Below are 115,343 nucleotides of genomic sequence, written 5' to 3'. Positions count from 1 at the left end.
AGTCGTGTTCTATAAGCACCTCGTCGATAAGCGCTTAATGAACTACAAGATGCAAGGTAAGTCGCGCACTTTACGTAAAGTGAGTGCCCAGCGTCCTGATAACGCTCAAGCAGATGTGGAAAAAGGGCCGTTTATTGTTTGTGTTGATGCATCAGGTTCAATGAGTGGTTTTCCGGAGCAGTGTGCTAAAGCGATGGCCTATGCGTTGATGCAAATAGCATTGGCTGAAGATCGTGATTGCTACGTGATTCTCTTCTCTACTGAGCAAATTACCTATGAGCTAACCAAACAAGATGGTCTTCGTGAAGCGAGTGATTTCCTCACGTACAGTTTCCACGGCGGTACCGATCTTGAACCCGTGTTAATGAAGTCGATTGACTTAATGAGTGGTGACAAATACCGCAACGCTGACATGGTGGTGATTTCAGATTTTATCGCCCCTAAGCAATCAGAAGAGATGCTGGAAAAAGTCGAGCAGCTTAAGAAGAGCAAAAACCGTTTTCATGCGATTAGCCTGTCAAAATATGGCAACCCAGACTTGATGTCGATGTTTGATCATAGTTGGGCCTACCATCCAAACTTAGTTGGCCGCTTGATGAAAAAGTGGTGATACACCGCTGACATGTTTGAAGAACAAAGGAGCTTAATAGGCTCCTTTTTTGTTATTCACTCTGCACCGATTAATGCTCCACTGCACTTAATATGTGCAAGCAGCCAAACCTAGTTTCGGTAACCATCTGATTATAAATAAGATGTTATCTTGGCATCCTACTTGCGTTATCTATTATGCGTGCGAAAGTGCGCCATAACATAAATAACAACGTCATAGGCAAAGAAGCCTCTCCTATTTGGGAGAGGCTTTTTCGTTTTAAGGAGCGGTGATGACAAAGGAATGTACGAAAACAGCGTGTCCATATTGTGGCGTTGGCTGTGGGGTCGAAGTCAATCAACTGGGTATCACTGGTGACAAATCGCATCCTGCCAACCAAGGGGCACTGTGTGTTAAAGGCTCGGCATTGGCTGAGAGTCTAGATATGCTGTCTCGACTTCTTTATCCCAAAGTAAATGGTAACGAGACCAGTTGGGACGCTGTGACGGATCTGATTGCTAACGCGTATTTTGAGGCTATTGAACACCACGGTTCAGACGCCACCGCTATGTACGTTTCTGGTCAGCTGTTGACGGAAGACTACTACCTAGCGAATAAATTTATGAAAGGTGTGGTGGGCAGTGCCAATATTGATACAAATTCTCGCCTGTGTATGTCATCGGCCGTTGTTGCTCATAATCGCGCGTTTGGAGAAGACATTGTCCCGATCAATTACTCCGACATTGATGACGCTGAGCTGATTATTATTTGTGGAGCCAATACGGCTTGGACTCACCCGGTACTCTACCGTCGCATTCAACAGGCGAAGCTGCGTAACTCTAAGCTTAAGGTGGTGGTGATAGATCCAAGAGAGACGGTCACTGCCCAACAAGCGGATATGCATCTTGCTATCCCTAATGATGGCGACATTGCTCTATTTAACGGATTGCTGCGCTATTGTATGGATAACGTAGCGCTAAGCCGTGATTACATCGCGCAGCATACGCAAGGGTTCGAACAGTTAGCTCAGACGGTAAAGTCGCCAGATTATAGCGTAGCGGCGCTGAGTGAACGCCTACAGCTCAACCAAGAGTTACTCAACCAATTTTACCGCTGGTTCGCCACTACCAACAAAACTGTGACGCTCTTTTGCCAAGGCGTTAACCAGTCACAAAGTGGTGCTGATAAAGGCAATAGCATCATCAACGCTCATCTAGCGACAGGGAAAATCGGTTACCCGGGCGCAGGGCCTTTTTCTATCACCGGTCAGCCTAACGCCATGGGCGGGCGCGAAGTCGGTGGGCTTGCAAACCAACTCGCGGTTCATCGAGGTTTTGACGCAGATTCGATTAAGAAGGTGAGTCAATTTTGGCAAACAGAGCGTCTTGCTACTCGTCCAGGTTTGAAAGCCGTTGAAATGTTTGAAGCGGTTGAGCGTGGCGATATCAAAGTCATCTGGATTATGGCAACCAATCCAGTAGTGTCGATGCCAGATAGCCATTTTATTCGTCAAGCGCTAGAAAAATGTCCGTTGGTGATTGTGTCCGATATTACTGAAGATTCCGATATTGCTCAGTATGCCGATGTACTGTTACCTGCGGCAGGTTGGGGGGAAAAACAGGGTATGGTGACCAACTCAGAGCGAATGCTGACGCGTCAAAGGCAGTTCTTGCAGTCGAAAGGAGAAGCCAAGGCAGACTGGCAAGCCATTCGCCAAGTGGGAGAGAAGCTGTGCGCGTTACTTGGCATGAAAAACGGATTTGATTTTGACTCGGAAGCGACAGTTTTTCGTGAATATGCTGCGATGACTGGACTGAATAAAGAGTCCAACTTATTACTCGACCTTTCGCAATATGCCGATATTAGTGATGATGAGTATCACGGGTGGCAGCCTACCCAATGGGGTGGGAAACAGCCATTAGCCAATGGTCAGTTTAGTTTCCCCGATCGCAAAGCGCGCTTTATCGTGCCTGATGACCTCCACAAGTCGATGAACACCTCATGGTGGTTGAACACCGGTCGTCAACGTGACCAATGGCATACTATGACACGCACAGGTCATATCCCACACCTTGCGGCATCTGAATGCGAACCTACAGTTTACGTCAATACGCAGTCAGCCCTCTCATTAGGCTTAGAGAGCAATCAGTTGGTTGAGGTGCGTAACCTTGCAACGACACAGCGAGTGATTGCAAAAGCCGTTCATGATGATGCCCTTAGTCGAAATCAGCTCTTTATGTCGATGCACTGGGCAGGAAAATACGGGGGTGACAGCCAAGTTAATGCTGTATTAAGCCGCGAGGCGGATCCATTGTCAGGCCAGCCAGCATTTAAGTCGCAGCAGGTCGAACTGTTGCCAGTGAGTGTGAAAGCTTATGGGCTTTATATCGGTAAGAGGTTTCAACAGCGCGAGTTTATCTACCAATCTTTCCAATCTGAAGAAAGCGCTGAGGTGTGGCGATTTGCAGACACGCAAGCTATTACGAAACAAGACGTCGCTAACATCGGGGATATCTACTCGCAGAGACGGGTGCTGTTAGACATGGATTCAGGCTGGCTCTCAGTGGGTTACGACGAGGAAAATGGCACTAACATACTCCGTTCAATCCTAATTGTTTCTTCCCAACCAATTACTTCAGATCTAAGCCAGTTAGCGAATCTGATTGGCCAGACGTTAACCTTCTCTTCACTGCTCTCCATAGCGGCGGAGTACGATGCTAGTGAGATGATTTGTAGCTGCTTTCGAGTCACGGACAAACAAATATCGGCGGCGCTAGAAAGTGGTGAGTGCCAGTCAGTATCGCAGCTTACTAAAACATTGAAGTGTGGCAGTAATTGCGGTTCGTGTTTACCACAGGTCGAGCGTTTGGTGGACTCATACAACCAAACCCTCATTATTACCAAATAGAGGCAGGAAGATGAAAAGAGAGACACGGATGTTAGACGGTTCTGGGCAAAGTTTACGCAGTGCTGGCTTTAGTCATCATTACTATGTTGACCATCGTAATATGAAAGATGCTGACAAGAAGTCGGCAAGCCATTACGGCAAAGTGTATCTGGTGGGCGCTGGGCCAAATGACCCGGACTTGCTAACCGTCAAAGCGTTAAAAGTGATACAGCAAGCGGACGTGATCGTCTTTGACCGTTTGGTAAATCGAGACATACTCGGTTTTTCGAGTTCTTCCTGTCAACACATCTACGTGGGTAAGCGCTGCGGAAAACCTAGCTTGAAGCAAGAGGAAATCAGTCAGATCTTAGTTGAGCTCGCCAAGCAAGGTAAGCAGGTTGTTAGACTCAAAGGCGGCGACCCATTTATTTTCGGTAGAGGCGGGGAGGAAGGTTTGCTGCTTGCTAAGCATGGTATCGAATTTGAAGTTATTCCCGGTATCACCGCGGCGATAGGTTGCGCGGCATCCTCTAAGATTCCTCTTACTCACCGCGAACTGGCTAGGAGCGTGACCTTTGTGACAGGCCAAGTGGTGACGGGCGCACTGCCTGCATGGTCCCAACTCGTTGGTGCTGGGCAGACGTTAGTGTTTTACATGGGATTAGAGAAGGCGCAAGAGATACAGCTAGGCCTGCTAGAAAATGGGCTTAGAGGAGACTTCCCGTTGGCCATCATTACCCATGGCTGTAGTCGTCAACAAAAGGTTCATATTTCATCGCTAGAGTCGCTCACTTCAAAAGCGAACGAACTAAAAGGCGTTAGCCCAGCATTGATTATCTTAGGCGAAGTAGTCAAACTGCGAGAAGAGCTAGAAAAGACCGTAGAGTCAGTTATTTCTCAAGAGGTAGTATGAGCACAATTTTGGAGTGTATTCGCACGGTAGGTCGTGGAGAGCGTGGGCGTAAACCCCTCACGTTTGAGCAGGCCTATCAAGTCATGGATGAATATCTTGATGGTCAGGTTGGTGACGATCAGATGGCGATGTTGCTAATGCTTATTCGCGTTCAGAATGAAACTAAACAAGAGATCGCAGGTTTCGTTAAAGCTTTCCAATCTCGCGTACCGAATTTAGGTGCGGATATTGATTGGCCTTGCTATGCGGGCAAACGACAAAATGCAGGCCAGCCTTGGCACTTATTGGCGGCGAAGCTCCTAGCGGACAGTGGTTATAAAGTCCTGTTACATGGTTATCATGACCGTCCAGCGGGCCGTTTACATGCAGAAGATTATTTGGATAAGCTCAATGTAGCTCAGGCAAATTCACCGGAACATGCACAGCAACTTCTTGAGCAAAAGGGCATTGTTTACTTGCCACTAAAACACTTTGCACCCCAAGCTGAGACTATGATTGGTTGGAAAAATCGCTATGGTTTGCGTACGCCAATCAACACCGTTGTTCGAGCGTTAAATCCCGGAGGCGCTAAGCTTGGTCTGCGCGGTAGCTTTCACCCTGGCTTTCAACAGCTTCATGCCGACATTGAAAGTGAAGTGGGTTTAACCCGTCACGCGGTGGTTTCATTTAAAGGTCAGTCAGGCGAATCTGAATACAACCCAAAAGTAAGCCAAACAGTGTGGGTAAGTACACCAAGAGGAGTTGAGTCTCACTATTGGACGGAACGTATGCTGACAGATATCCCCTTGCCAGAGAAATGCGTGTTTGATACCCCAGAAGAAAACCTCAATATGATGGCGAATACCGTTGTTTCAACAATGGCGGCGACGCTGTTTGCTGAGTTGAATGATCTTGAACGTTCATTCGAAAAAGCTTATGCACTTTGGGCCGACTACTGTCGTTAATCTGTAACATATAGCCTCCTTCTTAACTTGGCACATTCCTTGTTATGTCTCCTATAAATTAAGTCCTATAGATTGAGAGATAAAACAAGGAATGTACATGTATAAGAAACTCTCCCAAAAGCCCATCGTTGTTTGTAGTGATCGCACCGAAGAGCAGCAACGTTTGACTGCTGAGCTCAGTCGCGATTTCGACAATATTTCTAGCTGCCACCTTACCCAACTGGAATCGACTCTTGATGTCCAGCCCCAAGCCTATGTTGTCATCGGTTGGCTTCAACCGAGCGCCGAATTACGCCTAATTATTGAGCTTTGCCGCGAAAGAAATCATCCTTTGCTGGTGGTGTTAAAAAGGTTAAACCCTAATGATATGAATCGCTTACCAGATAGGATGGACTACGCGCTTTTACCTGCAGATTCGAAATTTTCAATTGTACCTTGGGTGGAGCAAGCATATATCACTCGCCAATCATTCGCTGTATTACAGAGTGAAATCGAACGGCTGTCGATGCGATTAGATGAACGCAAGTTAATCGAAAAGGCAAAGGGGCTACTGATGAAAATGCACCAAGTCGATGAAGAAGCCGCGTATGCCGCAATGAGAAAGTCAGCGATGCAGTCGAGCCAAACTCTAGCGCAAGTCGCGCGTAATTTGCTTCAGACGTTGGAAGCACTTAGATAGCCAGTTACCACTTTGGGGTTAGGTGAAAAAATCCGCATTGGTGCGTAGTGCACTAATAGCAGGCAGACCTTGAGGTGCCTGAATGTTGAATTACTTTAACTTGTTGAATATTAAGTATTAAATAAGTTGGCACGCAACTTGGAATAACTAAAGTAACAATTTGTTCAACCGTTACCTTTGATTATCAACGGCGGTAATTATAAAGGATGCAAAGGCGCTACGACTCTTAGGAGGCGTAGCGCCTTTTTATTTGGAGAAAAAATATGAAATGGACGTCAGTTTTCAAACAAACGTTATTGGGTGCAGCACTTGCGTCATCGGTTTATATGCCGAGCGCTTTAGCTGAATTAGGAGAGCCAGAGTTAGAAGATCTGAAATTTGGCTTTATCAAACTTACCGATATGGCACCGCTGGCGGTGGCGTATGAAAAAGGCTTTTTCGAAGATGAAGGGCTTTATGTGACGCTAGAAGCTCAGGCCAATTGGAAAGTGTTGTTAGACCGAGTGATTGATGGTGAGCTAGATGGTGCACATATGTTATCTGGCCAACCGTTAGGCGCAACGATTGGTATTGGTACCCAAGCAGAGGTGATCACGGCATTCAGTATGGACCTGAATGGTAATGCCATCACAGTATCGAATAAGACGTGGCAGCAGATGAAACCGCATATCGCTACTCAGCCTGATGGCAAACCTGTTCGACCAATTAAAGCGGATGCGCTTAAGCCTGTAGTTGAAAGCTATCTAGATGAAGGTAAGCCGTTCAATATGGGTATGGTGTTCCCAGTTTCTACTCACAACTATGAGCTGCGTTACTGGCTAGCAGCGGGGGGGCATCCACCCTGGGTATTACGCACCTCAGTCAGGAGATAACAGTGGTCAGGTCAACGCTGATGTTTTGCTGAGTGTGACACCGCCGCCGCAAATGCCAGCCACCATGGAAGCTGGCACCATTGAAGGTTATTGCGTCGGCGAACCATGGAATCAGCAAGCGGTATTTAAAGGTATTGGTGCGCCAGTGGTGACTGACTACGAAATCTGGAAAAACAACCCAGAGAAAGTCTTTGGTGTGTCCAAAGCATGGGCAGAGAAATACCCCAACACCCACATTCGTGTTGTAAAAGCTCTGATTCGCGCAGCGCATTGGCTTGATGAAAATGACAATGCAAACCGTGTCGAAGCATCGAAATTATTGGCCAAGAGTGAATACGTAGGGGCGGACTTTGAAGTCATCGCCAACTCAATGACAGGCACTTTCGAGTATGAAAAAGGCGACGTTCGTGAAGTACCTGATTTCAATGTCTTCTTCCGCCATAACGCAACGTATCCATACTACAGTGACGCAATTTGGTACCTCACTCAAATGCGTCGTTGGGGACAAATCTCTGAGGAGAAATCGGACGACTGGTACATGAATATTGCCAAGGAAGTGTATCGCCCGGACATCTACCAACAAGCGGCCAAAGCCTTGGTTGAAGAGGGCGTTTTAACTGGAAAAGACTTCCCAGATTTTTCTAAAGAAGATGGTTTTCGTGCTCCCCAAACTCACTTTATCGATGACATTGTTTATGACGGCCGCACGCCAAATGCCTACATAGAGAAGTTTGCTATTGGCTTAAAAGGGAAAGAGAAAGTCTAGGCCCAAACCTAGACAAGAAGTAATCGAGATTAACAAGGAAGTACAGGAGTAACTATGTCGAGCAATGTGATATCTCTAATTCCCAGTAAAGCGCTCGTTGCAAACAAGAGCAAAGCGGTTTTACTGCCAATCATTGGCATTCTGATGTTCTTAATGATGTGGCATTTAAGTGCGCGTCAGGTGCAAACATCATTGGGGACGCTGCCGGGGCCCGCCCAAACCTATCAGCAGTTTAGCAACTTGGTTGTTGAGCATTGGCAAGAGGGGGAAAAAGAACTCGCCTTTATCGAGCGTCAAGAAAAGCGCAATGCAGCCAAATTGGCGAAAGATCCCAATGCTGAAGTCAAAATCAGACCTTATACCGGTAAGCCGACGTTTTTTGACCAAATCGTCACGAGTTTGGTGACCGTTGCGTGTGGTTTCTTACTGGCGACGGCCATTGCTATTCCGCTTGGGATTGTATTGGGCCTCAATCAAGGTGCTTATCAGGCATTTAACCCGGTGATTCAGTTACTTAAACCTGTGTCTCCGCTCGCTTGGTTGCCTATTGTCACTATGGTTGTCAGTGCTACCTATGTAAGCGATGACCCTATGTTTGCCAAATCGTTCGTCAACTCACTGCTAACAGTGGCGTTATGTAGCCTATGGCCGACGCTGATTAATACTGCAGTCGGTGTCACCAGTGTCGACAAAGATTTGGTTAATGTCAGTCGAGTATTGCAACTCTCATGGTGGCAGCACATACGTGTGATTGTTCTTCCGTCTGCTATTCCAATGATCTTCACCGGACTTAGATTATCTCTCGGAATTGCATGGATGGTATTGATCGCGGCTGAAATGTTGGCGCAGAACCCAGGTTTAGGAAAGTTTGTCTGGGATGAGTTTCAAAATGGCAGTTCCGCTTCGTTAGGGCGAATTATGGTTGCAGTCATCACCATTGGTTTTATTGGCTTACTGCTCGATCGAGGCATGTTGCAGCTGCAGAAGTGGCTCTCTTGGAACAAACAACAGGCATTGAGATAAGGAGTTTCTTATGTCTAAAGCATTATTGGATTTAACTCAGCTGGGAATGAAGTTCCCGACGCCGAACGGTGAGTTTATCGCCCTTAAAAACGTCAACCTTCAAATCAAGAAAGGGGAGTTCATTTCGCTAATCGGGCATTCAGGTTGCGGTAAATCGACCGTATTGAATCTGGTTGCGGGGCTCCATTTACCAACGGATGGTGGAGTGATCGTTGATGGCAGAGAAGTGAGCGGTCCGGGGCCAGAGCGTGCGGTTGTGTTCCAAAACCATTCGTTACTCCCTTGGCTAACGGTCTACCAAAACGTTGAACTCGCAGTGAAGCAAGTGGTGAACAAATACGTTGGCAAGCAAGAGAGCAAGGCGTGGATTAAAGAACAGGTCGAACACTACCTCCATTTAATCCAAATGTCTCACTCAGCCGACAAACGGCCTGATGAAATCTCTGGCGGTATGAAGCAGCGCGTCGGTATTGCGCGAGCATTAGCTTTGAAGCCGAAGGTGATGCTGATGGATGAGCCGTTTGGGGCGTTAGATGCCTTAACGCGGGCGCACCTTCAAGACTCATTAATGAAGATTCAGGCCGATCTCAATAACACCGTCATCATGATTACCCATGATGTCGATGAGGCAGTGTTGCTGTCAGATAAAATCGTCATGATGACCAACGGGCCTGCTGCGACCATCGGTGAAGTTCTGTCGATTGACCTGCCAAGGCCAAGAGATCGCGTCGCACTGGCAGACGATCCGCAGTATCAAAAATATCGCCAAGCAGTGCTGCGTTTTCTGTATGAGAAGCAGTCCAAACCCACCATGCCACTCAAGAGTACCGAGCAGAAAGAGCTTGATGTACCGGCTAAGACGGCTTAAGGAGAATCATTATGGAACATATCGTAATTGTTGGTAATGGTATGGTTGGCCATCATTTGGTTGCACAACTTGTCGAGCGTGGCGCGCATTTAGAAAAGAAGATTACCGTTATTGGTGAAGAGCGTTTCATTGCTTATGACCGAGTGCAGTTATCGGCGCTCTTTTCTGGCAAATCCCATCAAGACCTGATGCTCAGTAGTGAAGAGTGGTACAAGCTGCATGGTGTAGATCTTTTACTTGGCAGCAAGGTGAGCAATATCGATCGCGAGGGTAAGAATGTCCTACTCGATGGGAGTCGCTCGCTTAGTTATGACCAACTGGTGTTAGCAACAGGGTCATATCCGTTTGTGCCGCCAATTGAAGGCAATGAGCGCGAAAACATCTTTGTCTACCGAACGTTAGATGATCTTGCCGAAATTAAAGCCGCTTGCCAGGGAGCAAAAACGGGCGCGGTCATCGGCGGTGGCTTACTTGGCTTGGAAGCGGCGAATGCTTTGAAGCTGCTTGGGGTGGAAACTCACGTGGTTGAGTTTGCCCCTCGCTTAATGCCCGTTCAGCTTGATGATGGCGCAGGTAATGTACTGAAAGAAAAAATCCAAGCCCTCGGGCTAACGGTACATACCTCAACCGCAACAGAAAGAATTTGCGACGGAGAGAAAGCCAATCATCGCATGGTATTTAAAGATGCCGATCCACTCGAAGTGGATGTGATTGTGTTTTCTGCCGGGATCCGTCCGCAAGATGCCCTTGCAAGGCAATCGGGCTTAACTATCGGTGAGCGAGGCGGCATTGTTATTGATGACCAGTGTAAAACCAGTGACGACGCAATTTATGCGATTGGCGAGTGTGCTCTATGGCAAGAGAAAATCTTTGGTCTGGTTGCGCCGGGTTACACCATGGCGCGTGTGGTGGCCGACTCGCTGTTAGGTAGAGAGAATGCTGGTTTTACTGGCGCGGATATGAGCACCAAACTTAAGTTGCTCGGAGTAGATGTTGCGTCCATCGGCGATGCCCACAAAACCACAGAAGGCGCCCAAGAGATGATCCTGCAAGATGCGGTTGCAGGTATCTATAAAAAGCTGGTAGTCGATAAGTCAGGTAGTCAGCTACTAGGCGCAATCTTAGTCGGGGATAACTCTGATTATGATGCTTTATTGCAGTGTTACCTTAACCAGACGCCACTGCCTGATCATGCTGCAAACCTACTGTTCGATACCGGCATGCTGCAAGGGGAGATGAATGACAGCGCCATCATTTGTTCGTGCCATAACGTAAGCAAAGGCGATTTAGTCAGTGCGATTCAAGCCGGAGCGCATGATCTCGATGCACTGAAATCACAAACCAAAGCGGGTACAGGTTGCGGTGGCTGTAGCAATATGGTCAAAACGGTATTGGATTCAGAGTTGGTGGCGATGGGTGTTGAGGTCAATAACCATATCTGTGAGCACTTTGAACTATCGCGACAAGACCTGTTCCATATTTGTCAGGTTGAGGGGATCAAAGATTTTGATACCTTGATTAGCAAGCATGGCAAGGGGCACGGTTGTGATCTCTGTAAGCCGACGGCCGCCTCGGTTTTTGCATCGTTATGGAATGAACACATCATGGAGCCGCAACATAGTGCGTTGCAGGATTCCAACGACGCCTTTATGGCCAACCTGCAAAAAGATGGTTCTTACTCGGTTGTACCACGAGTCGCTGGTGGCGAAATTACGCCAGATAAACTGATCGCTTTAGGTCAAGTGGCTAAGCAGTATGACCTTTACACCAAGATCACAGGCGGACAACGTGTCGACTTATTTGGCGCTCAAGTCGAGCAGTTACCTGAAATATGGCAAGCACTGATTGAGGCAGGCTTTGAAACGGGCCATGCCTACGGGAAATCACTTCGAACAGTTAAGTCTTGCGTCGGTTCAACCTGGTGTCGCTATGGCGTGGATGACTCGGTTGGTTTAGCGATTGAACTTGAGAATCGTTATAAAGGGCTGCGAGCTCCGCATAAAATCAAATTTGCCGTATCTGGGTGTACTCGTGAGTGTGCTGAAGCGCAAAGTAAGGATATTGGGGTGATCGCCACAGAGAATGGTTGGAACCTCTATGTGTGCGGTAACGGTGGCATGAGACCAAGGCATGCCGATTTGATCGCCTCAGATCTCTCTAAGCCAGAATTGATTGCACTGATTGATCGCGTGCTGATGTTCTATGTACGCACTGCCGATCGCTTACAAAGAACCTCGGTGTGGATGGAGAACCTTGATGGTGGCCTAGATTACTTGAAGCAGGTCGTTATTGAAGATTCGTTGAGTATCATTCAGTCATTAGAGCAGCAAATGCAGCACGTGGTGGACACCTATCAGTGCGAATGGAAAAGTACCCTTGATAAGCCAGAGAAACTTGCTCGATTTAAACCCTTCATTAACGTTGATAGTGAGAGCCAAGCGTTACCTTATCAACGTATTCGTGGCCAGCGTATTCCAGTTAAGGAGGAGTTGTAATGGATACACTCATACAAGAAAGGATTTGTCCGTTAGAGGAGTTAACGCCTTATCAAGGTTGCAGTGCAATGGTGGATGGTGAGCAGGTGGCACTGTTCTATATTCCGTCTGCAGGTGTTTTTGCAGTGCAAAACTGGGATCCCATAGGCCAAGCGTTCGTTATCAGCCGCGGTATTGTCGGTGATGTAAAGGGGCAGTTGTGTGTGGCCTCTCCACTCTATAAACAGCATTTCTGTCTTAAGTCGGGCCAGTGTATTGAAAATGACGAAGTGACGCTTCGTGTCTATCCTGTCAATGTTGAAGACGGTCACGTGATCCTCACACTCGCGGAGTGATTAGAAACAGAGCGTATAGCTTAGATGTTAAACATATAGGTTGGCTTTTTAACCAATTGAACCGAAAACGAAATTAATTGGTTGACCCTAGATTATTATCCGTTAGAGTACACCTCGTTCTCGCAGCTCTTGTGGCGAGAATGATGGTGTACCATCGCTTTATGCGTTGCCCTGGTGGTGGAATTGGTAGACACAAGGGATTTAAAATCCCTCGGCGTTCGCGCTGTGCCGGTTCAAGTCCGGCCCGGGGCACCATCCCTCAATATGCAAGAAACAAAGAAGCAACAAAATTAAGGCGCCTTGGCAGAGTGGCTATGCAGCGGATTGCAAATCCGTGGACCTCGGTTCGATTCCGGGAGGCGCCTCCATTCTATATATCAAAACGTTAAGCAGAACACGGACTACCTTGAGTCGCCATCTCATATTGTCGCACAGGCATAATGTCTATCGTGTGTTTAATTAACTCCCAATTCGTTTGTTTTCCCCAACGTAGTTTTTCTGTTCCATCTTTACCAATCAGTACCGCGGTATGACTGCCAGGTTTTACCTTGTAAACATCAAACAGTGCGCTCAAATTAAACTCATACTTGACCCAGACTGGATCGGTAAAGCCATCTTCTGTCACCACTAAAGTGACTAAATCGCGTTCTTGAAGCTCACAGTCATTAATTAACGTTTCGAGCAAAAATTGTTTGACGTGATCATCCTTGGTTGGCGCGAAATAGATGACACTTCGGTGTTGCCAATGTGATGAGTAAGCCGGGTATGTCCATGCCGTTACGCTGTATAGCAAAGCAATAGTGAATACGAAAGCTGAACGCATAGCTTTCCTCTCTTCGTTAAGGAGCATCATAATGTGTTCTACGTTAAGTGTAGATGGTAAGCTCAAATAACCGAATAAAGAGATGGATATGCTGAATGCGCAGATTGTCTAGTAAGCGACTAACGTTAAGGTTGGTGAAGCAACAGGATGCCGAATTTATCCTCGAACTCTACAACAGTGAAGACTTCCTCCGCTTTGTTGGTGATAAAGGCATTAAAACGGTCGATGATGCTCAGTTGTACATTCAAAACAATATTCTTGCTATGCATGAAGAGTACGGTGTTTGTCTTTTGCTGGTGGAGCGTAGCGGCACTAAAGAAAAGCTCGGTGTGTGTGGCTTGATAAAGCGTCCAGAGCTTACGGCTTACGACATCGGTTACGGTTTTAAACCTGCCGCTTATGGGCAAGGTTATGGATATGAGGCGGGACAAGCCGTCCTAGATTATGCCCGCCATCAGCCCAAAATCACTGAACTGGTAGCCATCACAACATCTGACAATGGGGCGAGCCAAGCGCTGTTAACTAAACTCGGCTTTACCTATGTCAAAGTTCAAGACGCAATAAGTGATACAGTGGATTTACTGTTATATCAAATGAGTCTGCATTGTGAGTGAAGCAATCGTATCGGACATTCTGCAAGGGAAGCTTCGTACTGAGTTTAAAACCGTCAGCGCGATGGTAGCGATCTACTGTCATGCACATCATGGAACGAAACAGGGCTTATGCCAAGAATGTAAATCTCTGTTAGATTATGCAGAGACTCGGCTGGACCGATGCCCTTATGGACAGGAGAAGCCGACCTGTAATCAATGCCCAATTCACTGTTATAAACCCGAGCAGAAAGAACAGATGCGCCAAGTGATGCGTTTCTCAGGGCCGAGAATGCTATTGCCTCATCCGATCCTCGCCATTCGTCACCTGTTACATGAAAAGAAGCCTGTACCAGATAAGCTTAAGCCGAATGCGTCCAACCGACATTTAAGAAAGAAAGCTAAGTAGGGCTTTAGAATTAGCACTGTATGAATATAAAAAGAGGCACACTAGGTGCCTCTTTGTATTTGATTATTCTCCAGCGATAGCTTGTCGTTTGGTCTTAATGCTTGCGATCAACATGTAGATACAAGTCGCGAGTAGAGCAGCAAATAAGTAGCCCATCAAACCTTGTGCGCCTGACATGAAACTGTCTGCCACAACAGGACCAGCGACAGAACCGATACTGTAGCTAAACAGCATAACTTGAGTCGCTGAAACAATGTAGCTCGCATCCAACTTGTCACAACCAAGGTTGATTGCAACAGGGTAAAGCGCAAATGTTGCAACGCCCAAGAAGAACAGTCCAGCCGCAAGTGCTTGGATGCCAGTGACTAATGTCGTAAATGTAATTGCAGCTACACCAAGAAGGCAAAACAGTGCCATCAGCAGTGTGCGACCTAAGTATTTAGATAGCCAAGGAACGACAGGTTGCACCGCCATACCACCTAAGATAACCACTGCCATTAGGCCGCCAATGTCGCTGTGAGCTATACCACGTGCGAACAGTTCGACTGGCATTAATCCGTAGATTGCGCCTAAGGTTAAACCTGACACAATACAACCGATGATCGCAGCGTGATTCAGTTTGCTGATCTGTTTTAGTGATAAAGACTCACTGTGCTCGCTTTCTGGCTGATCACTTTCACCAAACAGTAGAACCACGACAGCTAAAACCAACAAGGTAATGATGGTGATAAAAGGAACGCCACCAGAAATGCCGATTACGCCAATCCCTAGCTGTCCTAATGCGCTACCGCCATACAGTGCGCCCATGTAAAGACCTAAGCGCTTTGCTCGTGCGGACTCGTCACCATGAAGCAACCAAGATTCTACGATAACGAATACACCAGCGACTGCCATACCCGCCACTAAGCGCGCGATAATCCAGAGTGCTGAGTAAGGCGCTAGAGGCAAAATCATGATGGTTGCCATGAACGTCACTAAACACCAGACAAATGCATTACGGTGTCCGACTTTTTTTACGATTGGCTCTACGCCCACCGCACCGATAAGAAGACCGGCGTAAAACACGCTCGCAAGCCAGCTTGCAAGAGAATTATCTAAGCCGTATTCGCCAAGCATTAAAGGGATCAGACTCATTAAATACCCCGATGCGACCGCATATAGAGCTAGCGCAATTACAGGTACAGAAATGCGAGCTTTCGGTGTTGGTGCAAGGGTATTTTCCAATGTCGTGGCCTCTTAAAGTGAATAAATGGTAAGCAATTTCGGGCGCGACTATGGAGCTAAATGGGTTTTTGGTAAAACGAAAAGTTTTTCTTATGACGACAAAAATTATTTATGTAGATGAGAGGTGGGAAATAGCAGGTGAATTGCAGCAAAAACATCGGTAATTGCCGCAATTATTAGATGATTTTACTAAGAAGGTTATTTCAATAATGCTTGATTAAGCCATTGATCAAATTGCCCTTTTGGCAGGGCGCCATTGATAACATCAACTCTTTTGCCATTTTTGAAAACCATGACAGTTGGAATGCTTCTAATTTGGTATTTGGCGGCAAGATTTTGCTGAGCTTCGGTATCTATTTTTACAAAGCGAACGTTTTTTGCTCTCTCAGCGGCAACGTCTGAAAACACAGGAGCAAAACCAACACACGGGTTACACCAAGTTGCCCAAAAATCCACCACGACAGGCACTGGGCTATTTAGAATTGCGTCAAAGTTACTTTCAGTCCCTTCGATAGGTGCACCGTCTAACAGCGAGGACTGACATTTTCCACAATTCGGGCTTTCTGAAATACGTTCTGTTGGAACACGGTTGACGCCAGAGCAAGATGGGCATCGAGTGTTAAAGGTAGACATGACTTTTCTCTCGTTGTTTTTTTCAATTAGGTGACAGTGATTGCCGGAGATAGTTATACTCTGAAACGAACGAGTGATACAAATAACTAATTCAAAGGCTCAAAATGAAAAATTTCTATGCGGAAATTACCGGCTGGGGCAAGTGCCTACCTCCAGCGACGCTCTCCAATGAAGACCTAAGCACCTTTTTAGATACCTCTGACGAGTGGATCCGTACTCGTACAGGTATAGAAAACCGCCGTATTAGTCACGTAAATACCTCTGACATGGCGACGGTAGCAGCAAAGCACGCATTAGCATGTGCAGGTATTACGGCTGAAGAAGTTGATTTAATTATTGTCGCGACTTGTTCGCCAGACTCACTGATTCCTAATACGGCATCGAAAGTCTCGCAGAACCTAGGTATCAAAACTGCAGCTGCTTTTGATCTTAATGCAGCATGTACAGGATTCTTGTACGGATTAGAAACCGCGACTCGACTAATACAGTCGGGCAATTACCGCAATGCCATCGTAATTGGTGCTGAGCGCCTGTCGTTCTTTATCGACTGGACTAAGCGTGATACGGCTGTACTGTTCGGTGATGGCGCTGGTGCTGCTGTTCTTAGCCGTACAGAGAAACAAGTTGGTTTACAAGAAGCTCAGCTAGGCTGTGATTCGGCGGGGCGCGATATTCTAGCAGTACCAAAATTCGGTACGTCTATGGATCGCTTTGCTGCTGACAATGGTCATTGGGATTTCAATTTTGTTGGTAAAGAGATCTTTAAGCGTGCCGTGAAAGGTATGGGCGCGGCTGCTCAAAGCGTCCTTGCTCGTAGTGAACTTTCTACGGACGACGTTGATGTGGTAATCCCTCACCAAGCGAATATTCGTATCATCCAAACTCTGTGTGATTTATCAGGCATTAGCCAAGATAAGGCGTTTGTTAATATTCACAACTACGGTAATACCTCTGCTGCAACAGTGCCTATCGCACTTTGTGAAGCACTTGAGCAAGGTAAGGTTAAGTCGGGTGACCATCTGCTACTTGCTGCTTTCGGTGCTGGACTCACTTGGGGCGCTGGTCATATCAAGTGGGGTGAACGAGTCACGCCTATTGGCCAAAGTGACGCAGCTTTACCTGAGTGTGAGAGCTCTGCACTGGAATTACTTGCTAACGCTATTGAGCATTGCAAGAAAGGCGCATAACCTCGTCACGTATTGAAAAGATTAACAATTTAAGTCGCATTTTAAGTGCGACTTTTTATATCTATCACCTACCTTTGAGATTATTATATTGGCCTAACGATAAGAACTCCGCTGGGCTAGCATGAAATTTCTTCACACATCTGATTGGCACTTGGGTCGCCAATTTCACAATGTTTCTCTACTTGATGATCAAAAAGCTGTATTACAGCAGATAACCGACTATGTACAGCAGCATCCAGTAGATGCCTTGGTGATTGCGGGGGATATCTATGATCGCTCTGTGCCGCCGACAGCCGCGATTGAGTTAATGAATCATTTTGTCGAGCATGTGTGTGGTGAGCTCAAGCTTCCAGTCATTCTGATCCCAGGTAACCACGATGGTGCTGAGCGATTGGGTTTTGCTTCCAAGCAGATGAAAGAATCTGGTTTGCATATCATCTCCAATTTTAGAGATATGGTGACACCGATCGTTATCGACAGCGATATAGGCCCAGTGGCTTTCTATGGCATGCCATACAACGATCCTGAGCTAGTCCGTCACCATTTCAAACAGCCAGTTTCAACTCATGACGAAGCTCATCAGCATTTATGTGAAGAGATCAAAAAGACCTTTGTGGATGGCACTAAGAATGTATTGATTAGTCACTGTTTTGTTGATGGCGCAATCGAATCAGAATCCGAACGTCCATTGTCTATTGGTGGTTCAGATCGTGTCAGTCACGAACATTTTGTCGACTTCGATTACGTGGCACTTGGTCACTTGCACCAGCCGCAAAAAAAAGGCGAGGAGCATATTCGCTACTCGGGCTCTTTGATGAAATACAGCTTTTCAGAACAACATCAGAAGAAAGGTATGACGCTTGTCGAGTTAGATGAAAATGGCTTTAAATCAGCGACTCATATTGACCTTGTAGCACCTCATCAAATGCGCATTGTTGAAGGTGAGTTGGAGAGCATTTTAACGCAAGGGAAAACCGACCCGAATAGTGATGATTACCTGTTGGTGCGTTTAATGGACAAGCACGCCATCCTAAACCCAATGGATAAGCTGAGAGCAGTCTATCCCAATGTTTTGCATTTAGAAAAGCCAGGCATGTTGATTGGTACAGAACAAGAAATGGCGGTCGCTAAGTTAGCACGCAGTGAAGTGGATATGTTCCGAGATTTCTTCTTCGAGGCGCAAGACGCTAAGTTGAGTGAGGAACAAGACAAAGCCATCACCGACATTATCAAGCAACTAAGTCAGCAATAGGAACAGCAATGAAACCATTAAAACTCACGCTGCAAGCATTTGGTCCTTTTGCCAAGACTGAACAAGTGGACTTTACTCAGCTTGGTACTAATCCTCTGTTCTTAATTAACGGCCCAACAGGTTCCGGTAAGACCTCAATCTTAGATGCGATTTGCTTTGCTCTATATGGAGAAACCACGGGTAATGAACGCCAAGGCATACAAATGCGCTGCGACCAGTCTGCTGCTAACTTACCGACTGAAATCATTTTTGAGTTTGCGCTGCACGATAAACATTACCGTGTGACGCGCGCCCCTGAGCAAGAAGCACCGAAAGCACGCGGTGAAGGAACAACGACAAAGAAACACGCGGCTTCATTATATGAGATCACTGATGAAGAGCGTTTGATTACTAGTAAAACAGCACAAGTCAAAACAGAGGTGGCGGCGCTATTAGGGCTTAATGAAAGTCAGTTCCGTCAGGTGATGGTCTTGCCGCAGGGCAAATTCCGCGAGCTACTACTGGCAAGCTCGAAAGACAGAGAAGCGATATTTGGTCAACTGTTTCAAACTGACATCTACAAAAAAATTGAATTTGCTTTAAAGGATCGTGCGCTCTCAATCAGTAAATCGAAGGACGAGTTCGACAACCAAATCCGCGGTGCGCTGCAGGTGGGCGAGGTGAGTACTGAGCAAGATCTAAGCGACAAGCTTACCCAAGCAAATGAACAGGCAGCTCACGCTAAAATGGCTGAGCAAACCAGTTCAGAAGCGCTCAGCCAATCGAAAGCCAAACTACAGCAAGTGACGACACTTAACGGTCAGTTTGTGAAACTAGAGCAGGGTAAAGCGGCTTTAAAAGCTCACTTAGAGCAGCAAGCTGTTATCGCTGAGCGTAACCTAGCATTAGAGCGCGCCACACAAGCAAGCAAATTAGAAGCGCCATATTCGCAGTGGCAAGCGAGTTTAAAGCAAGTCACGGAATTTGAACAAAAGCTTGTTACGCTAAACTCGGAACAAGAGCAAGCGCAAGTGATGCTAAAGCAGAGTGAGGCTCAGCATCAAAAAGCTTCCTCAGAAGCCGAACATCTCCCTGCTTTGAATGAGCAACTATTCAAGCTGGACCAAACTCAGCAGAAGCTGGTGGAACGCGCTCAACAGCAATCGAATGTTAATGCCTTACAGCAAAAAAAAGTCGAGCAGCAACAAACGTTAGATAAATACATCGCTTTCAAAGATAAGCTTGCAAGTGACGCTCTAAAAGGCAGTCAGGACCTTGAGCAAGCACGTAAGGATGTGACAGAGAAGGTGACGCTAGAAGCGGAGATTGCTAATAATCAGCGTTTGGCCTCTGATCTACGTAAACTTGCACAAATTAAGGGCGAACAAGCCAGTTTAGATAAACAAACTGAAGCGAAGCAGACAACAAAGCAAACCTTGCAAGCCGAGTTAGTCACTAAACAGAAATTTGCCGACCAAACTGAGCTCCATTGGCATAATGCACAAGCCGCGGTTTTAGCTCAGAAGCTTGAACAAGATCAGCCTTGTCCGGTTTGTGGTAGCTGCACGCACCCATCACCAGCAAGCTTTGCTGGCAATGAAGTTTCAAAGCAACAGGTAGAAAGTGCTCGCCAGATTGAGCGAGCTGCACTTGAACAATTTAATCAGGCAAGCAGTGCGCTTGAACAGCACCTGTCGCTATGTGAGCAAAAGAGAGCCATGGTTCTGGCTGCAGACGCTGAGTTAGGCGACAAAGCGACGCTTAACATTGCCGATGTAGAGCAGCAACTTAATCAGCATCAGCTTCGTTTACAGCATCTCTCCGCGATTGACTTGATCAAGATGGAGCAGGCGGTAGTTGAGCTCAACCAACGCTGCACTGATGGTGAAGCTAAAATCAATCAGCTTAAAGAAGAAATCTCTGCCAATGATACCGCTTTAAAGCTTAGTATCGAGCAACTAGAAAAGCTTTCGATTGCGATCAATGGTGAGTTCAACTCGGTTGAGGAAGTTGAAGCAAAACGAGTACAGACGCAGCAAATAATGTCACAGCTTAAGCAGGCGTTAGAAGCCGCGCAGGGGCAGGCTCAACAAGCGGCGATGAGACAGTCAAACCTAGAGTCACAAATGGTCACCCACCGTGAATTACTCAGCCAAGCGGTAGCACAGCGCCAGGTTAATGAGCATGCGTGGCACAGCGCTCTGCAAGCGACTGCTATTGTTTCAGAGCAAGAGTTTCTGGCATCTCGTTCGACACCTTCTGAATTAGAAGCGTGGCAAAACGAGATAACTCAATATAACCGTACCAGTGTCCAATTAGAGCAGACAATCAGCGATCTTGAGCAAGCACTAGTCGGTATGCAGCAACCGAATTTAGAACAGGAACAGTTGTCAGTACAGCAAAGAGAAGCGGAATATCAACAATCTAGAACAGTATTGGATACCGCTCAGTCGACATTGCATCGTTTAGAAAAAGTCGCGCAAGATATTGCTCAGTTGCATGAGAAAAATCGCAAGCTAGAAGAAGAATATAAAGTTTATGGCACTCTTTACGATGTCGCGAGTGGCAAAACAGGCAGCCGAGTGAGCTTGCACCGTTTTGTACTTGGCGTTTTGCTCGATGACGTATTGATTCAAGCTTCGCAGCGACTGAGTATTATGAGCCGCGGTCGATACCAACTTGTACGTAAGACCGAAGGGTTCAAAGGGGCCGCAGGGCGAGGCTTAGATCTGTCGGTTGAAGATGGCTATACAGGTAAAGTTCGCGATGTCGCGACCCTATCTGGCGGGGAGTCTTTTATGGCTGCATTAGCTTTAGCATTAGGCCTGTCTGATGTTGTTCAGTCATACAGTGGCGGGATTAGGCTTGATACATTATTTATCGACGAAGGCTTTGGCAGTTTAGACCCTGAATCTTTAGATCTAGCCATGCAGATCTTAGTCGATTTACAGCAAAGTGGTCGTACAATAGGGGTTATCTCGCATATTTCGGAGCTTAAAGAACAAATGCCACTCCGGTTGGATGTGGAATCATCTAGAGTGGGAAGTACAATCCACCTAGCGGGTGTCCACTGATTAAATTAACGGCTAGAATTATACCAATGCAGCGAATTTCTTATGTGTGATATGAGTAACGGAGTTGAGCGCATGCCATGGCTTTGCTCATTTTGTAATGATTAGTATGTTATTTTTTTCAGCGGTTGCGGCAGTAAATCTTGTACGCAGTTTACAAAATATAGATAAATCAATAACGGCTGTAGTAGATGGATGTAGTTAAGAAGATTTACCAGTATGCAGATCCTAACCTCTCATTAGTAGGTTGGATGGGGTGTATTGGTTTCCCTGCCTACTATTTTGTCTGGACGGTGTTCTATCCTCAGCCTTATGAGAATGGACCCCTGAGAATATTTTGTGCGCTGCTGTTGCTTGGGTTGGCTCTAAGGCATTACGTTCCAACTGTACTGAAACGCTTTTTGCCATATTACTATTTAGCGACAGTGACGATTTGTCTGCCGTTCTTCTTTTCGTTCATGATGTTTATGAATGGCTGGTCGACGGTTTGGGCGATGTCCTTTATGAGCTCGATCTTCCTCCATATTCTATTAGTTCACCAAACCCGGGTCATGATTGCTCAAGCGACGTTGGCGATTGTCCTAGGTTTTTTGTTCGCATATGGGCTCAATGATGGACTGTTTGATGGCGGTGTTCCTATCATTTGGCCATACATCCCGATTTTCCTCTTCACCTATATATTCGGTAACCTTTTTTACTTCCGAAATCAGGTTGAGCATGAAGCTAAGGTCTCCATTGCTAAGTCGTTTGGGGCTGGTATTGCTCATGAGATGAGAAACCCATTAAGTGCTTTGCAGACTTCATTAGACGTATTGAGCTCATCGCTTCCTGCATCAAAATCTAATCAGAACGAGTATGTTGAATTACCACGCCAAGATCTAATGAGAATGAGAGAGGTGCTGGCCAGCGCCGATGAGGTTATCCATAACGGCAATGAAGCGATTGATTTACTGCTGACATCTATTGATGAAAACCGAGTTTCTCAATCGACATTTAAGCTCCATTCAGCAGGTGAAGTGGTCAGAGAGTCTTTAGCGACATATTCCTATCGCGGTACCGAAGCCAGCAAGTACGTCACGCTCAACATTGGTCAAGATTTTGAATATTTTGGTAGTGATACCTTATTGAAATACGCACTGTATAATTTGCTGAAAAATGCATTGTACTACCGAAACGATGATGCGTTTAAGGTCTCTATTACCGTTAATGCAGACGAAAAGGCAAACTACCTCTATTTCGAAGATAACGGTGTTGGAATTGAGCCGGATAAGATTGACTACATCTTTGAAGATTTTTATACATCAGGCAAAGCATCCAGTTATGGCTTGGGGCTACCATTTTGCCAACGAGTGATGCATTCGTTTGGAGGCTCGATTGAATGCGAGTCTGCATTAGGAGAGTGGACGCAGTTTACTCTCAAGTTCCCTCACAAACATTCCCAAGCGATCAGTGTCATCAAACATGAAATCCTGCGTACTAAATCGATACTGCACATAGGCAGTGACCCTATGGTGCAGCGTAAACTGAACGAGTTTGCCTTCTATATGGGTACGGAGCTGTCAGATATAAATCTAGAGCAAGCGTATCAGAAAGAAGAGTATGAATTTGAGTATGACTTAATTTTGATTGACCTAGATACCTGCAGTGAGTCTGAGTATCTAAAACTTGAGTCAAAATTGCACTTTACTGAAGCGAAACTGGTCGTTCTGTATGACAAGAATAGCCATTATCACACCAAATTTAGCCGCTTCCTGTCCATCTATGCGATTGAAAAATTACAGGTCTTGAAGCATACCAGTGATGTTTTTGCTGAGCTCATGTTTGGCCGTTGTGAAGCAGATAGAACGCAAATACCTCGCAAAACTACGAGCGTTGGCAAACGGATTCTGATTGCCGATGACAATGTCTCAATGCGTCAACTGACGACTATTTTGCTCAATAAGCAAGGTTATCAAGTTTCTCATGCGAGTGACGGTAGCGAAGTTCTTGATGTTTTAGGCAATCAGGCTATCGATCTGATACTGATGGATATTGAAATGCCGAAACTCAATGGGTTTGATGCCACTGAGGCAATAAGGAGCTCATCTGAGGATTATTTCGATATTCCGATTGTTGGGCATACGGGTGATAATTGCCAAGAAACGTTGCAGAAAATAAAGCAGGTGGGAATGAATGACTATTTAATTAAACCCGTCGATAAAGAACACCTGCTAGACAAAATATCTTTATATTTGTAATGTTTTTATAGCACCTCAATAAAGAGGTGCTACAATTAATTAAACGAAGTGTAGTTCAGGATGATTAAATGCATCGTGAGCGACAGATAATATTTTGTTGATATCGTTATCCGTTAAAGAGCTATTTAATGATAGCCTTAAAATGTTTTTATTATCTGGTGTTGCTGGTGTGCAGAATACCGAACCAAATACACCTCTATCTTCAAAAAAGTCTCTTACCTTTCTTGTATTTGTTTTTTCTGCCGTTTCTAATCCAATTATTTGCGACTCACTTCTAATTTCAAAGCCAATCGATTTTAATCCAGAAACGACTTGCTGTGCGTTATGGGTTAAGTTTGCTCGCGCATGGTCACTCTCTTTTATTACCGCTAGTGTCGCACTGATCCTATCCAGTTCGCACGCCATCATTGCGGAGCTGAAAATCGATGGAAACGACACGTAAGGGACAACTTGCCCTGTCTCGTTATTGCACCAGACCGCACCTGCACGATAAGCAAATGTTTTAGCCAAACTCGCGGTTAAAAAATCGACTTTATGAGTGAGCCCTAGCGAGTGCACTAGACCTGCGCCTTGTTCTCCATGTGTACCTAATGAGTGCGATTCATCAACCACAATTGCACAGCCTAACTCCTTCGCAACATCAATGATTTCAACCAGTGGAGCGATAGTGCCGACGGTGCTGTATATTGAGTCGACGAGGACGATACCTGGGCCATTTCGTTTAATCGTACGTCTAAGGTGCTTAACATTATTGTGCATAAATGGATGAATGTTGGCTCCGGCAATTCTGGCGCCTTCCCACATCGACATATGGGCGAAAAAATCAATGTAAACATTGGTACTGGAGTCGCAAATAGTTTGCAATAACCCAATATTCGCAATCCATCCCGATGGAGCAATGGTACAGGATTGAAAGCCTGTGTAGTCCGACAATTCTTGCTCGACGTTTTTATCTAAGCCATCACTGTGAAGAAACACATTGGACATAAATGCGGTGTCTTTTCGAGAAAGCAGAGAGCTGACATGGGCATCGATAATTTTTGGATGATTTGAAAGAGATAGATAGTCGTTACTTTGTAAAATAATATCTGTGCTTTCTGGCTTCTTACCTAAAACTAAATTTCGACCGTTATCTTTTTTATTTATTAAGTCGGAAACATAGAAATCAATTCGTTGCTTGACGAAATTCGGCAAGCACGAGTAGTCACTTAACATATTCATAATAGTTAGCCTTGTAAGTTGTAAAATTATTGCTGCCAGCTGACAAGGCTATTTATGATGTGTGTTAAGAAATTAGTCTAATATGAAAGGTTATTTTCTTGCGCAATTCTGCAAACAAAAATATACTCGATTTAATATATCTCAATTCTAATTACGCTTTTGGAAGCATATTTTAATTAAATAAATTACTAAACTATTAATAAGTTAATGTTTTTTGTACTAGTTAATAAGCTTTTCGAGTGACCTCTGGCCAATACATTTTTACGTAACCAACTGCGACCCAAACCACTAGTCCGGTTGCAACCGAGAGTTCAAACAGTCCGAATTTATGTAACCAATGCCAATGCGGGTGATACTGTTCGAAAAAGGTAGTCAAACGATGCATGGCTACCGCACTGATCACTGAAGGGAAAGTAACGGCTGCAATAGAAGGCTGGAACTTGAGCCTCATTAAGCGGATATAACACAGGTAAATCAGTAACGTCATGGTGATGGCAATCCCAGCTAATGCCCCAGTCAAAATAGGGTCTGGTTCGGGGAAGTTCACTAGATAGGTTGCTAACGTAAGGTTGATAGGCGCAGCCATAATCGCCAGTGTTGGCTTAGCTCGCTTTGGCAACATACCCTCAAAAACAAGACGATAGAGGACCAGAGGCAACATAAAGAAATAGATGGTTATGCAGACGTTGACCAGTGTTTCTGAAAAAACGGTGTGGCCAAACTGTGTTCCAGCTAACGAGCTGCTGATCATACCGACGGGGTATAAAAACCAACTTGGAACGATGTTGCACATCTTAAAATTGGTTAACTGGAAGGTGAAGAACAGTATCATCATGGTGAAATGTAGCAGCAGGGCAGCGAACCAAATCGGGTAGGCGATAATGGGTGAAATGACGGCTAAATAGTCACATAAAATCAATAAGGCCATACTCATTGGAGCCATTAAGCTGCCACTTAACGGATGGCGAATATCATTGATGAAGGTGTTGTAGTTGGTTAAGTATTTGACCAAAACTGGAAATAGCAGAATTGCCCCGATCCCAGCCAGATAGGGCCGAATCAATTCGCCGACTTCAGGGATGTAAAGCGCCCAAGCATGACCTAGCCCAATAAAGCCGAGTGCTAATGCTGCTTGTGAGGGGGGAACACTCTGAAATTGAGTGAAACGTCTCCAGTTCAATGAAATACATCCTTATTAGAGTAAAGCGGTGTTTGGCTAACGTAAAAGCTCTATTTTTTACCGAGATAATCCGTTGTCGGTAAAAGCGTTGTGATCATATCAAGTGGAGTATCTGCGGTGCAAACCTCAGTGAGGGTCACTTGGTAGATCTTTCTGTCGTAACTTCTCATTTTTAAGAGTTCGATGGAGCAATTGACTATAGATAGGCTGGCCACCAAAGAGTTGGGCAAATATTACCGCGCCTAAACTTGTGATGATTAAAGGCAAGATAAGGTAATAGTTATTGGTCATTTCTATGACTAGCAAAATGCCCGTAATCGGTGCTCGCACGGTTGCAGCGAAAAGGGCGCCCATACCAGCGATAGCGAACATGCCTGGAGTGATATTTAGCTCTGGCATTAGGCTTTGTGCAATCAATCCAAATGCATACCCAAACAGAGTGCCAAGAGCGAGCATTGGCGCAAAAATACCGCCCGGCGCACCAGAGCCAAAACAGATCATAGTGGTGACAATACGGGCAACGAACAGCAGTAATAGCAGCGCTGCGCTGTAACCGCCATTGGTAATCGTAGGGATCAAGCCAATGCCGCCACCAGTCACTTCTGGGAGGTAAAGCAGCATGATGCCAAAACAGCCGCCGATTAAGCTTCCGGTAATTAGGTAGCGCTTACAGTCATTTTTATGTAGACGCACAAAGAGATCTTGAGACAGAGTCACCAAGTTATTGAACAGCACACCAAATGCACCAAATAGCCCACCAAGGAGTAAGAATAGCCACAGCGTTTCAAGCTCTGGTGCTTGGTACTGCGGCATGGTGATGACCGCATTTTGTCCATTGATGTAACGAAATACGATGTTGGCTGATACCGCAGAGATGATCACGGCGCGAATGGAAATCAAAGAGTAGCGAAATTGTGGTCGCATCTCTTCCACGACAAACATAATCCCCGCGAGCGGTGCGTTGAATGCGGCAGCTAAGCCACCAGCAGCGCCTGATGCCAACAACGAATGGCGAGTATCATCATCTTTGACCTTGAAAATGTCAGTGACCATACGGCCGATAGCGCCGCCCATTTGTACCGTCGGGCCTTCACGGCCAAGTACCATACCTGAGCCAAGTGCGCCCATACCGCCGAAAAACTTAACAGGAATTACGCGCCACCATCTAACAGGTCTGATCCCATCCATCGCCCCTTCAATTTCTGGAATACCTGAACCTGCGGCTTCAGGAGCGAACTTATGTACGAGGAAATAACCAATAAAGGCGAGAGTGGCACTGATGATAAATGCCGCTAGCCAAAGAGGAACCACGCCACCAATTTCATTCTTTAGCCAATCGGTACGTGTTTCAGAAACGAAATGAACCGCGATTTCAAAGTAGGTGCCCACTAGACCGGCCAGCACACCCACTAACAAAGAAAGTAGCAACACTGAAATAGGCGTTTTGTCTTTAGAGAGAAATTGATTAATCGCATCCTTGGGAACCGCGGCAAGTAAGGACTGCTTAATTTTCTCTCTTTTGGTCATGGAAAGGGGAACTCCCGTATAATCAGTATCAACAATAGGTCTTAGGTAAATTATACGCCTGTATGGGTGTAACTATAGCGACAAGATTGCAATATTGAGTTGCAAAATTGAGAGATAAGGACAGGTTTAAAGAGGTTCGTTTATGGGATAAGTAATAGTACTTAGCATGATTATCAGGGGAATCTGAAATTGGAGGTTATCGCACATGCTCAGGTTATAACTCACCCCCACAAGGAGCTACCAAGTGGAGGTAAGTTTTGGGCTTATATTTACTTCTAATTTGGCAGTAATTTTTCATCGTTACTTACTGTTTTAAAACAGAACGAGAATTTTTACAGGCCCACGATTAAGAAGAAAATCATGGTCGCGATAATACCAATCAGTGCGTATGGGAACTGAGTGGTCGCATGTTGCATTGATGTACAGCCAGAGCCTTGTGCAGACAGTACCGTTGAGTCACTGAAGAAACATGAGTGACTACCGGCTGCAGAGGCTGATAGCAGTGCAGCAACAGTCAGGTGTAGTGGCACACCCAGCTGCTCACCGAGTGGCAGTACAATCGGCATTGCTACCGCGAAGGTACCCCATGATGATGCCGTCGCAAACACCAGGCCACCAGTGATCATAAAGATGATCGCAGGGAAGTAAGACGCTGACAGGTAAGGGCTAACGGTCTCGATAACATACTGAGTCACGCCTAGCGAGTCGTTAACGTTCTTGAGCATAAAGCCGCCGATTACTGTTGCCAGTGGCAGTAACATCACCTTGATACCATCGTATACCGCTTCAAACATATCATTCATAGAGATAAGCTTTTGCACGCCGTAGAAACAGATAGTAAAGATAATCGCGACGAATACGCCAGCCAGTAGATCGATACCGAAGTACCAACTTGCCGCGACCAGAACAATCATAGGTAGCAGGAAGTTAATCAGACCCATAGTTGGACTTGTGTGCGCAGCGATATCAGAACCGAAATCAATGTCTGCTGCACCGTCAGGGCGGACCTGACCGTTCTTCGCACGCTGCTCAGCTTTCTTCATCGCGCCAAGATCTGGGATCTTCTCCATCGCTACCAACAGAACGATTGCGAGCGTTACCCAGCCGTACGCCATGTATGGAATTGCTTCAATGTACGCTTTGATACCTTCGCCTGCTTCTGCAACGTTGTTTGCTTCTAGCAGAGAACTAAAGAAAATAGCCCAGGTTGAAATTGGTACCAGAATACAGATAGGTGCCGCTGTGGAGTCAACTAGGTAAGAGAGCTTCTCACGCGAGATCTGGTATCCGTCAGTGACTTTCTTCATTGATGAAGAGATTGCAATCGCGTTCAGGTAGTCATCAATAAAGATCACGATACCCAGCAAAAATGTCATCAGCATAGATTGGCGACGGCTTTTCACTTTAGTCACCAACATATCTGAAAAGCTGAGGATACTGCCGCCTTTCTCAAGAATAGCAATCAGGCCACCCATCAAACCACAGACCAGAATGATCCAGGCGATAGTTTCATCCATCATTACCGTCATCGAGATATCAACAATTTGCTCGACTGCTTCGGCAGGATTCAGCAGTAGCACGCCTGCGATAGCACCACTAAAAAGTGCTTCAACCGTGCGGTGAGTGGTCAGGGCAAAAAACAGTACCAAGGCGGTTGGTAGCAGGCTCATCCAGCCATAAGATTGTCCTTGTTCATGGTTAAGACCAATAGCAGTGAAAAAGACGAAAGTCGCGATCACTAATAAGGTCACCACAATATGTTGGGTATTAAATTTTATCGGCGCGTCCAGCACCTTTGCTTGAGTTGTCATAGCGTGTCAGTCCTTTGTTTAAGCTGAGTGCAACATCCAATCGATTTCTAGAGGAGTAATCGCTCGCTCAAACTCTGCGAGTTCACTCCGTTTGCAGGCTAAAAATAAATCGATAAATTCCCTTGAGATGTACTGAGCCAGTTCGCTGTGTTCCAACTGATCCAGAGCTTCAGACATACGCACGGGTAAGTCAACCGCGTCATCACTAAGAGAAGCAGGACATTGCTCTTTGTTATAAGTTTCGCTGGCCAGTACTGCTGATAGCACCACAGCGGCAAGAATGTATGGGTTAACGTCAGCGCCTGCGATACGGTGTTCAACACGACGGTTTTTGCTGTCGCTGATCGGAACGCGCAGCGCTACGCCGCGGTGGTTTTCGCCCCAGTCCGCTTTGGTAGGGACATAAGCACCAGGTACGAAACGACGGTAAGAGTTGACGTTAGGGCAGATCAAAGCCATAGAATCAGATGTCTGTGCCAGCATGGCTGCGATGGTTTGATAAAACAGTGGGCTCTCTTGACCGTCTGCCTGACTAAATAGGTTATTGCCATCCTGATCCACAAGGCTGATGTGAATGTGCATGCCGTTACCAGCTTGCTCAGCGAATGGTTTCGCCATAAAGGTGGCATCGAAACCATGTTGATTGGCGACCTGACGGATCACTCGTTTGGCGATGATGATTTCGTCACAAACTCGCAGCACATCTTGTGAATGGTTGAAGTTAATTTCGAACTGGCCTGGAGCGGACTCAGACAAAGCTCCAGAAGTGTTTAACCCTTGCTCTTGGGCGATGCGGTTGAGGTCGGTCAGGAAGTCAGCGTAGTCGTCCAAACCATCGAGATCGTAAACCTCAGTGTCCTTTTCTCGGGTTTGTTTGCTTGGGTTAATCGCGGTTTGCAACTCACCCTGTTTGCCACGTTTCTTATCGATTAAGTAAAACTCAAGTTCTAATGCTACGCATGGGAAAGTGTTGTTCGCGTGCAGTTTTTCGACCATGCCAGAAAGGATATTGCGAATAAAAAGAGAGTTCGGATTGACACCAGTTTCATCCATCATGCTTAACAGTAGTTGTCCAATATGAGGGTTCGCTGTTGGCATTAGGGTATCGGCGATTGGAAAGCACATATTGTCGGGCTCGCCCAGGTCTTCCCCGAGTCCCGCAGACTCGACAACATTGCCCTTAGTGTCGAGAGAGATAGTTGAAAGTGGTAGGGCGACCCCTTTCTGCAGTTTGTCTAACCCACTGACTGGGATACGTTTGCCGCGAGGTGTGGCATTAATGTCGGTGAAAATGAGGTCAACGAACTCTATCTCGGGCCATTGCTGTCTAAAATTTTTAACTTCCTGTAGATACGATTCCATTTTTAGTTCTCCAAATAGCCTGACGAGCGGCGAGCTAAAAATAATTGAGTTAACAACTAGGTTGCATTTATTAGACTAAGGTCTAACTCTTTACAATTATTTTCTTTATATACAACGACTTAATTTTATTTTTGTAAAAATAACAACTTCGTCGCGGGCTTGTCTTGTTAACTATTTTGTAACAGTTGCTGCAGTTTTGCTCAATATATTGAGCAAAAAATGGCTTTTTTTTGAACAAAAAGGTGGAATTGGTCACGATTTGGTCAGAATATCGAACATTTCTGTTGATAATTTTGTACATGGTTTGTAGTGTGAATGTTAAATAAATTGAACACGGAAGCACCATGGCTAAAACAAGCAAACCTATTATCGGTATAGTCAGCTGCGCGAAGGAGTTAGGTGGTTACCAGGTCCAGGCAGTGAATGACTTCTATTTACACGCTGTAAAAGATTTCGGTGGTCTGCCTTTGATACTGGCTCCAGAGATGCCAGCAGAGGATATACAGACCATTCTCGATATGTGTGATGGTTTCTTGTTTCCTGGCAGTCATTCAAACGTGGCACCTCATCGCTACAACGCGACTCATGAAGAAGCGAAGAAAGATGAAAAGCGTGATGAGCTCTCTTTGTCGTTAATCCGTCATGCGGTCGACGGTGATATTCCTTGCCTGGGCATCTGCCGTGGTTTTCAAGAGATGAATGTGGCTCTGGGTGGTTCGCTAAACCCAGCAGTACATGAGTCAGGATTTAATGACCATAGAGAAAGCCCTGTTGAAGATTTCGAACAAAAGTATGCACCAGCACATGCAGTGTTGGTACAAAAAGAGAGCTTGTTTGAGCAGTGGCTGACTGAAAATCAGTGGCAAAACACCAGTCTGTTCGAAGTGAATACACTGCACAACCAAGGGGTCGACCAGCTTGCTCCACAGCTGAACATTGAGGCCAAAGCACCGGATGGACTAGTGGAAGCCTTTAGTCTTCCTGGTCAGAAATTTTTTGTTGGCGTGCAGTGGCACCCAGAATGGCAAGCAAAAACCAATCATTTCTCTCAAATTTTGTTCAAAGAATTTATGATGGCTGCCTCTGTATAAATCAGGAGCTGCATGAATGAACAATCAAGAGATTGGTAAAAATATTGTTCAGTTACGAAAACAACACGGATTGTCACAACGCGAACTCGCCGAGCGAGCTGGGATTACACACAGTGCTATTTCTTCAATTGAGAATGGCAAAGTCAGCCCGTCGGTCAGTTCGTTACAAAAGATAGTTAACGTTTTCTCTTTATCGCTTTCAGAGTTCTTTACCTTTGAAAAGCCGCAAAGTGATGAAGTGAAAGTTGTTATGACCCAGGACGAGCTGGTTGAAATGGGCAGCGAGTCGGTTTCGATGAAATTGGTGTCTAACGGCAATAAAGATCAGGTGATTGGATTCCTGATTGAAGAATATGCACCGCACGGTACCACTGGCGCGGGAGAAATAAGACACGAAGGTGAGGAGATAGGCACGGTGTTAGAGGGTGAAATCACTCTTGAATACAAAGGCCAGTCTTATCTTATCAAACAAGGTGAGTCGTACATTATTGATACGACAGAGCCACATAAGTTTACTAATCACACAGACAGGGCTTGTCGAATGATAAGCGCGCATACGCCGACCACATTCTAAGTGGGCCTTGCCTTGTTGTGATATACAAGGAGGGCGTATGAAAACCCAAGAACAATGGATTGAACTGAAGAACAGTCTTGTCATTGAGCATCGATCTTACATCAATGGTGAGTATTGCGATGCGCAGAGCGGTCAAACCTTAGCGGTTATCAATCCAGCAACGGACGAAAAGCTAACGGATATCGCCCGTTGCCAGAGTGAAGATGTGGATCTTGCGGTTAAATACGCTCGACAAGCTTTCCAACGCGGTGAGTGGAGCAGCAGCGCGCCTTCTCATCGTAAAGCGGTGCTGTACAAGTTTGCAGACCTTATCGATCAACATCGCGAAACACTGGCACTGCTTGAAACTCTCGATACTGGTAAACCTATTAGCCACAGTGTTTCAACCGACGTACCTGGTGCTGCCAACTCCCTTCGTTGGTACGCTGAAGCGATTGACAAAGTTTATGGCGAAGTCGCGCCAACAGAGAAAGACGTCCACGCCTTTATTTCTCATCAGGCGATTGGTGTTGTTGCCGCAGTCGTTCCTTGGAACTTCCCTCTGTGGCTTGCCTGCTGGAAGCTAGGCCCTGCATTGGCTGCAGGTAACAGCGTTATTCTTAAACCTTCTGAAAAATCATCTCTGACTGCGATCTACTTAGGTCAGCTTGCTGAGCAGGCAGGTCTGGCAAAAGGCGTTTTCCAGGTCGTAACAGGTTTTGGTCATGAAGCGGGCGACGCTCTTGCCAAACACCATGATGTTGACTGTATCGCCTTTACTGGCTCGACGCGTATTGCCGGTCAACTGATGATTCGCTCTGGTGAAACCAACCTCAAGCGCGTATTCGCTGAAGCGGGTGGTAAGAACGCGAACATCGTATTTGAAGATTGTGATGACCTTGATCGCGCTGCAGCTGAGACAGCAGCAGGGTGCTTCTACAATCAGGGCGAAGTGTGTGTTGCCGCGACGCGTTTACTGGTTCATGAAAGCATCAAAGATCGCTTTGTCGATAAGGTGATTTCAGCGGCGCAGGCCTTTATGCCAAAAGACTCTCTTGATACTTCTTCATCTATGGGTGCTCTGATCGATCAGGAGCATAAAGCCAAAGTGCTCGAATACATTCTTCTTGGTCAGGCTGAAGGCGCAACACTGCGCTGCGGTGGTGATGTGCAAGGTCAGGGTGCATTCGTCGAACCAACGATTCTAGACAACGTCGATAACAAAATGAAAGTGGCTCAGGAAGAGATTTTTGGCCCGGTGCTGTGTGTGATTCCATTTAAAGATGAAGCACAGGCTATCGAGATTGCCAATGACTCTCAATATGGTCTTGGTGCTGCGCTATGGAGCAGCAACATCAACCGTGTTCACCGAGTGGCGAAACAGCTACAAGCTGGCTCGGTCTGGGTTAATAACTACAACGAAGGTGACATGACTGTCCCGTTTGGTGGATTCAAAATGAGTGGTAACGGACGAGATAAATCGCTGCATGCCATCGAGAAGTTCACTGAAACCAAGACGACCTGGATTCGTCTCCACCCTTAAGCCTGCTGAAGATTAATAAAGGAATATCTCTATGAACAAGCATACGGATTCGTTCTACGCTCATTCTGTGCCAAACATGCCGGAATACCCACAACTACAAGACCATATCGAGTGTGATGTCTGTGTCGTTGGTGCGGGATTCTCCGGTCTCTCTTCTGCACTTCACCTGGCCGAGAAAGGTTTCAAAGTCGTGGTGCTTGAGAGCGCGAAAGTGGGTTTTGGAGCCACTGGTCGTAACGGCGGACAAATCGTCAATAGCTACAGCCGAGATGTTGACGTACTTGAAAGTCGTTACGACCAGACCCAAGCGAAAGCGTTGTGTGAGATGATTTTTGAAGGTGGCGATATCATTCGCGGCCTGATAGATAAATACGATATCGACTGCGACTTCAAACAAGGTGGTCTGTTTACTTCGTTGAACAATAAGCAGTTGAAAGGGCTGGAAGAGCATAAGAAAAACTGGGAACGCTACGGTAATGACCAACTGACGCTGCTTGACGCGTCTGAAGTCGAGCAAGCGGTCGGTACCAAAGTCTACTCTGGCGGCCTACTGGATATGCGTGGTGGACACATTCATCCACTGAAACTGGCTTTGGGTGAAGCGGCAGCATTTACCGCTCTTGGTGGTCAAATCTTTGAACAATCAGCAGTAACGGCGATTGAAAAAGGCGCTAACCCAATTGCGAAAACAGCGCATGGCAGTGTTAAGAGTAAATATCTGGTACTGGCTGGTAACGCTTACTTAGGTGGCCTGGCACCAAACATCAGTAACAAAGCGATCCCTTGTGGCACTCAGGTCGTGGCAACTCAGCCTCTGTCTGACGAGCAGCTAAAACATATCCTGCCAAGTGATTACTGTGTTGAAGACTGTAACTACCTGTTGGATTACTTCCGTCTCAGTGCGGACAAACGCCTACTGTTTGGTGGTGGTGTGGTTTACGGCGCACGTGACCCTGAGAATATCGAAGCGATTATCCGTCCTAAGATGGAAACGGTCTTCCCTCAACTGAAGGGAATCAAAATTGACTACACATGGACAGGCAACTTCTTGCTGACCTATTCGCGTATGCCTCAGTTCGGCTCTTTTGCTGACAATATCTACTACCTGCAAGGTTACAGCGGTCATGGTGTTACCTGTACCCATTTGGCGGGTAAGTTACTGGCAGAAGCATTAACAGGACATGCAGAACGTTTTGATGCTTTTGCTGCCCTTAAACACTACTCCTTCCCAGGTGGTCGTCACTTCCAGATCCCGTTTACGGCGATGGGTGCGGCCTATTACAACCTGAGAGATAAATTGGCGATTTAACAACAAAAGATAAGGAACATCCAATGAGTAAAGTCGTGAAGTTTGCCGCTCTACAGTTAACGAAGAGCTGGGATCTGGAAGATAATCTCAATAAAGCAAAAGCCGCGATTCGTGAAGCTGCGGCGCACGGTGCAAATGTCATTTTGCCTCAAGAGCTTTTTGCTGCGCCTTACTTCTGTAAAAAACAAGAAGCAAAGTACTTTGAGTTAGCAGAAGAGACGGCTAACTGTCGCCTTATCAAAGAGATGAGCGAGCTGGCGAAAGAGCTAGGTGTGGTTATCCCTGTCAGCTACTTTGAAAAAGCAGGCAACACCTTCTTCAACTCGCTGGTGATGATTGATGCGGATGGAACGGTATTAGAAAATTACCGTAAATCACACATCCCGGATGGCCCGGGGTATAGCGAGAAGTACTACTTCAGCCCTGGTGATACAGGATTCAAAGTCTGGCAGACCAAGTTTGGTAAATTTGGTGCAGGTATTTGTTGGGATCAATGGTTTCCCGAGCTTGCGCGCAGTTTGGCTCTTCATGGCGCGGAAGCTATTTTTTATCCAACGGCGATTGGCTCTGAACCTCAGGATCCAACTCTGGATTCACGAGATCATTGGCAACGTACAATGCAAGGTCACTCGGCTGCAAACCTTGTACCTGTCATCGCTTCTAACCGAGTAGGAACTGAAGTGGATGATGGTATCGAGACGACTTTCTACGGCTCATCTTTCATCACTGATCACACTGGTGGCAAGCTTGCGGAAGCGCCACGTGAAGGTGAGGCAATCATCTATGCAGAGATCGATTTAGAGCAGACCGCGAAAGCTCGTCATTCATGGGGATTGTTCCGTGACCGCAGACCTGATCTATACGCTAGTGTAGGCAAGCTTGCAGTATAGGAGGCATTGGAATGCAGTTATTTACAACACCTGCACAAGATGGCTTCTACTTTCCGGCTGAGTTTCAGCCGGTTAGCCAAGTGTGGTTAGCGTGGCCCGAAAGACGTGATAACTGGCGTGACGATGCACTGCCGGCACAGCTAACCTTTGCTCGAATTGCTAATGCGATTTCTGAAGTGACCAAGGTATGTGTTGCGGTGAGCAGCAAACAATTTGATCACGCCCGTGACCTGCTTCAGCCAGAAGTGCGTCTGGTAGAAATTCCATATAATGACGCCTGGATGCGCGATATAGGCCCAACGGTATTGGTCAACGAGAGTGGTGAGCGCCGCGGTATTAGCTGGCAGTTCAACGCCTGGGGTGGCGAATACAACGGCCTGTACGACAACTGGCAGCAAGACGATCTGGTCGCCAGTTCAGTGTGTGACATCATAGGTATCGACCACTACAGCGCCCCGTTTGTTTTAGAAGGTGGTTCGATTCACACCGATGGTGAAGGCACCCTCTATACCACAGAAGAGTGCTTACTGAGTCCTGGTCGTAATCCTTTGCTGACTAAGCAGCAGATTGAAGAGCAGCTCAAACAGTATCTCAGTATTGAAAAAGTGATTTGGCTTCCTAAAGGGTTGTTCAACGATGAGACTGATGGGCATGTTGATAACCTGATGCATGTCATCGCTCCGGGTAAAGTTGTCCTGAGCTGGACTGATGATCCGAGTGATCCTCAGTATCAGCTATCCCGTGAAGTGGAAAAGGTGCTCAATTCACAGACTGATGCCAAAGGGCGTGAGATTGAAATTGTTCGTTTACCTCTGCCGGGACCATTGCACTACAGTGAGAGTGAAGCGCAGGGTATTGAAGTGAGCTCAGGGATGAGCAGAGCAGCTGGAGAGCGCTTAAGTGCGTCTTATGCAAACTTTCTTATCGTAAATGGCTATGTATTTTTGCCACTACTTGATGATAGAACCGATGCCGAGGCAATCTCTGTGCTACAGAGTGCGATGCCAGAGCATCAAATTATCGGGATACCGACAAGAGAAGTGCTGTTAGGTGGTGGAAATATCCACTGTATTACCCAACAGATCCCAGCATAAATAAATCATAAGCCAGATTCGAAACGAATCACTGGCAAAGTAAAGCTTTCAAAAGGAATCACCATGCAACAAATTACAAATCAAAGCCTTCTTTCGTTTATGGTGCCAAGTGAAGATCAAGGCATTGCAGTGACTAACCCTGCAACGGGAGAAGTGCTGGGTTTTGCTCCAGTATCGTCTGAGCAGGCGATTCTCGATGGTATCGAACGTTCAAGTGTCGCGCAGAAAGAGTGGGCTGCGATGCCGGCCAAAGCGCGTGGTGCGCTATTACAGCGTTGGTACCAACTGGTCATCGAGAACAAACAAGACCTCGGCCGCCTTATGACTCTGGAGCAGGGTAAACCGTTAGCGGAAGCAGAAGGTGAAGTTGTATACGGTGCGAGTTTTATTGAGTGGTTTGCTGAAGAAGCCAAGCGTACTTATGGTGAAACCATTCCTGCGCCAAGTGGTGACAAACGTCTGATGACAATCAAGCAGCCAGTCGGTGTCGCGTGTGCCATTACGCCGTGGAACTTCCCGATTGCGATGATCACTCGTAAAGCAGGCCCTGCACTGGCGGCAGGCTGTAGCTTCGTGGTTAAGCCTTCAGAGTCAACACCGTTGTCGGCATTTGCTGTTGCAGAACTGGCCTATCAGGCAGGTATTCCCCGTGATGTACTGCAGGTCGTTCTGGGTAAAGATGCACGTCAGGTTGGCGGCATTTTCACATCGCACCCACTTATTCGTAAGCTGTCGTTCACGGGTTCAACTAAGGTTGGCAGCATTTTGATGCAGCAAAGTGCTCACGATATCAAACGTACCTCAATGGAACTGGGCGGTAACGCGCCATTCATCGTCTTTGATGACGCTGACATTGATGCGGCAGTCGCTGGCGCTATGGTGTCGAAGTTCCGTAACGCGGGTCAGACATGTGTCTGTGCCAACCGTTTCTATGTGCATAGCAAGGTCTATGACGAGTTTGTTGCTAAGTTTGACGCCGCTGTTCAAAACCTCAAAGTCGGTAATGGTCTTGAACAGGGCGTCACCACTGGGCCTGTGATCAGCGAATCCGCAAAACAGGGCATTCAGAGTCTGATTGACGGTGCGATTGAGCAAGGTGCTCAGCCTGTTACCGAGCAAAAGCAGCTTGATGGTCTATTTATCCAGCCAGTGGTGCTTAAGAATGTCACTCACGACATGAATATTGTTTCTCAGGAAATCTTTGGCCCAGTGGCGCCAGTGATTGCGTTTGATGACGATGAGCAGCTGATTGAGATGGCCAATGACACTATCTACGGTCTGGCTTCTTATTTCTACAGCCAGGATGTACACCGCGTATTTAAGATTGCTGAAGCGCTGCAATACGGCATGGTTGGCATCAATGAAGGCCTGATCTCGACTGAGGTTGCCCCTTTTGGCGGGGTGAAACAGTCAGGTATCGGACGTGAAGGTGCGAAACAAGGTATCGATGAATACATGGACGTGAAATACCTCTGCTTTGGCGGCAATTAATTTAAGGAAAGAATCATGACAAACCAACAACTACATCAAAGAAGAAGTCAGGTTATTGCTCAGGGAATGGGCGCAATGTATCCCCTCTATGTTGAGAAAGCAGACAATGCACACGTGTGGGACATTGAAGGTAACAAGTATATCGATTTTGCTGCAGGTATTGCGGTAACTAACACTGGCCATGCGAACAAACGCATCAGTGAAGCGGTGAAAGCTCAAATCGATAACTTCTCCCACACTTGTGCGATGGTGACACCTTACGCCTCGTTTGTTGAGCTGGCTGAAAAACTGACTGAGCTTGCGCCAGGCGACTCAGCTAAGAAAGCGATCTTCCTGACTACAGGTGCGGAAGCGGTTGAAAACGCAGTGAAAGTGGCGCGTGCCCATACAGGCCGCAGCGGCGTGATTGCGTTTAAAGGTGGCTTCCATGGCCGTACCAACATGACCATGGGTCTGACGGGCAAAGTCGCGCCATACAAAGCGGGCTTTGGTCCATTCCCTAATGAAATTTTCCACGCCCCGTACCCGAATGCGTTCCACGGTATTAGTGTTGAGCAAAGCCTTCAGGCACTGGAAGATCTGTTTGCCTGTGACATTGAGCCATCACGCGTTGCGGCGATCATTTTCGAGCCAGTACAGGGTGAGGGCGGTTTCTATCAGGCACCTAAAGAGTTCGCTCAGGGGCTGCGACAGGTGTGTGATAAGCATGGCATCATACTGATTGCCGATGAAATCCAGACCGGTTTCGCTCGTACCGGTAAGATGTTTGCGACTGAATATCTCGATATTGAACCTGATATGATGACGATGGCAAAAGGGATTGCTGGTGGTTACCCAATCTCTGCGGTAGTGGGTAAGAGTGACGTAATGGATTCAGCGCTACCAGGCGGTCTGGGCGGGACATACGCGGGTTCACCGCTAGGCTGTGTGGCGGGTCTTGAAGTGCTGAAAATCATTGAAGAGCAAGACTTATGTGCCAAGGCTCAGGGCATTGGTGAAGTGGTGAATGCTCGCATGACCAGGCTACAGCAATCTGTTGCGGCGATTGGTGAAATTCGTACTTATGGTGCAATGATGGCCATCGAATTTACTGACCCACAATCAGGTCTGCCTTTGCAGGATATGACCAAAGCGGTTATCAGCAAAGCGCAGGAGAACGGTTTGATTCTGCTTTCATGTGGCGTCAAAGCGAATGTTATCCGTTTGCTTCCTCCTTTGACTATCGAGCCAGAGGTGCTGGAAGAAGGTCTGGATAAACTTGAAAGCATTATTCGTCAGGAAACAAAGAAGTGAGTCTCTCACCCTAATGCTGAAGCGCAATAGCTTCCTGTGATGCAGGAAGCTAGAGACACTCTTGAGTGCCTCTAAAACGTTAAGAAATTCCCGGGACTAATGTCACAATTACGCGACAATGATCCCTTGCTCGCCCTTGCATAATTGCAGTTTTGAACCATAGTTAAAGGGTAAGGCAATTTGAACCGACCCGCATGGAGGAAATATCGCCTTACCTACAATTTGGATGGATTCAAACAAAATATACAAACGCCTCGTTTAATATCAGGTCGCAACATAATGACCTCCTGATTCGCAGACTCACGATTGAGTAACGAGGGATAGGGCGCACTTAAGGTGCGCCTCTTGTCGTTTAGAATCTACTAAATAGCTCAAGCACTTAATATTACTTTTCGCTTAGGGTGGAAATATTTACCAATACATTTTCTAATTGATCCCACGGTAATAACTGGTTATCAATCACCTCAAGTCGACTTTCAAACCCTTGCAGTGACATTTCATTCACAGAGACAACACCGTGACTGACGTTAAAGGCAAAACAGCCATTGGTCGTATTTAACACGCCTTTAACCCGTTCCGCGGTAATATCCGATAATACCGAGAACAACTCGTCAAACTGGAATACAACTTCAGCGCCGAAGATCCAGCCGCAGCTAAAATAGCCCTGACCACTGTTCTCTTTACGAACGTGAGTTTGATTTGGCTCTAACGCGAATTGAGGCTCTTGCTCTGCGTGCTCATGATGATGTGCTGCTACCTCGGATGAAGGTGATGAGTCACGGCGGGGAATACCAAGAAGTTCGCTTGGAAAATTACCTTGCTGGACCAATTGACTGAAAATTTTCGGCGGAGTTTGATTGGTTACCCAATCATTAAAGGCATCGATATCACTAACATGGCATTGATCAACCTTATTACCGATGATGATGTCTGAAATGGCCAACTGGTCATTGAAGTTCTGGTTGCTGGTGTATTTTTCAATACTGAGATTTCTTGGGTCGACCAAACCAATCGTGGCTTTTAAATCAATGTAGTCAACAAACTGACTAGAGGTGAGCGTAGCGAGTACTTTATGCGCGTGGCCAAGCCCGGTTGGCTCGACAATCAAGCGATCAGGGTTGGTTCTCAATAGGGCGGTAACTGCGACTGACATTGGCACACCTGCGGCGCAGCACATGCAGCCACCAGGGACTTCTTTAATTAACGCACCTTGCTCCGTCATCATTGCGCCATCAATACCGATTTCGCCGAATTCATTCACCAAGACAGCCCAGTTTTCGTCGGCTGGTTTTGTTTTTAATAGGTTGAGAATTGCCGTTGTTTTACCAGTGCCAAGGAAGCCGGTGATGATATTAGTTGGGATACCCATTGAACATGTCTCATTTTTGTCTTTGTTATACTATAACAAAAGATGCTGGGGAATGGAGACAAAAAAGGCAGTCTAATGACTGCCTATATGGTGTTTGAGTCTGACGATTAGCGCTTGTTTTTAAGGTAGCGTTTACGACGTTCTTCTTTCTTCTTCGCTTTTTCTTCAGCTTTACGTGTTGCTTCAATCTCTACTTCGATCAACTCTTGCGTGATCATTTCAGGAAGCTCTAGAGTGACTTGACCAAGTGTGCCGTTGCGAAGCTCATGCAGGAGAATTTCCGACGTCTTATGTAAATTGATACGACCACCTGCACTGAGTGCACCGCGGTTACGTCCAATCTCTTCCATAATTTCAATGTCAGACTCTGGCATTTCATCAAGCATGTAACGCTCTTTTAAGCGCTCAGGGTAAGCTTTCGCTAAGTACTCTACCGTGTAGAAAGCCACTTCATCGTATTCCATTGCGGTATCTTTTACCGCACCAGTCGCAGCAAGGCGGAAACCACTGTGCGGGTTTTCCACTTTCGGCCACAAAATCCCTGGCGTATCACTAAGTACAATACCGTTCTGTAAGTTAATGCGCTGTTGGCGACGGGTAACGGCTGGTTGGTTACCTGTTACTGCAATTGTGCGGCCTGCCAGAGCATTGATGATGGTTGATTTTCCAACGTTAGGAATACCCATAATCATGGTGCGAATATTTTTGCCGATCTCTTCACGGTGAGGCGCCAGCTTACGAACGAGCTCCATGATTCGATTTACTTCTTGTTGCTGGGATGTCGTGATCGCAATGGCTTTAACGTTGTGTTCTTTCTCAAAATGGTCAATCCATAGTTGAGTGAGTTCAGGATCCGCGAGGTCACGTTTATTAAGAACCTTAACAACCGGTTTATCGCCCTTTAACTCAGCAATCATTGGGTTTTCGCTACTAAAAGGGATACGAGCGTCAAGCACCTCAATAATGACATCAATTTGAGGGATCGCTTCAGCAATCTCTTTTTGGGCTTTGTGCATATGCCCCGGGAACCATTGGATAGACATGGGATTTAACCTTGAAATTCAAACTTGCGTCAATTGTAAGGGGAAATAGGCAAGAGTAAAGCGATAAAGGCTCGGGGCTACCTCTCTCAATAAAGGCGTGGTAAGTGATGGTTGTTAAACTTTAGCGTTTTGCTGTCTACAAATTTAACAAAATGTCTAAGAGTTTGCGTTTGGTCACTCTGCGTTTTTAGCGTCCAGTATACAATTTATATGAATACAAATTCTCATACGAAAGTATTAGCCCGAACATCTATTAATACTTTGTCATAAATTGATTTATTGTATATATTTCCGTGCTACAAATTACCATAAAAAAGATAAGACAATGACCGTCAGCCCAACTTCTTCCGATCGTGAAACGCTTTTAAATGACAATGAACAACTGGTGTCGACCACCGACTTAAAAGGGGTGATAACTTATTGCAATCCTGCCTTCTGTAAAATCGCTGAGTATTCAGAAAACGAATTACTTGGACAGAACCACAATATTGTTCGCCACCCAGATATGCCTAAGGCCGCTTTTGCGGATATGTGGAGTAATCTAAATCAGGGTAAAGCATGGCGTGGAATCGTTAAGAATCGCACTAAGTCTGGTGGTCATTACTGGGTTGATGCGTATGTAACGCCGATTTTTGAACATAACAAGATGGTCGGTTACCAGTCAGTGCGAGTGAAGCCGAAGCGTGAGTTGGTTGATACTGCGAGCAAAGCGTATAAAGGGCTTCTTAAAGCGGAGACGTCAGGGGCGAGTTGGTCAATTAACGTACCTGATTTTGTTCGTTATGCCTGTTTACTAGGTGCACTTGCTGCACCAATAGTCACCGTTATGCTCGGTTTAGAAGGTATGGCCGCAATTGGTTTAAGTGCATTACCTTTGTTGGCGTTGGCGCTACTCTTCCGTCAGGAGTTGGTTGTAACACCCGCTAAGTTCAAGAAGCTGCAAACTAAATATGACAGTGTGAGTCGATTAATTTTCTCGGGCAGTGACCCGTTCTCGATCGCCGATTTCCATCTACAGTTGTCGTCTGCCCGAATCAGAACGGTTCTGGGTCGAATGACGGATTCCGCTGAACCGATACACGATTTAGCGGATAACTTGAGTGCGACGTCCTACCAAGTCAGTGAAGCGTTGGACCAACAGACTAAAGACATTTTTCAGGTGCGAGAGGCGACAGAGCAAGTTGAAATCACCGCGAATGAAGTCTCTTCGAGTGCTCATGATGCCAATCAAATCGTCGACTTAACCATAACCACCTGTGTTAGTGCAAAACAGAGTCTCGATAAGACACATCACAACCTCAGTAGCTTGGCGACTCAAGCAGAAAAGGCGACTCAAACGACGTATCAATTGAGTGAGCAAGCGCAAAATGTCAGCCAGATGATGGAAGAAATCGGTGGCATTGCTGAGCAAACCAATTTACTTGCACTGAATGCGGCGATTGAGGCCGCTAGAGCAGGGGAGCAAGGCCGAGGTTTTGCTGTGGTAGCTGACGAGGTTCGCGCTTTATCAGGAAGAACATCCAAAGCGACTATTCAAATAAAAGACAGCATCGAGGCTATGTTAACCACGATAGAGGGCTGGCAGCGCGATATCCTCGATAATCGTGAGCAAACGGATAAATGTGGCGAATCTGCTCAAGAGAGTTCTGCTCGTTTGTCTGAAGTAGAGAGCCTAATGCAGCAGATGAATGAGTTAATAAACTCAGTGGAAAGCTCAGCCAATCAACAACGTGAGTTAACCAATGATGTCAGCGCACATATTCAATCTATCGCTTCGACAGCGGAACAAAACCTAGCGGCCACGCACTCAGTAAAAGAACATTCAAATGACCTAAAAGTGCAAGTTGAAGAGTTCCACCATCTTGCGAAACGATTTGAAGAGAAATAATCCTTAACAAACTAAAAAGCCCTGCAGTTGCAGGGCTTTTTTATTGCTATTATGTATGGCTGTTATGATTTGACGGGTCGATAGAGGTATTTGTGGCAGGTCTCTTCCGTCATTCCTCTTAGTAATCTTGATAGCGTGGCAACGATCAGCAGACCAAAGATGAGACGACCCCAAAAAATCGAGGTGAAGTCTGCGCCAATAAGCATAATTAGAATGGTGTCTTCTATCATGCTGTGGACCAAGTTAAGCAGCATGATGGCAGTAAACACATCTCTAGCCGGAATATGGCCACGCTTTGCTTCGTTAATCAAAAGCCCGCCGCCAAAAGATAACCCTAACGTAATACCGACAATCGTCATATTGGTCGCTTCTCGGCTAATTCCTAGAATCTTGAGGATCGGACGGAGCGCGATGGCCATCAGCCTTTCAATACCAAGTACTTTGAGCAGCTTGAGAGAAAATAACAACACAGAGATCACGACGAATATCGCGATAAGATTCTCTACTTGAGTCCAAGCCCATTCAAAGTAACTTTGTTGCTCAACTACTTCTGGGCTCCAGATTATTTGCGCCTGATGATCAAGCATTCCGCCAAGTTGGTAAGTTTGATGAAGAATCCACGCGAACAGCAGGCCACCACCTAAACGCAGAAGTAGCGTAACTGTCATACTGACACCCGCTCGCTTGGCAATGGCAGCTTCAATAGGGAGTGAGTGGGCGATCAGCATTAGCGAGCCCAATACAGAAGCCTGAGCGACAGTCAATTCGACGCCACTGTTCATAAACACTAAAAGTCCAGCATAGATATTAGTCAAAAGCGTTGTTGCCCAGACCAGTCCCATTTCATCTGGGAGCCCGACGATACCCATAAGGGGGCTGAGCCATTGACTCAGGATGTCGATGCCGCCAAATTCTTCTACCACCTTAATCACAATGATGATCGGGACCATTACCTTATACAGGGTCCAAGTGACATCAATGATTTCTGCGAACAGCTGGCTGAAAAAGCGTTTTACCTTATCCATCTCTTTATTTCCTTGAGATTACTAATGACAGATAGCTTACTGGGTTAAGGGGAAATATGAGTGACATTATTGCTCTAGATGCTGCACTGATATTTTTTATATAATCAAACTGATTAACAAAATTTCTCCAAAATGGATATTAAAGAAATATATGGAAATTGATCGTATTGACAGAAAGATACTCGCAATCTTGCAGCGTAATAATCGTTTAGCAAATGTAGACTTAGCGGAAGAAGTTGGCTTGTCACCACCGGCGTGTTTAAAGCGCGTGAAACGACTTAGAGAAGGCAAAATTATCGTTGGTGATGTTGCGATTATTAACCCGGAATTGGCGGGTAACAAATTGACGCTGATTGTCTCTGTGGAGATGGAGCGAGATAGAGGGGATATCTATAGCGTGTTCCGTCAATCTATCTTAAAGGCACCTGAAGTTACCCAGTGTTATCAAATTACCGGAGGGTATGACTTTATGCTGGTGGTTTGCGTGCCCGACATTCAGACCTATGAACGCTTTATTGAACAGGTCCTTCACCAAGACCGTAACATTCGTAAGTTTCATACTTCGGTATCGACTAAAACTGTTAAGTTCACCACAGAGGTTAATGTGGATTCGATTTGAGCACTTTGCTGCAACATGAATTAATGGCTAATTATCGAACAATTTCCAATTGAAACTCTAAATCTATTCAGTAATGATGGATGAATAATAGACAGAAAAATGTTCAGGAGGAGCAAGCAATGAGTTATTTGGTCGAAGGCGCGTGTCAATGTGGACAAGTTAGCTATAAGTTACACCAACCACCAAAGATGGTACTGGCATGTCACTGTATCGAATGCCAGAAACTGTCCACTGCCCCGTTTAGCGTTACAGCAATTGTTGCGACAGAAGATATTGAAATATCTGGAGAGCTGAAAGAGTGGACTAGAGTGGCTGAAAGTGGCAACAAAAATTACGCGAAGTTTTGTCCGGATTGCGGCAATCGAGTCTACCACTATAACCCTGATGATCAGTCAACGTTAAAGCTCAAGTTAAAAGCGAGCTCGCCCGATGATCACTCTGTCTTTGAACCGACAGCTCATGTGTGGATCAGCGAGAAACAGGATTGGTATCAGATACCGGAAGGTGTGAAAACTTTCGACAAACAGCCTTAAGCACACACCTTTAATAGTCGTTAAGAGACGAGTTGAGCCTCATCAATACGTGAATAGAATGGGTGAACTTCTATAATTTTGCTCAACTCGTTTAAACGGCGTAATAGTTTCGAATTTAGCGTCGTTCCCGCTTTCAACAGACAACCGCCAGTCGTCACAAAGATATCGTCCAAAATCGTCATTCCCTCTTGTAGCTCTGAAAGTTTTTCAATATGTACAATATGAGATGAGACTTCTCGAATGCGAGGCTTGTCAGGGGTTTCTTTTGCTGATTCATTGGAGAGTGACACAGTGGTGCTGACATTACGATACAAGTGCTGCTGATAGAGCTTCTTAGGCTCAGTAACCGCACTTTTTATTTGGTCTTGTGCATTCTGAACAGTTATTGGCTTGACTAAAAAGGCATCGACTTCCAGTGACATGCATGACGCGATGGTGTTTGTGTCAGAAAGAGTGGTCACTGCGATAATACTCGTAACGCAAGGCGTGTTGGTTCTTCCCTCGCGTACATATTTGATCAGCTCTAAACCGTTGACTAGTGGCATGTTGATATCGGTAACAATTAAATCAATCTGATTATTGTCCAACTTTTCAATGGCTTGCTCTCCATTTTTGGCACTTAACACATTTTCATACCCTGCTTGCACAAGCATGTTAAGCAGTGCTTTGCGTGAGAATTTATGGTCTTCAACAACCAAAATCGTAAATTTGCTGGGTTCATAGTTGCTCATAATGAAACTTCCGTGTTTTCTATGATCGAGTGTTCAATAAGATAGTGTTTTAGACGCTCAATTTCGCTTCTGCTTTGCTTCAGAGCGCTGGTCAAAAATGGCCAATCTTTGTTTGTCGCTGTATTTTGTATCGACTCAAATATTGTTGCGATATCTTCCGCTCCCGCAGACCTTGCTGCGCCTTTCGCTGCGTGTGCAATCTGCTGCAAATTAGCCTCATTGCGCTGTATTAATGCTTCTTCCGCCAGTGAAATATCTTCAGTCAGAGATTCCCAATATCCTTCGAGGAGCGGGGCTACGATCGCTCGATCTGACGTACCTAAGATTTTTTCTAGGCTGTTCATACAGATTGGCGAGGCTGTTTCAGGTTGTGGTGAGGGAGGGGGTGTTGTTGCCTGAACTGCGGATGGGGATAACTTCATCCATTTTTCTATCGAGCGATTTAATGTCGCGAGTTCAACAGGTTTTGTCAGGTAATCGTCCATGCCAGAAGTCATACATTGTTCAGAAGACTCCAACATTGCATTGGCGGTAATCGCGATGATAGGCATGTGGCCTTTCGACTTATCTTGCTGCTCAATCTTTCTCACTTGCTTGGTTAGTTCATAGCCATCCATTACAGGCATATGACAGTCAGTCAGGATCAAATCAAACTTACCAGTACGCCACATCTGCAGCGCTTCTTGGCCATGAATGGCCATTTCGCATTGGTAGCCTAGGTGGGACAACTGTCTTTGAACGACATCTCGATTGGTTGCTTGGTCGTCGACGACCAGTATCATGCCGTCTTTTTGCTGTTGCTTGCCGAGTGTGATTTCTTCTGTATCTGCGTGTAATAACTCTGAACTGATCGCGCCTCTTAGAACCCCTATCGCTTGGCAAAGTTCACTTGGCTTAAATGGACTACAGTGCATGACGTAGGTTGTTGGAGACATAACCCCTTTAGGCTCTGCCACATCTTTTGTGAACAGCAATAACTGGTATTGATCTAGGTATTCGCGTTCAACTGGTGGCAAACCGCCATATATGTAACTGTTGTAGAGATCGGGACCAAGGAAGATTAAATCGACGTCAATGTTTGATTGTTTGGCCTGATTCAGCACAGAGATGGCTCGGCGAACAGATGAAATGATGTGAACTTTACAGTCATAACTCGATAGATTTATATCGCAGAAGGTCGAGACACTTTGGTCGTTGGTGATGAGTAATACTCGGCTTCCTGACAAGAAGTCTGGTGTCAGGTCTTCAGGCGGTGATTCCACTTCAATAAATGGCAGTTCTAACGAAAATCGGCTGCTTACTCCAAACTGGCTTTCAACGCTGATTGTACCTCCCATTAACTCAAGTAAAGACTGAATAATGGATAGGCCAAGTCCTGTGCCACCATAGAGTCGCGTCGTGCTGGTATCAGCTTGCGAAAACGCTTTGAACAATCTTTTCAACTGTTCTTCGGTCATTCCAATTCCATTGTCCTCAACCATCAGGTTGATACAAGGGGCGATGCCATCGGTTCCCAGGGAGGCAGATACCCAAATCTTACCTTTTTCATCCTCTGTACTGTCGGTGAACTTAACCGCATTACCAAGTAAATTGAGCATGATTTGACTCAAACGAACGCTATCACTCATGATCATTTTCGGCAGCTTTGGGTCATAGGTGAGGTACATTTCTATACCTTTATTGCTCGCCTGTAGGTGTAGGACATCTAACGTCCGCTCCAAAAGAGACTGTAGATCGACAGGGACACTTTCAAGCGACATCTGTCCCGCTTCAATTTTGGAAAAATCGAGAATGTCATTGATGATATGGAGTAACGTCAGTGCCGAATCTTTTATGGTGCTGATCATTGTCCGTTGGTCAGGCTTTAGCTCAGTCTCACTAAGTAGGCTAAGCATTCCCACTACACCGTTCATAGGAGTGCGAATCTCATGACTCATATTGGCGAGAAACATCGATTTAGCCTCGCTAGCGGCGTAAGCAGCTTCACTTTCATCTCTTAGTGACGCTTGGGCATTCTTTTCTTTGGTGATATCGATGTTGACGCCACCCATGCCGATAGGGTGAGTGGTACCTTGCTCGAAGATAACATCGGCAGCAGCCTTGACCCATCGAATGTCGCCACTCGGAAGCTGGATTCGAAATTCAGCATTAAATTGACCTAGGGTTTCACGCGCTGTGATTAATGAGTGCTCTGACTGTTCCAAGTCGTCAGGGTGGACTCGTTCTTGCCACATGGCGTAGTTATTTGCGCCTAAACTTGGGTCGACACCATATATCTCAAACATTCGTTCGTCCCACGTCACTTCATTGGACTCGAAATCCCAACTCCAAATTCCGATCCCCCCCGCTTGCGTGGCTAGGTTTAAGTTACGTACAACCTCTTCCAATTCGCTTTGATTTTTCTTGAGCTCCATCTTTGCACTGTGCTCAGAACTTTTATCGCGTAACGTAATGACCACGTATTTTCGATGTTTGATTGAGATATAGCGTATGGCCCCAGACAGTGACAGCGTGTCACTGTGGCGGTGTAAAAATAGGGTGTGAGGTATGGAGACTTCTTGATATAACGGCGCTTGATCGAGCTGAACTTGGATTTGTGTCGGCTTGATATCGGGCAGCAATGAACCAATATCTAAGCCCAATAGACTCGTCCGGTCATGGCAAAACAATTCTAGAGCTGCGTCATTGGCATCTAAGATTTGATTGCTCTCATTGAGCAGAATCATAGCATCCATAGCTTGCTCAAAAATAACGCCTATTTGTAGCTCGTGCTCGTTAATTCTTTGGTGCTGATTTGAAACGAGTTCTTTAAGTTTCTGATTACTCTCATGCAAGGCATATTTAGTTTGTTGAATCGCGGTTGTATCTGACTGAGTGATAACCAAATAATTTAACGAACCATCATTGCTAAACATGGGTTCTATTCGCAGCTGTACCGAGCGTGTTGCATCGTTTCCTTTTATCGTGAGTGGTACTGCGACAGATTTCTCTTGATCCAACGATTCAACCAATTGATTAAATTGTACTTGTGAGATTAAAGGTTCAAAGAATTGGCTGAGCTTTTGTCCGATGAGTTCGGTGCTATTGGAATCATAAAAGTGACAAAATGCTGGGTTGCTATAAAAAATACTATGGCTACCTTCCGCACCATCGCAAATGATCACGCCATCAGGCAGCACATTTAGCACGCTGTTGTTGAGTTCTTCCTTCGACATTTTAGAAGAACGAGTCGGTAATAATGATGAAAGTGATAATTTCATGCAGCCAACCCTAGTCATTTATTATTAGTTTAAGGTTATGAGTCCATGCTCATATAGAGGCTAGTATGGTTTTTATTTATATGCAACCTAGTGCAAGACAAAGGGAAGTGTAAGTTATGTCTATGAATAGCTTGCAGTTGGTGAGAGGGAATAGGTAGTGCGGGTATAAAAAAGCCTAAGCACAAGTCTTAGGCTTTGAAACTTGATTAGCCACGCATCATTACGCATGCATAGGCTGTTGTAAATGCTTGCTCTTGGTATTGCTTCAATCCAGTTTCTTTAAAGCTAATTGCAAGAGGATTCTTCTTCAGGCTCTCTTTGATCTCAGTTGGCGAAACGACTTCAACCTGTAAGTCATTAATAAGCTGGATTGCTGCTTCTAGTTTAAAACCAACTGCGCCACCTGCGAATTTGCCTTTGGTTTGGCGCTGACGGATTACAACTTTTTCTACCTTGTAATCTTCAACTAGTTTGGCAAAAGAGAACTGGAACTTCTTAACTTCTTCTGTGCTGTTTGCGTTACCAATTGAAATTTTTGCTACGCGGCAATCTGGTAAATGCAGTACGTTGTCAGAATGATCAAGAAGACAGATAACTGCGTCGTTACCTTTTAGCTCTACACCACAAATTTTCATGTTTATACCTAGTTAGTAGTTTGGTCGCCATTATATAGACCTAACAAAAGTTAGCGACCTTTAAATTTGCCAAGGGGGATGATTCTATTAAGAGGTAGGAGTGATTAGGCCAGCGTGATTGCTGGCCTAATGATAACAAAACTTATATGGGTACGCGTACTAAGGGCACAGTTTACCGCGTTGGGCAACACTGTCGATCATGTAGTCACCACGTAGGTTTCGGTATACCACAGCATGCCAAACTTCATCATTTTCCAAAGTGAATTCAATGGCGTAGTTGATGCCATTCACGACCTGAGTTCTTACTTCATTAACTTCTTTTAGTTTAGACGCGGTATTCATTTGATTCAGTAGCGTGTCTACTGCTTGTTGAGCTTCAGGGGTTAACTCAGAAACGCTCCAGCCACCTGCAAGTGCTTCGGTGCGGCACATCGGGCTGATTGACGCGGGATCTTTCTCAGGCTGTGTTGCTTGACTGCAGCCAGCTAGCGCGGCGATAGCTGTTAGGGAAACTAACCATACTTTATTCATGATAACTCCATAGCAAAATAGTTAACTGACGGTTATGTATTATAAGTAAATTACAAGACAGAATATGCACCGAGTATAACTTTTCGTTAGGTTTCAATATCAAAACAAAGTCAGAAAAAAGCCGTTTTATCAACAATAAAACGGCTTGTTTATAGAGAATTTGATGCGATTAGCTGTTACCGCTTTCTCGATACTTGTATTGGTAGTCGACGTCTAGCACCGCTTTGTATTGAATGTTGCCTTTGTTATTGGCAAATTCTTCAACGTGAACTGTCATTTCTTCGATCTTCACACTTGGGTAAACAACGTTGTTTTCGTGGATCGGTAGTGCTGTTTTCAGTTCAGCATTATTCATTGCTTTCATCTCGTCCATGAGGTCAAAAGCCGCATCATAAGCTTGTTGTTTTGTGGCGTATGCGTCAGTAGTAAAACTTGTGTTGGATGTTTCTGTATTGGTTGAAGCCAAAACGGAAGCACTCATAAGTAGTGACGCTAAAATAACAACTTTTTTCATAATAATTTCTCCTGATGGGTGACCTTCGAAGTTGATATTACGCACCTAAACGTAAGGCGTCTGTCAGTCTGTGTAAGATTAATCCCACTTTTTGTAAAGTGTCCTTTACGTCCATAACCAGGCGATAACAGAGTCAAAATGGCGTTAGCAGCGGAGCTCAAATATCAGACGGGAGTCATAGGAGAACCGTTGCCACTTATGAAGAGTAAAGCGGCAATTGAGCTATATTTATATCAGCGATTTGGTCTTTGGAAAAAGCTAACTGATTGAAATTATGGGTATTGAGTTTTAGTCCGATGGACTTGGTATTTGAATTGCTTAGTTTAATCAGTGTCGATGGTATCGAGACATGGATAAAGATAACGGTGACGGCAGTGGATGCATAGGACAAGGAAATGAGGAAAGTTGGATTATTACTCATCATATGTAGTGCGCTTATCGGGTGTAGTTCGAAGTTCGTCTACAACAATATGGATTGGTTGTTGGTCGAATACTTAGAAGATTATGTCGAGCTCGATAACGCGCAAGAAGATCTGGTAGAGCGTAAGATTGAAGTCTTGAGTGAATGGCATCGCCGGGAAGAGATCCCGCATTATATTGATCACCTTGATGAGCTCATGGCGATTGAACCACGAAGCTTCACAATCGAGCAGTTACAAGCGCAGCAAGATAAGATACAACAGCACTCGCTACGATTGGTTGCTCGAATAGCCCCAGAGATGTACGCATTGGCCAGAGAGTTATCGGATAGCCAAGTTGATGAATTGATGGACAGCATACGAGTTCGACACACAAAGTATAAGAAAAAGTACCAAAAGCTAAGTGAAGTCGAAATTAAAGCGCGATACAAAGAGCGTATCGTCGATAGTCTAGAAACCTGGATGGATGATTTAACCCAAGACCAGTTAAATATTGTCGATGATTGGGTCGATGAGCTCTATGTAACCACAGATGATTGGATCAACTATCAAACCAATATGCGTATCGAGATGAACTCACTGCTTGACCATCGACTTAACGTGGCGAGTTTCCAGCCTCAATTTAATAAACTGATGTTTAACCCCGATAGTTTGTACCCGCCTCATCTTGAGGAAAAAATAGAGTACAACAAGAAAATTGGCAATCAGTACTTGGTGAGAGTCATCAACGCTATGACAGACGAGCAAACGGAATATTACCGTGCGGAATTACAAGATTGGAAAGATCTTGCTCAATCTGTTTTATAGACATCCTTACAAATGAGATCGCTGACTATTTGAACAATGACCAAGGCGGGTTAGAGTAAGGGATTGTTTTCTAACACAGTCAATAACATGGAATGGATTCTATTGTTTGGTGCGGGCGTCCTGGGAGGGATACTAAACAGCATCGCCGGAGGGGGGAGTTTTATTACTTTTCCTGCTCTTATGTTTGTTGGTGTGCCTCCTGTCATTGCCAACGCGACTAATACCTTTGCCGCATGCGCTGGTTATATCAGTGGTAGTTACGGCTTTCGTGACGATATTGCCAATACGGGGCATCGATTAACTCTCACGGTTGTCTTGAGCCTTATTGGTGGTGCTCTTGGCGCCTATTTGCTCCTGACCGTTTCAGAAACGCAATTCTTAACCGCTATTCCATGGCTTTTGCTTTTCGCAACCTTGCTGTTTTTGTTTGGTGAGCCGCTTAGCAGCGCTTTAAGCCGTATCTCTCAATCTTCAAGTAATGGCTCAAAATTGGGTTTGGTTGCGATCTCTGTAATGTTGGTTGTGGTATCGGCTTATGGCGGATTCTTTAATGCTGGCCTTGGCGTCGTGGTACTAAGTTACCTAGTGTTGGCAGGCTATCGCGATATTAATCAGATGAATGGCCTTAAGCTGCTGATCTCTTCGTGTGTGTCTATTGTTGCGATAATTATCTTTGTGATTGATGGCTCGATTGATTGGGGACGAGGTGTTGCAGTCATGCTAGGTACCTTATCTGGTGGTTATGTAGCCGCGCGAGTATCACGCCAAATCGAGCAGAAATACGTTAAAGGCTTTGTTGGTCTTTCGAGTATTGTAATGACGGCTTACTTCTTTATTGATACTTATGCTTAGTACAAATAGCGAGCAGTTGAAGGTGGTCACATGTCGAGCTCTTTTGAGCACAATTTAGGTTAATTTAGCTTCGATCTTGGCATACTGAATACATCCAATAAGGGCCATTCCAACCCGGAAGTGAGCCTTGTCAGATGTAGGAGGAATTATGGAAAGAAAACTAGGCAGAGTGATGTCGAGCAGCCGAATGATTACCTTCATTGCTTTTCTCGCCGCGACGTTTGCGTGGGTACTAAGTATGCCGGCGCTATTTACGGTCTCTTTATTAGCATTAGTTGCCAGTGGCGTGTTGTATTTAAACGATAAGAGAAAAAGCAAAAAAAAGAGCGCCTAGTGGCGCTCTATTGACAGTTAGAAGAACCCGAGTGGGTTAACGTCATAGCTGATCAGTAGGTTTTTCGTGTTCTGGTAATGGTCGAGCATCATTTTGTGCGTTTCGCGGCCGATACCAGACTTCTTATAACCACCGAATGCAGCGTGGGCAGGGTAGGCGTGGTAACAGTTAACCCACACTCGTCCGGCTTCAATATTTCGACCCATGCGATACGCTAGGTTCGCATCACGAGTCCAAACGCCTGCGCCTAGGCCATATTCCGTGTCATTGGCAATCGCTAGCGCTTCTGCTTCATCCTTGAATTTAGTAATAGCGATAACAGGACCGAAGATCTCTTCTTGGAACACTCGCATCTTGTTGTTGCCTTCAAGCAAGGTCGGTTGAATGTAGTAACCAGAGCCAATGTCACCACTCTGTTGCGAGATCTCACCACCAAACACCACTTTAGCCCCTTCTTGACGGCCAATTTCTAAGTAGCTCAGAATCTTATCAAACTGCTCTTGTGAAGCTTGCGCACCAACTTGGGTGTCCGTATCGAGCGGGTTACCTTGTTGAATGGTCTTAGCTCGCTCTGCGACTTTAGCAATGAACTGATCGTATACCGACTCATGCACCAGCACGCGTGAAGGACAGGTACAGACTTCTCCTTGGTTGAAGAAAGCGAGCAGGGTGCCTTCGATACACTTATCAAGATATTCGTCTTCATGATCAAACACATCAGGGAAATAGATGTTCGGTGATTTACCCCCTAGCTCCACGGTAGAAGGAATTAGGCTATCTGCCGCGCATTTGAGTATATGGTTACCGATCTCTGTTGAACCAGTAAAGGCCAGTTTGGTAATCCTGTTGCTGGTGGCAAGCGCTTGGCCCGCTTCACTACCAAAGCCGTTCACAATATTAACTACGCCTGCCGGGATAAGATCGCCGATTTTTTCCATCAATAATAGAATTGAAGTCGGGGTCTGCTCTGCTGGTTTGAGGACCACACAACAACCAGCCGCTAAAGCAGGAGCGAGTTTCCAAGCCGCCATTAACATTGGGAAGTTCCATGGAATGATCTGCCCTACAACGCCAATCGGCTCTGGGAAATGATAGCTGGCAGTATTGACGTCGAGCTCAGCCGCACTGCCTTCTTGAGCGCGAATACAGCCGGCGAAATAACGGAAGTGATCGACGACTAACGGTAAATCTGCTGCCAGCGTTTCTCTGACAGGTTTGCCATTTTCCCAAGTTTCAGCAACCGCGAGCTCTTCAATATGCTGCTCGATTCGATCGGCAATTTTCAGCAAGGTGTTTGAACGCTCAGTCACGCTCGTCGCTGCCCAGCTTGCGCGAGCTTGGTGCGCGGCATCTAGAGCCAAATTAATATCAGCTTCGCCTGAACGAGCGACTTGGCAATATACCTGACCATTGACTGGTGACGTGTTGTCGAAGTACTCACCTGAGACCGGCTTAACCCATTCTCCCCCGATAAAGTTGTCATAATGTGTCTTAAAGTTAACGACTGAATCTTGGCTGCCCGGTTGCGCGTAAATCATAAAAATATCCTTATTGTGTTCACTTCTTTGAGTTTTTATTGCGCCAATCTGCCACCGGTGGAGGGTGAACAATTAGCGAGTTATCAAAGGAGGTAACGCAAATCACAGACCAAATGTTAAAAACTTGTTGTAATTTTTATCTGGAGCTAGAGTATTCAAAGGCTACGAGATGGCGTTTAAAACAGAGGGAGCGACTGAACAGCAAAAGCTAACTGTTCAGTTGTTCAAAATTGGAACACTTTGATTGTTCAATATTGGGACAGCTATGGAATTACAATCTTTTGCGACAGATGGTTGGCTCGCTTCTTCATGGGAGAGGAGCTCCAATGCAGGCTTGAAACAAATCAAAAAGCCGGATGATATCCACTTGCCTAACTCACTATTGAAAGAGAGGTGCTACACGTCACAAGCGGTTATTGATGCGGTCAAAGAGTCGGCACTTCCTTTGTTCAATCAGGTTCTTGCTCATAGTGATAGCCGTTTGATACTCACCGACCCTGACGGTGTGGTGTTGGCTGCTTGGGGCCAAGATAGATTTCGTGAACGTCTGTTATCCATCGCACTTGAGCCGGGTAGCTGTTGGCAAGAAAAGCTGAAAGGGACCAATGCAATCGGTACCGCGCTGTATGAGAAAAGGGCAGTATCTATCATCGGTGATCAGCACTTTATCAAGCAGCATCGCTTTATCAGTTGCTCCGCTAGCCCCTTGTTTAATCCAGAAGGTCAATTAGTGGGCGTGCTGGATATTACTAGCGAACAAAGTCGCCATGATGTGACCACTCAAGTGCTGGTGCAAAATATGGTTCAGTTAATAGAAAACCACCTACTGACCCATACTCCAGATGGTGCTATTCAAATCAATGTCGCGCATGATGAATCGGTTTTAAAAAGTGGTTGGCAAGGGATCGTTATTGCAAATGAACATGGTGAAGTATTGGCGCATAACCAAGTGGCGGCGCAGCTACTGCCTGATGTGCCACTGGTAGGGTCGAGTATCGACACGCTCTTTGAACGATCTAGTCATGGCTCTCAGCCGCTCATATTCGATAAAAAGGGACTCGGCAAGCGAACGTTACCGAAAAAGAGCTTAACCCCGTCCAGTCAGCTTCATTATGGAGAAGATAAGATTGAGCTTGCTTGGCAGCAGGCAAACAAAGTGATGGGGCGTGATATTAATTTGCTAATTCTTGGAGAAACGGGTGTTGGCAAAGGTGAGTTTGTCAAAGCGCTGCATAAACAAAGCGATCGGGCGAACCATCCACTCATTACCGTGAACTGTGGTGCGTTGCCTCAAGATCTTATCGAATCCGAACTGTTCGGCCATGCGCCTGGGGCGTTTACGGGCGCGAGTAAGAATGGATACTTGGGTAAGATAAGACAAGCGGATAAAGGGGTGTTGTTCCTCGATGAAATTGGAGAAATGCCGTTAGACGCCCAGTGCCGCCTGTTAACCGTTTTACAAGATAAGGTCGTCATGCCGGTTGGTGAGGCCAACAGCTATCGTGTTGATATTCAAGTTATCTCTGCCACACACCAGAACCTGCAGCAACTGGTCGAGCAGGGTAAGTTTAGAGAAGACCTTTACTACCGCTTAAACGGCCTAGTAGTGACTTTGCCTCCCCTTAGAGAGAGGCAAGATAAAGAGAGCCTTATCCAAGCTATCTTCGCTAAGTATAAACAAGGTTATCAGTCGATATCCTCCGCTTTAATGGAGTGTCTACTAAGCTACCATTGGAAAGGAAACTTACGGGAACTGGATAACCTTCTTAAGGTGACTGCACTTATCGCCAATGAACAAGATGAGCTGACAGCAGAGCATATTCCGCAGCACTTTGCTCAGCCGTTGATGAGCCAAACGAAAGCGGTAGATGATCGTCAGGAAGCCGATCTCAATACGACATTAAATCAAACGCTAATCACTGCTTACCAAAGCCACAAAGGCAATATAAGTAAGGTTTCACGCGTATTGGGCGTGAGTCGTAATACCGTTTACCGCAAGTTAAAAGCGTTAGGGCTGTTGCCGTCTAAAGAATAGTTTGACCAGATATTGCGGGGTGATAGAGCGGCTGAATCACATGCCCCTCGGGATCTTTACAATGGAAGCTTCTAGCGCCATCGCTATGATCATGTGGGGCGTCGAGTAATGTCACGCCTTTAAACTGCATGTATTCATACCATTCGTGTAACTGCTCTTTGCTATCCACAATCAAACCAAAATGATCGACGCTGATGGGTGAGCATATTCTTTGTGCAGCGGCGCGGCCTAAAGAGAGGTTGTCGCAGCCGTTAGTCAGATAAACAAGATTGTTGTTGGCGCGGCGTAGAATCGTCATACCTAGAATATCGGTATAAAACTTCTCGCATTCCTCAAATTTTTGTACCACTAAGGCGATATGCCTGATCCCTGAAAACGATTTTGGTCTTTCCATGACAACTTTCCTTGTATTGAATTTTAGTAATTATTGTATACAATAAATCCGTGGTATGGCAATGATGTGATAATCAGTTCAGGGAAGAATTATGAGTATGTACTGTATAGTGGTTTCTAATAGAGTAAAGGAAGGCAAAGAAAAGGAGTACCTAGCGATCATGCAGGAAAACGCCAAATCTTCAGTGGATAACGAAATTGGTTGTATACAATTTGATGTTCTTGAAGATACTTCCAATCCGCAGCTATTCCACTTGTACGAGATCTATCAATCTTCAGAAGCGTTGGCTGAACATAAAACGACGTCGCATTATTTGTCCAGTAGAGAAAAGCTGGCCAACATTGTTGTTGAGCAATCGGTCATTCGTTCAAATGTCGTTATGATGAATAGCAAGAAATAACCAAGGGAGAGAAGACAATGTTGTGGAAAGTGTATCTGAGCGGAGAAATCCATACCGATTGGCGTGAAAGAATAATCGAAGGTGCAAAGGAGCGTGATCTTAATGTCGAGTTCTTTTCTGCCAATACGGACCACGAGTCTAGTGACGCCGCAGGAGACGTGCTTAGAGCGAATGAATCCAACTTCTGGCGAGATCATCAGTCCTCAAAGGTTAATGCGATTCGAACATCGACGCTGATTAAGCAGTGCGATATTGGGGTAGTACGCTTTGGTGATAAATATCGTCAGTGGAATGCGGCTTTTGATGCCGGTACGTTAGCTGCCCTTGGCAAACCATTTATTACTTTGCATGACGATGCGTTGATACATCCGCTTAAAGAGGTGGATGCCGCTGCGATGGCTTGGGCTGAAACGCCAGAGCAAGTGGTTGAGCTGCTTAGCTATGTGATCAATTCATAAATAAAAAAAGGAGCTAAATCAGCTCCTCTTTTGTTGAAACCTAGCGATTTACAAGCCGCCTTGCTGCTGTGCTTGCTTTACTAAAGCCTGACGTTGAGCTTCCTTATCTGTTACTTTATTGTCCTTTGAAGCGTTTTGTTCCTCTACCTGTGGAACGAATACAAAGTACTTATTAATAGTCATCTTAAGAACCTCAATTTAATGTTATTTAACCATCCAGGTTAGATTAGTCACCGATACCCGCGAAACGTCTACGCGGTTCCTTGTTTAGGTTTCAAAAAATAGAGGATGCTAACTCAGTTAACATCCTCCATATGCAACTTAATTATAGGAGGAGATCGTAGGCTTATAAATAGGATTTCTCCTCCTTTTACTCTGCGCTGACAATAAAATAGTAGGCAAACGTGTGCGTATTAAATGTCAGGCACCTCTTCAAAAATAAACAAGCTTTTACGTTTGCTCTTGTACCATCCTTTATGTTTTTTGCCTTTAGATTTTGCCCAATTCAATATGTCGGGGTAACCATTGGATAGATCCACTCTCTCTTTTGGATGATGCCATTGCTCAGGGATGTGCATTGCCCAAGGTAGGTTGTCTTTGGAGAAGAAAAAGCGGTCACCTTGCTGCTGAGTATCATCGTCACCCCGCCCGAATTGGCGCTTGGAAGCTTTGGATGTAGCAGGCTTTCCGGGGAAGTGAACCTCTATCCATTCACTCGTGGCGAATTGGCGCGCAATAAATGTGTTGTAGGGTGGAGCGCCAAGAACATCACTGCTGACAGGGTAGTTAAAGGTGACCGATAGGCGTAGCAGTTTTCCCGTGACTTTATTGGAGCCTGTCAGTGTATTCGTCAGTTTAGATCCCGAGTTAGCCGGTAAAGCGTCCTTTAAGTCAGCGATCACAATAATCAGAGTTTGGTTTTTGTCAGCTATTGGTTCTACTTGGGTAGTGTTGCCCATAGTGGTCATACTGACTTGAGCAATATTGCTAATCGGAACATTAAGCAACAGTCGTAAAGAGTTGGTGTAAGTCGCTCCTCGCGCTGTGGGCAAGATCTTATAGTTAATCTGTTTTACCAGACCGTTGATCTTGTATTCCTCGATATTGTAATTGAACACCGCGTCATTAAAGTCGTAGTCACCACGGTTTGGCCATTCATCCTCAAAAGCGATGGTGCCATCTTGCTCGTAAGCCGGGGAGTATGAAGTACTGGTCGATATTGACTCGGGTTGGCTATTTTTATCGCTGGCATCGGTTTCATAGTAATTGATTTCGTTACCATCACTGAACCCGTCGTTATCAGTATCCGGATCTAACACCGAGGTGTTATACAGTTCAAGCTCCTGAGCATCGGTTAGGCCATCGCCATCGGTGTCAGCAAGCGTCGGAGATGTGCCTAGCTCGGCAATTTCTTCAACGTCACTGTAACCGTCACTGTCAGAGTCGGCCATTGAAGGGTCAGTATTAGTTGTCATCACCTCGTATTGGTCACTATAGCCATCTTGGTCTGTATCTGCGGAGGTTGGACTTGATTGGTAAATCACCGCTTCATCAAGGTCAGAAAGCCCATCGCCATCACTGTCGGTGCTGAGTGGATCAGAATGGTAATAGATGACCTCTTCAAGATCATTGAGCCCATCTTGGTCTGTATCATCACTAAGGGGATCGGTATTGAGTAGCGTCGATTCATTCTTATCTGATAGTCCATCCCCATCACTGTCTGAGATATAAGGATTAGATAGGTCTAGCGTGCTGACCAATTCATTGAACTCGGACTCAGCCGCTGTGACAGAGGAAACTTCTCTTACCGAGTAAAGATAGACATTGCCTTTATAGCCCGAGCTATGTTCGGAATCAGGGCTAGATATCAGTGCATAGTCGTCGCTTAGAGAGAGAGAATAGCCAAAATGGTCATTGACGGCGCGAACCTGGGCACTTGTCGTACTGTCTAGCTGCCAGGTGCCATCGTCCAGTTTGTATAGGTAGACGGCACCTTTATCGTTGTCATCGCCTTCAGCACCAACAAGAATAAAACCATCACTGATCGCTAGACTGGTACCGAACTGATCCTGTTTTTCGAGCGCATCAGGCATCAGCTTGGTCATCAGGTCCCAATTGTTTAGGCGACGCTTGTATAGGTAAACAGAACCAAGGAATTTATCAGCCCCTTTAGTGGCATGACTTTCCTTTGGCGAACCAACTAAAGCGTACTGCTCTGAAATGGCCACAGCAGTACCAAACAAAGCGTTTTTGGTTAGGCTACCACCGGTTAGAAATGCTTGCTTTGTCCATGTCTCGTCATCATAAAAATAGATGTAACTTGCTCCTTGCTTACCCTGGCCATGTTCAGAATCGCCGATAATTAGATAGTTATCTTGATACGCAATGGCTTGACCAAAGCGACCGCTTTTATTGCTTGAATCTGCGCTAAGAGTCGCCTCTAGGGTCCAAGATTGCTCTTGCAAGGCGTAGATGTAGACATAGCCGGCGTTACCAGAACCTTTGGCTGGCGAACCAATAATGATGTGGGTGTTGTCACTCGCTATGCTCGAAGCAAAGTCAGCAGGGGAAGTACTTGGCGGCTGTGTGATGATTTGGTTAAATTGCCATTGATCATCTTCTCGCTCATAAATGAATACAGCGCCGTTGCCATCAATATCTGCACCAATCATGAGTCTCTGCTCGGAAAGGTCGATCGCTTTGGCAAAATTTTGCGCGGAATTTGAGTATTGCTCCGGAACAGAAAGGCAAGTTTCATAACTCCACTCTTGGTTTATATTGTTAAAGCTGCAGGCGTTACCATTACTTGAGCCAGTGCCGGGTGCGGCGATAATGGCGTAATTATCATTGAGTTCGACTTGGTGGCCAAAGTTGTCATGGATGTGATTTGATTCATCGGTCAGGTTGTTGATCAAAGAAACCTCATAGCCTAACGCCAGTGCTGGCAAGAGGCTGATTAACAACAAGAGGCGTGTAGAGAATACTCGCATAGCAGATCTCCTAGCTCGTAACGTGATAAGTGATGGCTGACAGCCCGGAAATAGGCAAGGTCACTTCACGTGTGCCATCTATTCGGATCTTGATGGCTTCAGTGGTTTGAGGAACAGTAATCTTAGTTCGGTAATTCAGGCCTTCAGACAGGGTGACGTCTTCAATCAGCAACTCGCGGTCGTCAACGCTAAATAGAAAGATTTGGGTATCGGTTTGAGGAGCATCAAAGGTGATACTGACGGCCAAATGTTGTTGGGTCTGAAAGGAAAAACCATCATCTACAGAAGCGGAGGACAAACTGGAACTGGCCATTGCTTCCACTTGGGGTTGGGTAAGAGCCGGGGGAGAGGAGGCTGCAGGCGTTTGGCTTCCACTCGGTTCATTACCTGCGCTACTTTCGCCGCCGCTAGTCCCTGCGGTATCACCATCGCCACCACCACAGCCAGAGAGTAGAACCACTAGGCCTAGTTTAGAAATAATGCTTATTGCTTTTCGGTTCATCAGCTGTCTCCCTATGGTCTTTCTTTATACAAAGCAAGAGGTTTGCCATAAGTTGATGTGATTTAACCGGTTGATATTTAGATGTTTATAAAGGGTGTTTCAGAATGAGTTGCGGGAGTGTCAAAATGAATATCAATATAGAAAGTTTTGTTGAGCAGATAAAAAAACAGCCAGCTTGACACTCAAGCTGGCTGTTTAAATGGTAAAGATCTAATTACACGTCGTAAGTTGTAGACGCTGTATCGCCGCCTGTACCAGTCCAGTTTGTGTGGAAGAATTCACCACGTGGACGGTCAGTACGCTCGTATGTGTGAGCACCGAAGTAGTCACGTTGAGCTTGAAGTAGGTTAGCTGGTAGGCGAGCTGTCGTGTAACCGTCAAGGAACGACAGTGCTGAGATAGTACAAGGCATTGGGATACCTGACTCTAGCGATTTCGCCGCCACTTTACGCCACGCTGCTAGGCTGTTTTGTAGGATGCCTTTGAAGTAGTCATCTGAACCTAGGAATGCGATGTCTGGGTTCGCTTCGTACGCATCACGGATGTTGCCTAGGAATGCAGAGCGGATGATACAGCCACCACGCCACATTAGCGCTACGTTACCGTAGTTTAGGTCCCAGCCGTTTTCGTTTGATGCTTCGCGCATTAGCATGAAGCCTTGAGCGTATGAGATGATCTTAGACGCTAGAAGAGCCTGACGAAGTGCATCAACCCACTCTTGCTTATCACCTTCAACTGGCGTGATTGTCTTACCGAATAGAGATTCAGCTTCAACACGTTGGTCTTTCAGTGCAGATAGACAGCGAGAGAATACTGACTCAGAGATAAGCGTTAGTGGAATACCTAGGTCTAGTGCGTTGATACCTGTCCATTTACCGGTACCTTTTTGACCAGCAGTGTCTAGAATCTTCTCTACTAGCGGCTCACCGTCTTCATCTTTGTAGCCAAGGATGTCAGCAGTGATCTCTACTAGGTAGCTGTCTAGTTCAGTTTTGTTCCAGTCAGCGAATACTGCTTGCATCTCGTCTGCAGACATACCTAGACCATCTTTCATGAACTGGTAAGCTTCAGTGATCAGCTGCATATCGCCGTATTCGATACCGTTGTGAACCATTTTAACGAAGTGACCCGCACCGTCGTTACCAACCCAGTCACAACAAGGTTCGCCAGCATCAGTTTTAGCAGAGATGCCTTGGAAGATAGGCTTAACCGCTTCCCAAGCTTCAGCAGAACCGCCAGGCATGATTGAAGGACCAAAACGAGCACCTTCTTCACCACCAGATACACCAGTACCGATGAAGTGGATGCCTTTTTCACGTAGTGCAGCAACGCGACGGTTAGTGTCTGGGTAGTTAGTGTTACCACCATCGATGATGATGTCGCCTTTGTCTAGAAGTGGTGTTAGCGCTTCGATGAATTTATCAACAACTTCACCAGCACGAACCATTAGCATCACTTTACGCGGCGCTTCTAGCTTTTCTACTAGCTCTTCTAGAGAGTATGCACCGATGATGTTAGTACCCTTTGCTGGGCCTTCTAGGAATTCGTCTACTTTCGCAGCAGTACGGTTGTGAGCAACCACTTTGAAACCGTGGTCGTTCATGTTTAGGATAAGGTTTTGACCCATTACTGCTAGGCCAATTACACCGATATCACCTTTCATTATTTCTCTCCAATTTTCCTATTTGGACGCTCGCATTAAGCGATTTTTGCTGCTGCGTCTGAATCTAAGTACCACTCCGTCTCACCAGCTTTAGACTGGATTTTAGCTGCTGGGTAAGGCAGCTCGCTTGCTGGAGTAGTATGAATTTCGTTTACGATCTCAACTTTACCTGCACCTAGTACAAGGTAGCTGATTCGTTTTGCGGCTTCTAAAACTTTAGCGGTTTTAGAGACGCGAATTTGGCCTGATTCAGGATGAGTCGCCAATACTGATAGGTTCTCATCTTGATAGTCTGTTTGACCTGGGAATAGCGATGCTGTGTGGCCATCTGCGCCAACACCTAGCAGGATCCAGTCGAATACTGGCGTGCCATTTTCGCATGGGATCACTGTTGCCATTTCTTCTGCGAAGCGTTTCGCTTCAAAGGCTGGCTCTTCTTCACCACGAATGCGGTGAATGTTCTCTGCTGGCAGGTTTACTTGGCTGAACAGTAGCGCATTTGCTTCACCGTAGTTGCTTTCAGCATCATCAGGTGCCACACAGCGCTCGTCGCCCCACCAGAAGTGTAGATTGTTCCACGCAATACCGTCTGCGTATGGCGCTTTAGCCAGTAGCTTGAACAGCATCTTAGGTGTACTGCCACCAGACAGTGAAATATGCACTGGGCGCTCAAGCTCGCTGAATGCTTTCATATCATTCGCTAGGCTTTCAACAACCTGCTCAGCGGTTTGGAAAATCTTATGATTGATCATAGTTCGCAGTAATCCGTATCTGTTAGGTTCTTACAAGGGAAACGCCATGCGCGGTTGTCACGCTGTAGCAAGTCGTCAGACTCTTTAGGGCCCCATGTGCCACAAGCGTAGCCAAATAGTGCTTGAGGGTCTTGTTTGAAATCAAGAATTGGTTGAACGTACTTCCAACATGCTTCTACTGCATCGCTACGAGCAAACAGCGTCGCGTCACCATTCAAAGAGTCAAGCAGTAGACGCTCGTATGCTGTTAGCATCTGAGTCTCTTGAAGTGATGCATAGTGGAAGTTCATTTTCACTTCTTTCGCGTGGAAACCTGCACCGGGCTCTTTTAGACCAAAGCTCATTTGAATGCCTTCGTCTGGCTGAATTCGAATGATTAGCTTGTTTTCTGGTGCGTTTTGACCAAATACTGGGTGCGGTGTCTGTTTAAAGTGGATAACCACTTCAGTCACGCGAGTAGGTAAGCGTTTACCAGTACGAACGTAGAAAGGCACGCCATTCCAACGCCAGTTATTGATGTACGCTTTCAAGCCAACATACGTTTCGGTACGAGAATCTTCAGCAACCCCCGGTTCGTCACGGTAGTTAGGCAGGAATTCACCGCGTACATCAGACTCTGTGTACTGACCAAGAACTAGGTTGTTACGCAGGTCATCTTCTTCCAGTGGTTTCAAACACTGCAGTACTTTTACCACTTCATCACGAATTGAGTCAGCGTTAATCTGCGCTGGTGGTTCCATACCAACCATGGCTAGTACTTGCAGCAAGTGGTTTTGGAACATGTCGCGAACCGCACCTGAACCGTCGTAGTAACCACCACGTTCTTCAACGCCCAAGAATTCCGCACCCGTGATTTCAACGTAATCGATGAAGTTACGGTTCCAAAGCGGCTCGAACATCGCATTTGAGAAGCGGAAAACTAGCAGGTTTTGAACGGTCTCTTTACCTAGGTAGTGGTCGATACGGTAGATTTGGTGTTCTTGGAAGTGCTCATGAATTTCTTTGTCTAGCTTTTGCGCAGACTCTAAATCGTAACCAAATGGTTTTTCGATGATTAGACGTTTCCAGCCGTCATCTTCGTTATTCAGTCCGTGAGCCGCAAGACTTGCTGGGATTACGCTGTATAGACTTGGAGGCGTTGCTAGGTAGAACAGAGTATTACGCTGTTCGAAACTGTATTTATCAGCAAGTTGGTCAAGACGTGCAGTCAGTTTACTGTAATCAGCAGTATCAGAGGTATTGATGGCTTGGTAATGCAGATGATTGATAAAGGCATCTAGGGTTGCTGGCTCTGTTTTCTCCATTTCTTGGAGTGAGCGCTTTAGCTTTTCACGGTATGACTCATCACTGTATTCTGTACGACTTACACCAAGAATGGCGAAGTTTTCCGGCAGCTGTTTGTTTGAGTAAAGGTGATATAAAGCAGGGATCAACTTACGATAGGTTAAGTCGCCCGAAGCACCAAAAATTACGATGCTGCTGTTTTCTGGTATTACCATCATCTTTCCCTTAAAAACGAGGTAGTTAGCACTTATTTAGGCTGTTAGCGTATTGAGATGGTTCACCCTAACAACGATACCTCAAATTATAAAACTGATACTGCCTATCAAATCGATAGGCAAAACCAAAAAAGCGTGCCAATTTCGAAAGCCTGAAAGTTGCGAAAAACAGGTCTATTCGTTCATTTGGCAGCGTATTGTCTATGACTCTTTGACATACATCAACCTTTGAGAGGGCAATCGATTAAATAATGACTAGTTTGTGAGGTAAGTTATTGATAAATATTAAAAGCATCTAATTCAAAGAAATAGCGGCTCGCTAGAGTTAATACTCAATATTGGTGAGGCTAGAAGCGGGATTTAAGAAACGTTTTGACCTTGCGGATATGCTCGTCACGATTAATCTCGCAGATCTGATCTTTCGTTAGAAATAGCGTTGCATATTGCTTGTCTATCTTATTTTCAAGGAATAATAGGTAGAGCTTTGGATCAATGTGTCCAGAGGTCGCCATACTCGTCATAATATCAAGTGACTCAGACAGGTTTTTCGCTTTTTTATAAGGGCGATCACTGGACGTTAGTGCTTCAAACACATCAGCAATGGCCATGATGCGAGCTGGAATCGAGAGATCTTCTTCATATAAGCCACGTGGGTAACCTAAGCCATCGATACGCTCGTGGTGTCCTCCGGCAATTTCTGGAACGTTCTTAAGGTGATCAGGATAGGGGAGTCGATTTAACATCGTAATGGTTTGTATGATGTGATCGTTAATGACAAAGCGTTCTTCGTCATTGAGCGTCCCTCGGCGGATTGAAAGATTATAGACTTCACCTCGGTTGTATTTCAGTTTACCGGGTTGTAGGACGAATTTTTCTTGCCATACGTCTTTAGGGTTAACGTTTTGTGGCCATGGCACCTCATGTACTGCTTTATCTGAGAGAATCGGCTCCATGACAGGTAGCTCGGCGCGTTCCCCTGCACGTTGTTTTTCAACCCAAGAGACACCAAGTTGATCATCAATGGTTCTTTTCCATTGATATTGACTGATCGCCTTAATCCGTTCGAGGGACTCATCGTCCATAAATTCTCCGCCGATATTACAATGGGCAACAAAAGCGAAGTCTTCATTTAGCTGTTGGTGTTTATTGATTAACGCCTGCTTAAGCTGTTCACTGTCTCCTCCACTGTTCACTTGCTTTAAGTAGTCAATTTCTGCTTGTGCCTTGATCAGTTCGAAGCGCATGCGCACTTCGTGGATTCTGTCGTAAATTGTTTCGAGCTTGGTCGCTTTATCGATGACGTATTCAGGCGTAGTCACTTTGCCGCAGTCGTGCAACCAAGAGGCCAAGTGTAGCGCTTCCCATTCAGTGTCACTCATGGCAAAAGTGGCAAAATATTGTTGGTCTTTGCATGCTGCTTGAGTGAGCAATTTGGAAAGCTTAGGTACACGTTGGCAGTGACTGCCTGTATAAGGTGATTTAGTATCGATAGCAGAGGCGATTAGCTCAACGAAGGCGTTTAGCATTTCTTTTTGTTGGCGAACTCTATCAATGTTTTCTTTGGCAAGTTCAGCAAAGCTTAATAATTCTTTTAGAAAGGCGTGCTTGTCACTTTGCTCTTGGGTGATGGCTCGCTCATAACCTAGTAGTAATATACCGACCAGTTCATTGCTTCGGTTGATTAGCGGGAACAGATAAAAATCCGAGTTATAAAGCGTTTCTCGGTAGTTCGCAACGGTATTGTCGTTTCGATTAAAGTGCAGTACTTCTCCTTTGGCGAGCTCTTGCTGAATCCAAGCGGTGGATTGGAGGAACTCATTTATATCGATTTTGAACGGGATTATGGCGTGGTTGGCTGACACCTCATAGTCCCCTTGAGTCGAATCTTTACTATACAGGACAATCGTCTCGGCTCTTGTGACTAAAAAGCTTTGATGGGTGATGGTTTTCGCTAGTACAGAAAAATCTTGGTTACTGGCGGTCTCATGTAGCAGGCGCAACAAGTCATGCAGGGTGTGTTCCATTAACTCAATAGAGGTTGTTAAGTTCGCCACCTCTTTAATCACACTCTTTGAATAGCGAGTTTTCTTAAAATCGAACCTCGCAATACTATCGGTTTGATGCATCAAGTTTTGTAGTGGATTTGCCAGTCTCTTCGCGACAACCCACACGATCAAAAAGCTCATCACCATTAGCGTAAAGGCGACTTTTAGTTGCTTATCTCTCATAGAAAGCAAGTTAGCGAGAAGGTCATCTTGCGGTGTGGCTTCAGCAAGTAAGATTCGAGTGTGCTTATTTAAGCTGACCGGAGTCAGTGTAATAGACCAATCGACATGGTTTTCGGTCGCTTTTTCGTAGAGTATTTGACTCGACACTCTCCCCAACACTTTAGCGAAGATACTGTTCTCTATTTGGGTACGATTTTCTTGTTGGTCATCACTGAGTTTAAGCCCTCCTTGATAGTGAGCCAGTACATTAAACTGGTTATCAAACAAGACCAATTTGCTTGCATCTGAATAGCCAAGTTGAGCAATTTGTTCAGATAAGGAGTTTAACGTAAAGTCAGCGCCCACTACGGACTTTCCATCGGCACTTCGGCGAGAAAAGGTGACGCCATTCGTTTGGAGGAAATAGAAAAAATAGGGCTCTGTTAAGCGAACTTCGCCATCATTGTCGGCGTTTTTAAACCAAGGTCGAACCCTAGGATCAAACTCGTTGTCATTGGTTTTATGGGAATCAAGAACCTTATAGCTACCATCAAGAAAGTAAAAAACGTTCGCGCCAGAAATATAAGTCTGGTTGATCATCAAGGTCGCTTTAGCTGGCGCACCAAAACGCTCGCGTTCAGCATTGGTTCTTAGCGGACGAAATAAGGCTAGTTCACCTTTTTCATTTCCATAGTAGAGCGCGACTAACCCAGGGCTACGATTAAAAATGAGATTGAGAGAGGTGAGAAAACGTACTTCTTTATGCGGTTTCTTATTTCGTTCGACAACCTCGCTTAACGCCATAAAGTCGAGGGTGGTCAAAATGGGGCCAGTGTTGAGTTGGAACGTCGACTCCAATTGACGGCTATTTTCTTCACTAAGTTCTTTTGCACTTCCGGCTAACAATTCTTGTGCGTGACGATAACTAATAGCAATGAGTACAGCGCCGACTAAGGTGGTCAGAATGAGAAACAAACTAGTAATATGAATACTGAGAGGATATTTACGTTTGCGCATGATCTACCTTTAGTGGCTGACCTAATAATTATTAGTCGAAAATCATGGAAATGCATATGTTAGGCAGACTTATTACTTATGGTTTTTCAACTGTTGGCGGGTGGGAATAAGCGAGATGAGTTGTTTATAAGTCGAAACAAAATATCGTCAACAAGCGGTGATTTTTTAAGTACAATCTGTGCTCCCAAGTGATTCACTAAGAATAAATACAATGAAAAAAATAATCCCAATTGCCGCGCTTGTAATGTCAGCACAAGTCTTCGCTAGCGACTTTGATCTCAAAGCCACGATGAAGCAGATGAAAATGGAATTTAAACAAGCCGCTCAAGCTGAAGAAATCACCGATATGCAATCAGCGGTATCCAATTTATCTGAGCTTATCGAACAGTCAAAGCGTGGTGATTACCCGCCGGAAAAGTATGATCTATACCAAGAAGGTTTTAATAAACTTTCTGTCGCGATTGATTCTGTTGAAGCGAAGCTCGATGCAGGCGATCTCAATGCAGCGAAAGCAGAGCTGAAAATGGTTGATGACCTACGTGTTGAGTACCACGACAAGCGTAATCCGAGTATTTGGAGCAAGATTTTCGGTTAAGACGTTTATTGTTTATAAATCAGCATGATCTAAGTTAGATTTTTTAAACGAATCGGCTGAATTTGTTGCAAGATAGTTATATATTTTCGCTCAATTAATCGAGAGTGAAAATGATACGGACGTCAAACTTTAAGCGAAGTATGCTGATCGCAAGTGCCCTTAGCTGGGTGCTTGTGACTTTGATGCCTGTCATTAATGCACATGGCTCCAGCGCAGGCGTTTGGGCGACTCTTTGTACTATCAATGGCTTTGAGCTTGTTCAGGTTGAAGAAGGTAAGCCAGAGGTACAGCATAGTAAGCCGTGTCCGTTCAGTCATTTCTCGGTCTTTCACCAAGATTCACTTCCAACACCAACATATCTACGTAAGTCTTCGTTAGCAGTTGAAAATCCGTACACTTATTTGGCTCTAAGTGAGCGGTTCCAGATTGCTATACCTCGCGCTCCACCGTCCTATCCCTTCACTTAATCTAACAACCAAATAAAACAGGCTTTAAGCCACTTAAGTAAAGTTAATGCTCAGCAGCTGACCTTGAATAGATTCGAGGGGCTCGCTTATACGCACAAAAAGGAATACAAGATGTTGGGTAGTCAAATTCAGACTGGACCTAAGGACGGCGCACGTGCGTCAAACGTTCAACAACAAAATAAGGCAAGGTACTTTCTTGTTTGGAGGTGGCACTTCTATGCGGGGTTGTTTGTTATCCCGTTTATGCTGATGTTAAGCCTGACTGGTATTGTGATGCTGTTTGATGATGAAATTGATCAGATGAGATATCAAGAGTTAATTAGCGTGGAAGAGCAAATGAAACGCTTACCGATCTCCACTCAGCTAGAAGCGGTAAAAGATGCCTATCCTAATGCGTCAATCACTCAGATCATCGTCACCGAGGATCCCACTCACGCGAATCGATTTAATGTCCGTTTGGAAGATGGAAGCTCGATCTTTGCGACCGTTAACCCATATACCGCCGAAGTATTAGGGCAAATCGATCGAAGCGATAGCTGGTATCAATTGGCCAATGATATTCATGGTACTTTGCTGATCGGCAAATGGGGAGACTATCTAATCGAAGTCTCTGCGAGTCTAGGTATCTTATTGCTGGTCAGTGGTATTTACCTTTGGCTGCCTAGAGATAATGCATCGAAAGCTGGTTTTCTAAAGATTCGCTTTAACAGCGGTAGCCGCACTTTAATGAAGGATTTACACGCCAATCTAGGCGGTACGCTTTCAGTCGTCTTTTTGCTATTTTTGTTATCGGGTCTTGCTTGGCCTGCCGCAGTATCGCCTATTCTTGCCTCAGAGTGAGACGGGAGTTTACACCATTGCTGCAAACTCGATGGCTGGTGATGTGGTTGACCCACGCCGCGATAGAACGATTCATATTAACCAATATACAGGGCAGACACTGATTGATGTGACATGGGATGATTACAGTATTATCGCCAAGTTAATGGCTGCTGGAGTATCGTTACACCAAGGTGATTTAAGCGCAGTCAATAAATGGTTGAACGTGTTCTTCTGTGTTGCTTTTATCACAATAGCGATTACCGGCGCTTGTATGTGGTGGATTCGACGCCCAGCAAGGCAAAATAGGCTTGGCGTACCTGCAAGGTTTGCGCAAGAAGGCATGTGGAAAGCAGGCTTAGCTACATTAGTACTGATTGGCCTGTTATTCCCCTTAGCTGGAGTGACGATTGTGGCTGCAATGCTGATAGATGCTTTATTGGTGCAGAAAAGTGACAGACTAAAGACATACCTTTCATCATAACCATTTGTTAATTGAATAAGACGGCTACCTGCATTGATGTAGGTAGCCGTTTTTGTTTGTTTTTACTGCGATAAAACTGATTTATAGCAAATTTTCTTGTTGGAGAAGGCGTAGGATGATCTCTCATGCAAAGAGGCTAGAACCATAAAATAACAAGAGAAAAAACTATGAATGAATTAGTACAACGATTTTTGCGCTATGTGACTTTTGATACTCAATCAAATCCAGCTGACTTAGGCTGTCCGAGCACTCAGGGACAAATGGTGTTTGCAGAGTTTCTAAAGCAAGAATTGATCGACATGGGGCTATCCAATGTATCGCTCGATTCAAATGGCTACTTAATGGCAAGGTTGCCGAGTAACGTTGACTATGACGTTCCCGCTATTGGTTTTATCGCACATATGGATACCGCTCCAGATGCCTCGGGAAAAGACGTAAAGCCACAAATTATTGATGACTACCAAGGTGGCGATATTGCGTTAGGCAAAGGGGATGAGATTTTGTCTCCGATTCAATATCCAGAGCTGCATAAGCTTCATGGACATAACTTGATTACTACCGATGGTACCACGCTACTAGGCGCGGACAACAAGGCAGGTATTGCCGAGATTTTGTCTGCGATTTCAGAGCTGATCGCTAATCCAGACATATCTCATGGTGATATCTGTGTAGGCTTTACGCCAGATGAAGAAATAGGGCGCGGCGCGAACCTTTTTGATGTTGAGAAGTTTGGTGCCAAATGGGCATACACCATTGATGGTGGTCCAGTCGGTGAGTTGGAATTTGAAAACTTTAATGCCACTAGCGCTGACGTAATTTGCCACGGCGTTAATGTTCACCCTGGAACGGCTAAAGGCAAAATGGTCAACTCCATGAACATTGCTGCTCAATTTCAAATGATGATGCCTGCAGACGAAACTCCTGAGACTACTGAAGGATATGAAGGTTTTTATCATCTTAAATCGGCTGAAATGTCGGTTGCTCGTAGTGAATTAGGTTACATCATTCGCGATTTTGACCGAGAGGCACAAGAGCAACGTAAGCAGTTTATGGTAGATAAAGTTGCTGAGCTGAATGAAAAGCTAGAGAAGGGCAGAGTTGAATTGATTCTGACGGATAGCTATTTCAATATGAAAGAGCAAGTAGAACCTTTCCCCCATGTTATTGAGTTAGCAAAACAGGCGATGATTGCATGTGATGTAGAACCTCAGATTAAACCGATTCGTGGTGGTACTGACGGCGCAAGACTCTCATTTATGGGCTTACCATGTCCGAATATCTTCACCGGCGGGTATAACTTCCATGGTATTCACGAGTTCATTTCAATTGAAGGTATGGAGCAGGCGGTAAAAGTAATTGTGACACTGGCAGAAAAAACTGCATTAAACTATCGATAAGTTATACTCAAAACGCTGATATCTAGCGAAAAATCATATACATTTATAGTTATTGATTGGACAGCTAGGTATCAGCATGAAAAGGATTTTTTTACTCGTTTCCCATCTTGGTTGCGTCGCCTTGGGTTTCGCCTTAGGGATATATGCTCTGCCTATTCTTACCCAACCGCCTTCCCCGACTATGAATCAAGTGCAAGAAGTTACTAATCAAGCACTTTATACCGCGACGTTTCAAAAGGATCGTCAAGATAGTGACTTTCTGCATTGGGGAGAGGGCTCTGTCTCAATCAGTTCACAGCAAGTCGCGTTTGTAGGTGAATTAGCACCAGGCCCAGACTACAAACTTTATTTCTCACCGACCTTCATTGAAACCGAAGCTGGTTTTAATGCTAACAAAGCGCAGATGATCCAAGTTGGCGAAGTGAAAAGCTTTGATCGTTTTACGGTTTCTCTACCAGAAGAGTTTCCACTTAAAGATTACAACACTGTCATAGTTTGGTGTGAAACTTTTGGCGAGTTCATTACGTCAGCTCGATATAAATGACCGAAATGTAGGAATTGTCTCAGATTTAATGTGGTTATCTTAATGTAGTCTGACATTTTTGAATACTTTGCAAAATTCAGGTAGTTTCTTGCAAAACACTGACATTTGGTTAGTGCTCGAATCGATAATGCGTGACTTGCTCAACGGCTGTACATCTCGTCCTATAACGAATTTTTAATTGAGATAGCAGCGCGCTCTAATAAGGATACATCGTTTTGTTTAACTCGTTTAGTTCAAAACTATACATATATCTTTCATTGCTCCTCTCTTTGGTGTCTATGCAGGCCTACGCTGCAGAAATTGAGGTGTCGGTTTCTTCTACAACTGCTACCTATCAAAACGGTCAGAGCATTGATTACACGATCACTGTAAAGAACACGACGGCGAAAACACTTCGAGACGTCTCGATTAAAGATCCGCTTTGGGACGAACAAGCAGACGGTGAAACTGGAAAAGTAAAAGCATTTAGTTCACTAACCATTATACCTTCAAACAGTTGGGGCTCGAATCCGGGCAGTTTTATCGCAAGTGATGCAAACCTTGATGTAAATGATGCGGTACTTTTGCCCTTTGGCAGCATTGACTTTCTAGTTCAGGCAACAGTGAGTAATGATGTTGTCGGTATCATTGAACTGGGTGATACGGTAGTAGCGGCAGATATTGACGGTGATGGGAGTGCAGAAACCTTTACTCCTGCGACTAAGAGTACTTACAATCCCGTCCCGTACCAGTATGAAATGAATCTTTCAGTCGACAAGTCTCAATATCAAGTGGGAGATTCGCTGACCTATACGCTAGAAGTGGTCAATACTGGCAGCTATTTAGTACAAAACCTCTCAATCGATCAGCTGTTTACTTCACTCAGTGTCGAGGATATGAGCGGTGGCACATCTTCACCGTTTGCTAGTGTTGAAATTAGTGGCAAGAAATCGGGAACTCATAGTGATTTAGGTTCATTTACAACCAGTGGAGACCTGCAAGTTACCGGCGCTTCTATCGCTAAAGATGAAAAGCTCATCTACACGATCACAACGACAGTAAACAACAATGTAGTAGGGGATATCATCACCTCGGCTAAAAGCCACACTAAAGATGGTGATGTAGATAGTGATGAACTGACAACGCCCCCAGCCCAGCCACAAGTTTCAATAGAACACACTATTAGTAAAACAAGTGCCTACTTAGTCAATGGTGAACGTGTCTTTACCATTAAGGTAAGTAACGCGGGCCTAGGTATCGCGCACAACTACCATGTTAAGCAGAATATTGCTGATCTTGTCTCTAACTTAGGCCTAGGTAATAGCCTTAAGGCAGAGCATGATTCGACAGATGTGAGTGGTAACCCGTTTGGTAACTGGAGCATTGACGTTACTGACGCAGGTGTTAACAGCCAGTCAAATTACAAAGACAATGGCACGCTAGATAATGTCCCTTTTGATGATACTGTTTCTTTATTTCCCGGCGAATCTATTACGTATGAAGTAAAAGCGACGATCTCCCCCGTTGCTATTGGTGTGGTCCAAGGTGCAAATGCAGGAGTGTATGATTCATCAGATGCGCTGATTCAAGATGCCCAGATTTCTAAAACCTTTACAGCTGAGCGAACACTCAATGTTGACGATCCCGAGATCAAAATCGTCAAAACGACTAAAGACACTCAGTATGTTCCAGGTGAAACGGTTGATTACGAAATTAAAGTAAAGAACTCTTCGTCGAAATATTTTGCCAACGACTTATTGGTTGTTGATGACTTAGGCTGTGTGCAGACCGAACAAGCGGCAGGCGCGGGGCAGGGCCAAGCGTTCAAGCGATGGAAACTAGAGCCAGTTAGCGCAGAAGATGACCAAGGAACCGATCCAGGCAAATATAACTACGGTTCTTGGGTGACGAGTCCTGTTACGGTGTCACCTGATATTGCTCCGGGTAAGAGTATTACCTATAAGTTGACGGCAGAAGTTAATGAATCGAGTGTTGGCCTGATTATCGACAATAATCCGGCTTGTAGCGACAACGTGACTGAAGATGGTTCCGGTGTTCAAATGCCTGATGATAACCTTCGCGCAAGTAAAGATGTCGACAGCCGTTTCTATTCAGCGGGCGATGTCCTTACCTATACCATTCGCATTGATAATGATGGTGATGGTTTTGCCGATCAAGTTTCTGTCGTCGATAAACTCAGTGAAGTGAAGACCACTTCGGTTTTTGGCCCAGATGTTAACGCTTATAAAACTTGGACGATCACTGGAGAGGCTTTCCGCAGTGATGGCTCATCAGCTACAGCTTCGGTTACTGGTATTACGGGATCAATCACAGATGTTGATCTTGATGTCAAAGCAACACTTGAGCCTCATAGTTACATCATCTACACAGTTGTCGCGAAAATTAATCCAATAGCGAATGGGCATATTCAGAATAGTGTGACCGTTGATGGTTCTGTCTATGCAGACCGCGGTTCAGACCCAAAAGACTTTAAGATAGGGTTAAACAAGACAGTAAAAACCAATCGTGACTCAGGCTTTCATTCTGAGCGCACCAGTTACTCTAAATTAGACAATGAGATCATTTACAAAATCCACCTAAAAAATGCCAAAGGCAATGGCTATGCGACCAATGTAAAATTGGTGGATGAAATATCTAAGATATCAGCAGGGTTATTGGAGCCGGACAGCAGCTCAAAACAGGTGTTTTCCTCATGGTCCATTGGGGCTGAAATTCTGTCCGATGACCCAGATTTAGTTGGTAATGGTGCAGTAACGAAAGTCGGTGATTTTGAAGATAATAAAGATATCAACCTTACTGCTCAAATCGCCCCGAATACCGAGGTTGTCTACACCATTATCGCTCAAATCGATCGCTCTGTAAGTGACGAGATTATCTATAAGAAGTTCGATAATACGGCGACCATTGAGACACCTGATTCTGATTCACAGAGTGGCGCGTCTGATACTGCTACCGTGCCCCCTAAAGCACCTGATGTGGTTGTTGTTAAAACGACCAAAGAGAATCAGTTTTTCCCGGGACAATATGTCGAATTTGATGTGACGGTTTATAACCGCGGCGCAGGTTATGCGAATGAAGTGGCAGTGAAAGATGATATCATTGGTATGGATGCATTTTCTAGCTGGACGATTACTGCTAGCACCGACAGTAACAATACTACCTACAAAACAGGTAGTTATGCGGGGAGTCCATCTAACTATCCTACAAATGGTAACATCAATACCAAAATCGATATCGATCCTAAAACATCTGATGGCCCCGGTTTTGTTAAATATACGATTCGAGGCTTGGTCAAAAATGACTATAAAAATGACGAAATCTCAAACACAGTTGAAATTCATGATCCAGTCAACAACCTAGACCAATCTGCATCAGCAGAAATTGGTGATAGTGGTGATGCTAAGCTTAACGTTTCAATCCTGAAAACTGCAGACCGAACCCAGTTTGTCCCAGGTGAAGACGTGACGTACTTTATCACTTTGCAAAATAACAGTGATAATGATGCGACCTCGCTTAAGCTAGGCGATCCCCTAACGGAAATTCGTTCAGTACTTGCCAATAATAAGAACAATCACTTTGCTGATTGGCACAATCAATCGCCGTTTGAATATTGGCAATTTGACTACGCTGATGGGGCAGGTTGGCAGCCACAAACCAATAAAGATCTTATCTATCCAGAAGCTGACGATGAGACTTTCTCATTAGCGTCAGGTGAAATCCGTACCTTTAAGATCAAGGCTCACGTTAAAGATAATGTGATCGGCACTGACGATGGCCTTGGTTTAAAACAAATCATCGTGAATGATGCGTATATTTTCCGTGACTATAATCTTGTCACCGAGCAGTCGCATGTCTCTCACCATGAGATGCAGAGAGTGGATAGTGGCGGCGCAGTGACTCGTACATTATTGGTTAATGGCAAAGATAGTCGAAACTATGCGCCGGGTGACACGTTAACCTATAAAGTAAAAGTCTCTTCTAACCGTGGTTACTACAACAACCACCGTGTATTCGAAGACATCGAAGGCGTCAGCGTGTTGTTGCTTGACGGCACTAAAGCTAATCCATTCAACGACACGTTTTCTGTCTCCGTAACCAAAGATGACGCGAATGGAGGGGATGGCACAACTGATGGCACCTTGGATGGTGTTGTCGAAGATAACAAGAACATCGATACCACGATTGATGTCGCTGGAGGTGATTACGTACTTTACACCGTAGAAGGTGTCGTACGTGGTGATGCGTCAGGTGATATTACGATTGGCGGCATTACTGTTGAACCTTACGACTACCATTTAACCTTCAGTAAAACGGTAGAACAGAAAAACTACCAACCGGGTCAACCGCTAACCTATCACCTGACGATCAAGAATGATGGTAAAGGTGGCGCTTACTCGATTCCTGTTGAAGATAAAATCTCAGATATTACTACAACGATGCTTGATGGCTCTGATGATATCGCCTTCCCATATGGTTGGACAATCGAACCTAAAGTACTAGGGGGTAGTCCATACGCTGAAGTGGATTTAGATGGAACGCTCAAAGATAACGCAGATATTGAAACTAGTTTCTCCGTTCCTGCGGGTGAAACTATCGATTATGTAGTGACCGCAGTCGTCAACAAAAATGCGGTAGGTAATATTGTCAACTTACTTAAGGTTGATGGTGATACTGTGAGCGCGGAATCGAAGCCTGATACTGAGAAATATGACTTCGAAAAACACCTAACCAAGTATTTAGACCAAGATGGTACAACCGAATTGTCCGGCGGCTACACGCCGGGTGGTTACTTGGTGTATGAAATTACGCTTAGAAACCTGCATAACGTTCACCTAAAAGACATTCCGATTGTCGACGATATTAAAGGTATTACCACCGACTACTATGATGGCTCGATTGGTCAAGCTTTTGATTCGTGGACGATTACTACTGACGTTGATAACAGTAAATTATCCAACGCGGGTACTGTCAGTGACAATAACAATATTGATACGCAGTTTGACTTAGCGGGTAGTGACTTTGGGAGTGATGGCAGTGGTACGTTTATTAAGTACACCATCAAAGCAAAGATCTCTGAAAAAGCGGTTGGCCCTATCCAGAACAGAGCCAAAGTCGATGGTAAACATAACTTAGATTCAGAGCGTGCGGATATGCTAGCTGCAGGGCTGAAGAAATCACACTTCGCCTATACCGATGATAGCTTAAGTACTAAGAAGCAGACGTATAACTTTGACCCATCAAGCCATGGCGCAGTCGTGGTCTACAAACTGCGTCTAGAAAATGATGGTAAGGGTACTGAGTACGGCGCATCGCTGAAAGAAGAGTTCTCGAAAATTCAAAGTCGACTGGCGCAGAATGCAGCAGGTGAAAGTGATGATCAAACAGGCCCCGTGTTTGATGAGTTTGGCTGGAACGTTTCGGTTACGCAGTCTCCTGAGCTTGTAACGACGATCGGCACCTTTACTGGTGGCAATAATGTAGATATCGATATCCCAGAGCTTTCAATTGCTCCGGGCGGTTGGATTGAGTTTATTATCGAAAGTGAAATTCGCCATGATGCTTTAGAGGATGTCGTTGCGACACCGCACTACAACGGTTCAGCCTTCGGTCAGTCCACAATTAAACCTGACGCTCAAAATTTGCATGTAGAGAAGAAAATTGTCTCTATTGGTGGTCGACCATATAAAAATGGCGATACCTACAAGCCAGGCGAAGAGGTTGTTTACCTTTTAGATGTGGATAACAAAGCTAAGGTTTGGACCGATCAGACTCGAATACAAGATATTGTTTCTAATATTCAGGTTGAAATACTTGGCGGTTCGACAGAGCAAGCATTTAGTACGTTTTCTATTAGCGATCCAATTTCCCTAGGAATTGTGCCGAAGGGTGAGACCTACTTACCGCCGTATGATGCAAACAGTGACTTAGACGTGACGACAGACATTGGTCCAGCAGAAGATATTCAGTTCACGATCAAAGGGACAATCAGAGACGATGCACTAGGCGATATTGACGCGAACAACGCCAGTGCTGGGGGTAAAAATGTTCATACTCCAGTGATCCCACCTGTGGCGCCTAACTTAGTATTCGAAAAGTTGGTAACCAATACCACTGCAGATGGCGGTAGCTGTTCGTTCCCATCGAACACTGGTGCTGGGTGTGAATACAATCCAAGCGGACAAGTTAGCTATACCATTTCTGTTGAGAATACTGGTGAAGGTATTGCCAACGATGTCGCGATCATAGACAAACTAAATTCGATTGTGACCTCTACTGGGGCAAAAGCGTTTAGCAGTTTATCAACCACTGTACTTGAGCAGCCAAGTACAGACCGTTTCTCTATTTCGGGTAACTACTCTGGCAGTAAGCCTCTTGATGCAACGTTCGACTTAATGCCGGGTGACAAGGTGGTATTTGGCTTATCGGGCAGTGTTGATGATGATGCAACGGGTACGATTACTAATGTAGCAACCGTTGGTGGCAAGGATTCGAATGTCATCGTATTAGGGCAGGGTGATGCAGAGATTCTTGCGTCTAAGAGCACGGATACACCAACTTATGTTCCGGGTGGTGAAGTACGTTACACCATGTATATTGCCAACAAGGCTGACACCAATGCGGATGTCAAAGTAGAAGATGCGATCTCGAAGTTCTTAGTTGAAACAGCTGATGGCACTATGCAAACCGCTTTGAAGTCTTGGACCACAACCGTGACCTTTGTGAGCAATGTTGGCGCTGCTCACAATGATGCAAGTGCTATCCAAACGACAGGTGATATTGACGCGATTGTTAAGTTAGGTGCAGCCACTCCGACAGAACCTACGGTTCTAAAAATCGACGTGGTTGGTAATGTACGTGATGACGCAGTGGGCAAGTTTGGCAACACGCTGTATGTCGATAGTAAACAATATGACTTGAAGCAGCACTATATCTACCCAGAACCGGGTGGCTTATCAGTCAGTAAAGAAGCTTCGATTTCACCTGCGGTTTATGCGCCAGGCGACAAGATAGGCTTTGATATCACGATCGAAAATACCGGTGTAGGTTACCTACAAAACTTAACCGTCGAAGACTTAGTAAAAAATATCGGCAGCGAAGTGGTGGGGACCCCTCGACCAGGCAGAGTGTTTGAGTCATGGGATAGCGCGAGTAGCTCGATAAACATCGTAGATTCAGGTGCAAGTGCTTCACACGTCATCTCGCAGACCGACTTCGATAGTGCTGATAGCTTTAAGGGTGAGTATCAGTTAGCGCCTGGGTCGAAGATTCAACTGCATCTTGAAGGCATCGTCAAAAACAATGTTATTGGTGAAATTACCAACAAGGTGAGTGTTGCTGCTAACGGCGTTAATGAAGTGACTGATAGTGCAACTTATTTGCCGATTGATGCTGAAGTGACGGTGTCAAAAGAGGTCGATAAAGACGTATACCAAGCTGAAGACGAACTGGTTTATACCATTGTATTAACCAATACTCAGCGTGTCTGGGCAACAGATGTTCAAGTGACAGACTTTGTTAACCGTATTAGTGCTGAAACAATTTACGGTAATACGATATCTGTCTTTAAGCCGGGCACAATTGATATCAGTGCAACGTCGGCTAAGGGCACAACAGTTCTCCCAGCACTTTCAGGTGAGTATATTAATAACATGGTCGATATTGCGCCTGAAGATGTGGTGACAGTCACCATCAAAGGTACATTAAAGCCAGAGATTATCGGTGAAGTGAAGAATGTCGTGGATGTCGAATATGACGGAAAATCATTGTCTGATGAAGCGATAAGTAAACCACTCATTCCTGAAATTTTGGTAACGAAAACGCCGATTGAAGAGTACTACACACCAGGTTCAATCAACGGCTTTGTTATTACGATTGAAAACAAAGACGCGGCATTTGCCAACGATATCGAGTTAGAAGATCTACTTTCAAAGATCATGGTAGAAACGGTAGATGGTGTCGATAAGCCAGCCTTTACTCATTGGGAGTACTCATTTAAAGCCAATGACCCGATGACGACAGTCGACTATAGCGGCACTTATGCATTGAATAGTGATATCAAGAATATAATCGACTTGGCGCCAAATGATACGATTACCTATACGGTACGCGGTAAAATAGATAGCCGTGCGATTGGCGACATTAATAATACTGCTAACGTGAAATACAACGGTAAAGACAGTTCAGCAAGCGCTGTGATCAAGCCGAAACCTGCAGATATTACTGTGACGAAAACAGCGGATAGAGAGTTCTATCAAGCTGGTGAGCCCGCTCAGTTTGTGGTTACTGTAAGTAACCAAGGTGATGGCTTTGCTGACGATGTGGCGATTAAAGACATCATGAATGATGTTTTGGTTACTTTGGTTGATGGTAGTACTGGAACAGCATTTGAGAGCTGGACGATTAAGACCGAGCCAAGTGACGCCAATTCTAGCCTAACGGTTACGCCAAGTGGTAAGAACCCAGACATCGATACCCTCGCGGATATTGCGCCAAATAGTACGGTGACGTTCACTATTGATGGCATAGTTAACCGTTATGCGACGAGTGATATCCTCAATAACGTCACGGTTGATTTCGCAACTGATCCGCAAAAGAGTGCCGATGCGTTAATCAAACACCGCCCAATCTCACTGAAACTTGAGAAGTTTGTTGGTGAAACAGGCTCAGACACTGAAATGACTTACGAGCCGGGTAAGCCAGCAACGTTTAGAGTCATCCTGACTAACCAGAATGAAGCGTTTGTCGGCGGGATCCAACTGAAAGATCTGCTAGGTTCATTGGAAGTCGATACAGTGAATGGTGCTCGTGAGCCTGCGCTGGACTCTTGGTCTATTAAAGTCAACAAAGGCAATGAACTAACCACGATCTCGCCAGACCCTAGTGGTAATAATCGAGAGGTTGATTCTACGGTGAATATAGCGCCTAACGATGTGCTGGAACTTGTTATCACAGGGCAAGTAAACAGTTTCGCTAATGGCCAGATCGATAACAAAGCAAGTATGTTGGTTAATACAGGACGAGTGGACCGCTTTACTGCTGTGGCGAGTTTACTCCCTGAGCCTGACAACGTGATTATCACCGAAGAAGCGGATAACCCTATCTATAAAGCGGGTGAGCCAGCAACGTTCCGCGTCAAGCTATTTAACGATAGTAAGGGTTTTGCCAATGACGTGTTATTGAGAAACGCTATTTCGCGCATGAAGGTGCAGACTAAGCCTGATTTGTCGACTGGCGACAGAGAAGTGGTGAGCGCGTTTACCGATTGGAAGATCGAAGCGAAGAGCAATGACCCTCGCTCAAACATCAACGCTGGTACTTTGTCAGACAACAATGATATTACCATTGGAGGCGATATTGCTCCGGGCGATACGGTTGAGATTGCGATTACCGGTACTACCGACCCACGTGCGATGGGTGAGATTGTCAATACGTCATTCAAGATCGATGAATCGGATGCTGCGCCAGCGCCTGCTCCGTCAACCCGAGATGCGAGAAACGCTAGCATAGAGTCGGTAAGTGCTATGATCACGCCGAGAGCCGTTAGCTTCATCGTCGATAAAACCACCACTAAGGGTGAGAATGCGCAATATACTAACGATGATTCAGAGCTTACTTATGTATTGAAAGTAAGTAACCAAGGTTCATCAGCCATTACAGGAACTAAGATGGTCGATGAAATTAGTAAGCTTGCGGGCACTAACGGTAACCCTCTGTTCACATCGTGGAAAATGAGCATTGTTGAATGGCCGACAGGACAAAATAAAGGCGAGTTTACTGATAAGGATCTCTTGCTTCCTGACAGTGGACCTTCATTAGACCTGCTGCCATACATGGGCAATGGCTATGAAATTACTATTACAGGCCAGTTAAACAAAGGCTTAGATGACAATATAACCAATACCTTTACTGTGACAGACCCTGCAACCGGGACCAGTGCTTCGGATGATGTAACCATCCATGTGAAGAAGTTTGCGGATAATGAAGGTGAGTTAGAAGTTACCAAGGAAGCGCTACAAACTGACGCTCAAGTTGGTGATGTTGTCGAGTACGAAGTGACTATCTTCAATAACAATGAGTCAGAGTTCAAAGATGTCAAACTTGTCGACCGTTACCCATCAGGATTTGCGTATGTTCCGGGTTCTACCGAACTAGTAAACAGCGGGCCAGACGGTGAGTTTGATACTGGCGATGACGTGATTAAAGTTGATGATCCTGCGGTAACAAACAGCTTAACCTTCAATGTTGGTGACATGTTGGCGTATGGCAATGGTGAGAAAACCATTACTGAGAAAGTGCGCATTCGTTACCTATTAAGGGTTTCGGTCGGAGCAACATTTGGTAAATATGTAAACTCAGCGGTAGCAATGTCTCCACCAGAAGGTCAAACATCTGGAGCATTGGAAGAAAAATCCAACACGGCGACGGCAACCGTTGAAGTCTTGCCGGACAAAGTTTTCGATACCGCATCAATCATAGGTAAGGTATTTGAAGATCATAACCAAGATGGATTCCAGGCAGATGCCACTGCGTTTGATGTGATTGTGACAGCAAATATCTCACATAAAGATTATATCGGTGGTACCACTGTGGTGATTCAAGATGGTAGAGAGGTTCGTCTTTCTGACACTGAACACGTGGAAACGAAAGAAGAAGCAGAGCTGTATCAACACAACTATTCCCACGATAGTCGTTCGAATAGAAAACTGAAGCAATATGATTCTGCGTTGGTGAAAGGGTATGAGATAGATAAGCTATTTGGCCTGTCGCAAAACCGCACGCTACCAAAGAGCAACAAGGCAGTGTTCCAGTTTGAAACGCGTAGCGACAAAGGCTTCACCTTTAGCGTGGTAACCGATTCTGGTACGCGAATCATGTTTGATAGAAGTGGCGAAATAACCAGCCATTATGTAGATGATAAAAAAGATGGGCTGTCGGCTGAAAACCTAGATGTTACGCGCAACCTATATAGAGATGGTGACCATTATCTGTGGGAGATTGTGATTGAAAACAAGGGTATTTATGAAGATGGTATTCCTGGCGTTCGATTATTGACTGTTGAAGGTATTGTTATCGAAACGGACCAATATGGGCGTTACCACGTACCGGATCAGTGGGTACTGGATAAGAAAGGTAAGAACTTCTTAGTGAAAGTCGATACCGACTCTTTGCCGACGGGAATGAAGGTCATCAGTGAAAACCCACGTGTTCAACGAATTTCACCTAACAAACTAACGAAATTCAACTTTAGTGTTGCGACAGAGGAAGATTAATTCATGCTAAATCAGACAAGTACAATGAGTGAACCAGTATGAAGGCGCTAAAGTTGAGTCGTATTGCTATCTGCGTTGCTGCTGCTATTCCTGTAATAGTTGCTGCAAAAGATACCAGTAAACTAGAAAAGCTTGATACTGACACAACGGGTATCGAAGTCGAGTTACATCAGCAAGAAGACAGTTCGCGAATTTATCTCAAAGAAGGTGCGATTTGGGCGAGCCGTGATATCACACGTTTTGAGCCAGTTCTAGATGTGAGTGTTGGTGATGAGCTAGAAGTGGACCAAGGGAAGCTAGCCGATAGCGTTAACTTTACCATTAGCTCGAACTACAGCTACTACATGGATCGTTACCAGATCGAAATTTACCGTGGACGCGATCGCTCATTGTCTCAGCCTTTGAAGGTTTTGACAGGCACTGACGTTGCCAATGACATCGATGTTGAATGGGATGGTACGACGGATGTTGATTACCAGTTTAATGTCGGGGAGCAACTTCAGTTCCGCTTTAAAGCGTGGGATAAAGACGGCAACATGGATGTCACTACGATTGGTGTCATGGATCTGGTGACACAAGATTCCGAAATTGAACTTGATCGTAACGACAGCGAAGACGACCTATCGCGCAGTTTTGGCCGTGCGAAACTGATGCGCCATAACATCCCAACCAACTCTGGTTTGGCTAAGTTTATTGGTACTGGGCTAAAAGGCGTCGACAAAGTTGTTATTGGTGAAGATGAGTTTGATATCGAAGATGGTGAGCTGTACGCAGAACAGTTCTTGCCAGCAGATGCGTATATCTTCCCAACCAAAGTGGTGTTTGATAACGGTGATGAGCGCCGCTATCAGCTTTATGTACGTATTCCGGATACCTATTATGCTCAAGCTGGTTTGGCGGATATGTATATTGGTAAGAACCGAGTAACGGGTGACACCGGTGCACTTGGTGTTAACGATCAATATCAAGATGATGTCTACAACCAAGGGCGCATCGCCTATTTCAGCCAAGGTAAGTTTGGTGACAAGCTACGCCTAACCACACACTTTGATAGTAAAGATGGTCAAATCAAAGACATCTTTAAACATCCTTTTGCGGCTGACGATTCTGATGTATTCGATGTTCTAGAGGATGACGACGAACTCTATTACGGTGATTATGGTGATGGGGCGAATATTCATAAAGTGGTCAACACCAAAGGTAAAGTCTACTTCGATCTTGAATATGATAAGTCTCAAGCTCTTTGGGGGAACTACAATACCGGAATTACGGGCACGGATAACAATGATTACAACCGAAGCTTGTATGGTTTTAAGGGCGATTATCGCACCCGTTCTACCACCAAGTTTGGCGATGATCGATTAAACGTTGTCGGTTTTGCAGCCTCTGCTGAATCATCATTTGCTCACGATGAGTTCCTTGGTACAGGTGGCTCACTTTACTTCCTTCGCCACGGTGAAGTGGTTCCAGGCAGTGACAAAGTCTATGTTAAAGTAGTCAATAAAGATTCAGGTATCTCTGAAAAAGAAGTGCCGCTTCAGTCTGGTCGCGACTATGAAATTGACCCTTACCAAGGCCGAATCATTTTGATGCGTCCGCTAAACAACATTATCTCCGATAGCTTTGGCTCAGTGATTGATGATACGCCAACTGACGGCTACGAAAATTACTTAGCGGTTGATTATGAATATGTTCCTCAGGGCTCTGACATTAAGGACTCCATGACATACGGTGGCCGTATTAAAGGCTGGGCGAACGATTATATTGGTATTGGTGCAAACTACGTTTCGGAAGAAAAAGACGGTCAAGACTACGAAGCCTATGGTACTGACCTTACCTTAAGAGCAACGGAAGGTACCTACATCAAGGCGGAATTTGCCCAAAGTGAAGGACGTCAAACAGACTCTAACTTTGTTTCCTTCGATGGAGGTTTAACCTTTACTCCGATTGGTACCGATCTCGAAGAGCGCAAAGGAGACTCGATACAGGTTAAAGGTGTTGCAAACCTTTATGACATCGCACCTAACATTTTCGGTGTTGTCGGTAACGACATTAAAGCTTGGTACAAAGAGAAAGACGCTGGCTACAGCTACGCAAGCCAAAGTGATGATTTAGAACAGTTGTCGTATGGTACAGAGTTGCGTCTTCAAGCCACCGATCGTTTAAGTTTTGCTACTCGGTATACTTCGATTGAAGAAACTGACATTAACGGTGTGCAAGAAACCGATACCCAGCAGACGGAATTAGAAGCGCAGTTCAAAGTTACTGACCACATCAAAGTGTCGGCTGCCGGTAAGCAGGTGGATGAACTTAACCGAGAAAATGAAAAAGGTAAGGGGACACTGGCAGGTCTAAGAGCCGACTATATCTGGGATAGTGACAATAGTGTCTACGTGAAAGGTCAAACGACAGTCGATAAAACTGACCAGTATGACGACAACGACAGTGTGTCTGTTGGTGCAGAATTTAGAGTATTAGAAGATCTTACTCTTGGCGCTGAATACACAACAGGTGACCGCGGCGATGCAACGCAAGCGACAGCAAGTTATGACATTACCGATAGCTACACGACTTACGTAACTTATACCGACGATAACTATGAAGGAGAGAATAACGTTATTGTCGGCCAACGTGCTGACCTAACGTCTAACGTCGACTTCTACCAAGAAAACCAGTTTGTTGATGAGAACAATGGCAAAGGTCGTATTGATTCGTTTGGCTTTGGCTACGACATGACAGACGACATCGACTTCGGTATTGGTTACCAGCAAGGTGAGATAGAGAAAAAGAACGAGCTTGATCCAACGATTCTCGAAGTGACTGAGCGCAAAGCAGCGACCTTTACCGCGAGTATCGACATCGATGATGTGAGTTTGAAGCATAAACTGGAGTATCGTGTTGATAAAGGTAACGAAAATGTCGATCCAAGCCGTCGTCGAGTTGACCAGTTTGTCACAACCAACCGCTATACTCAGAACCTGACCGAAGAGTACACGCTGTTTGGTAAGTACAATTACTCGAAGTCTATTAGTAAAGACACCGATGAAACGTTAGCGCGTTTTGTTGAGGCGACAGGCGGGTTAGCATATCGTCCAATTTACAACGATCGCTTGAACTTGTTGAGCCGCTATACCTACATTGCCGATAAAGATAACTTAGATCGCGACGTAGACTACTCAGACGAAGAGTCGCATATCGTTGAAGTGGAAGGGATCTACTCTGTTAATGCTAAAGTCGATGTGGGCGCGAAGTACGGCCATAAAGACAAAAAAGAGACCTTTGAGCGCGCCTCTGGCAACAATGAAGTCGTTGAAAGTAACATTAACCTATACGGTTTGAGCGCTTCATACCATGTTATTAAAGAGTGGGACGTGACGGGTGAGTATCACTGGAAAACCGACACTCTAAACGATGAACTGGAACATGGTGCGCTGATATCAGTAAATAAACATTTATCAGATAACTTTAAAGTGGGTATTGGTTACAACTTCTCCGGTTTTGACAGTAACTTAGCTAATGATGATGACTATGATGCCAACGGTGTCTTTATTAACCTTGTCGGTAAGATCTAAAGGAATAACATGAGAAATAGATTCAGCGCGTTGGTGACAATCGCAGTTACCTTAGCAGTATCGGCGTGTTCAACGGATACCTATGTTAGCAAGGAAAACATCGATAAGTTTGGTGATCCGCTGGTGGAGAAGTTCTTAATTCGAGAATGTATCGTCCCTGAAAGGGATATTCGTATCGCGATGGCTTCTCACTTTGATTTTGATAAGGCTGAGCTGAACGAGCAAGATAAGCAGAGTATTGACCACCTTATTAGCGGTATTCGTAAGTTGCATGGTCAGATTTCGATTGTTGGCCACACCGATTATCAAGGCAGTGATGACTACAACATCAAGTTGTCACTACGTCGTGCTGAAGCGGTGAAAGCCTATATGCAATCACAGCTTGATGCGAGCCGATACGACTGGGAAGTGAAGTATTACGGCGAATCTAAGCCGTTGGTTGAAGGTCAGTCCAAACAAGCGAATGCAGAAAACCGCCGAGCGTATGTGGTGTTTGAACAAACTCAAACCCAACAAGAAAACGAGTTTTGTGCGCCGCCAGAACCTAAACGTAAAGTTTTTGTCGCAATGACCTCTCACTTTGATTTCGACAAAGCAGAGCTTAAGCAAGTTGATGAAGCGAGCTTAGATGAGTTTGCTAGCCAGTTGAGTGGTCTTAATGGTCGCGTATTGATTGCAGGTCATACAGACTACCAAGGATCAATCAGTTACAATGAAAAACTTGCTGAGCAAAGAGCTGAATCCGTATTGCAATATTTGCAAACCAAACTAGACCCTAATCAATTTGTGTGGGAAGTTAAGTCATTCGGGGAGCTAAACCCAGTAACGCAAGAGCAAGATTTGGACGCCAACGCGCTTAACCGCCGAGCCTTTATTGTTTTTAAGGAAGGCGATTTGCCAGATCTCAGCAGCGAGAGTAATGAGTAGAACCAATGGGGGCGATTAACGCCCCTTTTTAATAGCAGGAGCCGTACGTGGAGAAAGTACAAGCAGCCATCGATTTTCTTCTATCCCATAAACTTGTCTTTACCGCACTGGTTATCGTCCTTATCGCGATAACACGTCGTGTGATCTTATCCATGATTCGTGGTGATGTGGCTTTTGTCTCCGAAGAGCAGCGAAATTGGATGTCTCGGACCAAAAACGGCACCTTCATCATTACGGTGCTAGTGCTGTTTATTCTCTGGCAATCAGAGATTAATGAATTTGCGCTGTCGGTGACCGCGATTGCCGTTGCAATCGTTGTAGCGTCGAAAGAAATCATTTTATGTTTCACAGGCTCTATTCAGCGTGCAAGCTCTCGCTCATTTCGCATTGGTGATTGGATTGAAGTGGGCAAAATCTGTGGCGAGGTGATCGAGCACAATATGATGGCTACCGTCATCCAAGAGATTGATTTGTACCACGGCCAGTATCACTACACAGGTAAGACGGCCACATTGCCTAATAGCATGTTCTTCACTTACCCAGTGAAAAATCTCAATTTCATGAAGCGCTATGTTTACCATGACTTCGCTATCATCGTGCCTAAGTTCGTCAACCTGTACCCTCTGGTGCCACTCATGTTAGAAAAGATTGATGAACACACTAATTACTTCAATGAAGTAGCCAAACGCTACAATGCAATGATTGAGAAGCATGCTGGTGTCGATTTACCAGGCGCTGAACCTCATATCCATATCACGAGCGGTGGTACGGGTGAGCAAGTCGTGCACTTTATGCTGTTCTGCCCAACGGATAAGGCAACCCATCTAGAGCAAGAAATTCGTGCCGATTTCATGGCACTTTATGAGGAACGCTTTCCGTGTGAAGAGCAATCAAACTAAGGGATAAGTATGATTAACAAAATCGGTGAAACGGATATCAATCTTAAACATAAAGCGACTTGTCATTGCGGAGCGGTAGAGCTTGAGCTGACGTTACCCAATGGTATCGAAAATCCTCGTCGATGTGACTGTTCTATATGTCGTCGTAAAGGGGCCATCGTTGCTTCGGTAAAGCTTGATGGCATCCGGATTGTAAAAGGAAAAGAGGCGTTAAAGCTCTATCAATTTAATACCAACACAGCGAAGCACTTTTTCTGTTCACATTGCGGAATTTACACTCATCACCAGCGACGTTCGTTCCCAGATGAATATGGTTATAATGTTGGCTGCTTAGAAGGGGTGAACCCTTTCGATCTTGGTGAAGTTGTCACCAATGATGGCGTGAACCACCCCGCAGACCGTTAGAATCACTGCGATCAAGAGGATAAAATCAGACAACTCTTATTGATAGCAATTGCTTGTCGATACGATTAAATACTTGATTCGAAGTGTTTGTTGAAATGGAGTATGTTGCGCGCAATTGCCGATATGAGCTCAATCACTCAAGATGGAGCACAGCATAAGGAAAGCAACAACTCATTAAGGAACTGCTGTAAGTTCGGCAACAGTAGCGTGCAGGCAGGCACGCTGGTTATCGATATAATAACGGCTTAATAATTCCTTAATGTACAACAAATCGATTTATAACCTATTCACTAAGGTTTCCGAAAACGCATACCTAAATGGGCTATGTAATGTTTTCGTTATGCTCCTTCCCGTATCACTATTGTCAGCTTTTACCATGTTGATTGGTAACGGCTTATCTTGGTTTGGGTATACGTCACTTTCAGAACACTTAGTCTTTATCAGTACGCTTGTTTGGAAGCTATTTCCACTGTTGCTGCTGGTTTACTACGCCTTATTTCTATCTACGTTTCACAAAGTTTCGCGCACCATCATTGTGACGCCATCTATACTCGTGTACGTCATTTTAAGTAATGAGTGGGGGCTACTGCATGCTGGCTCAGTATTGCCAGCGAACTATCCACTAGCGATTGTAACCCCGCTGTTGGTGGCACTATCGGTTCGTTATATGACGAGACGACGAGTGTTTGTAAACAGTGAACTACCTAATGTCGTCGATCAGTCAATCAACCTTATTTGTGCGACGGTACTATTGGTCTTTGTTTATACAGTGATTGGCCACGTATTGGGTGCATGGTTTCAATCCTGTACTGACGTGAGCGCGCTGGTGCCAAAGCTAGGGGTATACTCACTGTTTGATGCGCTATGGTATGAACTTATTCGTAACTTGTTGTGGAGCATAGGCATTAATGGTCACATCATATTTTCGCCATTTAAAGCGGAATTGTACGAGCTGACCAGCAGCAGTTTTGCACTATACAAAGAGTGGGGAACCGACTTACCGATATTGACCAGTAACTTCTATGATATCTACGCAGGTATCGGCGGAGCGGGTAATACACTGAGCTTAGTGTTATGTATGCTCTTTTTTACTCGTAATAAAGGTTACCGGAACTTAGCGATCGCGACTTTAGTGTTGAGCATATTCAATATTAACGAGCCGATTTTGTTTGGGTTACCCGTCATATTTAACCCTGTGTTGATCATCCCATTTTTGCTTACTCCTTTGGTGGCGATCTGTATTGCTTACGTCGCTACGCTGTTGGGGATGGTTCCACCGATCTCGGAATTTGTCAGCTGGATGACCCCTGCATTTATTAGTGGATATTTGGCGACAGGCGAGCATATCAGTGGCGCATTATTGCAGTTTGTCATTGTTATTATTGGTATTGTGATTTACTTACCTTTCTTTAAGCAAATGGACAAGGTGATTGGTAGCCATGCGATCTTTTCTAAAGGCTCTTCTGACGAGTTCTTTAACTATGAATCGATAGGTGGTGGACGCAATGTTGCGCTGCTTCCTCATATGAGTAGTAACCTTGTTGCCCAGCGTCAAATTAGTAAATTGCAACAGGATGGGGAATTCGTCCTGTTCTATCAGCCTCAAGTTGATGTAGAGAGCAATAAAGTGAGCTCACTGGAGGTTCTTATCAGGCATAAAGCTGAGGATGGAACGATTACGCCACCGAGCTTTTTAGCGAGTTTTTCTAAACTTGGTCTGACGTCTGAACTCGATTTGTGGGTAATCCAGAAAGCACTGGATGAAGTCTCGCCGCTAGCGAAGGATGCGGAGTTTAAGGTTTCAATCAATGTATCGACAGAGACCTTCTTGATCCCGAGCTTCGCGACGACGGTGATTTCCTTGATTGAACAAAGTGCATTGGAATTCCATCAAGTTGAACTAGAGATTACCGAAGATCTGCTGATACAAGATGAGCAAGCGACTTGGGGCGTATTCCAACAACTGAAAGAACGCGGTATTGGTATCGCTTTGGATGATTTTGGCGCAGGGTATTCGTCGATTGGTTATTTAGGAAAATACGACTACGATAAAGTCAAAATTGATCGTTCTTTAGTCGTCAACTTAAAGCATCGTAATGGGCGAGAAATGTTCCGTCTAACTAGTGAAATAGTCAGACTGACTGGAGCGCAAATCGTTGTGGAAGGAGTGGAAGAGCAAGAGGAGCTAGAGTTTATTGCTGAGCAGGGCATTAAGCTGATTCAAGGCTACTACTTTTTCAAACCGATGCCATTCAATGAAGTGAGTGATTTGATAAGTTTGACGCATAGCCAAGACGTTATCTTGGCTTAATAACAAACCCCGGTATGAGCTACCGGGGTTTGTTGATTTTTAGCGCTGAGGGTAATATTTGTTCTTCATTTTTAGCGCAACATTGACGAGGGCGATCAATACAGGCACTTCAATTAAAGGACCGATAACACCCGCGAAGGCTTGATCTGAGTTGAGACCAAATACCGCAATACTTACTGCAATCGCTAGCTCGAAGTTATTACCAGTAGCGGTAAACGCAATAGAAGCGTTCTTGTCGTAATCGATGCCCATTTTTTTGCCGATAAAGAAGCTGACAAAGAACATCACAACAAAGTATATCGCTAGTGGAATTGCGACTCGGAAAACATCCATCGGCAACTCAAAGATCATCTCGCCTTTTAAGCTGAACATAAGCACGATAGTCGCAAGTAGGGCGATCAGAGTGATTGGTGAAATTCTTGGGATAAACACCTCGTTGTACCACTGCTCGCCTTTTAGTGCTGTAAGCCATTTACGGCTTAGGAAACCAGCCAAGAAAGGAATACCAAGATAGACTAAGACACTTTCTGCGATATCTAGCATAGAAATATCAACATCGAAGCCTTGGTAGCCGAGTACTGGAGGTAGAACCGTAATAAATAGCCACGCCATAAAGCTATAAGTCACAATTTGGAAGGCACTATTTAGTGCGACCAGTGCGGCACCATACTCTTTGTTACCTCCACCAATATCATTCCATACAAGCACCATAGCAATACAGCGAGCCAAACCAATCAGAATAATACCGACCATGTATCCCGGTTTGTCACCAAGGAATGTCAGCGCAAGGACAAACATCAAAATAGGGCCCACAATCCAGTTCATCACTAGCGAGAGGGTAATAGCTTTCTTATCTTTGCGGACCTTACCTAGCAGGCCGTAATTAACCTTAGCTAAAGGTGGGTACATCATCAGGATCAAGCCAATAGCCAACGGTATATTGGTACTACCGACTGACATTGACTCATTCCACTCAGCGACTTGAGGAAATAGCACCCCAATGCCAATACCAATGGCCATAGCGACAAAGATCCACACGGTCAGGTAGCGGTCTAGAAAGCCCATGTTGGTTGATGCGGAAGCTGATTTTTCATTGTTGGTTGCGACTTGTTGGTTCATGGCAACACTCTCTTTCGTTTATCGTCGAATGGCGATTGGTTGATTTTAAAATAAGGGAAGTAAGAACTTCCCGTGGTAATTAGCTAAATACTGAGCTTAACAGTTTAGAGAACTGCTCAATCTCAGGCATGTTAACGCGATAACATACTTTTGGTGGCATTGGTTCAGCAGTAATAAATCCGGCTTGTTTCAGTATTCTTAAATGCTCTGAAACTGTGGATTGCGCGAGGCCTAGTTCAGACACTAGATCACTATTCAAACAACCGCCCATTTTTTCCAAGTTGAGCAGGATTTTAATAATTCTGACTCTAGCCGGGTGAGAAATTGCCTTCGCTTGAGCTGCGAGATGAAGCTCTTGAGCACGTTCTTGTTCAGAAGACTCAAACGCTTTGCTGCTGGTGGTATTACACTGAGATTTAGTCATTCCCAATCCAATAAGGTTAATCGTCGAATCACGATAGATAATACGCCGATTGTATCAAATCTGCAACCAGATCGCGGAAATGTAAATAAGGCTATGAAATTTATAAAATAATCTATTCATTTGTCGTATATTCGCTATGAACCTATAACAATAAAGAATGGCTATGAAAAAAATATTTCTATTAATTTTATTAGTGCTTGTCGGATGCACACAATCAAAGCAGGAAGTGCCAATTGAGGCGGATTCTGGTTGGACTTCAGGCGTATTGGATAACGGGGTGCATTACCATATTTACCCAACAGATGATGAGTCGGTTGCCTTACGTATGTACGTGCACATCGGTTCAGCGCATGAAAGCGAAAACCAAAAGGGTTACGCTCACTTCTTAGAACATATGGCCTTTAATGGCTCACGTAACTTTAGTTCCAATGACATTGTCGATTTGTTCGAGCACTCTGGGTTAACCTTTGGTGCGGATATCAACGCCTATACCTCTTACTATGAAACGGTATATCAACTTGATCTGCCTGATTCAGATCAGCTAAGCAATGGCGTGAAGTGGATGCGCGACATCGCAGATGGTCTCGATTTATCACCTCAGGAAATAGAAAAAGAGAAAGGGGTGATTCAAGGAGAGTTTCGCCGGACGCGACTTGAAAACAAATCACTATCTGAAAAGTATTATGACCAACTCATCGAAGGGACGGCTCTAGAACATCTTGATCCACTCGGAACAAAAGAGTCTGTTAATGCGGCGACCTCAGACTCTATCAGAGCATTTTATGAGGCTTGGTACCATCCTCAATTAACTGAAGTCGTGATTACTGGCGATGTAACGCCTGCGCAAGCGCAGAAACTGATCAAAGACCAGTTTTCGAACTGGGAAGGTGGGCAACTGCCTGATGGTACAGATGTTAAGAAAATAGCGCTGAGTCTGAACGATTTAACTGAGGTTATTGGTGAATATGACGCGCCTAGTATCAGTCTGCTTATTGATAGAGCTCCAGCAGCAATAGAGACTCATAGTGACCTTACTCAGCTTTGGATGGATGATATTATTCAACAGCTGATTTGGACGCGTCTAGATACCAACTTGGCTCAGGCTGCCCAGCCAGTACAGAGCTTATACTCTTCTTCTTATTACATTAACTATCGACGTTATGCGCTTATGTCAGTGAGCTTCTCTGACGCTGAAAGAGTGGCGACGCAAAAATTGTTTATCGAGACACTCGCTTCGTTAAGGGATCATGGCGTCTCTGAGCTTGAACTTGAAGCTGCCATGGCTTATTACCTCCAACAAGTGAAAACCGTTGATGAACAGTGGGAGCAGCGAAGCGCGACGGATATAGCCGAGTCGAAAGTCAATGCGATTTCGTTTGGCGAACCGATTCAATCTAAGCAAGATTATCAGCGGAGTTTAGAGCAGTTCATTAAGTACGCGACGTTTAAACGAGTTAATGAGCAGCTTGCGCAGTTCTTGAAGCAAGATTACAGCTTAGTGTTAGGTGCGAGCTCGGAAAGTCAGGTTGAAGCACTTGCTCTGACAATGCCGAGTGTACGTACGCAGTTGAAGCAGCAAGGTGTCAAACCCCTAACATTAGCCGCAACAGAAGATGAGTTAAGTCGTCCTGACGGTAGTGGGGCAATCGTTAGTGAAAAAACATTAGATTCAGGCTTTACCGTCTGGCAATTATCGAATGGTGTCGAAGTTTGGTTTGAACCTGATCCTGACGCTGGGGAATATGCGCGTTTAGTGTATGGTAGCCAGGGCGGTAAAGCAGTACTGGATCCAAGCTTATATCCGGCTTCAGAACTGGCGGTAGCGACAATTACAAGAAGTGGTATCGGTGGGTTTGATGGTTCAGGTTTAGATTCATATCTACGACGCAACAGTATCGAAATCTATCCATTTATTGGTTTCACGCACCATGGCTTAGAAATAGGCGCACCTAAAGATAAACTGGCGGAAACGCTTAATGTGATGTTCAACATTGCGACGAACGCCAACGTGTCGAATAGACAACTTGAGACGGTAGCGCGTGAAAATATCGAAGGCATTAACCGTTACCTAGATACTCCAGTAGGAAAATGGACACGCGAAATCAACCGTAACAGCTATTTGCCACAGAGCTACCACTATATGGTATCGGCGCCTGAAATGTCGATGGTGACGGAAGCCCAAGTAAAAGAAGTTCATAAGCAGCTATTTTCGGTAAATCGTTCGAACAAGCTGGTCATTGTCGCTGATCTATTGCCCGCTGAAATTCGCGAGATGTTACGTTTCTATGTTGCATCGATTCCACTAGAAGCAGCTTCAGACTATGCATTCTCTGCGGACTACAATCTGAAACCGAAATCGCGTATCGATATGCCAATTCACAATGAGCCAAATAGTTACTACTTGGTTCGTGTGACAAATCCAAGCGTTGCAAACAATGACGTCGAATCTGTGTTTATCGACGATATGATTCAGCGTCTGCTTTCAAAGCGTTTAACGGAGTATATTCGAGAAGATTTAGGTCTTGATTATGCGCCAGATAACTATGTCACTGCACAAGATAGTGAACCGAGCACCGACTGGTTTATCGAAGCGCAGGTAGCCCCTAGTGATATCAGTAAAGTCGACGCTGCAGTCGATAAAGTAATTGCACAACTGTTGTTAGGTGTTAACCAAGAAGATGTGGATTTGGTGGCAAAACAGCTAGTCGTTGCGCTACAACCCTTAGCTGATGATACGGTCGAAAGAACTTGGTTCTACGCGCGTTATTTGATGCATGGTTATGGCGTTGATGCGTTGACTGATGTAGAGAGCATGGCTCAATCAATTACAAAAGAGGCGTTTAATCAGCGTATTCAACAAGTTTTTGGTGAGCAATCGCTGAAAACAAAATACACATTGACTCCGAAAGAGTAGATTGGTGAGTTACGTGTAAAAGCAGCGCCTTTAGGCGCTGCTTTTTTAGTTTTGGAAGCAATTGTTTTGGATAAAATGATGGATCTGGTTGGGTACCAAAGCACTATAAATTAGGCTGGTGTGGCTACTTTTAATTTCAACGTGATCCGCCATCCCTTCAAGTCTAGTTTCTTCAACCGTAACGGTTCCATCGGACATCATTCGATTATCCATTAACAATAAAGAGCGTACTCCTAATGGCAAAGTTCCCGCAATACTGCCGAGTTTTTGCGGCAATGCCCATGCACTCTCGTGCTGTTTCAGGCCAAAGTCGGGGGAGTTTCCGAGTATAGCGCTCATGCCCAACTCTTGAATCCTGGTGACGATTGACGCGCCTTTGAGCGGTGAACCAATAGTAACGACGTGCGAGACTTTCGATGTGGGAAGTTGGCGGTGTTCTAAATAACGTTTGATGATCAAACCACCCAAACTGTGACCAACGAGAACATTGGGCATCGAGTCTGATAAGGTTTTATCGAGTAGAGAGAAAAGACGTTGCTCATTAATCGCGACGCTATTGTACGAAAGGATCTTGGTTCGATAGCCGTATTTACGGAGTTTGTGGCCAAGAGGCTGCATGACCATACCGTGCATATACAAACCATGCAGAATAATCACTTTCATTAATACCTCCTAACTATCGTTTTAATTCAGACGCTTAAGTAAGAAGATGATTATACACTGTGTCACTACTAAGCGAATAGTGCTCTGGAAAGCACTATTCGTTACTCAAGTCTGAATCCTGCAATTAACTGCGAGTAAAGCGGAAGGTTTGTAGTTTTTGCTGCTCACCCTCAATAAACGCATAGCTCTCAAGCAGCCAAACATTTGGACCAGCGAAACCAAGTTCAACATGAATGTCAGCACTGTTTATATCTTGGTAAATGATATCGTTAGTGTTGATAGGGTAGAAGTTGTATCGACTTGAACTGCTTTGCTTTTCGCCTGCAAAATTTACGCTCACGTCCTTGGTATTATTGATGATTGCCATTTGGTAACCATCCGCTGAGGTATAAGAAAATGCCGCAGTGAGATCGATGCCTTGGTCATTAGCAATACTCACGTCCGCTTGGGTGGTTTTAGCCAATGAGCCATTTGCATTTAGAGGCTTAACCTTGTTCATATCTTTGCTGTGCGTTTGAATGTTGACGTTCCACTCACCAACAAAGTTATCTAACTTGTCCCAGTTTTGCTGAACAGCAGGTGCGTTTTGCTGCGCGTTGTTATTGCCGATCTGAGCAATGGCATCATCACGACTACTAGAACGGCTTGCTTCACGGTTGTTTTGAATATCGGCTGAAGCACCAGCAACACCACCCGCGACACCTCCGGCAATCGCGCCTTGCATTGCGAGTTCAGCGTCACCCGTTAACGCGCCAAGGGTTAACCCAAGTAATGCGCCACCAGCAGCACCTTGCTTAGTGAGTGCATTAGGATCGTCTTCTCCGGGGGTTACACAGCCTGCAAGAAGGGGAAGCGAAAGGGCAATTGCAAGAGATGTTTTGATTGTAGGGTTCATAACCAGTTCCTAAAACAGTGTTTTTTATTTCGTAAAACGGTAACCAGTGATTGTCAGAGTCCTGTGAGTGAAACGCATTAAAGCGTAACGGTATATTTCAGACTATTTCACGGCTTCGTTGCTTTAGATTTAGGCTACGTTATGGGAACAAAAGGATCTATTCACTGGTGATTATATCGCTCATAACCACCAGTGATGAATGGGTGTAACTATTGGGTGTTAGACAAATATCTTCCCGTGTGAATAAGGGACGACATCGCCAGATACGATAACTTGCTCAGGTTCGACGTGGCAGTAAAGTGTGCCGCCGCGTTTTGATGCCTGATAGGCTAATAAATTAGGTTTATTTAATCTTTTGGCCCAGAAAGGGGCGAGTCCAGCATGAATGGAGCCAGTCACTGGGTCTTCATCACCACCATTCGCTGGCCAGAAGTAACGTGAAATGAAGTCGTATTTTTCACTTGCCGCTGTCACTACCACATCGTAAGGCGCAAGCTGTTTTAGATATTCACTTTTCGTTTCTAAGTCGATGATGTCTTGTTCGTTGTCATAAATGGCAAAGTAAGCTTGCTCGCTTCTAAGCACTTCTTTTGGTTGAATAGAGAGTCCTTCAAGCAGCATTGATGGCGCTTCTACTGGTACAGGCTCACGCAGTGGGAAGCACATTAATATACGACCTGATAAGTCTTTTTCTACCGTTAATGGACCCACTGTTCTGGTTTCAAATTGAATCACTTCGCCCGCATCAAAATGCTGAAAAAGGACATAGGCAGAAGCGAGTGTCGCATGGCCACAAAAATCAACTTCACAAAGGGGAGAGAACCAGCGAATCTCAAATCGGTCGATACCAATTGGTTTGATAAATGCGGTCTCAGACAAGTTATTTTCGGCAGCGATATTGAGCATCACATCGTCACTTAACCAATCGTTTAGTGGGACCACCGCTGCTGAGTTACCGCTAAATCTCTGCTGGGTAAACGCATCGCAGACAAACATTTCAAATTCCATAGTCACTCCTTATGAGGTATTGAACCAGATGGACAAATTATTATCTTTTGTTACATCTAAGGGAGGAAAATACCCTAGGGGTGCGATCAAGCTCTAACAGAAGCACCCCTAGGCAACATTTAATTTTACTTAAATGTTGAGGCAGGTTTATAGCGGGCTACTAACCTCATCAACCAAATACAGGATGGATTGATAGGGGATGCCGCTATGATGCGATAGGCCGATTTCACAGGTTCGACTGTTACTAAAACCGCGCTGGCAATGTTCTGGTACTTGTTGCTTCAATGGATGAACGGCTGCTGCATTAAGCTCTGGTGTAGTGAAGCCCTTATCGCCCGCCCAGCCACAACATGTAATATGTTCAGGTACAACCACGTCAGAGACGCATCGTTTCACGAGGTTTAGCATGTCATTCGTTAGTCCCATACGTTGAGAGCTACAGGTGACATGTAACATCACGGTTTCTTGCTTGGGTGATATAGACAGGTTGTCGATAAGGTATTTGGAAACAAAACCCGTTGGCTCAAGAATCTCTAATGGGCGGGTAAAGTTCTCAATACTCCGTTTTGCACAAGGGCTTGTATCCATAAGGATCGGGTATTCACCTTCGTAACTGGCTTTCCAGAGAGCGGTTTCAAGCTGCTTAGACTTTTCACTCGCGATGTCAGTCATACCTTTACTGTCATATGGCATACCACAGCACTGCTCATCAAGAGACTCTGGGATGATAACTTCAAATCCCGCCTTCTTGATAAGTGACAATGTCACCTCGGTCAGGCTTCTTTGATCATCAGCATCGATTTGTTGACCCATGGTACGTGACGCACAGGAAGGAAGGTAAACGACTTTCTTGTCCGAGCGAACCAGCCGTTCCATCGCTTTATCCAAGTCGTGAGAGTTTGCTTGAGGAGTCTCAGGTAGCCAAATTGGTGTCTTGCCTTTGCTCACCTTGCGAATGCCATTTGTTACCTTCGCAACGCTGCTTTCTCCAATCACTTTGACCGCAAGCTTATTCGCTTTGAGTGATGCGCGAGTTAGGGCGGTTGTGGTGCTGAAGTGATCCGCTGTCCACTTGGCAATCGGGGTAAACTTCTGGTATTTCTCAGTGCGCAGCTGTTTAACAAGCTCGCCAGTATTGATGCCAACAGGGCAGCGATCGGCACACAACCCGGTGGCCGCACAGGTATCTAGCCCTTGGTACTCAAATATTTGCGCTAACTCAGTCGCTTCAGTTTGCTCTCCGGACGCGCGTCTTCTTTGTAGCTCGCGGTAGAGAACGATACGCTGACGAGGCGAGAGGGTTAATGTGCGAGAAGGGCAAACAGGCTCACAGAAGCCACATTCAATACAGCGGTCAACCAACGAGTCTGCAGCGGGCATCGGCTTTAAATTTTCAAGATGCGAGTGAGGGTTATCGTTAATGATGACGCCCGGATTTAGCAGTCCTTGTGGATCAAATAGAGCTTTGATCTTTTGCATCAACTGGTAGCCATCTTTGCCCCATTCCAATTCAACATAAGGTGCCATGTTGCGCCCGGTACCATGCTCAGCTTTTAGCGAACCTTGATATTTCACAGCAACGAGTTCAGCGACATCATCCATGAAGCCACCATAGCGGTCGATTTCGTTTTGAGATTCGAAACCTTGAGTGAAGACAAAGTGGAGGTTGCCTTCTAATGCATGGCCAAAAATGATCGCTTCAGAGTATTGGTATTTATCAAACAGCGCTTGAAGGTCGCGAAGGCCATTGGCTAGGTTTTCTACAGGGAAAGCGACGTCTTCGATAATGACAGTGGTGCCCACTTCTCGAACGGCGCCGACAGCAGGGAACATACCTTTTCGTATCCCCCAAAGCGTAGCGACAGTTTTAGGATCTAACGTAAAAGGGACCGATTCAATAATGGAATAGTCTTCAAGTGCGGTCATTATCGTTTGGCATTGAGTATCAATAGTCGCTTGATCGCTTGCGTGGGTCTCGACCAATAGCGCCGTCGCTTCTAGATCTAACTGCTGGATAAAGCTCGGCATGCCGGGCTTGTCAGCGACCGAACGTAATGCTCGTCCATCCATAAGTTCCACAGCGGCAACCGGAGTCTTTGACAGCGTTGTCACGGCTTGGCTCGCTTCTTCAAGATCGGCGAAAACCAACAGAGTAGAGGCTTTGAAGTTGTGTTCAATAACTGTGTTGTAGGTGACCTCCGCAATAAAGCCGAGTGTACCTTCAGAGCCGATCATTAAGTGTTCTAGGACTTCGATTGGATCACTAAAATCGACTAGTGCATTAAGGGCGTAACCAGTGGTGTTTTTTAAGCGATATTTATGGCGGATTCGCTCACTTAGTACTTCATTGTTTTGAGTTTCGCTGATGAGCGCATTTAAGCCATCAATGATATCGGGACGAGTTGCTTTAAAGGCGGCAATGTTTTCTTTACTCGCAGTATCAAGCAAGGTTCCATCGCTAAATACGACCTTAATACTATCAATGGTTCGGTAAGAGTTTTGAGCGGTGCCGCAGCACATGCCACTGGCGTTATTGGCAGCGATTCCACCAATCTTACAAGTATTAATTGAAGCGGGATCCGGACCTATCTTACGTTGAAATGGCGCAAGGTATTTATTGGCATCAGCACCGATCACTCCAGGTTGAAGAAGAATCTTGTTACCATCATCGATGATTTCATGACCGCGCCAGTCATCGGTTAAGGTAAAGAGAACGGAGTCAGACACGGCTTGCCCAGATAAACTTGTACCCGCGGCTCTAAAAGTAAAATGGATGTTCAGCTCACGACAACATTGAATCGCATAAATGACTTCTTCAAGATTTTTAAGTCGCAGCACTATTTGTGGAACCAGTCGATAAAAGCTGGCGTCAGTTCCGTAAGCTAAGCGTTTAGCATGTTCAGTGATGATTCTTTCTTGTTCGATTTCAACTGCGAGCAGGGCTTCGAGCTGTTGATAGCGGTTATCGTTGAGACGATTCGACATGTAAGCTTCCTTGTGTTTGCCACTGGTGTTGTCTTTTTTATTTATCCAGTAGAAGAAAAAGTGTCACAGTTTCAATTTGTTTGCTGTGACACCCTCTGAATTTACTTCATCTTGACCAGTGATTCTCTGTTTAAGTCTTTGATACTTTTAGCGCCGGTCAATGTCATTGCGACGCGCATCTCTTTCTCGTACAGATCGAGCAGGTTCTCAACCCCAGCTTGTCCTTGAGCCGCCAGCGCATAAATGAAAGATCGGCCAAGTAGAGTACAGTCAGCGCCAAGTGCCAGCATACGCACCACATCTAGTCCGGTTCTAATCCCAGAATCGACGAATATTTTTAAGTCCCCTTTGACTGCGTCCGCAATAGAAGGGAGTGCTTTCGCGGTAGAAAGTACCCCATCTAGCTGACGGCCGCCGTGGTTAGACACAACGATGCCGTCAGCACCAAAAGAGACCGCATCTTTCGCATCTTGCTCATCTAAGATGCCTTTGATGACCATAGGGCCGTCCCAAAAGTCGCGAATCCATTCAAGATCTTTCCAGCAGATAGAAGGGTCGAAGTTGTCACCTAACCAGCCGATGTAATCTTCAAGCTTGGTCGGCTCACCGCGGTAAGTGGAAATATTGCCAAGGTCATGAGGTTTACCCAATAGCCCGACATCAAAGGCCCAGCTTGGGTGGCGCATCGCCTGAAATACACGACGTGCAGCCGCGTTTGGTCCGCTCATGCCTGAATGCATGTCGCGATAGCGCGCACCCGGTACTGGCATATCGACTGTGAAGACCAGCGTAGTCACTCCGGCGGCTTTTGCTCTCTCTAAGACGTTTTTCATGAAGCCGCGATCTTTCAGCACATAGAGTTGGAACCACATTGGGCGCTCAATCGCTGGCGCAACCTCTTCAATGGGACAGACAGAAACCGTAGACATAGTAAATGGAATGCCCTTGTTCTCTGCGGCTTTAGCGGCTTGGACTTCTCCGCGACGGGCATACATACCAGTCAGACCAACAGGCGCTAAAGCGATTGGCATTGATAGCTTTTCGCCGAACACCTCAGTTTCTAGGCTGAGATCTTCCATGTTGTTTAGCACACGTTGTTTAAGTGCGATATTAGCAAGATCCTCGGTGTTCTTTCGCAGTGTATGTTCACCGTATGAGCCGCCATCGATGTAGTGAAAAAGAAACGGAGGTAGCTTTGCTTTTGCAGCTGCTCGGTAATCTGTAGAGGCAGAGATAATCATATGTCAGTCCTATCATTCGTTAACTGTCACCCCTCTATGGAGGCTTATAGGGTATTGCTCGATAAAGAAGAGGCGTTATTACTCATGTGGCGTAACTGCTTTCGTAGTTACTAGTCTATTGTCAGGGGGCAAGTAACAACGCCTCAAATCGAAGTCTTTATTTCATTAATGCATCGGTAATTTGTAGGCCGTAAATGGCGAATAAGCCAATCGCACCTGTTACCAATAAGTAGTACATGGTTGGAATAATTGTTTTTCTTAGCGTCGCGCCTTCACGACCTAAAAGACCTACCGTTGCCGATGCAGCTACGACGTTGTGGATAGCAATCATATTGCCAGCAGCGGCGCCAACGGCTTGCAGAGCAACGACGACAGCGCTTGAAATCGTTAACGTCTGAGCCACTTCAAACTGGAATTGGCTAAACATCATGTTGGATACGGTGTTTGAACCCGCAATGAAAGCCCCCAGAGCACCTACAGTGGCACTTAATGCTGGGAAGGCATCACCAACGAGGCCAGCTGCAAAATTAGCCGTGGTCACAGGCATACTTGCTAGTTCTGCGCCATTGATGCCTGAGTTGATAAAGATACGTACCATAGGAATGGTGAACACCAATACAAAGCCGGCGCCAATCAGCGTCTTACTTGATTCACCAAATGCTTTTGCTAGAGGCGCGACACTTCGCGATTGAAGCAATACAGCAATAAGTGCGACGAAGACTAAGATGCCACCCGGCAGGTACAGAGGCTGTATAGCGGTACTGATACCTGTTTCACCAAGAATGTTACCAAAAGATAGGCTCACGCTACGTAGAGCCGCTTTAAACTCTGTGCTAACACGGCTGGCAACCAGAACAACAGCGAGTAAGACATAAGGGAACCAAGCCAACACCATGCTCATTGGTTTAGCCTTGTTCTCATCCAGTTCAATCTTAAGCGAACCTAACCACTCGGCTGGCCATTTGTTTTCGTCTTCGAAGTCCCATGTTGATTTTGGCACTAGGAAACCACGTTTAGCCGCAGATACAACGATAGCAAGGCCAACTAAACCACCAATCAATGATGGGAATTCAGCACCAAGGAACACGCCAGTTAGCGCGTAAGGGATAGTAAACGCAAGGCCAGCAAAGATGGCAAATGGCAAGATATCTAACCCTTCAGTCCAACTCTTATTTTTGCCAAAAAAGCGAGTTAGCATCATCGCCATTAAGACAGGGATCAATGTGCCAACACAGGCATGGATCAGTGCGACACTGGATGTAATTTGTTGTAAGTACGCTTCCCAGCTTGAACCGTTAGCAATGAGTGTCTCGCCAATATTGTGGGTATCGAGACCTTTGTTGACACCAACAATGATAGGTGTACCTACAGCGCCAAATGATACTGGCGTCGATTGGATCATCATGCCCATTAGAACTGCTGCAAGTGCCGGGAAACCAATCGCGACAAGTAACGGTGCGGCAATCGCTGCAGGCGTACCAAAGCCAGAGGCCCCTTCGATGAACGAACCAAAACACCAGGCGATGATGATGGCTTGAACACGACGGTCTGGGGAAATGTTGGTGAAGCCGTTTCTAATGGTGGAGATAGCTCCGGTGTGTTTGAGCGTATTGAGCAGGAAAATAGCACCAAACACAATCCAAAGGACCGAAACGGTGATACCTAAGCCTTGAAAAATAGAGGCGATGACACGAGTCGTCGACATATCCCAAGCGAATAGGGCGATAACAACGGTCAGTCCAAAAGCGACAGGCATGGCTTTTTTGGCCGGCCAGTTGAGACCGACAAGGAGTATGGCTGCCACCACGATTGGTGAGAAAGCCACTAGGGCAAGTATTGTTTCACTCATTAGTATGTCCTTTACATTCTGTAGGCTGAACTCTGTAGAGTTTCTTAGAATTTATATTTGTGACGTGTTTGTTAATTGGAGGTGAATTTACCTCTTTATTTTTTGTGGATATAGGGAAATAATGAAAATAATTAGTTCCAAAAGTGACATAATCAATGCGTGCAGATGACCTAATACTATTTTCTCAAGTGGTTGAAATGGGCAGCTTTAGTAAGGTGGCTGAAGCAAATAGCCTTACAAATTCGGTAGTTAGCAAAAGAATTGCCAGACTCGAAGAGGAGATAGGTGTTCAGCTATTATATCGAACAACGCGTAAATTGACGTTGACCGAGGCAGGTAAGGCACTCACCCAAGGCGCCAAAACTGTGAAGCAAGCCACTCAGGAGGCTATGGACGCAGTTTCAGGCTTTGGTGAAAATGTCAGCGGTCATATCAAAATGTCTGTTCCCTCCATTTCTGGTGATTTGATCTTGGCTGACGCTGTCGCCGAGTTTTGTAACCTTCATCCCGGTTTATCAGTCGATATGTCGCTTGATAACCGCTTTGTTGATTTAGTTGAGGGCGGATATGACTTAGTCATTCGTACTGGTTACCTAGAGGACTCCAGTTTGATCGCTCGGCATATACTCGATTCGCAATGGGTGGTATGTGCGTCGCCTGCCTATATTGCGCGCAACAGCAAACCCAATGAGCCACAAGATCTCACCTTACACAATTGTCTTCAATATGCTTATCAGACGACGGGGGCAAGTGAGTGGGAATTCAAAGCAAAGCAAGGCAACTACATCGTTAAAGTGTCTGGCTCATTTTCGACTGATAACGCAACCGCGCTTAGAAAGGCCGCGTTGGGTGGACACGGTGTTGCTTACGTGCCGCGTTGTTTGGTCTATCACGACATTCGCAATGGGCAGTTAGTCGATCTGTTTCCAGAACAAGTTGGCAAGCGATTGGGAATATATGCGGTTTACCCATTTACTCGTCAGCTGCCAAACAAAGTAAAGCTACTGATCGAGCATATTCGAACTCGCTACTTAGCTATCTCTCACTACTTCTGATCGTTCTTATGATGAAAAAATGCCGATGCATCCGTGCATCGGCATTAAGTCGGCGGCCAAACCGAACTTATTAAGTCTAGGTCAGGTTGACCTATGCTGCTTCGATTTCTTCATCTAAATCGAAGGAAGCGGCAATCAGTTTCTTGGTATAGTCGCTTTGCGGGTTATGGAATATCTCATCAGCGGTGCCTTGTTCCTTCACTTCGCCTTTCTGCATAACCAATACTCGGTCTGACAGCGCTTTTACGACACTCAGATCGTGGCTGATAAACAAGAAACCAATGTTATGTTTCTTTTGAATATCTTTAAGCAAGTCGATAACCGTCAACTGAACCGAACGATCGAGTGCCGATGTTGGCTCATCCAGTAAGATGAACGAAGGCTCAAGAATCAGCGCGCGTGCGATGGCAATACGCTGTCGTTGCCCTCCAGAAAACTCGTGTGGATAACGGTTAATAGAATGCGAGTCGAGTCTTACTTCTTCCAGCGCTTTGCGTGCACGAGCCATGCGTTGTTGGCGCGTTAACTGTGGCTGGTGAACGGTCAGTGCCTCGGTAATAATGTCACCGACCGTCATGCGTGGAGATAGCGAACCATATGGATCTTGGAACACCATTTGAACATCTTTCTTGAGCTCAAAGCGCTGCTTCTCGCTGAGGTTAGCAAGATCTTGCCCTCTAAATTGGATGCGACCTGTCGATGGAAGTAATCCAATAAGCGCGCGTCCAAGGGTCGATTTACCTGAGCCAGACTCTCCAACAATACCTAAGGTCTCACCTTGTTTTAGCTCTAACGAGATCCCTTTAACCGCCTCAAAATATTGACTCTTGCTTGGTAGGAAGTGAGATTTAATAAGGAACTTCACACGGATATCATCAGCTTGAAGTAGAGCAGGGGCATGCTCTGAAATCGGGTCTTTGCTGCCTTTTGGTATCGAGTTGATCAGCATTTGCGTGTATTCGTGCTGAGGGTTAGCAAATAGCGCGTCGCACTCTCCTTGCTCAACGACATCCCCTTTACACATCACGATGACTCGATCAGCAAGGTGTTTAACTACCCCTAAGTCGTGAGTGATAAATAAGATAGACATGCCCATTTTGGCCTGAATTTCTTTGATCAGGTTAAGCACTTCCGCTTGTACAGTCACGTCTAGCGCAGTTGTTGGCTCATCGGCAATCAATATGTCAGGTTCATTAATTAGCGCCATGGCGATCATAATGCGCTGTAGCTGACCGCCAGAGAACTCGTGTGGATACTTGGTGTAAGCTTGCTGCGGGTTTGGCAAATGAACCAAATCGAACAGCTCCAGCACTTTCGCTTTTGCTTGCGAGCGGGTCACACTGCGATGGCACATAATCGCTTCAGCCACTTGAATACCAACGCGCATAAACGGGTTTAATGACGTCATCGGTTCTTGAAAAATCATTCCGATACGGTCGCCGCGAATCGACTGCATCTCTTTTTCAGGTAGATCAAGCAATGATTTGCTTTCGAATTCAATATGAGATTGAGAGTGGATCAGAGCATTATTGGGTAATAGCTGCATCAACGCATTAGTTGAAACGGACTTGCCGCTGCCTGATTCACCTACGATTGCGAGGGTTTCGCCCTGAAATAGGTCGAAACTGACATCCTTGACTGCGTCGACAATACCATCATTGGTGGTAAAGCTCACCGATAGGTTTTTAACCGATAAAATGGTCGTCTGTGACATGATATTTCCTTATTAATTTATTATGTTCGACTGTTCCATGACAGCGTTGTATTGCTTTAGCGTTGTAAAATAGTGGTGGGCCTTTTGTACACCTTCAAACTCAAGCATCCATTGTGCGCTGCGTTGAGCACTGCAAAACGCACCCATGTGGGTCAATAAGTCTTCGCACTGTTTGTGGATGATGTGCTGCGTCGCATTGACCAAATCGAATGTTTCGATGGAGATAAACTGAAGTTGAGCATAGGTTTGATTGAGCAGATCGAACGCTTGTTGATGCTGTCCCATCTTATTTAGGATTTCAGATTGAGAGACCGCAGCATCACGCAGTCCAGTGACAAGGCAGCCAAACTGACACGGTTTGGTATTTTCGTCCGTTACCGCGTGTTGTAGGTGAGTAGGAAGATGGTTTAGTACTTGGTCATACAGGTAATGAGCTTCAGGCCAATGACCTTGCTCTAATAGTTGTTCTGCTTTGAGGTAGTGTGTCCAGCACTGTTGCAAATCCATATCCATATACTCCGCTAACGAATCATCGCTATATTTAAATGCAATTCATTAACCAATGCAAATGGTTATCATTTAATTGTTAAAATTTGCACGTGAATGGATAAAAAGTAATCACTTAAACCCGAATTGGCTGTAAGTCACTAAAATATAACCAAATCTGGCCTAAACTAGTTCTTATAGAGTATTCAACACAAGGATAGAGTGATGACAATTCAAAGACTTGAAGCCAGTCAGCTATACCTAACAGCTGAACTAGAAAAACTAGAAAGCAAGTCGACAAAAGAGTTACCGCCTATCGACGAAATTGTCGGACAAGAGCGAGCACAAAAAGCTGTCGAGTTTGCTATGTCGATCAAAGAGAAAGGCTACAACATCTATGCGATTGGCCAAAATGGCCTAGGTAAACGGACGATGATCCTCCGTTACCTTAACCGTCATCAACACGATGCCACTGAACTGTTTGATTGGTGCTATGTGGCGAATTTTGAAGATATTCGTACGCCAAGAGTGCTAAAGCTGCCGTGTGGTGTTGGCAGTAAGCTCAAGCAAGATATCGAAAAGCTGATGTCAAAATTGGTTAACGCAATGCCACTTGCGTTTGATAATGAGCTCTATTTTAGCCGTGCTGATAAGTTAAAAAATCAATTGGCAGCTAAGCAAGAAGCCGAGCTTGCGGTAATCACCAAAGACGCGAAATCCAAAGGGATCAGCTTAACGATTACTACCCAAGGTGATTATCAATTTGTCGCGATGAATGGGGAAGATCTGCACAGTGAAGAGACGTTTGATGAGCTGAGTAAAAAAGAGCAAGAGTACTTTGGCTCCGCGATTGATAACCTTGAAGTTCAGCTTCGAACCATGGTTAGGCAGCTCACTGAATGGGAAGAGACGTACAGCGAGAAGATCAAAAAACTCAATGACGATGTGACGTTAGACGTTATTACGCATTTCATTAAGCAATTGAAGAAGGACTACTCTGGTTACCCAGCGATCAAGACCTACCTTACAGAGCTGCAAGCGGACATTGTCGAAAACGCCGATATTTTCTTGGAGCAAAGTGCTGAGCAAGGTGAAGCAGCAACCGCATCTCTTGATAAGAAATTGCCGCGCCGCTACAAGGTTAACGTCTTAGTAAGCCGTAAAAACGAAGACTTCCCAATTGTGGTTGAAGAGAATCCGAACTACCACACTCTGTTTGGCTACATTGAAACCGCGACATTCAAAGGTACGGTGTTTACGGATTTCTCGTTGATTCGCCCAGGTAGTTTGCACAAAGCCAATGGTGGTGTGCTGCTCATGGATGCACAGAAGGTTCTTGAGCAACCTTATGTGTGGGATGGGCTTAAGCGAGCGTTGAGAGCGAGACAACTGAGCTTTACCTCGCTGGAAAAAGAACTCACGTTAACGGGGACAGTCTCGCTCGATCCTGAAGCTATACCATTGGATGTGAAAATTATCCTGTTTGGTGATTATCGTACTTATCAACTTCTGCAGCACTATGATCCAGAGTTCAGTGAACTGTTTCGAGTGACAGCAGATTTTGAAGATGAAATGAAGCGTGATGCGGATTCCGAGCTGCAATACGCCAAGTTCATCTCTAGTGTTGTGAATGACAACAACATGCTTCACTGCGATCGTAAGGCTATTGCGCGCATTATTGAGCACAGCTCTCGATTAGCAGGGGATCAGAATAAGATTTCTCTGCACTCTGCGAACATTGCTAACTTACTGCGTGAATCTAATTACGTGGCGAAGCAAGCGAACTCCAATATGATTCGTTGTAGCCATGTGGAAGAAGCGCTAGCCAATCAAGAGATGCGCGTTAGTCGACTGAAAGACAGCGTGATGGAAAGCTTTATCAATGGCACTACCTTGATTCATACAGAAGGTGAAGCGATTGGCCAAGTGAATGCGCTTTCCGTGCTCAGTACAAACGAATACATGTTTGGTGCGCCTAACCGAATTACGGCCACTACTTGTTACGGTGACGGTGAAGTGATCGATATTGAGCGCAGTGTTGATCTCGGCGGCAGTATTCACTCCAAAGGGGTGATGATCCTAAGTGCTTATCTATCATCAGTATTTGGTAAAACAGCCAAGGTTCCGCTGAGTACGACCATTACCTTTGAGCAATCTTATGGTGGCGTGGATGGTGATAGTGCGAGTATGGCGGAGTTCTGTGCAGTAGTGTCTGCCTTTTCAAAGCAGCCAAACCGCCAAGATATTGCGATTACGGGTTCAATGAACCAGTTTGGTGAATCTCAGCCAATCGGTGGGGTGAATGAGAAGATTGAAGGCTTCTTTGATGTGTGTGCTATCAAAGGCCGCAATGAAAACCAAGGGGTGATCATTCCTCGCTCAAACATGCATAACTTGATGCTACGTCCTGATATTGTCAAAGCCGTAGAGAAAGGAGAATTTAATATTTGGGCCATTGACCATGTAACAGAAGCGATTGAATTGTTTACTGGCAAGCCTGCAGGTACGCCAAGTGAAGAAGGCAGTTACCCAATTGATACTATTTACGGTATCGCTCAGGCGAAACTCAATGCGTTAAGAAAATAGCAAAAAACGAAAAGAGCCCCAAGATTGGGGCTCTTTTTTATTGAGTGAGTTTAAAACTCAATGATTTCGTTCCCAGAAGCTTGGTTATTGGCGAACGCCTCAATATTTGTCAGAGTAGTTTCTGCAATGTTGCCTAAAGCTTCATTAGTCAAAAAGGCTTGGTGACCAGTAAATAGAACGTTATGGCAAGCTGATAGGCGGCGGAAAACATCATCAACAATAACGTCATTCGATTTATCTTGGAAAAACAGCTCTTTTTCGTGCTCGTAAACATCAAGTCCAAGAGCGCCAATACGACCTTTCTTTAGCGCTTCTACTGCAGCGGCAGAGTCTAATAACCCGCCGCGGCTGGTGTTAATGATCATCACTCCGTCTTTCATCTGATTGAAAGCTGCTTCATCGAGTAAGTGGTAGTTTTACTTAAACATTGGGCAGTGCAGAGTAATAATGTCACTTTGCTGGAATAGCTCTTCTTTTGAGCAATATTTTGCGCCCATTTCTATTGCTATTGGGTTCTCATACGGGTCATGACAAAGAATGTTCATCCCTAAACCTTTTAGGATGCGCATGGTCGCAATACCAATTTTACCTGTACCGATAACGCCGACGGTTTTGCCGTAGAAGTTAAAACCCACTAAGCCTTCAAGGTTAAAGTTCGCATCTCTAGTGCGTTGGTAGGCTTTATGGAATCGACGGTTGAGGCTCATCATTAGGCCAACTGTATGCTCGGCTACAGACTCAGGTGAATAGGCCGGGACGCGCACCACTTGGATACCCAGCTGTTTTGCTGCTTCTAGATCAACACGATCAAAGCCTGCACAACGCATGGCAATAAGCTTTACACCTTGTTCTGACAGAGCTTCTAATACCTCTTTTGATAGGTCGTCATTAACAAAAGCACAGACAACAGGGCAACCGTGGGCCATCTTTGCGGTTTTTTTGTTTAGTTGAAACTCGTGAAAATGGAGATTGAAACCATGAGTTTGGTTAATTTTTGAAAAAGAAACTTCGTCATAAGATTTAGAACTGAATACCGCGACATCTATCATATAAACCTCTCAAAGATTGCGGGGAGAGTAATCCCTTTATTGAATACCTTATTTCAACAAAAATAAACCATGAATTATTAAGGGCTATTTTGGAGCTTGGAATGAGGTAACTGTCTGATCTATATTGAGCGATAATTTTTATTTGGTTGAATGGTTAGTATGGTCAAATTAGCTCCATTGAGAACAGAATTGCTTGAGCAAGTGATTCAATTATCGGTCGCCGAACAACAGTTGCCCTATGTAGGTACAATCGATGAAGTGTTAATTAATGCCGACGAACATACTCACCCGCATATAGTGCTTAAACATGATCAGGTGATTGGTATTTTTCTCATTGATATGCTGTATTCACAGTCGTATGAATTCGCAGAAAGCGGAAGCCTAGGCTTTCGCGCATTTTTGATCGATCAACACCAGCAAGGCCAAGGTTATGGCGGGAAAGTTATGGGTCAACTGCGTGGCTATCTTGCTCAGCACTACCCAAATCATCACTCGATTTATCTAACCGTTAACTGCAAGAATACCAATGCATACCAGTGCTACGTCAAAAATGGATTCCATGACACCAATGAATGTTATTTAGGTGGAGCTGCAGGCCCACAGCATATTATGTTGATGAAGTTGCACGCGTAAGGTAAATATCAAACACTTGAGATGACTAATTTATTAGTACCTCTTAAGTGTTACTAATTTCATATCATTGTTACACAAAGCATAAAAATTACTGCTACGTTGAAATTAATAAAAATCTAAATCGATCCTATTTAACCGCTTATTTAATAAGGTTTTGAAGGTCGGTAATTCATTATAATTTTGGCTAGGGTATATAACTATGTTGGTAACGAAACTTAAAGAAGTCTCCATTGCTGCTAGGGCATGGTCAATTCTTGGACTGTTTGCGATCAGTCTGCTTACAAATACTTTCCTTAATATCGATGCATCTCGCCAGCACATGCGAGAAAACTATGAACGTGGCGTTGAAACCATGGTTGAAAGTGCATTGGGGGTCGTCAAATATTATCACCAACAGAGCCAAAACGGTGCACTGTCGGAGGAGGTGGCTCAAGCCAGAGCATTGGAGACCATAACGGCTATGCGTTTTGATGGTGACAACTATATTTTTGTTGGTGATAGAGAAGGGTATCAGCTTTCAACAGGCGTACTCTCCCTACTTGGTACCAACATAATGAACTTACAAGACAGTAATGGTCAGTACTTTGTGCAGAAACTTTATCAGACGGCGCAAAGTGGCGGCGGTTTTGTCGATTACTACTGGCGAAATCCAGACAAAGAAACATTAGATCCTAAAACCAGTTATGCCACGATGTTTCAACCTTGGGGCTGGATGGTCGGCTCTGGTATGTCGGATAGGCGGCACCTGTTGCCAGGTGCCTCCCTCCTCAGAACCGTACGTGCAACTTTCACTGCATACGGCTCAAGCCTCCACAAAGGCACCGTTAAGCACCCAGTAACTAAATTACCTTTGCGATACACACTTAAAGCTTTAAA

At 45.2% G+C, this 115,343-nt stretch carries 82 protein-coding genes, 2 tRNA genes and 3 pseudogenes (1 of these 87 running past the window's edge); 51 read left to right on the top strand and 36 right to left on the bottom strand.

Annotated elements, in window-relative coordinates; genetic code table 11:
- The 12 genes and pseudogenes from viaA to ELS82_RS05400 all read left to right on the top strand — a co-directional run.
- On the top strand, positions 1-610 hold the 3' end of the coding sequence (gene viaA / locus ELS82_RS05455) for an ATPase RavA stimulator ViaA (protein WP_134834563.1). It extends 836 nt beyond the left edge of the window; only the last 610 of its 1,446 coding nucleotides appear in the window; its start codon lies beyond the left edge, outside the window; its stop codon occupies positions 608-610.
- Positions 611-881: 271 nt separating this feature from the next.
- On the top strand, positions 882-3,497 hold the full coding sequence (locus ELS82_RS05450) for a nitrate reductase (protein ID WP_134834562.1): 2,616 nt from the start codon (positions 882-884) through the stop codon (positions 3,495-3,497).
- Between the two features lie 10 nt (positions 3,498-3,507).
- Positions 3,508-4,389, top strand: a complete 882-nt coding sequence (cobA, locus tag ELS82_RS05445; protein ID WP_134834561.1) for a uroporphyrinogen-III C-methyltransferase — start codon at positions 3,508-3,510, stop codon at positions 4,387-4,389.
- Positions 4,386-5,333: a glycosyl transferase family protein gene (locus tag ELS82_RS05440; protein WP_134834560.1), complete on the top strand. Its 948-nt coding sequence runs from the start codon at positions 4,386-4,388 to the stop codon at positions 5,331-5,333. The genes cobA and ELS82_RS05440 overlap by 4 nt, the downstream gene beginning before the upstream one ends.
- A 97-nt stretch (positions 5,334-5,430) precedes the next feature.
- A complete protein-coding gene (locus ELS82_RS05435; RefSeq protein WP_134834559.1) occupies positions 5,431-6,012 on the top strand; it encodes an ANTAR domain-containing response regulator in 582 nt (193 codons plus the stop codon).
- 263 nt (positions 6,013-6,275) lie between these two features.
- Positions 6,276-7,650: pseudogene (locus ELS82_RS05430) on the top strand (CmpA/NrtA family ABC transporter substrate-binding protein).
- 54 nt (positions 7,651-7,704) lie between these two features.
- Complete coding sequence (locus ELS82_RS05425; RefSeq protein WP_134834558.1) at positions 7,705-8,673, top strand: ABC transporter permease; 969 nt, start codon at positions 7,705-7,707, stop codon at positions 8,671-8,673.
- Positions 8,674-8,683: 10 nt separating this feature from the next.
- Positions 8,684-9,541 carry an ABC transporter ATP-binding protein gene (locus tag ELS82_RS05420; RefSeq protein ID WP_134834557.1) on the top strand — a complete coding sequence of 286 codons (858 nt, stop codon included), beginning with the start codon at positions 8,684-8,686 and terminating at the stop codon, positions 9,539-9,541.
- Positions 9,542-9,552: 11 nt separating this feature from the next.
- Positions 9,553-12,036: a nitrite reductase large subunit NirB gene (nirB, locus tag ELS82_RS05415; protein ID WP_134834556.1), complete on the top strand. Its 2,484-nt coding sequence runs from the start codon at positions 9,553-9,555 to the stop codon at positions 12,034-12,036.
- A complete protein-coding gene (gene nirD, locus ELS82_RS05410) occupies positions 12,036-12,371 on the top strand; it encodes a nitrite reductase small subunit NirD (protein WP_134834555.1) in 336 nt (111 codons plus the stop codon). The genes nirB and nirD overlap by 1 nt, the downstream gene beginning before the upstream one ends.
- Before the next feature lie 168 nt (positions 12,372-12,539).
- A tRNA-Leu gene (locus tag ELS82_RS05405) sits at positions 12,540-12,626 on the top strand.
- A gap of 39 nt (positions 12,627-12,665) precedes the next feature.
- Positions 12,666-12,739, top strand: a tRNA-Cys gene (locus ELS82_RS05400).
- 17 nt (positions 12,740-12,756) lie between these two features.
- Here ELS82_RS05400 and ELS82_RS05395 read toward each other — a convergent pair.
- On the bottom strand, positions 12,757-13,194 hold the full coding sequence (locus ELS82_RS05395) for a DUF4174 domain-containing protein (RefSeq protein ID WP_134834554.1): 438 nt from the start codon (positions 13,192-13,194) through the stop codon (positions 12,757-12,759).
- A 95-nt stretch (positions 13,195-13,289) separates the two neighbouring features.
- On the opposite strand from ELS82_RS05395, the gene ELS82_RS05390 reads away from it, so the two are divergent.
- Complete coding sequence (locus tag ELS82_RS05390) at positions 13,290-13,808, top strand: GNAT family N-acetyltransferase (protein ID WP_134834553.1); 519 nt, start codon at positions 13,290-13,292, stop codon at positions 13,806-13,808.
- A complete protein-coding gene (locus ELS82_RS05385) occupies positions 13,801-14,193 on the top strand; it encodes a nitrous oxide-stimulated promoter family protein (protein WP_167489232.1) in 393 nt (130 codons plus the stop codon). The genes ELS82_RS05390 and ELS82_RS05385 overlap by 8 nt, the downstream gene beginning before the upstream one ends.
- Before the next feature lie 63 nt (positions 14,194-14,256).
- On the opposite strand, the gene ELS82_RS05380 is transcribed toward ELS82_RS05385, so the two are convergent.
- Positions 14,257-15,417, bottom strand: coding sequence for an MFS transporter (locus tag ELS82_RS05380; protein WP_134834552.1), 1,161 nt, complete (start codon positions 15,415-15,417; stop codon positions 14,257-14,259).
- A gap of 198 nt (positions 15,418-15,615) precedes the next feature.
- On the bottom strand, positions 15,616-16,050 hold the full coding sequence (gene trxC, locus ELS82_RS05375) for a thioredoxin TrxC (RefSeq protein ID WP_134834551.1): 435 nt from the start codon (positions 16,048-16,050) through the stop codon (positions 15,616-15,618).
- A gap of 104 nt (positions 16,051-16,154) precedes the next feature.
- On the opposite strand from trxC, the gene ELS82_RS05370 reads away from it, so the two are divergent.
- The 4 genes from ELS82_RS05370 to ELS82_RS05355 all read left to right on the top strand — a co-directional run bounded on the left by ELS82_RS05370 (position 16,155) and on the right by ELS82_RS05355 (position 23,776).
- Positions 16,155-17,237: a ketoacyl-ACP synthase III gene (locus ELS82_RS05370; RefSeq protein ID WP_134834550.1), complete on the top strand. Its 1,083-nt coding sequence runs from the start codon at positions 16,155-16,157 to the stop codon at positions 17,235-17,237.
- Positions 17,238-17,358: 121 nt separating this feature from the next.
- On the top strand, positions 17,359-18,489 hold the full coding sequence (locus ELS82_RS05365; RefSeq protein WP_134834549.1) for an exonuclease SbcCD subunit D: 1,131 nt from the start codon (positions 17,359-17,361) through the stop codon (positions 18,487-18,489).
- Positions 18,490-18,497: 8 nt separating this feature from the next.
- On the top strand, positions 18,498-21,542 hold the full coding sequence (locus tag ELS82_RS05360) for an AAA family ATPase (protein WP_134834548.1): 3,045 nt from the start codon (positions 18,498-18,500) through the stop codon (positions 21,540-21,542).
- A 188-nt stretch (positions 21,543-21,730) separates the two neighbouring features.
- Entirely contained in the window at positions 21,731-23,776 is a 2,046-nt protein-coding gene (locus ELS82_RS05355) for a hybrid sensor histidine kinase/response regulator (RefSeq protein ID WP_134834547.1), read from the top strand.
- A gap of 39 nt (positions 23,777-23,815) precedes the next feature.
- On the opposite strand, the gene cqsA is transcribed toward ELS82_RS05355, so the two are convergent.
- From cqsA to ELS82_RS05330, 5 genes are all read right to left on the bottom strand, one after another.
- The gene (cqsA, locus tag ELS82_RS05350) at positions 23,816-24,997 is read right to left on the bottom strand and encodes an alpha-hydroxyketone-type quorum-sensing autoinducer synthase (RefSeq protein WP_134834546.1); all 1,182 of its coding nucleotides are present in this window, start codon (positions 24,995-24,997) and stop codon (positions 23,816-23,818) included.
- Between the two features lie 223 nt (positions 24,998-25,220).
- Entirely contained in the window at positions 25,221-26,177 is a 957-nt protein-coding gene (locus tag ELS82_RS05345) for a TDT family transporter (protein WP_134834545.1), read from the bottom strand.
- Positions 26,178-26,303: 126 nt separating this feature from the next.
- Positions 26,304-27,704 (bottom strand): H(+)/Cl(-) exchange transporter ClcA, encoded by a 1,401-nt coding sequence (gene clcA / locus ELS82_RS05340; protein ID WP_134834544.1) that lies wholly within the window; start codon positions 27,702-27,704, stop codon positions 26,304-26,306.
- Positions 27,705-28,036: 332 nt separating this feature from the next.
- Positions 28,037-29,515 (bottom strand): Na+/H+ antiporter NhaC family protein, encoded by a 1,479-nt coding sequence (locus ELS82_RS05335; protein WP_134834543.1) that lies wholly within the window; start codon positions 29,513-29,515, stop codon positions 28,037-28,039.
- Positions 29,516-29,533: 18 nt separating this feature from the next.
- A complete protein-coding gene (locus ELS82_RS05330; protein ID WP_134834542.1) occupies positions 29,534-30,877 on the bottom strand; it encodes a glutamine synthetase family protein in 1,344 nt (447 codons plus the stop codon).
- 344 nt (positions 30,878-31,221) lie between these two features.
- Between ELS82_RS05330 and ELS82_RS05320 the strand changes: the two genes are divergently transcribed.
- The 8 genes from ELS82_RS05320 (at position 31,222) to gabT (ending at position 40,141) form a co-directional block, all read left to right on the top strand.
- A complete protein-coding gene (locus ELS82_RS05320) occupies positions 31,222-31,968 on the top strand; it encodes a gamma-glutamyl-gamma-aminobutyrate hydrolase family protein (protein ID WP_134834540.1) in 747 nt (248 codons plus the stop codon).
- A gap of 16 nt (positions 31,969-31,984) precedes the next feature.
- Positions 31,985-32,542, top strand: a complete 558-nt coding sequence (puuR, locus tag ELS82_RS05315; protein ID WP_134834539.1) for an HTH-type transcriptional regulator PuuR — start codon at positions 31,985-31,987, stop codon at positions 32,540-32,542.
- 37 nt (positions 32,543-32,579) lie between these two features.
- Positions 32,580-34,064, top strand: coding sequence for an aldehyde dehydrogenase (locus ELS82_RS05310; RefSeq protein ID WP_134834538.1), 1,485 nt, complete (start codon positions 32,580-32,582; stop codon positions 34,062-34,064).
- Between the two features lie 31 nt (positions 34,065-34,095).
- Positions 34,096-35,373, top strand: a complete 1,278-nt coding sequence (locus tag ELS82_RS05305; RefSeq protein ID WP_134834537.1) for an NAD(P)/FAD-dependent oxidoreductase — start codon at positions 34,096-34,098, stop codon at positions 35,371-35,373.
- A gap of 23 nt (positions 35,374-35,396) precedes the next feature.
- Positions 35,397-36,263, top strand: a complete 867-nt coding sequence (gene aguB / locus ELS82_RS05300; protein ID WP_006879060.1) for an N-carbamoylputrescine amidase — start codon at positions 35,397-35,399, stop codon at positions 36,261-36,263.
- Positions 36,264-36,274: 11 nt separating this feature from the next.
- Entirely contained in the window at positions 36,275-37,357 is a 1,083-nt protein-coding gene (gene aguA, locus ELS82_RS05295; RefSeq protein ID WP_134834536.1) for an agmatine deiminase, read from the top strand.
- A 63-nt stretch (positions 37,358-37,420) separates the two neighbouring features.
- Positions 37,421-38,848: an NAD-dependent succinate-semialdehyde dehydrogenase gene (locus tag ELS82_RS05290; RefSeq protein ID WP_134834535.1), complete on the top strand. Its 1,428-nt coding sequence runs from the start codon at positions 37,421-37,423 to the stop codon at positions 38,846-38,848.
- A gap of 15 nt (positions 38,849-38,863) precedes the next feature.
- Complete coding sequence (gene gabT / locus ELS82_RS05285) at positions 38,864-40,141, top strand: 4-aminobutyrate--2-oxoglutarate transaminase (RefSeq protein ID WP_134834534.1); 1,278 nt, start codon at positions 38,864-38,866, stop codon at positions 40,139-40,141.
- 385 nt (positions 40,142-40,526) lie between these two features.
- Here gabT and ELS82_RS05280 read toward each other — a convergent pair whose 3' ends face one another.
- Both ELS82_RS05280 and ylqF read right to left on the bottom strand, forming a co-directional pair.
- Positions 40,527-41,510, bottom strand: coding sequence for a CobW family GTP-binding protein (locus tag ELS82_RS05280; RefSeq protein ID WP_134834533.1), 984 nt, complete (start codon positions 41,508-41,510; stop codon positions 40,527-40,529).
- 107 nt (positions 41,511-41,617) lie between these two features.
- Complete coding sequence (ylqF, locus tag ELS82_RS05275) at positions 41,618-42,553, bottom strand: ribosome biogenesis GTPase YlqF (protein ID WP_134834532.1); 936 nt, start codon at positions 42,551-42,553, stop codon at positions 41,618-41,620.
- A 325-nt stretch (positions 42,554-42,878) separates the two neighbouring features.
- On the opposite strand from ylqF, the gene ELS82_RS05270 reads away from it, so the two are divergent.
- The gene (locus ELS82_RS05270; protein WP_134834531.1) at positions 42,879-44,441 is read left to right on the top strand and encodes a methyl-accepting chemotaxis protein; all 1,563 of its coding nucleotides are present in this window, start codon (positions 42,879-42,881) and stop codon (positions 44,439-44,441) included.
- Between the two features lie 62 nt (positions 44,442-44,503).
- On the opposite strand, the gene ELS82_RS05265 is transcribed toward ELS82_RS05270, so the two are convergent.
- The gene (locus ELS82_RS05265) at positions 44,504-45,466 is read right to left on the bottom strand and encodes a hypothetical protein (protein WP_134834530.1); all 963 of its coding nucleotides are present in this window, start codon (positions 45,464-45,466) and stop codon (positions 44,504-44,506) included.
- A 151-nt stretch (positions 45,467-45,617) separates the two neighbouring features.
- Here ELS82_RS05265 and ELS82_RS05260 point away from each other — a divergent pair, with 151 nt between their 5' ends.
- Both ELS82_RS05260 and ELS82_RS05255 read left to right on the top strand, forming a co-directional pair.
- Positions 45,618-46,085 carry an Lrp/AsnC family transcriptional regulator gene (locus ELS82_RS05260; protein ID WP_134834529.1) on the top strand — a complete coding sequence of 156 codons (468 nt, stop codon included), beginning with the start codon at positions 45,618-45,620 and terminating at the stop codon, positions 46,083-46,085.
- A gap of 119 nt (positions 46,086-46,204) precedes the next feature.
- Complete coding sequence (locus ELS82_RS05255) at positions 46,205-46,618, top strand: GFA family protein (protein ID WP_134834528.1); 414 nt, start codon at positions 46,205-46,207, stop codon at positions 46,616-46,618.
- A 20-nt stretch (positions 46,619-46,638) separates the two neighbouring features.
- Here the strand turns inward: ELS82_RS05255 and ELS82_RS05250 are convergent, their stop codons facing one another.
- The 5 genes from ELS82_RS05250 to ELS82_RS05230 form a co-directional block, all read right to left on the bottom strand.
- Positions 46,639-47,349 carry a response regulator gene (locus ELS82_RS05250; protein ID WP_134834527.1) on the bottom strand — a complete coding sequence of 237 codons (711 nt, stop codon included), beginning with the start codon at positions 47,347-47,349 and terminating at the stop codon, positions 46,639-46,641.
- The gene (locus ELS82_RS05245) at positions 47,346-50,609 is read right to left on the bottom strand and encodes a response regulator (RefSeq protein ID WP_134834526.1); all 3,264 of its coding nucleotides are present in this window, start codon (positions 50,607-50,609) and stop codon (positions 47,346-47,348) included. The genes ELS82_RS05250 and ELS82_RS05245 overlap by 4 nt, the downstream gene beginning before the upstream one ends.
- A gap of 206 nt (positions 50,610-50,815) precedes the next feature.
- A complete protein-coding gene (locus ELS82_RS05240; RefSeq protein ID WP_134834525.1) occupies positions 50,816-51,244 on the bottom strand; it encodes a DUF3010 family protein in 429 nt (142 codons plus the stop codon).
- Positions 51,245-51,403: 159 nt separating this feature from the next.
- Complete coding sequence (locus ELS82_RS05235; protein WP_134834524.1) at positions 51,404-51,775, bottom strand: cystatin domain-containing protein; 372 nt, start codon at positions 51,773-51,775, stop codon at positions 51,404-51,406.
- A gap of 169 nt (positions 51,776-51,944) precedes the next feature.
- Positions 51,945-52,289 (bottom strand): DUF3316 domain-containing protein, encoded by a 345-nt coding sequence (locus tag ELS82_RS05230; RefSeq protein WP_134834523.1) that lies wholly within the window; start codon positions 52,287-52,289, stop codon positions 51,945-51,947.
- A 395-nt stretch (positions 52,290-52,684) separates the two neighbouring features.
- On the opposite strand from ELS82_RS05230, the gene ELS82_RS05225 reads away from it, so the two are divergent.
- From ELS82_RS05225 to ELS82_RS05215, 3 genes are all read left to right on the top strand, one after another.
- On the top strand, positions 52,685-53,515 hold the full coding sequence (locus ELS82_RS05225) for a DUF6279 family lipoprotein (protein WP_134834522.1): 831 nt from the start codon (positions 52,685-52,687) through the stop codon (positions 53,513-53,515).
- A gap of 87 nt (positions 53,516-53,602) precedes the next feature.
- Positions 53,603-54,367 (top strand): sulfite exporter TauE/SafE family protein, encoded by a 765-nt coding sequence (locus ELS82_RS05220; RefSeq protein ID WP_134834521.1) that lies wholly within the window; start codon positions 53,603-53,605, stop codon positions 54,365-54,367.
- Positions 54,368-54,515: 148 nt separating this feature from the next.
- Positions 54,516-54,701 (top strand): hypothetical protein, encoded by a 186-nt coding sequence (locus ELS82_RS05215; RefSeq protein WP_134834520.1) that lies wholly within the window; start codon positions 54,516-54,518, stop codon positions 54,699-54,701.
- 17 nt (positions 54,702-54,718) lie between these two features.
- On the opposite strand, the gene exaC is transcribed toward ELS82_RS05215, so the two are convergent.
- Positions 54,719-56,239: an acetaldehyde dehydrogenase ExaC gene (gene exaC, locus ELS82_RS05210; RefSeq protein ID WP_134834519.1), complete on the bottom strand. Its 1,521-nt coding sequence runs from the start codon at positions 56,237-56,239 to the stop codon at positions 54,719-54,721.
- Positions 56,240-56,504: 265 nt separating this feature from the next.
- On the opposite strand from exaC, the gene ELS82_RS05205 reads away from it, so the two are divergent.
- Positions 56,505-58,274 (top strand): sigma-54-dependent Fis family transcriptional regulator, encoded by a 1,770-nt coding sequence (locus ELS82_RS05205; RefSeq protein WP_134834518.1) that lies wholly within the window; start codon positions 56,505-56,507, stop codon positions 58,272-58,274.
- Here ELS82_RS05205 and ELS82_RS05200 read toward each other — a convergent pair.
- Positions 58,264-58,668: a VOC family protein gene (locus ELS82_RS05200; RefSeq protein ID WP_134834517.1), complete on the bottom strand. Its 405-nt coding sequence runs from the start codon at positions 58,666-58,668 to the stop codon at positions 58,264-58,266. The two genes, ELS82_RS05205 and ELS82_RS05200, sit on opposite strands and share 11 nt — an antisense overlap.
- A 91-nt stretch (positions 58,669-58,759) precedes the next feature.
- Here ELS82_RS05200 and ELS82_RS05195 point away from each other — a divergent pair, with 91 nt between their 5' ends.
- The gene (locus ELS82_RS05195; RefSeq protein ID WP_244230757.1) at positions 58,760-59,068 is read left to right on the top strand and encodes a putative quinol monooxygenase; all 309 of its coding nucleotides are present in this window, start codon (positions 58,760-58,762) and stop codon (positions 59,066-59,068) included.
- A 17-nt stretch (positions 59,069-59,085) separates the two neighbouring features.
- Positions 59,086-59,526, top strand: coding sequence for a YtoQ family protein (locus ELS82_RS05190; RefSeq protein ID WP_134834516.1), 441 nt, complete (start codon positions 59,086-59,088; stop codon positions 59,524-59,526).
- A 48-nt stretch (positions 59,527-59,574) separates the two neighbouring features.
- On the opposite strand, the gene ELS82_RS27335 is transcribed toward ELS82_RS05190, so the two are convergent.
- The 7 genes from ELS82_RS27335 to ELS82_RS05160 form a co-directional block, all read right to left on the bottom strand.
- The gene (locus ELS82_RS27335; protein WP_004411535.1) at positions 59,575-59,709 is read right to left on the bottom strand and encodes a hypothetical protein; all 135 of its coding nucleotides are present in this window, start codon (positions 59,707-59,709) and stop codon (positions 59,575-59,577) included.
- A gap of 230 nt (positions 59,710-59,939) precedes the next feature.
- Positions 59,940-62,516, bottom strand: coding sequence for an LruC domain-containing protein (locus tag ELS82_RS05185; RefSeq protein ID WP_134834515.1), 2,577 nt, complete (start codon positions 62,514-62,516; stop codon positions 59,940-59,942).
- Between the two features lie 10 nt (positions 62,517-62,526).
- The gene (locus ELS82_RS05180) at positions 62,527-63,018 is read right to left on the bottom strand and encodes a hypothetical protein (RefSeq protein WP_134834514.1); all 492 of its coding nucleotides are present in this window, start codon (positions 63,016-63,018) and stop codon (positions 62,527-62,529) included.
- A 214-nt stretch (positions 63,019-63,232) separates the two neighbouring features.
- On the bottom strand, positions 63,233-64,681 hold the full coding sequence (gene gnd / locus ELS82_RS05175; RefSeq protein ID WP_004411538.1) for a decarboxylating NADP(+)-dependent phosphogluconate dehydrogenase: 1,449 nt from the start codon (positions 64,679-64,681) through the stop codon (positions 63,233-63,235).
- 35 nt (positions 64,682-64,716) lie between these two features.
- Complete coding sequence (pgl, locus tag ELS82_RS05170) at positions 64,717-65,433, bottom strand: 6-phosphogluconolactonase (RefSeq protein WP_134834513.1); 717 nt, start codon at positions 65,431-65,433, stop codon at positions 64,717-64,719.
- The gene (gene zwf, locus ELS82_RS05165; protein ID WP_167489236.1) at positions 65,430-66,932 is read right to left on the bottom strand and encodes a glucose-6-phosphate dehydrogenase; all 1,503 of its coding nucleotides are present in this window, start codon (positions 66,930-66,932) and stop codon (positions 65,430-65,432) included. The genes pgl and zwf overlap by 4 nt, the downstream gene beginning before the upstream one ends.
- Before the next feature lie 347 nt (positions 66,933-67,279).
- Entirely contained in the window at positions 67,280-70,156 is a 2,877-nt protein-coding gene (locus ELS82_RS05160; protein ID WP_134834511.1) for an HD domain-containing phosphohydrolase, read from the bottom strand.
- Between the two features lie 211 nt (positions 70,157-70,367).
- Between ELS82_RS05160 and ELS82_RS05155 the strand changes: the two genes are divergently transcribed.
- From ELS82_RS05155 to ELS82_RS05105, 11 genes and pseudogenes are all read left to right on the top strand, one after another.
- Entirely contained in the window at positions 70,368-70,751 is a 384-nt protein-coding gene (locus tag ELS82_RS05155; protein WP_134834510.1) for a cytochrome b562, read from the top strand.
- Between the two features lie 110 nt (positions 70,752-70,861).
- Positions 70,862-71,218 (top strand): hypothetical protein, encoded by a 357-nt coding sequence (locus ELS82_RS05150; protein ID WP_134834509.1) that lies wholly within the window; start codon positions 70,862-70,864, stop codon positions 71,216-71,218.
- A gap of 111 nt (positions 71,219-71,329) precedes the next feature.
- Positions 71,330-72,521 (top strand): annotated as a pseudogene (locus ELS82_RS05145) (PepSY-associated TM helix domain-containing protein).
- A 167-nt stretch (positions 72,522-72,688) separates the two neighbouring features.
- Positions 72,689-73,918 (top strand): peptidase T, encoded by a 1,230-nt coding sequence (pepT, locus tag ELS82_RS05140; protein WP_134834508.1) that lies wholly within the window; start codon positions 72,689-72,691, stop codon positions 73,916-73,918.
- A gap of 76 nt (positions 73,919-73,994) precedes the next feature.
- Complete coding sequence (locus ELS82_RS05135; protein WP_134834507.1) at positions 73,995-74,462, top strand: DM13 domain-containing protein; 468 nt, start codon at positions 73,995-73,997, stop codon at positions 74,460-74,462.
- 278 nt (positions 74,463-74,740) lie between these two features.
- Positions 74,741-85,732, top strand: a complete 10,992-nt coding sequence (locus ELS82_RS05130; protein WP_244230756.1) for a DUF11 domain-containing protein — start codon at positions 74,741-74,743, stop codon at positions 85,730-85,732.
- A gap of 38 nt (positions 85,733-85,770) precedes the next feature.
- A complete protein-coding gene (locus tag ELS82_RS05125) occupies positions 85,771-89,304 on the top strand; it encodes a hypothetical protein (RefSeq protein ID WP_134834506.1) in 3,534 nt (1,177 codons plus the stop codon).
- A gap of 9 nt (positions 89,305-89,313) precedes the next feature.
- Positions 89,314-90,231, top strand: a complete 918-nt coding sequence (locus ELS82_RS05120; protein ID WP_134834505.1) for an OmpA family protein — start codon at positions 89,314-89,316, stop codon at positions 90,229-90,231.
- A 47-nt stretch (positions 90,232-90,278) separates the two neighbouring features.
- Entirely contained in the window at positions 90,279-91,130 is an 852-nt protein-coding gene (locus tag ELS82_RS05115) for a mechanosensitive ion channel family protein (protein ID WP_134834504.1), read from the top strand.
- A 9-nt stretch (positions 91,131-91,139) separates the two neighbouring features.
- Positions 91,140-91,535: a GFA family protein gene (locus ELS82_RS05110; protein WP_134834503.1), complete on the top strand. Its 396-nt coding sequence runs from the start codon at positions 91,140-91,142 to the stop codon at positions 91,533-91,535.
- Between the two features lie 259 nt (positions 91,536-91,794).
- Complete coding sequence (locus ELS82_RS05105; protein WP_134834502.1) at positions 91,795-93,846, top strand: EAL domain-containing protein; 2,052 nt, start codon at positions 91,795-91,797, stop codon at positions 93,844-93,846.
- A 39-nt stretch (positions 93,847-93,885) separates the two neighbouring features.
- Here the strand turns inward: ELS82_RS05105 and arsB are convergent, their stop codons facing one another.
- Complete coding sequence (gene arsB / locus ELS82_RS05100) at positions 93,886-94,965, bottom strand: ACR3 family arsenite efflux transporter (RefSeq protein ID WP_134834501.1); 1,080 nt, start codon at positions 94,963-94,965, stop codon at positions 93,886-93,888.
- A 79-nt stretch (positions 94,966-95,044) separates the two neighbouring features.
- Entirely contained in the window at positions 95,045-95,389 is a 345-nt protein-coding gene (locus ELS82_RS05095) for an ArsR/SmtB family transcription factor (protein WP_134834500.1), read from the bottom strand.
- 163 nt (positions 95,390-95,552) lie between these two features.
- On the opposite strand from ELS82_RS05095, the gene ELS82_RS05090 reads away from it, so the two are divergent.
- Positions 95,553-98,303 (top strand): M16 family metallopeptidase, encoded by a 2,751-nt coding sequence (locus ELS82_RS05090; RefSeq protein ID WP_134834499.1) that lies wholly within the window; start codon positions 95,553-95,555, stop codon positions 98,301-98,303.
- A 45-nt stretch (positions 98,304-98,348) separates the two neighbouring features.
- Here ELS82_RS05090 and ELS82_RS05085 read toward each other — a convergent pair whose 3' ends face one another.
- The 6 genes from ELS82_RS05085 to ELS82_RS05060 form a co-directional block, all read right to left on the bottom strand.
- Positions 98,349-98,966: a lipase family alpha/beta hydrolase gene (locus ELS82_RS05085; protein ID WP_134834498.1), complete on the bottom strand. Its 618-nt coding sequence runs from the start codon at positions 98,964-98,966 to the stop codon at positions 98,349-98,351.
- A gap of 124 nt (positions 98,967-99,090) precedes the next feature.
- Positions 99,091-99,861, bottom strand: coding sequence for a YMGG-like glycine zipper-containing protein (locus tag ELS82_RS05080; RefSeq protein ID WP_134834497.1), 771 nt, complete (start codon positions 99,859-99,861; stop codon positions 99,091-99,093).
- Between the two features lie 219 nt (positions 99,862-100,080).
- Entirely contained in the window at positions 100,081-100,869 is a 789-nt protein-coding gene (locus ELS82_RS05075) for a PhzF family phenazine biosynthesis protein (protein WP_134834496.1), read from the bottom strand.
- A gap of 147 nt (positions 100,870-101,016) precedes the next feature.
- Positions 101,017-103,854 (bottom strand): FAD-binding and (Fe-S)-binding domain-containing protein, encoded by a 2,838-nt coding sequence (locus ELS82_RS05070; RefSeq protein ID WP_134834495.1) that lies wholly within the window; start codon positions 103,852-103,854, stop codon positions 101,017-101,019.
- 101 nt (positions 103,855-103,955) lie between these two features.
- Positions 103,956-105,095, bottom strand: a complete 1,140-nt coding sequence (lldD, locus tag ELS82_RS05065; RefSeq protein ID WP_134834494.1) for an FMN-dependent L-lactate dehydrogenase LldD — start codon at positions 105,093-105,095, stop codon at positions 103,956-103,958.
- A gap of 157 nt (positions 105,096-105,252) precedes the next feature.
- Positions 105,253-106,944, bottom strand: coding sequence for an L-lactate permease (locus ELS82_RS05060; protein WP_134834493.1), 1,692 nt, complete (start codon positions 106,942-106,944; stop codon positions 105,253-105,255).
- Between the two features lie 155 nt (positions 106,945-107,099).
- Between ELS82_RS05060 and ELS82_RS05055 the strand changes: the two genes are divergently transcribed.
- Positions 107,100-107,999 carry a LysR family transcriptional regulator gene (locus ELS82_RS05055; RefSeq protein WP_134834492.1) on the top strand — a complete coding sequence of 300 codons (900 nt, stop codon included), beginning with the start codon at positions 107,100-107,102 and terminating at the stop codon, positions 107,997-107,999.
- Between the two features lie 91 nt (positions 108,000-108,090).
- Here the strand turns inward: ELS82_RS05055 and ELS82_RS05050 are convergent, their stop codons facing one another.
- Entirely contained in the window at positions 108,091-109,713 is a 1,623-nt protein-coding gene (locus ELS82_RS05050) for an ABC transporter ATP-binding protein (RefSeq protein ID WP_134834491.1), read from the bottom strand.
- 12 nt (positions 109,714-109,725) lie between these two features.
- Complete coding sequence (locus ELS82_RS05045) at positions 109,726-110,220, bottom strand: hypothetical protein (RefSeq protein WP_134834490.1); 495 nt, start codon at positions 110,218-110,220, stop codon at positions 109,726-109,728.
- A 204-nt stretch (positions 110,221-110,424) separates the two neighbouring features.
- Here ELS82_RS05045 and ELS82_RS05040 point away from each other — a divergent pair, with 204 nt between their 5' ends.
- Positions 110,425-112,785, top strand: a complete 2,361-nt coding sequence (locus tag ELS82_RS05040; RefSeq protein ID WP_134834489.1) for an ATP-binding protein — start codon at positions 110,425-110,427, stop codon at positions 112,783-112,785.
- A 50-nt stretch (positions 112,786-112,835) separates the two neighbouring features.
- On the opposite strand, the pseudogene ELS82_RS05035 reads toward ELS82_RS05040, so the two are convergent.
- A pseudogene (locus ELS82_RS05035) lies at positions 112,836-113,834 on the bottom strand (2-hydroxyacid dehydrogenase).
- A 159-nt stretch (positions 113,835-113,993) separates the two neighbouring features.
- Here ELS82_RS05035 and ELS82_RS05030 point away from each other — a divergent pair.
- Both ELS82_RS05030 and ELS82_RS05025 read left to right on the top strand, forming a co-directional pair.
- On the top strand, positions 113,994-114,467 hold the full coding sequence (locus tag ELS82_RS05030; protein WP_134834488.1) for a GNAT family N-acetyltransferase: 474 nt from the start codon (positions 113,994-113,996) through the stop codon (positions 114,465-114,467).
- Between the two features lie 199 nt (positions 114,468-114,666).
- A partial coding sequence (locus ELS82_RS05025) for a cache domain-containing protein (RefSeq protein ID WP_244230755.1) occupies positions 114,667-115,343 on the top strand: 677 nt, incomplete at its 3' end.

The organism is Vibrio ouci (assembly GCF_004551525.1).
In the GTDB taxonomy this organism is placed as follows: domain Bacteria; phylum Pseudomonadota; class Gammaproteobacteria; order Enterobacterales; family Vibrionaceae; genus Vibrio; species Vibrio ouci.
The sequence above is the reverse complement of the archived record's forward strand: the minus strand, read 5'-3'. Positions and strand labels throughout refer to the sequence as shown.

Bases quoted from the DNA above. Each gene is read 5' to 3' on its own strand.
- ELS82_RS05450 (WP_134834562.1), top strand. From the start codon at position 882: ATGACAAAGGAATGTACGAAAACAGCGTGTCCATATTGTGGCGTTGGC.
- cobA (WP_134834561.1), top strand. From the start codon at position 3,508: ATGAAAAGAGAGACACGGATGTTAGACGGTTCTGGGCAAAGTTTACGC.
- ELS82_RS05440 (WP_134834560.1), top strand. From the start codon at position 4,386: ATGAGCACAATTTTGGAGTGTATTCGCACGGTAGGTCGTGGAGAGCGT.
- ELS82_RS05435 (WP_134834559.1), top strand. From the start codon at position 5,431: ATGTATAAGAAACTCTCCCAAAAGCCCATCGTTGTTTGTAGTGATCGC.
- ELS82_RS05425 (WP_134834558.1), top strand. From the start codon at position 7,705: ATGTCGAGCAATGTGATATCTCTAATTCCCAGTAAAGCGCTCGTTGCA.
- ELS82_RS05420 (WP_134834557.1), top strand. From the start codon at position 8,684: ATGTCTAAAGCATTATTGGATTTAACTCAGCTGGGAATGAAGTTCCCG.
- nirB (WP_134834556.1), top strand. From the start codon at position 9,553: ATGGAACATATCGTAATTGTTGGTAATGGTATGGTTGGCCATCATTTG.
- nirD (WP_134834555.1), top strand. From the start codon at position 12,036: ATGGATACACTCATACAAGAAAGGATTTGTCCGTTAGAGGAGTTAACG.
- ELS82_RS05395 (WP_134834554.1), bottom strand. From the start codon at position 13,194: ATGCGTTCAGCTTTCGTATTCACTATTGCTTTGCTATACAGCGTAACG.
- ELS82_RS05390 (WP_134834553.1), top strand. From the start codon at position 13,290: ATGCGCAGATTGTCTAGTAAGCGACTAACGTTAAGGTTGGTGAAGCAA.
- trxC (WP_134834551.1), bottom strand. From the start codon at position 16,050: ATGTCTACCTTTAACACTCGATGCCCATCTTGCTCTGGCGTCAACCGT.
- ELS82_RS05370 (WP_134834550.1), top strand. From the start codon at position 16,155: ATGAAAAATTTCTATGCGGAAATTACCGGCTGGGGCAAGTGCCTACCT.
- ELS82_RS05365 (WP_134834549.1), top strand. From the start codon at position 17,359: ATGAAATTTCTTCACACATCTGATTGGCACTTGGGTCGCCAATTTCAC.
- ELS82_RS05360 (WP_134834548.1), top strand. From the start codon at position 18,498: ATGAAACCATTAAAACTCACGCTGCAAGCATTTGGTCCTTTTGCCAAG.
- ELS82_RS05355 (WP_134834547.1), top strand. From the start codon at position 21,731: ATGGATGTAGTTAAGAAGATTTACCAGTATGCAGATCCTAACCTCTCA.
- cqsA (WP_134834546.1), bottom strand. From the start codon at position 24,997: ATGAATATGTTAAGTGACTACTCGTGCTTGCCGAATTTCGTCAAGCAA.
- clcA (WP_134834544.1), bottom strand. From the start codon at position 27,704: ATGACCAAAAGAGAGAAAATTAAGCAGTCCTTACTTGCCGCGGTTCCC.
- ELS82_RS05335 (WP_134834543.1), bottom strand. From the start codon at position 29,515: ATGACAACTCAAGCAAAGGTGCTGGACGCGCCGATAAAATTTAATACC.
- ELS82_RS05330 (WP_134834542.1), bottom strand. From the start codon at position 30,877: ATGGAATCGTATCTACAGGAAGTTAAAAATTTTAGACAGCAATGGCCC.
- ELS82_RS05320 (WP_134834540.1), top strand. From the start codon at position 31,222: ATGGCTAAAACAAGCAAACCTATTATCGGTATAGTCAGCTGCGCGAAG.
- puuR (WP_134834539.1), top strand. From the start codon at position 31,985: ATGAACAATCAAGAGATTGGTAAAAATATTGTTCAGTTACGAAAACAA.
- ELS82_RS05310 (WP_134834538.1), top strand. From the start codon at position 32,580: ATGAAAACCCAAGAACAATGGATTGAACTGAAGAACAGTCTTGTCATT.
- ELS82_RS05305 (WP_134834537.1), top strand. From the start codon at position 34,096: ATGAACAAGCATACGGATTCGTTCTACGCTCATTCTGTGCCAAACATG.
- aguB (WP_006879060.1), top strand. From the start codon at position 35,397: ATGAGTAAAGTCGTGAAGTTTGCCGCTCTACAGTTAACGAAGAGCTGG.
- aguA (WP_134834536.1), top strand. From the start codon at position 36,275: ATGCAGTTATTTACAACACCTGCACAAGATGGCTTCTACTTTCCGGCT.
- ELS82_RS05290 (WP_134834535.1), top strand. From the start codon at position 37,421: ATGCAACAAATTACAAATCAAAGCCTTCTTTCGTTTATGGTGCCAAGT.
- gabT (WP_134834534.1), top strand. From the start codon at position 38,864: ATGACAAACCAACAACTACATCAAAGAAGAAGTCAGGTTATTGCTCAG.
- ELS82_RS05280 (WP_134834533.1), bottom strand. From the start codon at position 41,510: ATGGGTATCCCAACTAATATCATCACCGGCTTCCTTGGCACTGGTAAA.
- ylqF (WP_134834532.1), bottom strand. From the start codon at position 42,553: ATGTCTATCCAATGGTTCCCGGGGCATATGCACAAAGCCCAAAAAGAG.
- ELS82_RS05270 (WP_134834531.1), top strand. From the start codon at position 42,879: ATGACCGTCAGCCCAACTTCTTCCGATCGTGAAACGCTTTTAAATGAC.
- ELS82_RS05265 (WP_134834530.1), bottom strand. From the start codon at position 45,466: ATGGATAAGGTAAAACGCTTTTTCAGCCAGCTGTTCGCAGAAATCATT.
- ELS82_RS05260 (WP_134834529.1), top strand. From the start codon at position 45,618: ATGGAAATTGATCGTATTGACAGAAAGATACTCGCAATCTTGCAGCGT.
- ELS82_RS05255 (WP_134834528.1), top strand. From the start codon at position 46,205: ATGAGTTATTTGGTCGAAGGCGCGTGTCAATGTGGACAAGTTAGCTAT.
- ELS82_RS05250 (WP_134834527.1), bottom strand. From the start codon at position 47,349: ATGAGCAACTATGAACCCAGCAAATTTACGATTTTGGTTGTTGAAGAC.
- ELS82_RS05245 (WP_134834526.1), bottom strand. From the start codon at position 50,609: ATGAAATTATCACTTTCATCATTATTACCGACTCGTTCTTCTAAAATG.
- ELS82_RS05240 (WP_134834525.1), bottom strand. From the start codon at position 51,244: ATGAAAATTTGTGGTGTAGAGCTAAAAGGTAACGACGCAGTTATCTGT.
- ELS82_RS05235 (WP_134834524.1), bottom strand. From the start codon at position 51,775: ATGAATAAAGTATGGTTAGTTTCCCTAACAGCTATCGCCGCGCTAGCT.
- ELS82_RS05230 (WP_134834523.1), bottom strand. From the start codon at position 52,289: ATGAAAAAAGTTGTTATTTTAGCGTCACTACTTATGAGTGCTTCCGTT.
- ELS82_RS05225 (WP_134834522.1), top strand. From the start codon at position 52,685: ATGAGGAAAGTTGGATTATTACTCATCATATGTAGTGCGCTTATCGGG.
- ELS82_RS05220 (WP_134834521.1), top strand. From the start codon at position 53,603: ATGGAATGGATTCTATTGTTTGGTGCGGGCGTCCTGGGAGGGATACTA.
- ELS82_RS05215 (WP_134834520.1), top strand. From the start codon at position 54,516: ATGGAAAGAAAACTAGGCAGAGTGATGTCGAGCAGCCGAATGATTACC.
- exaC (WP_134834519.1), bottom strand. From the start codon at position 56,239: ATGATTTACGCGCAACCGGGCAGCCAAGATTCAGTCGTTAACTTTAAG.
- ELS82_RS05205 (WP_134834518.1), top strand. From the start codon at position 56,505: ATGGAATTACAATCTTTTGCGACAGATGGTTGGCTCGCTTCTTCATGG.
- ELS82_RS05200 (WP_134834517.1), bottom strand. From the start codon at position 58,668: ATGGAAAGACCAAAATCGTTTTCAGGGATCAGGCATATCGCCTTAGTG.
- ELS82_RS05195 (WP_244230757.1), top strand. From the start codon at position 58,760: ATGAGTATGTACTGTATAGTGGTTTCTAATAGAGTAAAGGAAGGCAAA.
- ELS82_RS05190 (WP_134834516.1), top strand. From the start codon at position 59,086: ATGTTGTGGAAAGTGTATCTGAGCGGAGAAATCCATACCGATTGGCGT.
- ELS82_RS27335 (WP_004411535.1), bottom strand. From the start codon at position 59,709: ATGACTATTAATAAGTACTTTGTATTCGTTCCACAGGTAGAGGAACAA.
- ELS82_RS05185 (WP_134834515.1), bottom strand. From the start codon at position 62,516: ATGCGAGTATTCTCTACACGCCTCTTGTTGTTAATCAGCCTCTTGCCA.
- ELS82_RS05180 (WP_134834514.1), bottom strand. From the start codon at position 63,018: ATGAACCGAAAAGCAATAAGCATTATTTCTAAACTAGGCCTAGTGGTT.
- gnd (WP_004411538.1), bottom strand. From the start codon at position 64,681: ATGAAAGGTGATATCGGTGTAATTGGCCTAGCAGTAATGGGTCAAAAC.
- pgl (WP_134834513.1), bottom strand. From the start codon at position 65,433: ATGATCAATCATAAGATTTTCCAAACCGCTGAGCAGGTTGTTGAAAGC.
- zwf (WP_167489236.1), bottom strand. From the start codon at position 66,932: ATGGTAATACCAGAAAACAGCAGCATCGTAATTTTTGGTGCTTCGGGC.
- ELS82_RS05160 (WP_134834511.1), bottom strand. From the start codon at position 70,156: ATGCGCAAACGTAAATATCCTCTCAGTATTCATATTACTAGTTTGTTT.
- ELS82_RS05155 (WP_134834510.1), top strand. From the start codon at position 70,368: ATGAAAAAAATAATCCCAATTGCCGCGCTTGTAATGTCAGCACAAGTC.
- ELS82_RS05150 (WP_134834509.1), top strand. From the start codon at position 70,862: ATGATACGGACGTCAAACTTTAAGCGAAGTATGCTGATCGCAAGTGCC.
- pepT (WP_134834508.1), top strand. From the start codon at position 72,689: ATGAATGAATTAGTACAACGATTTTTGCGCTATGTGACTTTTGATACT.
- ELS82_RS05135 (WP_134834507.1), top strand. From the start codon at position 73,995: ATGAAAAGGATTTTTTTACTCGTTTCCCATCTTGGTTGCGTCGCCTTG.
- ELS82_RS05130 (WP_244230756.1), top strand. From the start codon at position 74,741: ATGCAGGCCTACGCTGCAGAAATTGAGGTGTCGGTTTCTTCTACAACT.
- ELS82_RS05125 (WP_134834506.1), top strand. From the start codon at position 85,771: ATGAAGGCGCTAAAGTTGAGTCGTATTGCTATCTGCGTTGCTGCTGCT.
- ELS82_RS05120 (WP_134834505.1), top strand. From the start codon at position 89,314: ATGAGAAATAGATTCAGCGCGTTGGTGACAATCGCAGTTACCTTAGCA.
- ELS82_RS05110 (WP_134834503.1), top strand. From the start codon at position 91,140: ATGATTAACAAAATCGGTGAAACGGATATCAATCTTAAACATAAAGCG.
- ELS82_RS05105 (WP_134834502.1), top strand. From the start codon at position 91,795: ATGTACAACAAATCGATTTATAACCTATTCACTAAGGTTTCCGAAAAC.
- arsB (WP_134834501.1), bottom strand. From the start codon at position 94,965: ATGAACCAACAAGTCGCAACCAACAATGAAAAATCAGCTTCCGCATCA.
- ELS82_RS05095 (WP_134834500.1), bottom strand. From the start codon at position 95,389: ATGACTAAATCTCAGTGTAATACCACCAGCAGCAAAGCGTTTGAGTCT.
- ELS82_RS05090 (WP_134834499.1), top strand. From the start codon at position 95,553: ATGAAAAAAATATTTCTATTAATTTTATTAGTGCTTGTCGGATGCACA.
- ELS82_RS05085 (WP_134834498.1), bottom strand. From the start codon at position 98,966: ATGAAAGTGATTATTCTGCATGGTTTGTATATGCACGGTATGGTCATG.
- ELS82_RS05080 (WP_134834497.1), bottom strand. From the start codon at position 99,861: ATGAACCCTACAATCAAAACATCTCTTGCAATTGCCCTTTCGCTTCCC.
- ELS82_RS05075 (WP_134834496.1), bottom strand. From the start codon at position 100,869: ATGGAATTTGAAATGTTTGTCTGCGATGCGTTTACCCAGCAGAGATTT.
- ELS82_RS05070 (WP_134834495.1), bottom strand. From the start codon at position 103,854: ATGTCGAATCGTCTCAACGATAACCGCTATCAACAGCTCGAAGCCCTG.
- lldD (WP_134834494.1), bottom strand. From the start codon at position 105,095: ATGATTATCTCTGCCTCTACAGATTACCGAGCAGCTGCAAAAGCAAAG.
- ELS82_RS05060 (WP_134834493.1), bottom strand. From the start codon at position 106,944: ATGAGTGAAACAATACTTGCCCTAGTGGCTTTCTCACCAATCGTGGTG.
- ELS82_RS05055 (WP_134834492.1), top strand. From the start codon at position 107,100: ATGCGTGCAGATGACCTAATACTATTTTCTCAAGTGGTTGAAATGGGC.
- ELS82_RS05050 (WP_134834491.1), bottom strand. From the start codon at position 109,713: ATGTCACAGACGACCATTTTATCGGTTAAAAACCTATCGGTGAGCTTT.
- ELS82_RS05045 (WP_134834490.1), bottom strand. From the start codon at position 110,220: ATGGATTTGCAACAGTGCTGGACACACTACCTCAAAGCAGAACAACTA.
- ELS82_RS05040 (WP_134834489.1), top strand. From the start codon at position 110,425: ATGACAATTCAAAGACTTGAAGCCAGTCAGCTATACCTAACAGCTGAA.
- ELS82_RS05030 (WP_134834488.1), top strand. From the start codon at position 113,994: ATGGTCAAATTAGCTCCATTGAGAACAGAATTGCTTGAGCAAGTGATT.